The organism is Microcoleus vaginatus HSN003, from assembly GCF_022701255.1.
In the GTDB taxonomy this organism is placed as follows: Bacteria; Cyanobacteriota; Cyanobacteriia; order Cyanobacteriales; family Microcoleaceae; genus Microcoleus; species Microcoleus vaginatus_B.
On record NZ_CP031705.1, the window covers coordinates 3640686 to 3756028 of the forward strand.

98 protein-coding genes and 2 pseudogenes (2 of these 100 cut by a window edge) are annotated in these 115343 nt (G+C 45.8%); 49 read left to right on the top strand and 51 right to left on the bottom strand.

The window, feature by feature from the left end:
- Positions 1-147, top strand: partial view of a universal stress protein gene (locus D0A37_RS15790; RefSeq protein WP_242715732.1) — the end only. It extends 639 nt beyond the left edge of the window; only the last 147 of its 786 coding nucleotides appear in the window; its start codon lies off the left edge, out of view; it ends in the stop codon at positions 145-147.
- Positions 148-359: 212 nt separating this feature from the next.
- Here the strand turns inward: D0A37_RS15790 and D0A37_RS15795 are convergent, their stop codons facing one another.
- Entirely contained in the window at positions 360-578 is a 219-nt protein-coding gene (locus D0A37_RS15795) for a hypothetical protein (RefSeq protein ID WP_242715733.1), read from the bottom strand.
- A 238-nt stretch (positions 579-816) separates the two neighbouring features.
- Entirely contained in the window at positions 817-2778 is a 1962-nt protein-coding gene (locus D0A37_RS15800; RefSeq protein WP_242715734.1) for a S9 family peptidase, read from the bottom strand.
- Between the two features lie 78 nt (positions 2779-2856).
- Here D0A37_RS15800 and D0A37_RS15805 point away from each other — a divergent pair, with 78 nt between their 5' ends.
- From D0A37_RS15805 to D0A37_RS15815, 3 genes are all read left to right on the top strand, one after another.
- Positions 2857-3780 carry a nucleoside hydrolase gene (locus D0A37_RS15805; RefSeq protein ID WP_242715735.1) on the top strand — a complete coding sequence of 308 codons (924 nt, stop codon included), beginning with the start codon at positions 2857-2859 and terminating at the stop codon, positions 3778-3780.
- Between the two features lie 157 nt (positions 3781-3937).
- A complete protein-coding gene (locus D0A37_RS15810; protein WP_242715737.1) occupies positions 3938-5296 on the top strand; it encodes a DUF3370 domain-containing protein in 1359 nt (452 codons plus the stop codon).
- A 123-nt stretch (positions 5297-5419) separates the two neighbouring features.
- Positions 5420-5803 carry a VanZ family protein gene (locus D0A37_RS15815; protein WP_242715739.1) on the top strand — a complete coding sequence of 128 codons (384 nt, stop codon included), beginning with the start codon at positions 5420-5422 and terminating at the stop codon, positions 5801-5803.
- A gap of 323 nt (positions 5804-6126) precedes the next feature.
- On the opposite strand, the gene D0A37_RS15820 is transcribed toward D0A37_RS15815, so the two are convergent.
- From D0A37_RS15820 to D0A37_RS15830, 3 genes are all read right to left on the bottom strand, one after another.
- Positions 6127-6348, bottom strand: coding sequence for a hypothetical protein (locus D0A37_RS15820; protein WP_242715741.1), 222 nt, complete (start codon positions 6346-6348; stop codon positions 6127-6129).
- Complete coding sequence (locus D0A37_RS15825; RefSeq protein ID WP_242715743.1) at positions 6318-7721, bottom strand: DUF4335 domain-containing protein; 1404 nt, start codon at positions 7719-7721, stop codon at positions 6318-6320. The genes D0A37_RS15820 and D0A37_RS15825 overlap by 31 nt, the downstream gene beginning before the upstream one ends.
- A 178-nt stretch (positions 7722-7899) precedes the next feature.
- Positions 7900-8505: a DUF3038 domain-containing protein gene (locus tag D0A37_RS15830; protein WP_242715745.1), complete on the bottom strand. Its 606-nt coding sequence runs from the start codon at positions 8503-8505 to the stop codon at positions 7900-7902.
- A gap of 385 nt (positions 8506-8890) precedes the next feature.
- Between D0A37_RS15830 and D0A37_RS15835 the strand changes: the two genes are divergently transcribed.
- On the top strand, positions 8891-9103 hold the full coding sequence (locus D0A37_RS15835) for a helix-turn-helix domain-containing protein (protein WP_242715747.1): 213 nt from the start codon (positions 8891-8893) through the stop codon (positions 9101-9103).
- Positions 9093-9644, top strand: coding sequence for a hypothetical protein (locus tag D0A37_RS15840; RefSeq protein WP_242715749.1), 552 nt, complete (start codon positions 9093-9095; stop codon positions 9642-9644). The genes D0A37_RS15835 and D0A37_RS15840 overlap by 11 nt, the downstream gene beginning before the upstream one ends.
- On the opposite strand, the gene D0A37_RS15845 is transcribed toward D0A37_RS15840, so the two are convergent.
- Together D0A37_RS15845 and D0A37_RS15850 are read right to left on the bottom strand one after the other, a co-directional pair.
- Positions 9607-10548 carry a DNA-methyltransferase gene (locus D0A37_RS15845; RefSeq protein WP_242715751.1) on the bottom strand — a complete coding sequence of 314 codons (942 nt, stop codon included), beginning with the start codon at positions 10546-10548 and terminating at the stop codon, positions 9607-9609. The genes D0A37_RS15840 and D0A37_RS15845 overlap by 38 nt on opposite strands.
- A 158-nt stretch (positions 10549-10706) precedes the next feature.
- Positions 10707-13409, bottom strand: coding sequence for an endonuclease MutS2 (locus tag D0A37_RS15850; RefSeq protein WP_445242551.1), 2703 nt, complete (start codon positions 13407-13409; stop codon positions 10707-10709).
- A gap of 466 nt (positions 13410-13875) precedes the next feature.
- On the opposite strand from D0A37_RS15850, the gene D0A37_RS15855 reads away from it, so the two are divergent.
- Positions 13876-15123 carry a hybrid sensor histidine kinase/response regulator gene (locus tag D0A37_RS15855; protein ID WP_242715755.1) on the top strand — a complete coding sequence of 416 codons (1248 nt, stop codon included), beginning with the start codon at positions 13876-13878 and terminating at the stop codon, positions 15121-15123.
- A gap of 284 nt (positions 15124-15407) precedes the next feature.
- Here the strand turns inward: D0A37_RS15855 and thrB are convergent.
- The 4 genes and pseudogenes from thrB to D0A37_RS15875 all read right to left on the bottom strand — a co-directional run bounded on the left by thrB (position 15408) and on the right by D0A37_RS15875 (position 19111).
- Positions 15408-16501: pseudogene (gene thrB, locus D0A37_RS15860) on the bottom strand (homoserine kinase).
- A gap of 90 nt (positions 16502-16591) precedes the next feature.
- Complete coding sequence (locus D0A37_RS15865) at positions 16592-17083, bottom strand: tetratricopeptide repeat protein (protein ID WP_242715756.1); 492 nt, start codon at positions 17081-17083, stop codon at positions 16592-16594.
- Positions 17084-17086: 3 nt separating this feature from the next.
- The gene (locus tag D0A37_RS15870) at positions 17087-17653 is read right to left on the bottom strand and encodes a Uma2 family endonuclease (RefSeq protein WP_242715757.1); all 567 of its coding nucleotides are present in this window, start codon (positions 17651-17653) and stop codon (positions 17087-17089) included.
- Between the two features lie 222 nt (positions 17654-17875).
- Positions 17876-19111, bottom strand: a complete 1236-nt coding sequence (locus D0A37_RS15875; RefSeq protein ID WP_242715758.1) for a vWA domain-containing protein — start codon at positions 19109-19111, stop codon at positions 17876-17878.
- A gap of 72 nt (positions 19112-19183) precedes the next feature.
- On the opposite strand from D0A37_RS15875, the gene D0A37_RS15880 reads away from it, so the two are divergent.
- The 3 genes from D0A37_RS15880 (at position 19184) to D0A37_RS15890 (ending at position 21355) form a co-directional block, all read left to right on the top strand.
- Complete coding sequence (locus tag D0A37_RS15880) at positions 19184-19843, top strand: ATP-dependent Clp protease proteolytic subunit (protein ID WP_242715759.1); 660 nt, start codon at positions 19184-19186, stop codon at positions 19841-19843.
- A 161-nt stretch (positions 19844-20004) separates the two neighbouring features.
- Complete coding sequence (locus D0A37_RS15885) at positions 20005-20598, top strand: ATP-dependent Clp protease proteolytic subunit (RefSeq protein ID WP_190657906.1); 594 nt, start codon at positions 20005-20007, stop codon at positions 20596-20598.
- A gap of 130 nt (positions 20599-20728) precedes the next feature.
- Entirely contained in the window at positions 20729-21355 is a 627-nt protein-coding gene (locus tag D0A37_RS15890; RefSeq protein ID WP_242715760.1) for a J domain-containing protein, read from the top strand.
- Here the strand turns inward: D0A37_RS15890 and D0A37_RS15895 are convergent.
- Positions 21349-22278, bottom strand: coding sequence for a serine/threonine protein kinase (locus D0A37_RS15895; RefSeq protein ID WP_242715762.1), 930 nt, complete (start codon positions 22276-22278; stop codon positions 21349-21351). The genes D0A37_RS15890 and D0A37_RS15895 overlap by 7 nt on opposite strands.
- A gap of 461 nt (positions 22279-22739) precedes the next feature.
- Positions 22740-23372, bottom strand: coding sequence for a DUF7873 family protein (locus D0A37_RS15900; RefSeq protein ID WP_242715764.1), 633 nt, complete (start codon positions 23370-23372; stop codon positions 22740-22742).
- Between the two features lie 573 nt (positions 23373-23945).
- On the opposite strand from D0A37_RS15900, the gene D0A37_RS15905 reads away from it, so the two are divergent.
- Entirely contained in the window at positions 23946-24200 is a 255-nt protein-coding gene (locus D0A37_RS15905) for a hypothetical protein (protein ID WP_242715766.1), read from the top strand.
- Between the two features lie 3 nt (positions 24201-24203).
- Here the strand turns inward: D0A37_RS15905 and D0A37_RS15910 are convergent, their stop codons facing one another.
- Positions 24204-25097 (bottom strand): EI24 domain-containing protein, encoded by an 894-nt coding sequence (locus D0A37_RS15910; RefSeq protein ID WP_242715768.1) that lies wholly within the window; start codon positions 25095-25097, stop codon positions 24204-24206.
- 89 nt (positions 25098-25186) lie between these two features.
- On the opposite strand from D0A37_RS15910, the gene D0A37_RS15915 reads away from it, so the two are divergent.
- Positions 25187-25978: a 2-phosphosulfolactate phosphatase family protein gene (locus D0A37_RS15915; RefSeq protein WP_242715769.1), complete on the top strand. Its 792-nt coding sequence runs from the start codon at positions 25187-25189 to the stop codon at positions 25976-25978.
- 132 nt (positions 25979-26110) lie between these two features.
- Here D0A37_RS15915 and D0A37_RS15920 read toward each other — a convergent pair whose 3' ends face one another.
- On the bottom strand, positions 26111-27496 hold the full coding sequence (locus D0A37_RS15920; RefSeq protein ID WP_242715770.1) for a lipid-A-disaccharide synthase-related protein: 1386 nt from the start codon (positions 27494-27496) through the stop codon (positions 26111-26113).
- A gap of 163 nt (positions 27497-27659) precedes the next feature.
- Between D0A37_RS15920 and D0A37_RS15925 the strand changes: the two genes are divergently transcribed.
- The gene (locus tag D0A37_RS15925) at positions 27660-28223 is read left to right on the top strand and encodes a Uma2 family endonuclease (RefSeq protein WP_242715771.1); all 564 of its coding nucleotides are present in this window, start codon (positions 27660-27662) and stop codon (positions 28221-28223) included.
- Between the two features lie 318 nt (positions 28224-28541).
- Here D0A37_RS15925 and D0A37_RS15930 read toward each other — a convergent pair whose 3' ends face one another.
- The 3 genes from D0A37_RS15930 to D0A37_RS15940 all read right to left on the bottom strand — a co-directional run bounded on the left by D0A37_RS15930 (position 28542) and on the right by D0A37_RS15940 (position 37943).
- Entirely contained in the window at positions 28542-33737 is a 5196-nt protein-coding gene (locus tag D0A37_RS15930; RefSeq protein WP_242715772.1) for a PAS domain S-box protein, read from the bottom strand.
- Positions 33738-34146: 409 nt separating this feature from the next.
- Entirely contained in the window at positions 34147-35439 is a 1293-nt protein-coding gene (locus D0A37_RS15935; RefSeq protein ID WP_242715773.1) for an ATP-binding protein, read from the bottom strand.
- A gap of 185 nt (positions 35440-35624) precedes the next feature.
- Positions 35625-37943, bottom strand: a complete 2319-nt coding sequence (locus D0A37_RS15940; RefSeq protein WP_242715774.1) for a tetratricopeptide repeat protein — start codon at positions 37941-37943, stop codon at positions 35625-35627.
- A gap of 164 nt (positions 37944-38107) precedes the next feature.
- Between D0A37_RS15940 and D0A37_RS15945 the strand changes: the two genes are divergently transcribed.
- From D0A37_RS15945 to D0A37_RS15955, 3 genes are all read left to right on the top strand, one after another.
- Positions 38108-40675: a glycosyltransferase gene (locus D0A37_RS15945; protein ID WP_242715775.1), complete on the top strand. Its 2568-nt coding sequence runs from the start codon at positions 38108-38110 to the stop codon at positions 40673-40675.
- A gap of 136 nt (positions 40676-40811) precedes the next feature.
- Positions 40812-44318: a glycosyltransferase gene (locus tag D0A37_RS15950; protein ID WP_242715776.1), complete on the top strand. Its 3507-nt coding sequence runs from the start codon at positions 40812-40814 to the stop codon at positions 44316-44318.
- A gap of 71 nt (positions 44319-44389) precedes the next feature.
- On the top strand, positions 44390-45718 hold the full coding sequence (locus tag D0A37_RS15955) for a GH39 family glycosyl hydrolase (RefSeq protein ID WP_242715778.1): 1329 nt from the start codon (positions 44390-44392) through the stop codon (positions 45716-45718).
- A 70-nt stretch (positions 45719-45788) separates the two neighbouring features.
- Here D0A37_RS15955 and D0A37_RS15960 read toward each other — a convergent pair whose 3' ends face one another.
- Positions 45789-46088, bottom strand: a complete 300-nt coding sequence (locus tag D0A37_RS15960) for a contact-dependent growth inhibition system immunity protein (RefSeq protein ID WP_242715780.1) — start codon at positions 46086-46088, stop codon at positions 45789-45791.
- Positions 46085-46624: an RNase A-like domain-containing protein gene (locus tag D0A37_RS15965; protein ID WP_242715782.1), complete on the bottom strand. Its 540-nt coding sequence runs from the start codon at positions 46622-46624 to the stop codon at positions 46085-46087. Before D0A37_RS15965 ends, D0A37_RS15960 begins: the two co-directional genes overlap by 4 nt.
- Before the next feature lie 356 nt (positions 46625-46980).
- Here D0A37_RS15965 and rfbF point away from each other — a divergent pair, with 356 nt between their 5' ends.
- From rfbF to D0A37_RS15990, 5 genes are all read left to right on the top strand, one after another.
- Complete coding sequence (rfbF, locus tag D0A37_RS15970) at positions 46981-47754, top strand: glucose-1-phosphate cytidylyltransferase (RefSeq protein ID WP_242715784.1); 774 nt, start codon at positions 46981-46983, stop codon at positions 47752-47754.
- A gap of 157 nt (positions 47755-47911) precedes the next feature.
- Positions 47912-48976 carry an acyl-CoA dehydrogenase family protein gene (locus D0A37_RS15975; protein ID WP_242715786.1) on the top strand — a complete coding sequence of 355 codons (1065 nt, stop codon included), beginning with the start codon at positions 47912-47914 and terminating at the stop codon, positions 48974-48976.
- A gap of 84 nt (positions 48977-49060) precedes the next feature.
- Entirely contained in the window at positions 49061-49792 is a 732-nt protein-coding gene (locus D0A37_RS15980) for a cyclase family protein (protein WP_242715787.1), read from the top strand.
- A gap of 176 nt (positions 49793-49968) precedes the next feature.
- Positions 49969-50715 carry a DUF1995 family protein gene (locus tag D0A37_RS15985; protein ID WP_242715788.1) on the top strand — a complete coding sequence of 249 codons (747 nt, stop codon included), beginning with the start codon at positions 49969-49971 and terminating at the stop codon, positions 50713-50715.
- 406 nt (positions 50716-51121) lie between these two features.
- Positions 51122-51883, top strand: coding sequence for a metallophosphoesterase family protein (locus tag D0A37_RS15990; protein WP_242715789.1), 762 nt, complete (start codon positions 51122-51124; stop codon positions 51881-51883).
- A gap of 219 nt (positions 51884-52102) precedes the next feature.
- Here D0A37_RS15990 and D0A37_RS15995 read toward each other — a convergent pair whose 3' ends face one another.
- Positions 52103-52954, bottom strand: a complete 852-nt coding sequence (locus D0A37_RS15995) for a M48 family metallopeptidase (protein WP_242715790.1) — start codon at positions 52952-52954, stop codon at positions 52103-52105.
- A gap of 378 nt (positions 52955-53332) precedes the next feature.
- Between D0A37_RS15995 and D0A37_RS16000 the strand changes: the two genes are divergently transcribed.
- Complete coding sequence (locus D0A37_RS16000) at positions 53333-53857, top strand: DUF4330 domain-containing protein (protein ID WP_242715791.1); 525 nt, start codon at positions 53333-53335, stop codon at positions 53855-53857.
- 275 nt (positions 53858-54132) lie between these two features.
- Positions 54133-55560: an IS4 family transposase gene (locus D0A37_RS16005; protein ID WP_242715793.1), complete on the top strand. Its 1428-nt coding sequence runs from the start codon at positions 54133-54135 to the stop codon at positions 55558-55560.
- A gap of 199 nt (positions 55561-55759) precedes the next feature.
- Here the strand turns inward: D0A37_RS16005 and D0A37_RS16010 are convergent, their stop codons facing one another.
- The gene (locus D0A37_RS16010) at positions 55760-56665 is read right to left on the bottom strand and encodes an alpha/beta fold hydrolase (protein WP_242715795.1); all 906 of its coding nucleotides are present in this window, start codon (positions 56663-56665) and stop codon (positions 55760-55762) included.
- Between the two features lie 529 nt (positions 56666-57194).
- Here D0A37_RS16010 and D0A37_RS16015 point away from each other — a divergent pair.
- A complete protein-coding gene (locus D0A37_RS16015; RefSeq protein ID WP_242715797.1) occupies positions 57195-57809 on the top strand; it encodes a hypothetical protein in 615 nt (204 codons plus the stop codon).
- Here D0A37_RS16015 and D0A37_RS16020 read toward each other — a convergent pair.
- Positions 57777-58709 carry a hypothetical protein gene (locus tag D0A37_RS16020; RefSeq protein WP_242715799.1) on the bottom strand — a complete coding sequence of 311 codons (933 nt, stop codon included), beginning with the start codon at positions 58707-58709 and terminating at the stop codon, positions 57777-57779. The genes D0A37_RS16015 and D0A37_RS16020 overlap by 33 nt on opposite strands.
- Before the next feature lie 1116 nt (positions 58710-59825).
- Here D0A37_RS16020 and D0A37_RS16025 point away from each other — a divergent pair.
- The 4 genes from D0A37_RS16025 to D0A37_RS16040 all read left to right on the top strand — a co-directional run bounded on the left by D0A37_RS16025 (position 59826) and on the right by D0A37_RS16040 (position 64413).
- On the top strand, positions 59826-60728 hold the full coding sequence (locus D0A37_RS16025; protein WP_242715801.1) for an MBL fold metallo-hydrolase: 903 nt from the start codon (positions 59826-59828) through the stop codon (positions 60726-60728).
- A gap of 240 nt (positions 60729-60968) precedes the next feature.
- The gene (locus tag D0A37_RS16030) at positions 60969-62171 is read left to right on the top strand and encodes a bifunctional riboflavin kinase/FAD synthetase (RefSeq protein ID WP_242715802.1); all 1203 of its coding nucleotides are present in this window, start codon (positions 60969-60971) and stop codon (positions 62169-62171) included.
- A gap of 181 nt (positions 62172-62352) precedes the next feature.
- Positions 62353-63308 (top strand): IS630 family transposase gene (locus D0A37_RS16035; protein ID WP_242715677.1). Its coding sequence is split into 2 segments (ribosomal slippage): positions 62353-62686 and positions 62686-63308, totalling 957 coding nucleotides; the frame shifts between segments, so codons are not numbered across the junction.
- Positions 63309-63504: 196 nt separating this feature from the next.
- Positions 63505-64413: an AAA family ATPase gene (locus D0A37_RS16040; protein WP_242715803.1), complete on the top strand. Its 909-nt coding sequence runs from the start codon at positions 63505-63507 to the stop codon at positions 64411-64413.
- Between the two features lie 274 nt (positions 64414-64687).
- On the opposite strand, the gene D0A37_RS16045 is transcribed toward D0A37_RS16040, so the two are convergent.
- The 3 genes from D0A37_RS16045 to D0A37_RS16055 form a co-directional block, all read right to left on the bottom strand.
- Entirely contained in the window at positions 64688-66115 is a 1428-nt protein-coding gene (locus tag D0A37_RS16045) for an IS4 family transposase (RefSeq protein ID WP_242715793.1), read from the bottom strand.
- Between the two features lie 279 nt (positions 66116-66394).
- On the bottom strand, positions 66395-67603 hold the full coding sequence (locus D0A37_RS16050; protein WP_242715804.1) for a glycosyltransferase: 1209 nt from the start codon (positions 67601-67603) through the stop codon (positions 66395-66397).
- 379 nt (positions 67604-67982) lie between these two features.
- A complete protein-coding gene (locus D0A37_RS16055) occupies positions 67983-68189 on the bottom strand; it encodes a hypothetical protein (RefSeq protein ID WP_242715805.1) in 207 nt (68 codons plus the stop codon).
- A 114-nt stretch (positions 68190-68303) separates the two neighbouring features.
- Between D0A37_RS16055 and D0A37_RS16060 the strand changes: the two genes are divergently transcribed.
- Together D0A37_RS16060 and D0A37_RS16065 are read left to right on the top strand one after the other, a co-directional pair.
- Positions 68304-68630 (top strand): MgPME-cyclase complex family protein, encoded by a 327-nt coding sequence (locus tag D0A37_RS16060; protein ID WP_242715806.1) that lies wholly within the window; start codon positions 68304-68306, stop codon positions 68628-68630.
- The gene (locus D0A37_RS16065; RefSeq protein ID WP_242715808.1) at positions 68627-69364 is read left to right on the top strand and encodes a hypothetical protein; all 738 of its coding nucleotides are present in this window, start codon (positions 68627-68629) and stop codon (positions 69362-69364) included. The genes D0A37_RS16060 and D0A37_RS16065 overlap by 4 nt, the downstream gene beginning before the upstream one ends.
- Positions 69365-69449: 85 nt before the next feature.
- On the opposite strand, the gene D0A37_RS16070 is transcribed toward D0A37_RS16065, so the two are convergent.
- Together D0A37_RS16070 and D0A37_RS16075 are read right to left on the bottom strand one after the other, a co-directional pair.
- Entirely contained in the window at positions 69450-71546 is a 2097-nt protein-coding gene (locus D0A37_RS16070) for a serine/threonine-protein kinase (RefSeq protein ID WP_242715810.1), read from the bottom strand.
- A gap of 459 nt (positions 71547-72005) precedes the next feature.
- Positions 72006-72947, bottom strand: coding sequence for an NAD-dependent epimerase/dehydratase family protein (locus D0A37_RS16075; RefSeq protein WP_242715812.1), 942 nt, complete (start codon positions 72945-72947; stop codon positions 72006-72008).
- A 356-nt stretch (positions 72948-73303) separates the two neighbouring features.
- Between D0A37_RS16075 and dnaG the strand changes: the two genes are divergently transcribed.
- Positions 73304-75331: a DNA primase gene (dnaG, locus tag D0A37_RS16080; RefSeq protein ID WP_242715814.1), complete on the top strand. Its 2028-nt coding sequence runs from the start codon at positions 73304-73306 to the stop codon at positions 75329-75331.
- Positions 75332-75418: 87 nt separating this feature from the next.
- Here dnaG and D0A37_RS16085 read toward each other — a convergent pair whose 3' ends face one another.
- Entirely contained in the window at positions 75419-75745 is a 327-nt protein-coding gene (locus D0A37_RS16085) for a YnfA family protein (protein ID WP_242715815.1), read from the bottom strand.
- A gap of 61 nt (positions 75746-75806) precedes the next feature.
- Here D0A37_RS16085 and D0A37_RS16090 point away from each other — a divergent pair, with 61 nt between their 5' ends.
- On the top strand, positions 75807-76109 hold the full coding sequence (locus D0A37_RS16090; RefSeq protein WP_242715817.1) for a hypothetical protein: 303 nt from the start codon (positions 75807-75809) through the stop codon (positions 76107-76109).
- An 18-nt stretch (positions 76110-76127) separates the two neighbouring features.
- Here the strand turns inward: D0A37_RS16090 and D0A37_RS16095 are convergent, their stop codons facing one another.
- The 3 genes from D0A37_RS16095 to D0A37_RS16105 form a co-directional block, all read right to left on the bottom strand.
- Positions 76128-76646, bottom strand: coding sequence for an SET domain-containing protein-lysine N-methyltransferase (locus tag D0A37_RS16095; protein ID WP_242715819.1), 519 nt, complete (start codon positions 76644-76646; stop codon positions 76128-76130).
- A 21-nt stretch (positions 76647-76667) separates the two neighbouring features.
- Positions 76668-77672, bottom strand: a complete 1005-nt coding sequence (locus D0A37_RS16100) for a DMT family transporter (RefSeq protein ID WP_242715821.1) — start codon at positions 77670-77672, stop codon at positions 76668-76670.
- A 298-nt stretch (positions 77673-77970) separates the two neighbouring features.
- Entirely contained in the window at positions 77971-78486 is a 516-nt protein-coding gene (locus D0A37_RS16105) for a pentapeptide repeat-containing protein (RefSeq protein WP_242715823.1), read from the bottom strand.
- A gap of 14 nt (positions 78487-78500) precedes the next feature.
- Here D0A37_RS16105 and D0A37_RS16110 point away from each other — a divergent pair, with 14 nt between their 5' ends.
- Complete coding sequence (locus tag D0A37_RS16110; RefSeq protein ID WP_242715825.1) at positions 78501-79094, top strand: YraN family protein; 594 nt, start codon at positions 78501-78503, stop codon at positions 79092-79094.
- A gap of 197 nt (positions 79095-79291) precedes the next feature.
- Here D0A37_RS16110 and D0A37_RS16115 read toward each other — a convergent pair whose 3' ends face one another.
- On the bottom strand, positions 79292-79681 hold the full coding sequence (locus tag D0A37_RS16115; RefSeq protein ID WP_006632408.1) for a hypothetical protein: 390 nt from the start codon (positions 79679-79681) through the stop codon (positions 79292-79294).
- 148 nt (positions 79682-79829) lie between these two features.
- Between D0A37_RS16115 and queA the strand changes: the two genes are divergently transcribed.
- Positions 79830-80969, top strand: coding sequence for a tRNA preQ1(34) S-adenosylmethionine ribosyltransferase-isomerase QueA (gene queA / locus D0A37_RS16120; RefSeq protein ID WP_242715827.1), 1140 nt, complete (start codon positions 79830-79832; stop codon positions 80967-80969).
- A gap of 42 nt (positions 80970-81011) precedes the next feature.
- Here the strand turns inward: queA and rpmF are convergent, their stop codons facing one another.
- The 3 genes from rpmF to D0A37_RS16135 form a co-directional block, all read right to left on the bottom strand.
- The gene (gene rpmF, locus D0A37_RS16125; protein ID WP_006632406.1) at positions 81012-81185 is read right to left on the bottom strand and encodes a 50S ribosomal protein L32; all 174 of its coding nucleotides are present in this window, start codon (positions 81183-81185) and stop codon (positions 81012-81014) included.
- Between the two features lie 180 nt (positions 81186-81365).
- Positions 81366-81842, bottom strand: a complete 477-nt coding sequence (locus D0A37_RS16130) for a TM2 domain-containing protein (RefSeq protein ID WP_242715829.1) — start codon at positions 81840-81842, stop codon at positions 81366-81368.
- A gap of 249 nt (positions 81843-82091) precedes the next feature.
- On the bottom strand, positions 82092-82247 hold the full coding sequence (locus tag D0A37_RS16135; protein WP_242715831.1) for a hypothetical protein: 156 nt from the start codon (positions 82245-82247) through the stop codon (positions 82092-82094).
- Between D0A37_RS16135 and acsF the strand changes: the two genes are divergently transcribed.
- Complete coding sequence (gene acsF / locus D0A37_RS16140) at positions 82248-83324, top strand: magnesium-protoporphyrin IX monomethyl ester (oxidative) cyclase (protein ID WP_242715833.1); 1077 nt, start codon at positions 82248-82250, stop codon at positions 83322-83324. It abuts the gene before it with no gap.
- Between the two features lie 272 nt (positions 83325-83596).
- Here acsF and D0A37_RS16145 read toward each other — a convergent pair whose 3' ends face one another.
- The gene (locus D0A37_RS16145; RefSeq protein ID WP_242715835.1) at positions 83597-86776 is read right to left on the bottom strand and encodes a CHAT domain-containing protein; all 3180 of its coding nucleotides are present in this window, start codon (positions 86774-86776) and stop codon (positions 83597-83599) included.
- 55 nt (positions 86777-86831) lie between these two features.
- Positions 86832-86972, bottom strand: coding sequence for a hypothetical protein (locus D0A37_RS16150; protein WP_242715837.1), 141 nt, complete (start codon positions 86970-86972; stop codon positions 86832-86834).
- A 141-nt stretch (positions 86973-87113) separates the two neighbouring features.
- Between D0A37_RS16150 and D0A37_RS16155 the strand changes: the two genes are divergently transcribed.
- Positions 87114-88574: a dolichyl-phosphate-mannose--protein mannosyltransferase gene (locus D0A37_RS16155; protein WP_445242407.1), complete on the top strand. Its 1461-nt coding sequence runs from the start codon at positions 87114-87116 to the stop codon at positions 88572-88574.
- Between the two features lie 148 nt (positions 88575-88722).
- On the opposite strand, the gene trmB is transcribed toward D0A37_RS16155, so the two are convergent.
- The 4 genes from trmB to csaB form a co-directional block, all read right to left on the bottom strand.
- Entirely contained in the window at positions 88723-89355 is a 633-nt protein-coding gene (gene trmB, locus D0A37_RS16160; RefSeq protein WP_242715841.1) for a tRNA (guanosine(46)-N7)-methyltransferase TrmB, read from the bottom strand.
- A gap of 159 nt (positions 89356-89514) precedes the next feature.
- The gene (locus D0A37_RS16165; protein ID WP_242715843.1) at positions 89515-90234 is read right to left on the bottom strand and encodes a Uma2 family endonuclease; all 720 of its coding nucleotides are present in this window, start codon (positions 90232-90234) and stop codon (positions 89515-89517) included.
- Positions 90235-90308: 74 nt separating this feature from the next.
- Positions 90309-91061, bottom strand: a complete 753-nt coding sequence (locus D0A37_RS16170; protein ID WP_242715845.1) for a Uma2 family endonuclease — start codon at positions 91059-91061, stop codon at positions 90309-90311.
- A 31-nt stretch (positions 91062-91092) separates the two neighbouring features.
- Complete coding sequence (gene csaB / locus D0A37_RS16175; protein ID WP_242715847.1) at positions 91093-92136, bottom strand: polysaccharide pyruvyl transferase CsaB; 1044 nt, start codon at positions 92134-92136, stop codon at positions 91093-91095.
- Positions 92137-92415: 279 nt separating this feature from the next.
- Between csaB and D0A37_RS16180 the strand changes: the two genes are divergently transcribed.
- The 9 genes from D0A37_RS16180 (at position 92416) to D0A37_RS16220 (ending at position 100920) form a co-directional block, all read left to right on the top strand.
- Positions 92416-92730 (top strand): DUF2499 domain-containing protein, encoded by a 315-nt coding sequence (locus D0A37_RS16180; protein ID WP_242715849.1) that lies wholly within the window; start codon positions 92416-92418, stop codon positions 92728-92730.
- A 16-nt stretch (positions 92731-92746) separates the two neighbouring features.
- Entirely contained in the window at positions 92747-93166 is a 420-nt protein-coding gene (locus D0A37_RS16185) for a lysozyme inhibitor LprI family protein (RefSeq protein WP_242715851.1), read from the top strand.
- A gap of 189 nt (positions 93167-93355) precedes the next feature.
- Positions 93356-96016, top strand: a complete 2661-nt coding sequence (locus D0A37_RS16190; RefSeq protein WP_242715853.1) for a DNA polymerase III subunit alpha — start codon at positions 93356-93358, stop codon at positions 96014-96016.
- A gap of 1 nt (position 96017) precedes the next feature.
- Positions 96018-96530 (top strand): LAGLIDADG family homing endonuclease, encoded by a 513-nt coding sequence (locus D0A37_RS16195; RefSeq protein ID WP_242715855.1) that lies wholly within the window; start codon positions 96018-96020, stop codon positions 96528-96530.
- 23 nt (positions 96531-96553) lie between these two features.
- The gene (locus D0A37_RS16200) at positions 96554-96913 is read left to right on the top strand and encodes a helix-turn-helix domain-containing protein (RefSeq protein ID WP_242715857.1); all 360 of its coding nucleotides are present in this window, start codon (positions 96554-96556) and stop codon (positions 96911-96913) included.
- 22 nt (positions 96914-96935) lie between these two features.
- Complete coding sequence (locus tag D0A37_RS16205; protein ID WP_242715859.1) at positions 96936-97310, top strand: transposase; 375 nt, start codon at positions 96936-96938, stop codon at positions 97308-97310.
- Positions 97311-97336: 26 nt separating this feature from the next.
- On the top strand, positions 97337-98782 hold the full coding sequence (tnpC, locus tag D0A37_RS16210) for an IS66 family transposase (protein ID WP_242715862.1): 1446 nt from the start codon (positions 97337-97339) through the stop codon (positions 98780-98782).
- 13 nt (positions 98783-98795) lie between these two features.
- Entirely contained in the window at positions 98796-99014 is a 219-nt protein-coding gene (locus D0A37_RS29475; RefSeq protein WP_445242408.1) for a transposase, read from the top strand.
- A 307-nt stretch (positions 99015-99321) separates the two neighbouring features.
- The gene (locus tag D0A37_RS16220; RefSeq protein WP_242715864.1) at positions 99322-100920 is read left to right on the top strand and encodes a helix-hairpin-helix domain-containing protein; all 1599 of its coding nucleotides are present in this window, start codon (positions 99322-99324) and stop codon (positions 100918-100920) included.
- Here D0A37_RS16220 and D0A37_RS16225 read toward each other — a convergent pair.
- The 4 genes and pseudogenes from D0A37_RS16225 to D0A37_RS16245 form a co-directional block, all read right to left on the bottom strand.
- Positions 100897-101091 carry a WD40 repeat domain-containing protein gene (locus tag D0A37_RS16225; protein WP_242715866.1) on the bottom strand — a complete coding sequence of 65 codons (195 nt, stop codon included), beginning with the start codon at positions 101089-101091 and terminating at the stop codon, positions 100897-100899. The genes D0A37_RS16220 and D0A37_RS16225 overlap by 24 nt on opposite strands.
- A 110-nt stretch (positions 101092-101201) precedes the next feature.
- Positions 101202-102983, bottom strand: a pseudogene (locus D0A37_RS16235) (protein kinase domain-containing protein); the annotation flags it as partial.
- Between the two features lie 324 nt (positions 102984-103307).
- On the bottom strand, positions 103308-103646 hold the full coding sequence (locus tag D0A37_RS16240) for a DUF3593 domain-containing protein (RefSeq protein WP_242715868.1): 339 nt from the start codon (positions 103644-103646) through the stop codon (positions 103308-103310).
- A 297-nt stretch (positions 103647-103943) separates the two neighbouring features.
- Positions 103944-104594: an ATP-binding protein gene (locus D0A37_RS16245; protein WP_242715870.1), complete on the bottom strand. Its 651-nt coding sequence runs from the start codon at positions 104592-104594 to the stop codon at positions 103944-103946.
- A 624-nt stretch (positions 104595-105218) separates the two neighbouring features.
- Here D0A37_RS16245 and D0A37_RS16250 point away from each other — a divergent pair.
- A complete protein-coding gene (locus D0A37_RS16250; RefSeq protein ID WP_242715872.1) occupies positions 105219-105923 on the top strand; it encodes a pentapeptide repeat-containing protein in 705 nt (234 codons plus the stop codon).
- Positions 105924-106025: 102 nt separating this feature from the next.
- Here the strand turns inward: D0A37_RS16250 and D0A37_RS16255 are convergent, their stop codons facing one another.
- Together D0A37_RS16255 and gatA are read right to left on the bottom strand one after the other, a co-directional pair.
- The gene (locus D0A37_RS16255) at positions 106026-107009 is read right to left on the bottom strand and encodes an alpha/beta hydrolase (RefSeq protein ID WP_242715874.1); all 984 of its coding nucleotides are present in this window, start codon (positions 107007-107009) and stop codon (positions 106026-106028) included.
- A 114-nt stretch (positions 107010-107123) separates the two neighbouring features.
- Positions 107124-108590: an Asp-tRNA(Asn)/Glu-tRNA(Gln) amidotransferase subunit GatA gene (gene gatA, locus D0A37_RS16260; RefSeq protein ID WP_242715875.1), complete on the bottom strand. Its 1467-nt coding sequence runs from the start codon at positions 108588-108590 to the stop codon at positions 107124-107126.
- Between the two features lie 1102 nt (positions 108591-109692).
- Here gatA and D0A37_RS16265 point away from each other — a divergent pair.
- The 3 genes from D0A37_RS16265 to D0A37_RS16275 all read left to right on the top strand — a co-directional run bounded on the left by D0A37_RS16265 (position 109693) and on the right by D0A37_RS16275 (position 112550).
- Positions 109693-110148: a helix-turn-helix domain-containing protein gene (locus D0A37_RS16265; protein ID WP_242725565.1), complete on the top strand. Its 456-nt coding sequence runs from the start codon at positions 109693-109695 to the stop codon at positions 110146-110148.
- 214 nt (positions 110149-110362) lie between these two features.
- A complete protein-coding gene (locus D0A37_RS16270; RefSeq protein ID WP_242715877.1) occupies positions 110363-111664 on the top strand; it encodes a serine hydrolase in 1302 nt (433 codons plus the stop codon).
- Between the two features lie 55 nt (positions 111665-111719).
- Positions 111720-112550 (top strand): alpha/beta fold hydrolase, encoded by an 831-nt coding sequence (locus D0A37_RS16275; RefSeq protein WP_242715879.1) that lies wholly within the window; start codon positions 111720-111722, stop codon positions 112548-112550.
- 216 nt (positions 112551-112766) lie between these two features.
- Here D0A37_RS16275 and D0A37_RS16280 read toward each other — a convergent pair whose 3' ends face one another.
- From D0A37_RS16280 to D0A37_RS16290, 3 genes are all read right to left on the bottom strand, one after another.
- On the bottom strand, positions 112767-113045 hold the full coding sequence (locus D0A37_RS16280; protein WP_242715880.1) for a DUF1816 domain-containing protein: 279 nt from the start codon (positions 113043-113045) through the stop codon (positions 112767-112769).
- Positions 113046-113341: 296 nt separating this feature from the next.
- Positions 113342-114775, bottom strand: coding sequence for a 23S rRNA (guanosine(2251)-2'-O)-methyltransferase RlmB (rlmB, locus tag D0A37_RS16285; RefSeq protein ID WP_242715881.1), 1434 nt, complete (start codon positions 114773-114775; stop codon positions 113342-113344).
- Positions 114776-115042: 267 nt separating this feature from the next.
- On the bottom strand, positions 115043-115343 hold the 3' portion of the coding sequence (locus D0A37_RS16290) for a Mini-ribonuclease 3 (protein WP_190662113.1). The gene runs 146 nt beyond the window's last position; the window shows 301 of its 447 coding nt (coding positions 147-447); its start codon lies beyond the right edge, outside the window — the gene reads right to left on this strand; it ends in the stop codon at positions 115043-115045.

Consider the following 115343-nt stretch of genomic DNA (forward strand, 5'->3'; position numbering starts at 1 on the left):
GTCAACCACTCGCTGGTTAGGGAACTAGGAAATAATTTTCCGTGCTGCGTGCTCGGAATTCCTGCGGCACTCAGCTATCAGATGGATGTTCAGCCTGAAGAAAGTTTGAGCAAGTTACAGTTGGCTACAGCAATGTCTGCACATTAAACTTGTTCAGCACTTACGCAAAACTATATGTAAGGTTCGCAGTGCAAACCCTACCGCTATAAATTCGTGCGCTAAACCTTTTTTTGCGTAAGTTCTATGTCGAGAAAAAATTAACAATAGTTTCCTCGCTCGAAGTCCCAACTACCCGACAAGTGGGACTTTTTTTAATTATTGAGATGTTTAAAATTACTATTAGGGAAAAATATGGTCACTTACCTGATCATAGACAATTCGTTAACTAATTTTATCCTTCCTCGGCACACAGAGCGCAGGAGCCGATCAATCGAGCGTTTGTCTTCCTCCGTCAAATTTTCGTCAAAAATAGCAGCCATCAAACCGTACCGATCGGCTAGAGTAATGTAGCCATTATGATTGACTTCGGCAAACAGCTCGCCCAAAGCAGATGGAATCAGGTTGATAGGAGTTAGCATAGCGATTGATTCTAAAATCGAGGATGGCGCGATCGGGCGTTTCTGCATTAACAAAAGGCGATCGCACTCTCAAATTTTGTCCGTGTATTGCCTTAAAACCTCTGACAACAAACAGCAAAAAAGTGTGAGAGTAAACAGTAAAATTTGTGAACGACATCACATTCAATAGGTACGAATTATGGTTAAAGATTGCAGTTGCCTTGGAAGGAAGACAGAGCAACTGCAAACTTAATTTTTTCTAAAGATTGTAAATCTGCACTTCCTCCACCGGTTCAGCTAACTCAAACTTAAACACCCGCGAATAGAAATAGAATTCGCCGTCAAGAGTTCTTTTGATATTTTCCGCGCGGCGAAAACCGTGCTGTTCCCCTTCATAAGCAACATAAGCAACCGGCAAACCTTTAGCTTTCAATATCTCTACCATCATTTCCGCTTGATTGGGCGGAACCACTTTATCTTCTAATCCTTGAAAAAAGATAACGGGACAAGATAAACGTTCGGCGGAATGAATAGGCGAACGAGCTACATACAAATCTTTTCTTTCAGGATAAGGCCCAATCAATCCATCCAGATAGCGCGCTTCAAATTTGTGAGTATCTGTTGCCAAAGCTTCCAAATCGCTAACTCCATAATAGCTCGCACCCGCCTTAAACACATCGCGGAAAGTAAGAGCGCACAGAGTAGTGTACCCCCCTGCACTGCCTCCGGCGATCGCCATTCTTTCGCCATCAACTAAACCTTTTTGAGCTAAATATTTAGCACCGTTAGCGCAGTCGTCAACATCGACAATTCCCCAACTATCTTGCAGTCTTTTTCTGTATTCTCGGCCGTAACCAGTGCTGCCGCCGTAATTAACATCGAGCACGGCAAAACCGCGACTGGTCCAATATTGAATTTTCAAATTCATGCTGCTAGAAGTAGCAGCAGTTGGGCCGCCGTGACTTTTAACAACAAGCGGCGGTTTTTCACCCGCAGGCGCTGCGAAATCTTGATTTTTCGGGGGATAGAAGAAACCGAAAGCAGTCAAATTGTTTTCCGTGGGGAATTCAATTGGTTCCGGTACTGAAAGATAACCCGGATTGATGCTTAAATTGCTTGATTGGCGCAATATTTCTAGTTGATTTGTTGCTAAATTCAGTTGTACAATAGCAGTAGATTCAGTCGGCGAACTTGCCAGAAAAACAACAGTTTCTCCCCGCGCTTTGACGGAGGAAATATCAGTGTAAGGCGTTTCAATTGTTGTCAACTGCTTTGTGGTTAAATCCAGACTCGCTAAATGCCACAGACCTTGCTGAGTGTAGGTGCAAATAATTTGGCTTTCCGAGACAACGGCATAAGTAGACATTCCAAAAACCCACTGAGGAAGTCCGAACTCAGCCGCCATTTCGCACAAGCTGGTTTCTATCTCTGCTTCTCCCCTTACCAAGGAGGGATTGAGGGGGGTTCTAGATTGCCAGCGGTAGAAATTCCACCAGTTAGACTTGTCAGAAACAAAATACAAAACTCCATCGGGCGACCATTCCGGTTGAAAAATCGACTCATCAACCCCGCCAGCAACTAAGTATTTTTCACCTAAAGAACCGTCAGCAGTAATTTCTGCTACCCACAATTCTGTGCCATCCCACGGCATATTTGGATGGTTCCAACAAATCCAGGAAAGTTGAGAACCATCAGGGTTCAAACGAGGGGAAGCATAAAAATCATTACCCTGAGTTAAGATCTGAATATCTTCGCCGTTATCTAAATTAATGCTAACAATAGTATTGACAGGTTCGCCCTCACCTGCATGGTCTTCGCGCACGCAAATCAGGCGATTTCTTTGCTTGTCAACTATCGCATCTGCATAGCGAGAATTAGCAGTAGGTGTCAGAGGTTCTGGTTGAGAATTTAATGTTTGAGTATAAATACGTTGGTCGGCAAAATGAGAAAAATAGACAACACCGCCAGCAACTGCAAAAGCAGCGCCTCCGTATTCGTTAACGCGAGTGCGAACATTAAAAGGAGGGGGTGTCACGTCGCTGATTTTACCATCAGGAGTACGCCGCACGAGGACGCTTCGCCCCGCTTCCGAAGGCCTTCCCTCAACCCAATAAATATCATCGCCGTCAATAGCAATTTGTCCGAGCCCGACAGTTCCAGAAACAATTAAATCGGAAGAAATAGGTGATTTCCAAGAGCCGTAAGGTGATACTGTATTCATATAGTTGAGGCAGTTGTGTTTCTCGCACAAAAAAATTAATATTTGTACTTTACACTAATTCAGTTACCGGGAAGCAAAATGTCCAAAAAACTCGTACTAATGGATCACGACGGTGCAGTTGACGACTATCTCTCAGTCGTGTTGCTGATGACAATGGAGGAAGTCGAAACTCTGGGAGTAATTGTAACTCCTGCGGACTGCTACATTCAACCGGCGGTGAGTGCAACGCGCAAAATCCTCGATTTGATGGGGCGTTCAGAGGTTCCGGTGGCGGCGAGTACGGTGCGGGGACTCAACCCATTTCCGGTGTTATTTCGGCGAGATTCCTTTGCAGTCGATCGACTTCCCATTCTAAATGAAAAAGGAACCATTGAGACGCCGTTAATATCAGAACCCGGACAAAACTTTATGGTGCGAGTTTTGCGGGATGCAGCCGCACCAGTCACATTAATGGTAACGGGGCCGTTAACAACAGTAGCGCAAGCTTTAGATATCGCGCCAGAAATTGAAAGCAAAATTCAAGAAATTATCTGGATGGGAGGCGCCCTCAATGTTATCGGCAATGTTAGCAAAGATATGGAACCCGGACAAGATATGTCGGCGGAATGGAATGCTTACTGGGACCCGATAGCAATCGAGAGAATTTGGCAAACACAAATTCCCCTTGTCATGTGTCCTTTAGATATCACTAATAATGTACCGCTGACTGTAGAGTTTTCCAATCTCTTAGCAAAACAGCGCAAATATCCTATTTCCGACTTAGCAGGACAGTGTTATGCCCTAGCAATATCTCAAGATTACTATTTTTGGGACATTTTGGCAACCGCTTATTTAGCACATCCCGAATTTTACCAACTGCGAGAATGGAAAACAGAAATTATTACCCAAGGCATCAGCCAAGGACGCACAAAAGTTAAAAGTGGAGGGCGAAAAATTCACGCAATGGATAAAGTAGATACCGCCAAATTTTACAATTACATATTAGAACAGTGGGCGAGGTAAAAATCACCATATCTGCTAGAAGTGAGCAAAATCTCAGTACAAAACCCGCCCTGACGCGAATATTTACGCGTTCTTCTCTTCCCTCTCTTTCTCTGCGCCCTCTGCGCCCTCTGCGGTTAAAAAAAAATCTCATCTACCAAATGTAAAACATCAAAAAATGCTGCCAGTTCTATCAATTATCCCTTTAGCCCAAACCCCTCCCGCACCTCCAGAAATAATCCAAATTCAAGAAGTGCGACCTCTCCCCGGACAGTTAGACAACGTACCAGTATTTAACAGCAACAGTCCAGAAGTAGTGCTGCAAGAAGGAATTTTGCTTTCGACATTTCCCCCGGATGGTAAAAGATTTCCGGCGGCACATTTAAACTTTCCGTTTCAAGGACGTTTCGACATTTTTGCCCACCACATCGCCCGCGCACCTTCGCCGGAAGATTTGCGAACCTTGTATCAAGGGGTAATTGTTTATAATCCGGGCAATAAACCAGTAAAATTAGATATATTGCAAGCTGCGAGTTATCTCAGTCAACCCGATGCACCTTTTATTGAATTACCGCCGCAAGTCGATAATTCAAACAGTAATATTTACGCCGGGCCAGGAAGCCGCGCTGTCAATGATATTCTCAGAGGAAGGAGACAGTCAGAGTTTGGGCCGGGGTTAATTATTCCACCCGGAAAAAGCGAACTGTTGATGAATCATCCGATACCGGTGCGGGGATTGGTACCGCCGCTAAACGGTAGATCGACCTTGATGCGGTTACGCAGCGATGGTATAGTCTATGTTGCCAGTCTGGCGATGTTTGCCCGACTTGACGGAGAGGAAAACGGGCAGGGAAACGAGCGATCGCCCAATTTAGCAGAATGGCAAAACTTATTAGACAATGGTAATATAGCTGGGCCGCGCGATCGAGCTCCCACAGCACCAGAAATCACCGAAGGTCAACTAATTTACGGCCGAGTTGCCGGTGTAGCATTAGGTTCAGAATGGCGAGCACTTCTCTCAGACAACCCCGCCACATCAAACCTAGCAATTCCCCAACCCGGAACAGCATTTTCCTACCCATTAAGCAGTCTCCCGCGCGGAATGCTGGGCACAAATCAAGTGCAAAGTGCGAGAATGCTAGTCCGCTACCCAGATACAGCATACCGCGCCCACGGCAATTACGGAATTCAATACAGTCTCAGCTTGCCGCTGTACAATTCTACCAGCAACAACCAAACTGTCAGTGTCGCAATTCAAACTCCAATTAAGACAGACAAATTAACTTCAGGAGGACTTAATTTTTTACAACCTCCGGCACCTCAAACTTTTTTTAGGGGGACGGTCAGAGTGCGCTATACTGATGACAATAAAGTGCCTCAAACTCGGTACGTGCATTTAGTGCAGCGGCGGGGACAGCAGGGGGAACCTTTGGTAAAATTACAGATGAAATCGGGAGAAAAGCGACTTGTAGAAGTGGATTTTATTTATCCGCCCGATGCGTCGCCACCACAAGTTTTGACAGTGAAAACAAATTAAATTTTAGCGGCTGCTACGGGTAGGCAGACGCCTACAAAGACAATGCGTAATTAACCAGATTGGTTTTTATTTTTGCGCTGCGCGGACTTGATTTGTCCCTAGTCGGTATTGGCAAAAAACAAGATGAAGTTCTCAAAAAAATTCTGGATAGTTGCTTGTTTTGTGTACGTTTTAATTCTTCTCAGTATCATGCTTTTAGCAGCTACAGGGAAATTAGTCAACTTTCCTCTCGCTCATCCGCCTTATGACAAACTCGGCCACTTCATTTTGTACGGAATAGCATCTTTTTTGTGCCATAGAGCAACTGCCAAAAAAAAGATGAATTTGTTTAATTATTCAATTCCTTTCGGACCCGCAATTTTTACCATGTTCACTGCTGCGGAAGAAATGCTGCAAGCAATCTTACCAAATCGCAGTGCTAGTATTGAAGATTTTTTATTTAGTTTTGGCGGGATTGCAGTTTTTTATTGGATTGGAGAAGTTTGGGATAGAACAAAAGGGCCTTGAGGATATAGAAGGAAGAAGGAAGAAGGAAGTTCGGCAACGGATTCTGTAACGGATGTAACGGATGTAACGGATGTAACGGATGTAACGGAGGTCAGGAAGAAGGAAGTTTGTAGGGTGCACAATGCGAACCGATTGACGAGTGTCATCAACTTTTGTCAATGGTGATTCTGCCAGCACGGCTAAAGAGATATTTGCAGCACAAACGGGAGCAACTGTCAATATGCTGGCTGCTGCTGCCGCAGTTAAAATTTAATCTTTTTTGAACTTTTTTAAAATTAGCAATTTACCGGGATTTCCCATCTCGACAATGTGTTTGAGAGCGTTTAATCACTCTCTTCCAAAAAGGTTTGTACTCGACCGCTCGGTCGCAAAACAACTCTAATTTTCGGGTTTTTCCCATTAGAAACGGCAGAAACAAACGGCTCGCCGGCTAATGGCATATTAGCTTGCTCGATATAATCTGCTGCTGCTTTTCCCATCGGCACAATACTTTGAATTGACCCATTTTCATCGATCAGCACGCTGTATTCCAAAGTTTGTTCCATTCCTTCTGGAGGCTTCCAGCGTTCCTCAAAGTAAGTTCTAGCTTCTGAAACTTGAGGAATTGTATCAAATAAAGTGTGGTTTTTTTTGCTCGCCGCGGCCTGGTTGTTGTCCTCGGACTCGGTGGTTGGTTGAGCATCCTCAAGAGGTGGGAGCTCGGTACTGGCGGGGGGGACAATCGGCTCGATGGGGCTGGGGAAGGGCTGCGGCGGGGGAACGGGAAATCGGGAAGCAGACAGCGAGGGGGGCAGGGGGGCGGTACGGCGGGAGCTAGTCTCGGCGGTAGGGGGGGCAGGACGTAGGGTACTGGTGCGGGTGCTTGGGGGGCGGAAATGGGCGGTTCTTCGGGGGCGGGAATAGTGATTGTTTGCCCTTGAGGGAAAGCTGGGGCGCTCTGTGGGGCGCTGGCTGCGCTGCCGTTGGCGGGAAATAGCAGGGGTGGCTGCTGGATGGGGCTGGGTCTGTTGCTGGGGGGATTTGGGGCGAGGGCGATGGGAGGTAAGCTGGGGCTGGGGGAGGCGGCGGTGTTGATAGGCGGGGGCGGCAGGGGCGGTAAACCGGGTGTGGCTGCGGGTGTTGGTGCTGCGGGTGTCGGTACGGCGGGAACTGGACTGGGGGAGACGCCGGCAGCTAGCTGGGGGTTTCCTGGAGCGGTGCTCAATTGTGGATTGGCAGGAGCTGTGGCGGGGGCTGTGGCGGTTTGCGGAGAGGTGGCGGATCGATCGAGCATTTTGATAATTCCTGTCGTCAGGCCCGCGCTGGCGACCATCATTGCTGCGACCTTGAGCCAGGGTGAGGACAGCGGCCGTCGGGCCTCGCGGTTGAGGTTGGGAAGCGCCATCACTTCGGCGGCGCAGTCATCTAGTGCTGTGGCCAAGTCAAACAGTTGCAGGGTGCTCAAGGGAACTATCGGCCCGGATTCTACGGCGCTCAAAGAGCCTAAAAACAAGTTGTGGGCGAGCAAGCCGCGGGGTTCTAAGCGGGGGGGAACCGGAAGGTAGGAGGTGTTGGGGGCGGAAGTTGCTAATTCGGAAGTGTTGACGGCTCGATCGAATATGACGGCGTTACGCGCTGCTTCGGGCGAGTCTGAACCCGCAGGGATACGGTCTGTTTGAGAGTTGAGGTTGCTTTCCCAATCGCGGGATTCGCCGAGCAAGTTTTGGACGTAGTTGCTGACAGCTTCGTGGAGAGTTTCGAGTTGAATTCGATCGCCCCTGAGGGTAACGTGTTCGGTATCTGGCAACCTGGGGTCGTCGAGTCGCAGCTCAAAACTTAAAGATTTAAACACCGGTTGGCCCGCCCAGCGAGAGAGAGGCGAACTTTTGGCTGTAATTTCCAGCGTGCAAGTGGGGGGCGTGTACCGTTTGAGAACCATAGCAGAAAGTCTGTTGACTGTTGACTGTGGACTGTGGACTGTTGACTGTTGACTGTTGACTGTTGACCGTTGACTGTTGTTTAATTCTTAGAGCCGAAAGTCTGTTGACTACTGACTACTGACTACTGACTACTGACTACTGACTACTGACTACTGACTACTGACTACTGACTGTTGTTTAATTCTTAGCGCGGTCTAGAAGAGCCAGCCAGAGGCGGCGGTGGCCACCGGGACTGCTGTAAAACAGCAAATCGATCAGGAGTTTGAGGGCCAAATCAGTCAACTCTCGGGCCGATAAATTTTCTGCATCTTCCATGCGCGAGCCATAAGTGTTGCTGAACCTGTCAATATAATCTCCCAACAAAGCGATGGTGTGAGGTTCGCGGTTTTGCTCGGCCATTTGTTCGAGCAAAGCAACAGCGCGGCGGATTAAAGGTTGGTGCTGTTTTGCCAAATGACAGCTTATCAAAACGAGCGATCGAGCTTCCTCCACATCGAGTTTTTTGCGCCCTCCGTGGCCCTTCCGCAGCGGGTTAGATTGGCGCAGCCGCCACAAAGCTACCCGATCGGCTACCATTGGCTCTAAATTCAGTTCGGATGCTACCTTGAGCATCGCCTCTGAGCCAATTTCTGCCAGTGCTTCTAGGGCCAACAGCACTAAATCCAGTTGGGCTTTAATGTTGTCCAACTGGGTAGGTTCTGGTGCTTTTTGGGTCAATTCTTCCCAGTTGGGAGATGGGCCCGTTTCGTTTGTGGGAGCGGAGGACTTTACGGTCGAGCGCATGGCTTCAGCACGGGAAATTTAAGACAGGTTGAGGCAGGATATCAAACAGTATGCAGTGATAAAAGCTTTGCGGCCTGTGGGCAACAGCACATCTGTTGATTTGTCTCCATAGCTCGTTGCTTTGATTCCGGCAATCCTAACTGCTGGACGGAGTTGCGGGCTAAAAGTTGCGGTTTCAAGTTCGATCGATCACAATCCGCAAAACCCATAGATTTTCACCCCTAACCATGCTACGCCACAGAGTGACCGAAATCAAATCAGTGCTTTGAAACTATCGGGACTTATATCAATGCAAAGATCCTAGCGCTCTCGAATGCTACTTATAGTCTGTCGCTACTTATAGTCTGTCAGATTATAGTTGTCATTGCTTCATCTGGCGCCATCTATGGATATTACGGAGCAATTTGGTAAAAAAGTTAGACATTTCAGAAAGCTCAGAAATCTTTCCCAAGATCAGCTTGCAGAACTATCTGAATTACATCGCACCTATATTGGTTCAGTTGAACGAGGTGAAAGGAATATAACGCTACTTAATGCAAGCAAAATAGCCAAGGCCTTATCCGTTAGTCTAGCTGATCTGGTAATTGATGATGACTGAAAGAAGACTCGAGCAAATTTTAGGAAGATACCAAAACTCATTTACCCAAAAAATTTATGCAGAAGAGAATGAAGAACACGATATTTTAATGGATGTATTTGGGATTTCTCCAATAATAAAAAAAGAAAATAGGCAATATTGGGGACGTGAGTTAGGTATGTGTTGGCAATTGTTAGTTACTGAAACGTGTAAAACATATTGCAGTAGCTTTCAGCCAGCATTTAAAGTTGGAAGCGATGAGCCGTGCGATCTCATTGTTGATGGGTACGCAATAGATACAAAATATCGTATTGGCTCAGGAGATTCTGGAACACTGAAAAAGTTCAAATCTTATGGCCCACTACTTCGTACTTATAACTACGAACCCGTTTTTTTAATTCTTAGAAAAGATAATTTGTCCGCAGCTATTACAGCGTGCCAAGTAGGCACTTGGAAAGTTTACACTGGGGACGATTCGTTTGAGTTCATAAAAATAATAAGCGGGTTTGATTTAAAGTCATTTCTTATTGAAAAAGTGGGAGAATTCCCTGTATACCGCTGAAACTATCAAGGCGCTTGTTGATAATCTCTATGTAGTCAGGTACTATTTCAATGCCAACATACCTAATGCCAAATTCTTTCGCCGCCAGCAATGTGGTTCCCGATCCTGCGAAAGGATCGATTAGAATAGAATTTTCCAAACGCGGTACAAATATTTCGACCAGCTTTCTCATTAGAGCGAGTGGTTTAACTGTGCAATGGACGTTAAACTCCTCGGTTTTTTCACGCTGTATGCCTTCTAAAATATTTGATTGAAAACCACCAAACTGATCTTTAGTATAAAATACACCAGTACCATACTCCTGTAGAGTTTCCAAGTAATTATTGACCAGTGGTTTTTGAAGTACGCAGATTGCTTCCCATTCGTTCCTCAGACAACTGTGCCAACCATCCCATTGTTCAGGATTTTCATATCCTTTCTTCTCGAACTGTTGTTTGATATTGACACCTTTAGGGATACCACTCGATCTTTTATAAACAAGAATATCTCTCGCATAGAAACCAGCACTTTCAAGTGCTACTTGTACGTGAGCAACAGTCCGTGTGCTATTGAAAACTAAAACTGTCGCACCCGGTTTGCAGATACGAAAAAGCTGCTCGCCCCACTCAAAGCACCACTTTTCATAATCCAGAGTATTGTTACGATTCCTTTGATACCATTTTTCGTTTCTGACTCCACCTGCTAAACCACTGCCATAGGGAATGTTTTTAACAAGGGTTTTATTTCCCTTGCCATTGACTCTTTCAATACGCCTTTGAATTTCTGAGTCATCCCATTTATGACCAATAAATTCATAATTATAAGGTGGGTCAGTGATACACGCAGAAATATAATTTTCTGGCAAGGTCTTCATCACTTCACGACAGTCGCCAACCAAAACTTCATTTGAGGGAGTTTTTTTCATTAGTCAGGCAGTTACTAAAGTGGTAACTCAACTCTTAATTATGCCACATTTGCAGTATAGTATCCCTTCCGGTTGCATCAGTAGATAGGTTCGTTGCGACTTGTTTGGCTGCATACAACTATATAATTACGAGTCAACCGGAAATGCGTAAATCCTGACTATTTCAAATAAACCACCGTCACACCTGCACCTCCTTCTTTTTGACTGGCGAGCTCAAAGCGGGAAACCTGCGGATGAGTCGCGAGGAACTCGTGAACGCCGCGCCGCAACTGTCCCGTACCTTTGCCGTGAATTATCCACAGCACTCCGTATTCCACGGCTTTGGAAAGAGCTCTGTCTATTTCGATTTCTGCGTCTGAGACTCTCGCACCCCGTAGGTCGATCGAATTATTAGCAGTGCGAATGGCGATTTCGGGATTGGGTTTTGCAGGTTCCGCCGCTGCTTGCTTAGCTTTAGCCGCAGCCAGTGCTTGGGCTTGGGCTGCTACCTTGGCTAATTGAGCTTTAGTTTCCGGTTTTTGACCGTCGAGGGATTCAATTTCTCCTAGTTTGACACTCATTTTCATAATCCCAAACCGAACGCTCAACTCTTCGTTAGCGTCGGGGCCGCTGAGGACTTCGGCGGTTTGGCCCAAGCTGGGAATGCGGATGCGATCGCCCACTTTCGGCATAAAACTCGGTTTGGGTTTAGCCGGTTGTTGCCGCGAGGGCAGATGTTTTTGGGAAATTTGATTTAAAGTATCTGTCGCTTGTTGGGCATTCTGAGCCGTCTGGTTGCCCGACTGCAAGCGACGAATGATTTGAGCAATTTCGGATTTTGCCGACCCGATCGCCTCATTTACTGCCACTTCCTGAGCTATTTTTAGTTCTCGCTCCCGCTCTTGCAAAGCGGCTGCTTTTTGAGAAACTTCTCTGTGCAGTTTTTCGGTTTGGTGTAGCAGTTGAGTTGCTTCTCTGGCCTTGGTTTCCTGTTTCCGGCGCTGTGCTTCGAGTCCCGCAATCACTTGATTGACATCTTGAGACGCTCCCCCGACATAGGTTTGAGCTTCATCGACTATCGATGGTAGCAAACCAAGTCTTTTGGCAATGGTGAGGGCGTTGGAACGTCCGGGAATTCCCCACAGCAAGCGATAGGTTGGCTGCATGGAATTGTCGTCAAATTCTACTGAGGCATTTTCAAAGCGGGAGTCTTGATATTTGAGGGCTTTGAGTTCGCCAAAGTGAGTAGTTGCAACTGTTAATAGGGAATGTTGGGCGAGGTATTGCAACAGGGCGATCGCCAATGCACTGCCTTCTGAGGGGTCTGTACCCGCTCCTACTTCGTCCAACAAAACTAAAGATTTGGTAATTGGTAATTGGGAATTGGGATTTGGGATTTGGGGTTGGGGAATTTGTAATTTAGGTTTGAGAATTGGGAGAGCAGAAACAGTGCTCTGTGTGTCTGTGACTTCTTGGTCTTGCTGTTGGGAATTAGTAATTGGAAGGTTTGAATTTTCTTCCCCTTCAGCCGGCGATTTATTGTCTAAAACTTCTAAAATGCGGCTGATGCGGCGGATATGGCCGGAGAAAGTAGACAAACTTTGCTGCAAAGATTGTTCGTCACCAATATCGGCTAAAATATTGTCGAACCAAGGCAATTCTACGGGTTCGCGGGCAGCAACAAACATTCCTGCTTTCGCCATTAAAGCTGCCAATCCCAAGGTTTTGAGGGTGACAGTTTTGCCGCCAGTGTTGGGGCCTGTGATGGCGACGACGCGGATGTGCGGCCCGATCGTTAAATCGACCGGCACGACTGGAAAGCCTTGTTCGTGCTGTTGCTGCCAAACTAATAAAGGATGTCGCAACTGGCGCAGGGTAATTTGCGATCGCAAGTTGCGAATTAATAATTGACTTTTTTCTGAGTTTTCCTCATCTTCTTTTTCTTCTTTTTCCTCATCTTCTTTTTCGGGATTTTTTGGTGCTAATTCTGGCTCTCCCAATTCGATAAATTTCGGCGGATTTCCTTGCAACCAAAAACTATAACGCGCTTTAGCGGCCGCTAAATCTAAAGTTGTAACTACCCCCACCAATCTGTCTAAATCGGGTTTGACTGCTGCGACTTGCTCCGTGAGGGCGCGGCGGACTGCTTCTTCTTCGGCTTGTTCTTGCCTGAGAAACTGCCGCATTTGGTTGTTAAGATTGACTGTGCTGTGGGGTTCTACGTAGAGTGTCGCGCCGCTGGCCGAGGAGTCATGAACGATGCCCGGTATGGCATCTTTTTGGGGAGCTTTGACGGGAATGACAAAGCGTCCGCTTCTTTGGGTAATTAGTTGTTCTTGTACGGCGTTGGATTGGCGCTGCAAAATCCCCTGCAATATTTGATAAATGCGATCGCGCAACTGTCGCATTTGAACTCTAATTCCTGCTAATTTAGGAGTGGCTCTGTCTGCTACTTGAGCGCGATCGTCTATACAGCGATGGATTTCTTGCTCTAGTTCGGGATAAGTCCGCAATTGAGCTGCCAGTTCTTTGAGCGTCGGCACATTTGCCTGAGAGTCAATTATCCGGCGCAATTGCCTTGCTCCGGCGAGGGTAGTAGCAATTGCCAGCAATTCTTCGCCGCTGAGCAAACCTTGCAGTTCGGCTCGTTGCAGCGAAGTGCCGATGTCTTGGATTCCTTCAAAACTCAAAGCACCGCCAGCGCGGCTCTCTAACTGATAAGCTTCATTAGTTTGGGCTAGGAGTTCTGCTGTTTGAGCTTGAGTTGCGGGGATTGGGAGGTCGAGGGCGGCGGCGACGCCGAGTTTGGTGGCCGCGAAGGTAGCCAAGTGCTGACACAGGCGCGGCCATTCTAATAGTTCTAGTGTTTCGGCTTGAATCAAAGTTGAGGTGGTGTTGGTAATTAGCATTCTCAGGCGCTGACCGAGAAGGTGAATTTAACGATACTATTAATTGATTTTAAAGTTTTTTATTGTTTCCTGGCGCAATTTGAGAAAGTATCTGCGATCGTCCTCAGCAGTCTTTCGGCAGAAAGCTCTGATGTACCATTAATTACTAAGGAGAAAATTTGCATTTTTGCATTGCCCGTCTAAAATTATACCTTCTCGTGATACCAGTCCCCAAAAAATATGCAATTGTAGGCAAGCTCCCAACTATTATTATACAGTAACTCCTTCCCCATTTTTTAGTCGAAAATATAAAATCTAAAATGGTATGAGCTATTTTTGGTTTTGAGGGATCGGGCATCGGCTGTTTTTGGGTGGCATTGAACTATTTGGGAATTTTAAATATGTCAGTGCAATTCTGGCGGTTGTATCCTAAAAAGTAATTTGTGGAGTTGGTAGAAGTATGGCAAAGATTCTGGCGATAATCGCGGATACTGTGAGTTTTCAAGTTGTGCAAGAGTTACTCGGCCAAGAGGGACATCAGGTGAAAGTCGTTTCCGACGACCAAGAGGGTTTAGACTGGGCGAGGGAATTGTCCCCCGATGCGATAATTTGCGATGGGACTTCGCCTCAAATCAACTTTTTGGAGGTGTGCCGGCTGGTGAAAGCCGATCGAGAATTGGCGGCAGCCTATTTTATTCTGCTGACAACACCGGAGCAATTTGATGAAATTCAAGAATTGGATGCGCCCTTTGACGATTTTCTGTTTAAACCGATAGTTAAGCAGGAATTATTGGCGCGGCTGCGTGCTTCTAAGAAAGCGCACGAGTTGAGGGCGCGGTTGGAGTTAACCCAGCAAGAATTGGATCTGTCGCGCGATCGAATGCTGCAAACTGAAAAAATGTCTAGTTTGGGCGAATTGGTATCAGGTATCGCCCACGAAATTAACAACCCAATTACTTTTATTTACAGCAATCTAACTCACGTCCAAAGCTACGCGACCGATTTAATTGAACTGCTGCGATTGTATCAAAAAGAGCTAGTCAATCCCGGCTCGGAAATTATGCAAAAACAACAAGATATGGATGTGGAATTCGTACTCGACGATTTATTAAAAATTGTGAGTTCCATGCGTACCGGGAGCGATCGCATCCGCCAAATAATCTTGTCGCTACAGGATTTTTCCCGCAGCGATCGATCGGGCTGGCAGTTATTCGATGTTTCCGACGGTTTAGAAAATACTCTGTTGTTGTTACAGCACCGCTTGCCGGCGCGCGAGGGAAGGCGAGACATCAAGGTGATGAAAGAATTCGGCAATTTGCCACAAATTGAGTGTTATGCAGGTATGCTCAATCAAGCTTTTCTGAATATCCTCAATCACGCGATCGATGTTTTGGAAGAGTCTGCTCAAGAGTTGGCAGAGTTGGAATCACTCAAATTTAAGCCTGTGATTTTGATTAGCACTCAGGTGGTCGATCCTGAGCGAATTTCTATTGAGATTGCTGATAACGACATGGCAATTAGCAAAGATATCACAGCGCAACTTTCTGAGCCATTTTTGGTTGCCCAACCTGCGGAACCACCCATCTACTCGGGACTTGCTCTCAGCTATCAGATAATTGTCGAGCAGCACAAAGGAGAGTTAAGGTGTTTTTCTGAACCCGGTAAAGGTACTAAAATTTACCTAGAAATTCCCCTGCGTCACAGCTAATTAATACTATTTACCGTTGGTGGGGGCGGGTTTTTGAGATTGTTTGTTTTAGCCTGAGATGAGGGTGAATCCGCCCCTACAATGACTGCATTTTTTTAAAATGTAAAATTTTGTAGAGGGAATGGCAGAAGTTATCGAAAAGAGACTTGAGTTGATATTCAAGAGATTTGAAGGAGAGAGGAAGAGAATAGAAATATGAATAATTCCATCGAGAGGGGCAACCACGGGAGATTGCCCCTACAAAACACGGTTATGTAGATGTTGCGTGTCTAGGAGTGGAATAACTAAAGGGAGACTTGCGCGCCTTGAGTATCGAGGCCGATCGCCCTTACCTCAGCCTTTACCCCAAATTCCATCCAAGCAGCCGCCATCGCTTTCTCAACCGCAACAGCGTTAGCCACATCCGTTAAAGCTAAAAGCGTTGGCCCGGCACCGCTAATTACCATTCCACAAGCCCCTGCATTCACGGCGGCTTGTTGCACCCCTTCATATCCCTTAATCAGAGATTGTCGGTAAGGTTGGTGAATCTTGTCTTGGAGGGCGCAGCGCAGCCAGTTTTCATTCCCAGTTTCCAAAGCCCGTACTAGCAAACCGAGGTGTGCGGCATTGAAAATCGCATCAGCCTTACTGTAATCTGCTGGCAAAACTTTGCGGGCTTCGGCTGTAGACAGTTCAAAATCGGGAATGGCTACCACGGCCACAATATTTGGATGCCAGGGAATATCGCAAATTTCCCAGGAACCCCCCCCTTGCCCCCCCTTGCTAAGGGGGGGTGATGGTAGAATTTCCGCATCTAAGGGTGATTGTTCTCTTGGCCCCGCTTCGGTAAGGGGGAGTTCTTCTCTTAGCCCCGCTTCGGTAAGCGGGAGTTGTTCTCTTAGCCCCCCCTTAGTAAGGGGGGGTTGGGGGGTGGATTGCTAGCAGCGAGGCGACATCCTCCGAGTAAAGCGGGGACAACGTTGTCGGGATGTCCTTCAAGTTCGATCGCCAATTGCATCACTTCCACTTGACTCAAAGGCTTTCCGGCTAACTCATTTGCACCGACTAACCCACCGACAATAGCTGTGGCGGAACTTCCCAAACCTCTAGCCAGCGGAACTTGCATATCTATATGTATCGCTACAGGGGGCGGCGATTGGTTGAGGCGATCGTATAATTTGACAAAGGCTAGATAAGCGAGATTGCTGTCATCTGCCTTGACTTTGGCAGCTTCTTTGCCTGTAACGGTAATTTTTAGTTTCTCGGTTGCTGAGGGTTCGAGTCGGGAGAATTGGAAGCGGTTGTAGAGGCTTAAAGCGGCGCCGATGCAGTCAAAGCCGGGACCTAGGTTGGCGGTTGTGGCGGGTACGGTGACGGTGACGGTGGAAGTTTCGGGCATTTTTTGAATGGTGGATTTGGAATGTTTAACGGCAGATGAATGCGGATGAACGCCGATCGCAGGATATTATACTATGTTTTCAAAAGCCATTTATTCTTGCAGCATTTCAAGGTGCTTGATGGCATCTTGATAATCGTTGGTATTGCCATCTTTTTGATAGAGTTCCGCTGCTTTTTGATAATCGGCGATCGCCCCCGGTTCGTCTTCTAAGAACTCGCGGACTCTGGCGCGGTTGTAGTAGGCGTCGCCGTAGTTGGGGTTGATTTCAATGGCGCGATCGAAATCCGCTTTAGCTGCTTGATAGTCTTTGAGATTGCGGCCGTGGATAATGCCGCGTTTGTTGTAGGCTTTGGCGTAGTTGGGGTTGAGGCGGATGGCTTCGGTGTAATCGGCGATCGCCCCTTGAATGTCTCCTGCTTCTGATTTTTTTAAAGCGCTATTAAATAAGTCTTCGGCGGTATTTTGAGCAAGAGTTCTTTGAACTATTAAAGCTGAATATTCAGCAGAAACAGCAGGGGATACATTACCCAAGATAGTCAAGATTCCTATAGTACCAATTAAATTGTAAAATGATGATTTCATAATTTATGCAAAAATTTGAGCGACAGAACAACTAAAACCGGGCAACAAAGGGGAATTTAGTTCATCATTGCTCAACAGCGTAGCAATGAGCCTTAAACTTGCTTGTTCCCTGCGATAAACTTCTATTTGCTGCAATTGCCAATTCACAACCCAGTATTCCTGCACTCCTCGCACCGAATAGAGTCGGAGTTTCAAATCTCGATCGCGTCTATGATTGTCTGCACCGGGGGACAATACTTCAACAATTAACTCGGGTGCGGCGGTTAAATGGCCGGCTTCGTCTAGCAAAATAGCCAAGCGTTCGTTGCTGGCCCAAACTACATCGGGAATAACGTTATCAGCATCCGTGAAAATAAGACCAGGATTGATTGCAGCTCGTCCTAAACCTGCAGACATCGACCAAGTATCGAGCACAGAGAAAAATCTGCCACAAGTCTGTTGATGACCCCAATGCGGTGCTCTAGTCACAAATAGCTCCCCATCAATAATTTCATAACGATCGCCGTTATCGGGCAATAGTTCTAAATCGGCGGTAGTCCAGCGTACTTTATCAGGTATTGTCTGGCTCATACAAGCACTCTTGATAGGTGATAGAAACATTCTAAACGATCGAGCTTCTACATGATCCACAGCTTGAAACAATCGGCATACACTAACTTTCCCTTTTTGTAGGCGAGACTCAGAATATTGAAACCCGCCGGGGCGCGGGTTTCGTTTTTGTAGACGCGATTTTGCATCGCCGAATTTTTAGATCGCCCAATTTAAAATTATTTAAAATTTCAAATCGCGCGATTACTTCAAAATAGTTTTAGAGGCAATCCGAGTTTTCTTGCGATCGGCTTCACTCAATTGTTCACCAGATTGCAAGCGAGTAGCAGAGGTTTGCAGCACAGTTGCGGCACTTTTATCGCCCATTTGCAAAGCAGTTTTAGCGGCAGTTTGCAGCATCGTTGCCGCACCGGCCCGATCGCCCTGTTGCAATCTAGTTTCTGCCAGTTGAGTTTGGCGGTATTTAGCCAAAGCTAAAATGTGCTGCTGCACAGTCGGGTTAAGAGCCGGCTGATAAACTTTCAGGACATTAGCAGAAACTGCAACGGGATCGGAAAGCAAACTTTGACCGGCAGTCGGATCGTCGTAGCGAATTTGCAATTGCCCGATCGCCTGTGTACCTTCTGGCAACTGTCCAATATAAATATTAGCCAAAACTACTCGCTCTATATCCTTCATTAAATCTCCCAGGCGCACCATAAAACGATCGCCCTCTTGCTGTACCGGTAATTCGATCGTATCCGGGGCAACTTGGGCGATCGGTTTGAGTTCGGCTAACCGCACTTTTGGCATTAGGGAAAATAGCAAATAAGCATTAGTCAAACCTACACCTTGGATGCGAGTAAATAGTTTGCCAAACTCGTCAACCGCATCTTCGGGACGCTGAATGTGTGCCAGAGCACCGCCGCCAGCGTCAGCAATCTTTTCCAAAATATCCTGGTTCCAGTTATCGCCAAATCCCAGAGAATTTAAAGTCATGTTGTAGTCAGCAGCCAATTTAGCCAACTTCAAACAGCGGCTGTCGTCGCCGTGTTCATTTTCGCCGTCAGTCAGCAGAAATGCCTGAGATATAGCTTCTTTTTTGCCTTTGCCCAACTCTTCAATACCTAACTTAATGCCCTCATCAATTGCTGTGCCACCGGCCGAGCGCAATTGCTCAATTTGCCGTTTAATACTGCTGGGATCTCCCACAATTTGATTGGGGACAAGGACTTTGGCTTTATGATCGAAAGCCACCGCGCAAAAGCGATCCCCTGGCTTCAACCTGTCTAGCAACCGTCCGGCGGCTTGTTTGACGGTTTCCAAGGGGCGTCCGCCCATCGAACCGCTGTGGTCGAGAATCAGGCACAGGTTTAAGGGTACGCTGGAGTCGATCGAGCTTGCCGTCGCAGACACCGAAATCGCTAGCTGGCGCTGCGTTGAGGGCGCAGCAGCGTCAAGGTTAGGGTCGTTTAAAACCGGGAGCAAACTAACTTTCATGCGGGATACCTAAAGATTGCGTTACTATTTCTTTAAGAATAGCTCCATCAGTTCAGGCAACATTTCGGTTATATGAACACACCAATTAAAGCTGTGCAATCGCCATACTACGGGGAAGGGAACTCTCGGACGCCACCTCCCGATTTGCCATCCCTGTTGCTGAAGGAGCGGATCGTTTATCTGGGGATGCCTCTGGTGCCTGCGGTAACAGAACTGATTATCGCTGAACTGTTGTTCTTGCAGTACGAAGACCCGGATAAGCCGATCAAAATCTACATCAACTCGACCGGCACTTCTGGTTACAGTGGCGAACCCGTCGGCTTTGAAACAGAAGCCTTCGCTATCTGCGATACGATCAGGTACATTAAGCCGCCTGTGCACACTATTTGCCTCGGTTCGGCAATGGGGATGTCAGCGATGCTTTTAGCGGCTGGTACAAAAGGCTTTCGGGCGAGTTTGCCGCACGCTTCGATTGTGTTGCACCAACCCAAGGCTTACACGCGGGGTCAAGCAAGCGACATTCAAATTCGGGCTAAGGAAGTGCTGGCAAATAAAGCGACGATGCTTGAGATTTTTGCAAGCTGTACTGGCCAACCGATCGAAAAGATTACTAAAGATATGGATCGGTTGCTGTACATGACGCCCCATGAAGCTAAAGAATACGGTTTGATCGATCGCGTTCTTGAAAGTTCGGAAGAATTGCCGAAACCGCTGCCTGCCGGAGTCATCTAATTCGGTTATTGCTTATTAGTTATTAGTTATTAGTTATTGGTTATGGTTTATTGGTCACTATAGCCCAAAACTAAAAAACCTGAAATAACAAGTAACAAATAACTAATAAACCCTAACCAATTGCCCGATCACCAATTACCAACTAAACGGAGTTCCGAATTATGCCTATAGGTGTGCCAAAAGTTCCCTACAAAATGCCGGGTGGTTATGATACTCAGTGGATTAATATCTACGATCGCCTCTACCGGGAACGGATTATTTTCTTGGGCAGGGACGTTGACGATGAAATTGCCAATCAAATCATCGCTGTGATGCTCTATCTCGATTCGGAAGATTCAGGTAAGGATATTATTTTGTACATCAATTCCCCAGGCGGGATGGTGTCAGCAGGCATGGCTATTTTTGATACCATGCAGCACATTAAATCGGACGTGGTGACGATTTGTGTGGGCTTGGCTGCTTCGATGGGTTCTTTCCTGTTAGCTGCCGGTGCGAAGGGGAAACGGTTAGCTTTACCTCACTCGCGAATCATGATTCACCAGCCTTCTGGGGGGACGCGGGGACAAGCAACGGATATTCAGATTGAGGCGAAAGAGATTCTGCGGCTGCGCCACGAACTCAATAATATCTATGCTAAGAATACTGGCAAGCCGATCGAGAAAATCGAGAAGGACATGGATCGCGACTATTTCATGTCCGCTGAGGAAGCCAAGGAATACGGCTTGATTGACAGAGTGATCGAAGATCGTCCGTAAGTTATTTTTGCGCTTCAGTAGTGCGGGCAACCCTCGCACTACAACCTAGTTCGCAGTAAATTTTGGCAGAATCTTTACATTTAAGGATTCTGCCATATTTAATGGTATTATCAACGCTCATTCATGCTAAATGGATATTGCAGATTATTACCGACAGTTAGGACTGAGGTCTGGTGCGAGTTTATCGCAAGTTAAGGCCTCTTATCGGCAGTTAGCCAGACAGTATCACCCCGATGTGAATCCGGGAAACGAACAGGCTAAGAATAAGTTTATTGCTATTACTGAGGCTTATAAGTTCTTGGTGAATGTTGCCCCCCACCATGTTGCGGGATCGAAAGTTGCCAATTCAACTGTGTCGCCTACTTGGACATCGCCGGATCAGGGGGTGAAAGCTCAACCCCAAGCAGTTAATGTGACTCGCAAACAGCCTCCCGTTCAATCTAATGCGGATCTGTCGGCGGTGGAACAAAAGTTAAAGCAAGATGCTTATTTTGAGCTGCAGCAGTTGCTGAAATATCAGAGGTTCCCACGGGCGATCGCCTTGATTGAGGGTTTGGCCCAGCGGGTTCCCGAAGATTTGGAGGTGCGTCAGTGGCAGGCGATCGCCTATCAGCGCTGGGGACGGCATTTGATCGGAGAAAAGCAGGTTGATAAGGCGAGAATTTATTTGAAAAAGGCTGTGAAAACTGACCCTCACAATCGGGCTTTGTGGGCGGAAGTTGAGCGGGATTTTCGCAGGTTGGAACAGATTTATTGAAGCGATGTTGCGTCCCCCTTTTGCAGGGGGTCTCCGTCGTAAATTTTTAATTTTTCTAAAATAACTTGGGTATTTTCAGGTCGGTTTTCCGGTAGCGGTTCTATTAATTCGTCGATCGACTCTAGAAGTAGCGGGTCAATATCTACAGCCTGGTTCCTCCAATTAATTTTACCAGTTTTTTCATTAACGGGAAAGTGACTCGGTTCTATGCCTGTTAATAAATGTACAAAAGTACGCCCTAGGGCAAAAAAGTCCGATCGCACCCCTGCTTTACCTAGAATTTGTTCCGGTGCGGCGTATCCAGCAGAACCTATGGGTGCGGTATCTATCTCTGCTTCTGTGGCGGCGCCGAAGTCAATTAATCTCAATTTCCCATTGGCTTCAACCATCAGGTTGGATGGCTTAATATCCCGATGCACTACATGGTATTTGTGGATTTCCTGCAAAATATGAAGCATTTGTTGCAGCCAATCAAGAGCGAGATTTTGAGAAACGGACTGTTTTTTAGTTAAGAATTCGGCCAAGTTTTCTCCGGTAATTTTTTCCATCACCAAACAAGACAATTTCTGGAAGTTATGGGGGATTTTAATTGGGAAATAACCGTCAGGTTCGACTTGGGGAACTGAGCCCTTTCCGGTCAGCCAAATTAAAACTCGCGCTTCTTGCTTGAACAAGCGAACTAAATGGGGATTGTGTGCGTGTTTCAAGACTTTTAAAATTTTGACAGTTCCCCATTCGTTTTCCCCTGTTCCCAAATCTTCGACTTCAAAGATGTCTGTGGGGCGTGCGGGATTGGGCGATCGCACTGGTTTAAGGATACGATAGCGATCGCCAATTAACAAATCGGTGCGGCAAGCCTGACACTTTTGAGCAGCAGCAGGATTTTCGCGTTGTTCGCATTGAGGATTGATGCAGTAAATCATCGGCCTTGATACGTCTAGGACTGACGGATTTAACGAATTGAATCAATTATTAGCATAAAACCCAGCAGTTCTGACCTTACTACTGGGTTTATATTTACCGCCCATTTGGGCACACTATCACATTTAAGTCAAGGATTTAAGATTAATAGCATCGCGCTCTACCGATTGAGCTACCCCCCTGCGTTTGGTAGAGGGGGCTGGATATGAGCCAGCAACCTCGATGATGTGATTTTCCTGACATTCGTTTGAGCGATCGGCGGTGAATGCTGAGTTTAGAGTAATAGCTTGCTGTTGAATTTGTACGCAATGCTGCCTCGGCCAATAGGGCTACCCCCCTCTTTTGAGTAGAAGGGACAGGACTCGAACCTGCACTATCACATTTGTACGGTTTAAGTTGAAGTTTTAGATTGAACTTGTACTCTGTTTATATCTTAAACTATAACTATCAAAAAAGCCAGCAATCAGCGGAAAATAAACTGAAAAATTCGTTCTCCCACTCTCTGTTCCTCAACTTCAGAATTGTTAGCTTCTTCGCGGGCGAACATAACAGCTTGCTGCAAGATTTCCACCCTTTGTAGCAACTCATTGATCCGACGTGCCAGCATTGCTCCAGAAAACTTGACAGTCCGCCAATAGCCGATAGTAATATCTTCGTAATAAACATCGACTTGAGCCGGATGGTGTTCGGTAGCTTTAGCTTTAACGTGATTGCGCGGAGTTTTAAAAGTCTTAAGAGTTTGCACCGGTTCTGTTGCCCAGCAGTCGGTCGAAGCATCGAATTTCCAAGTCTCGGAAGCATCTAAGACGGGAAGTTTTTTGATGAATGCTTGCAAATCTGCTAACTGCTTTTCAAGGAATAGCAAATAGCTGACGGGAACTTGGCTCAAAAGCACGTTTCCGTCTACAGTTACGTCCGCGCGGGCGCTACAATTTGTCCAATCTTTGGTTGCGGTTACGTCGAAGAGTTTGGTCAAAACTTCAGTCGTTTTGCGGATAATCTCTTCTGCTTTGACTTCAACTTTTTTGGACTCTGGCGGCAGTTGTTCGCCTTCTTCGTCTTTGGGGCGGTAAGTGCGGGAGATTCCAGAAAGCACAGCGGGCTTCGGGAGAACTTTTTGAGCTTATGCCAGTTCTTGAACCGAGCGGCTTTTGATGCCTTTTTCGATCGCAATAATCTGATTTAAGCGTGCCATTGTTCGATTTTATTGACGCTGAACTGATATCAAGCCGGCTTAATACTGATAATCAAATGGTTTGTCCTGTGGCTTTTAGGGCTTGGAGGACTCTTCGTCCTCAGTACAAACCTCACGATCGTTCTTTAACCAAACTTGTTCACTTTGTAGTATTACATAATTCAATATAGATTACATTTTTTTTTGTAGGCGCGGTGCCAAGAGAACCCGCCGCTACCCGTGCCCAGCAATTGATCTCTCAAAAAATCGGCAAAATCTCTAGCGTCGCTACCAAAGTGTAGCAAATATCACTCTTTGTTAGGGCGGCGACTACCTCTTGAGATAGATGCGGAAATCCCTCTCAGGGCGCGTTGTCATATCGGGAAATATTTCTTAACATATAGATAACAAAGGGAATCCGAGGAGACACCAAAAATCCTTAAGCCCTTGGGGTGCCCCGGTTAATCAGACTTTTCGCAAACAAGGGCTAAATCAATGAACAAGCAGCAAAACTCGGAAGTTTCAGCATTTTTGCCCATGCTCCAAAAAGGCATTTGGCTGTTTGGGATTGTCTCTTGGATATTCGGGCTGACAGATAGAACTATTGCACTATTATCTGACGGATATTTGTCGGCGATCGATATTGTCCAGCTATTTACAGCATCCTTTTTCTTCATTAGCTGGCTGTTGTTAAGCCCGTTTTTGGCTCTTAACTCCCAGAGTCAGCCGAAGGAAGAAGCATCTTCCTAGTTTTTAATTGGTAATGTTAGTTTCTCGATCGCTCTTTGTTTCTTCTGGGGCAAAGCGGGCCGGCCAAATGCGATCGCAAAAAAACAAAGTTCCCGCCGTCACGCACAGCGGAATCGCCAACAGATTCAACAGCGGAATGCTCACCAAACCCAAACAAACCACACCAAAACTTCCACTGGCCGGCAAACTCGCCCAAATTATCTCCAGTTTCTCCTGAAAAGGTCGCCTGCGCCTCTCCAAAGGTGCATCTAAAAAGTCCAAACAGACAATAGTCGCGCCCAAAGCTACGCCACCCAAACTGCTAAGAATAGAGCCGACACCAGGGAGAAAATTTAGCAGCAGCAGCGGTATACCGACGCTCAACAAAATTTGTAGTTTTCGCAGTTCAAAGGCGATCGCCCTTTGAATATCTCCAAAACTACTCGCCAAATTCATTGGTGCTTCTGCGGGCAATTGACCGTTCCGCAGAAGTTCCAATTGTTCGGAAAGTTTGCCGTACCAGGGCGAACCTAAAATCACGCCAAACTGCACTAACAAAAATCCAATTATCAGCAAAAGTCCTGACACTAGGAGTACGCGCAGCAGCCAGCCGACAGCAACTGTTAACACGCCGAGAAAGCTCAGCCAAGCTGGAAAACTCGCAATTAGAGTATTAAATCGGACGGACAAATCGGCAACCAAAACATCTATCCCTGCCAAACTGGGAAATAGCAAGCTTAAATAAAGACCAATACCAATTATAAAATTTAGCACCACGGGAACTAATACATAAGTCCACAGCTTGGGAGTTTGCAAAATCAGCGTGAAAGCTCGCAAAGGATAGGTGAAACCTGCCAGGAGTCCAATTGGTGCGGTAATGGCGGCGTGGGCGGGGTTTGAATTGAGCTGTTTTGACATATTTTCTGCTTTTGAGGACTTGACTCTATTTTCTATTATCCACTTTCCATTATTATTAATGATGAGGATTTATCGCAGGTTGCCCAAAAGTGAAGCTTTTTATTTACCATACCCCGGAACTTACGCCAGCCGACAAAATGCCGGCTTGCGCGATCGCAGTTGATGTGCTGCGGGCGACTACGACAATGGCAACGGCCCTGAATAATGGGGCGGAAGCTGTCCAAGTTTTCAGCGACTTAGATAAGCTAATGGCCGAGAGCGAAAAATGGCCTGCAGATAAGCGGATTCGCGCCGGAGAGCGCGGCGGCGGCAAAGTTGAGGGATTTGACATGGGGAATTCCCCCCTCGACTGCACGCCAGAAAAGGTGACTGGGAAGCGAATTTTTATCAGCACAACTAACGGTACTCGGGCTCTGGAGAGAGTGCAAGCTGCTGAAACTGTGTTAACGGCGGCTTTGATTAACCGCAAATCTGTGGTGCAGTTTTTGTTAAATAAACAGCCGGAAACTATTTGGATTGTGGGTTCGGGTTGGGAAGGAAGTTATTCGTTGGAAGATACGGTTTGTGCTGGTGCGATCGCCCAAAGTCTGCTAGCAGAAAGCGGTATTCCTGCGAGCGATTTTGCTGGTAACGATGAAGTATTTGGGGCTATTGCTCTTTACCTGCACTGGCAAGATCGGTTGCACGAATTGTTGGAACGTGCCAGTCACGGCCAGCGCCTACTCGGTTTAGGTGTTATTGAAGATTTAAAATATTGCGCGCAAACGGATACTTTAGATGTGCTGCCGATGCAGCGAGAACCGGGAGTTTTGGTTAAGTCGGATTTTAAAATTCCTCAGGCGGATTTCTGGGTTCAATCTTCAGAAGAAACGGCGAATTGAAATTTTCGGCGAATGCAGTATTAGTAAGGTGCGCCTCGGCGCACCTACGGAAATTAGTAGTTATTGAACAAGTTTTTTTTCAAAGAAAGTAGTATTAAAGATACTGGGCAGGAACACAAAATAGTTTTGTCTCTAGTGGATTGCAGGCAATTGAGAATTGCTGGATTCACCGCCGAAGCGCTGAATTAAACACTCGGCAATTCTGGCTGCCGCACCGGATTCTCCCATGCGCCGCAAGCCATTTTCAGCGATTAGCTGCAACCTGTCGGGGTCGCGGAGCAAAGACTGCACGGCACCGGCAACTTCGGCGGGATGTTTGACTAAAATTAATGACGGGCCTAACAGGCGACTTTGAGCTTCTGCAAAAGCGGGAGTAAATTGCGGGCCGTTTCCGGGAATGGCGATCGCGGGTTTTCCTAAACCTACAAATTGTTCTGTAGCCGTTCCTGCCATTGCTATTGCTAAATCTGCTTCGTACAAACAATCGTTAAAACTTTGCTGAGTCAAAATCATTGTGGCGTTTCTCTGCACAAATGTCAGCGGTAATAGCAAACTAGGAGATTCTTTCTGAATTTCTTGAGCGCTAGAAACAGGAGGTCGCAAAATACTTCCTTCTCGCCGCTGCGTTCTAGTTTCGCCTTCTTGTCGCCAGCCGAAAAATTCTAAACTAGGTCGCAAAGCTTCTAAATTTAACTGAGGAGAAATGGCTCCAAAAAATAACAATTTGCGATCGGCAAACAGAGACAAAATTCCGGCTACAGCCTCTATTATTACCAGCCAATTAGCATAGGCTTCCGGCGCTCTAGAACCGGGGAGTAAGGTGATGACGAGCGATCGCGACCTTTCCCGAAACTCTGCGTCAGGGCCGTAAAAACCGGCTGGATTTTCCGGTTCGAGTCCGTCCATCATGGGGTTTCCGAGATTGTAAGCGGGAATTCCCAGCTTTTGTAAAGTCTCGGCGGTTAGCGCGTCCCTGGCAAAAACGGCCCGACAGCGCGATCGAGTCATCAACCAGCGCTCCCAAGGCAAATAAACTGATCGCGGGGAACCCCACCAACCAAAGACTCGGGATTTGCGAGCCAGAGGCCCGTTCTCGTCGCGCAAATAATACTCTGACTTGGCAGTACCGACAAAGGCGTAGGGCGCACCGCCCAGCCAAGCAAACAGCAGCGGTACAATATCCCCGCAGGCTAAAATAACGCCGTCTTGATTCCCAGACTCTTGTTGCGATCGCACCCAAGCGCGGATGGCTTTAAACTGAGCGATGGTCAACTGAAGCAGGCCGCCTTTAACATCGCGCAAAAATTCCCTCCCGTCCATGTAAATAAAGCCGCCCGAAGGCATTCGCTGTACCGGGCCGATGATGTGGGCGTTTTCTAGTTGAGCGAAAGCTTGCCCTTCACCCACTAGCGGAAACACGGCTAATTCTGGCGGATGCGGGTGCTGTTGTAGTTCCTGCAAGATGCGAAGGGCGATCGCGTCTTCTCCGTGGCCATTACTGAGGCAAAGTAATTTCAATCCCAACTCTCTCAAAAACTGTCTCTGAATATATAGAAGCAAGATTAGCCGCAGGATGCAAGGTGGTATAGCCGGATGTTGAAGTAAGTGGAGCGACGATCGCACGAGGCGGGGACTTTTGGTAAAATAGCAGATGAAACTCCTATTTTAGAGGTAAAAGCGGATGGTACAAACCCTGCCAAAATCTTTGACACTCCAAGAGTTTCTGAAGTTGCCAGAAACCAAACCAGCCAGCGAGTACATTGACGGTGCAATCATTCAAAAACCGATGCCTCAAGGAGAACATAGTGTCATTCAAGGCGAGTTGACAAGTGCTGCTAATGCTACTCTCAAACCTCAAAAAGTGGCGCGAGCATTTCCCGAACTACGGTGCATTTTTGGCGGTAGAGCGATCGTTCCAGACGTGAGTGTATTCACTTGGGAGCGAATTCCCCGTAAAGAAAATGGTGGTGTGGCAAATGTGTTTGCGATCGCCCCAGATTGGACAATTGAAATCATCTCCCCCGACCAAAACCAAACTAAAGTTACTAAAAATATTTTACATTGTCTCAAACACGGAACTCAAATGGGTTGGTTAATTGATCCAGAGGAGCAATCGGTTTTTGTATATCGGCCGACTCAATCAACGGAGGTGTTTGACGAACGGGAACAGTTATTGCCCATGCCATCTTTTGCCAGAGAATTGCAACTAACAGTAGGAGATTTATTTGGTTGGCTATTAGAGTGAAACAACAAAATATTAGAGTAGGAGAGAGGGAGAGGGGGTGAGGATTTGACGAGTTTTGATATGGGATCGAAATAGACAGTTTAGATGGACAACAGCTTCTCAGACAATACAGACAGTGCACTGAAAAGGTGCAAATTCTGAATGGGGCCTTGAGAATTGGGCATTGGGCATGGGAACTGACAACAAATAACTAATAACTAAGCTGTCGCGCATTTAAATTGTATATTCAGGGCGGGCGAGACGCCCACCCCACAAGACTTTGATTTTTTTTGACAGACAATTTAAAGGCTGAACAGCTTAATGACCACTGACCACTGACTACTGACCATCGATATATTGCTTTAAAGTATTCCGAATTTGTTTGAGCTGAAATCCCTTAGCAAGTAGGCGCAGCTTCGAGACAAACGGCCCTAAATTAGGTTCTAACCTCTCCAGATTAGCACTCTCATCAAAAATTTCTTCAATGTCGCCCATAGCTGCGAGTTTCAAAAGTTTTGTTACTGACTCAGAAGCCGCAGGTAACAGAGAAGAATAAGCAGGAAGATCAGAGGCGGGTGACAAACTGGGAGTTTTGCGCTTTTTGTTTTCCGAAGATTCCCCATAAATCCATTCTAGTCCCAAATGCACCCGCAACTGTTCCAAAAAGTGATTTGCTTCGATCGGTTTGGGAAGAAAATCATCGTAGCCTGCGAGGATGCTATCTTGCTGCGTAGCCTCGAAAACGCTAGCTGACATAGCGATTAACACGACATTTTTTACGACCGGCAACTGCCGCAGTTTTCTTGCAGTTTCTAAGCCATCCATTACAGGCATCCGCAAGTCCATTAAAATCACATCCGGTTTAAATTCAACAGTTTTGCAGAGGCATTCTTTCCCGTTTTGGGCTTCTGCAACCTCAAATCCCAAACGCCGCAGCAGCTTGCACAACAAATCGCGATCCAGTTGATTGTCATCCACGATTAGCACTTTCCGCTGGTTGCCGATAAAACCGACAACCCAGCGTTTTTCCTGCAAAGGAGACACCTCCAAGTACCGTTTAGCTGCGGGCAATTCTAAATCTACCCAAAAAATGCTGCCTTTTCCCAAAGTGCTGTGGACGCGAATTTCGGTACCCATTAGTTTCGCTAATTTCTGGCTAATCGACAGTCCGAGACCTGTACCTTCAACAAATGTATTGCCTCCTACTTGGTGGAAAGGCAAAAATATTTCTTCTAACTTGCTTCGTTCTATTCCTGTGCCGGTATCCTCGACTTGAAAACGGATTTTTAAAGCGTGTTTGGCTGCGATCGCATTGTGGGCAAAGCGCATATAATTTTCTTTCAGTTCGGAACTCAAAGTCGAGAGTTCATAATTTTCTCCTTGCCCTCGACTCCAGGCCCCTGTGCCGACATAGCCGACTTTGAAAGTCACACCGCCGCTGTTAGTAAATTTAACGGCATTGCTGAGTAAATTTATGAGAATTTGGCGCAATCTTTTTGGATCGACACGAACGCCGGTAGGCAGGGGAGAGACTTGTTCGTAATGGAACAAAATTTCTTTTTGAGAGGCCCGCATCTGAAAGAGATCAGCAATGTTTTTAATAAAATTTATAAAATTTAACTCTTCCGGGTAGAGTTCCATTTTTCTAGCTTCAATTTTGGAAAGATCTAAAACATCGTCGATTAACATCAGCAGGTGTTGACCGCACTGTTGAATATTGCTGAGACTTTCTTGGTGATCGGAGCTTAAGTCTTTGTCGGTTTTGAGGATTTGAGCGTAACCTAAAACGCCGTTTAAAGGGGTGCGTAGTTCGTGGCTCATATTGGCAAGAAATTCGCTTTTGGCGCGGTTGGCGCTTTCTGCGACTTCTTTGGCTTGTTGGAGGGCAGATTCTGCAAGTTTGCGATCGACAATTTCGGTTTGTGCTTGTTGAAATAGCGTCGATTGCTGGATTGCGATCGCCAATTGTACGCACAATTGCCGCAGGGATTCTATTTCTGAGGAATCCCAGCGACGGGGGCCGCTGCAATCCTGGGCAATTAGCAGTCCCCAGAGCTGATTTTCTGCGGTTTGTTCGGTCTGGGAAATGCTTTCTGGTGCTTTTAAAATCGGCACTACTAAGTTAGCTTTCACTTCAAATTCTTCGAGAAATCTCAGGTGGCATTCCCTCAGATTTTCACTATAAATATCTTCCATAGCTCGAATATGGCCTTGCTGGTAAATATCAACAAATCCCTCTTTAAAACATAAATCAAAATTGTGAAAATTTTGCAGAGAAATTCTATTTTTTGCCACTGATTCCACAACGACAACGCCGCTCCAGTCGGGATTAAAGCGGTAAATAACTGTGCGGTCTGTTTGCAAAAAGTGTCGCACTTCTTCGACAGCAGTGCTGAGAACTTCTTCTAAATTGAGGGAGGAGCGAATGCGATCGAGCATGGCAACTACTAGCCGTTCTCGCCTTAATTGCTGCTGCAGAGCCATCTCCGCTTGTTTGCGTTCGGTGATGTCGGTAATTACTCCCACTAACCCGATTAAATTACCAGTTTCATCTTTAATGCCGTCGGCGCGAAATAAAGTTGTTACCCGTTCGTTGTTTTTAGTGTGGATTTTGAGTTCGCCTTGCCAAGATTTGCCTTTACGGATCGTTTTAAACATTTCTAGCAGCACTTTAGTTTGGGGGTAAATTGCTGTTAATCCGCCTGCTGTGTTTAGTTCTTCTGCGGTGTAGCCGTACTGTTGAACAAAGGCTTGATTGTGGTAAAGCGATCGCCCTGTCAAGTCAGCAATGCCGATCGCATCGCTGGTGCTTTCCACCGCTTGAGTAACTCGCAGCAAATCTAATTCTGCTTGTTTGCGATCGCTAATATCAGTAATAGTGCCGATATAGCCTTTAATTTCCTGCTTGTCTCCGATTTCTGCAATTGCCTGACCGATCACCCAGATTACACGACCATCTGGACGCTGAAAGCGGTATTCTGATTTAAAAGGAATTTTCTCAATAATTGCTCGATGCCATTCATTTTTTACCCGCTCCGTATCATCGGGATGTATAGCATTCATCCAGCCAGTTTCTGCTGCTAATTCTGCGTTTAATCCCGTAATTTCGCTCCACCGTTGATTCACATAAAGGCAATTTCCCAACCTGTCGGTGTGGAATATGCAAACTGGCGATGCTTCTGCTAAAGTTTGGTAGCGACGCTGGCTCGACCGCAGAGCTGATTCTACCTGTTTTCTATTAGTTATATCGCGGACTATTGAAATGATTTCGCCACCGACAAGCCTTGTCAGCGACAATTCTTGAGGGAACTTACTACCGTCCCGGCGCTGACCTATCGCTTCTATATTGCAGTACCCTTTTTGCAGGAGCATCGGCATTATTTGTAGTTCAAAAAATAAATTTTCTGCTTTGCTGTAGAGCATTTTCCATTTCTTCCCATACAGTTCGCTAGTGCTAGCCAAGCCGTACATTTTGAGATAAGCCTCGTTGGAATAAATACATTCTTTATTATTATTAAACATGGCGATTCCGTCATAAGCAGCCGCCATTGCTACTGCTTGTCGCTGGAGTTGGGACTCTGCTTGTTTGCGAGAGGTAATGTCGTGACCGACTGAGTAGATTAAACCTTCTTCACCAAATGGCGATGATGTCCACAGGAAGCATTTGTAAGAACCATCTTTGCAGAGATAGCGGTTTTCAAAGGAGATGCTGGAGGTACCTGCTATTAGTTTTGCCCCTTCGGCTACGGTAGCTTTTCGATCGTCTGGATGAACAAATTCGATCATTGGCTTGGCCAACACTTCACTAATACTGTAGCCTAAAGCTGTTGACCAAGCTGGGTTTAAACGTTTAAAATTACCGTCAAAACCAACAATGCAAAGCAAGTCTAAGGAGATGGTAAAAAAACGATCGCGCTCTGTTTGGGCCTGCTTTAATTCAGTGATATCCATCACTAAACCGTCCCAGAGAATATCGCCTTGGCTGCCAGATTTGCTTTCATTATTGAGCCTTTCTGGTCTTGCCGCTCCTTGCAGCCACTTAACTTTTCCAGATGGTAAAGTCTGCCGCCACTGCTGCTGCCAAGGTTCCAGAGTAGTGGCTGAAATGGCGATCGATGCTTTTAAATCTAAGAGATCGTCTGGGTGAATTCCCTTGGAAATCAGTTCCGCATTTTGCTCTAGTGCTTCTGCCTCTAATTCGTAGAGTTGGCGGCTGCCTGAAGAGATGTAGGGAAAAGATATTTTTCCAGTTGCTGACATTCGTAATTGATAAATTATTCCCGGCAGGTTAGCTACTAATTTTTGAAAGCGAGCTTCGCTTTGTTCCAGGGCTTTTTGTTGCTGTCTGTATTCGGTAAAATCTCTAATTGTCCCCACTATTACTTTACTGCCGTCGGCTATTTTGAAGACGCTTTTTTTGGTAGAAATTATGTGTTCTCTCCCGGCAGAGTCGGTGAATTTTTCTTCGGTTTCCAAGCAGACACCCGTTGTCAATACTTCTTCATCTTTTGTCCCAAAAACAGCAGCTTCTGATTGGGAGAAAAAGTCATAATCTGATTTGCCGATTAGTTCTTGCCGCGATTTGCCGACCAACTGACAAAAAGCATCATTTAATATCATCCAGCGGTGTTGCTCGTCTTTGACAAAAATTGGGTCTGGGGTAGCATTTATGGTGTGGTTTAAAAATTCTTCTGACGCTTTCAGTTTGGCTTCGTAGCGGTAGCGATCGCTCACGTCCAACACTACTTCGATTATCCGGTCGATAGACCCGTCCAGGCGACGGATGCAGCGCAGGGAAACTCGCGTGTGAATTATTTCGCCGTTTTTTGTGAGCCACCTTTTGTCTAAGATGTAACCGTCGATCCTACCTGCTAACATCTGAGAAAAATTTTCACAATTAGCTTCCAAATCCTCTGGATGAGTCAACTCTAGCCAATTCTTTTGCACGAGTTCGTAGCGCTCATAGCCCAGCAAATTGCACAGGGCCTCGTTAACTTCTATCCAGTGGCAATTTAGAGGAATTTCGCTGTCAATAATTGGAGCGATGATGGCAATGCCGATCAGGGAATTTTCCACCACCGAGCGATATTTTTCTTCACTTTTTCGCAAAGCATCTTGACTGTTCTGGCGTTCTATGGCGTAACGGAGCGATCGAATTAACAGTTCGCTATCGATTTTCCTCTTTACCAAATAATCCTGTACGCCGACCGAAATCAACCGCAGCGCAAGTTCTTCGTCGTTTTGGGCGGTCAGAACTACGATCGGCACATTTACCCCGTACTCTTGTACCCGAGCCACCGTCTCGATTCCCAGACTATCTGGCAGTGAAAGGTCTAATAAAATTATGTCAAAAGTTTCTTGATTCAATCGCTGCTGCGCTTCGCTAAGGCGCTCTACTTTCGTCAGCACTATACGCTGCGCGCCGCCAATTTCTGACAGCAAATCTTCAATAAGCTCAGCTTCCTGAGGGTTATCTTCTACTAACAGAACTTTAAAGCAGATAGGAGGCAAAGCTAAGTTAAAAACTGCTTTCATAATATTTATCAATCAAAAAAATGTTAAACCAACTTGAATTTCACCTTTATTTCCGGGGCCGTTATTCACCACCTACACATACATCGGCGGTCAGATTCCGGTGTGAGCGAGCGCTACAAAAAATGTCTTTAATACTTATAATTATATCACGCACTAACTAGAGTGTCAACGCGCAACAATTTGGATTCTAACTTGTACTTTATACCCTTTTAAAAAAAGAAGGCAACTGTAGGCTCGTGCTTCCAATCCCAATAGTCACAGTCCTTCCCAATAATTCAAGTCTGTAATCTAAAATCTAAAATAGTATTAACTTCTACCTTGTAGCTTCTAGCTTCTGCCTTTAAATATAAAATTTAATATAGCTTTCGCTGCCTTCTAGCTTCTACATTCTGTCGAAAGGATGTCTCAATTAAGCCAGAGTAAAGTAAAAAGTTGAACCTTGTGCCGGTTGCGATTCCACCCAGATACATCCGCCGTGAAGTTCCACAATTTTTTGACAAATTGCTAAACCAATACCTGTCCCAGAATATTCTCTTTGAGTGTGCAAGCGCTGGAAAATTTGAAAGATGCGTTTTTGATGCTGCGGAGCAATCCCAATTCCATTATCTGAGACAGAAATTAACCACTTTTTATCCTGTTTGCAAGCGGTAATATGAACCACAGGCGGTGCATCGTGGCGATATTTAATCGCATTGCTGACTAAATTCTGAAATAGCTGTACAAGTTGAGAAATATCCCCCATTACCGCTGGTAATTCGCTGTAAGTGACAACGGCTTTATTCTCGCGGATCGCCCCTTGCAGGTTTGCGAGTGCTCGATCGACTGCGTGATTGCAATCTGTCAGTTCAAAAGGTTTCCGACTCCGGCCAACGCGCGAATATTCGAGTAAATCGTCAATTAAAGTTTGCATTCTGGTGCAGCCCTGAACGATATTGCCGATAAACTTACTACCTTGGGTGTCGAGTTGGTCTTTGTAGCGTTTTTCTAAAAGTTGAGCATAACTGGCAATGGTTGCTAAAGGCGCTTGCAAGTCATGAGAAGCCACATAAGCAAATTGTTCTAGTTCTGCATTTGAACGTGCTAATTCTTGGTTAGATTTTAATAAAGCCGATTCGGCGCGCTGGCGGTGCGATATCTCTTGTTGGAGTACCAAATTTTGCTCTTGCAGAGCTTTTTCAACTGCGCGACGGGTGCTGATTTCTTGTTGCAAGATTTGGTTTTTCTCCTGAAGTGTTTTTTCTACCGCTAAGCGGCTGGTGATTTCTTCTTGCAGCAGCACATTTTGTTCTTTTAGCTGCTTTTGTAAGTTCCGTAGGCTGAGGTGACTTTCGATGCGGGCGAGCACTTCTTCAAACTGAAATGGCTTGCTGATATAGTCAACACCTCCCACAGCAAATGCGTTTACTTTGTCGAAAACTTCATCCTTAGCGCTGATAAAAATTACTGGTATTTCGCGAGTTTTAGGTTCTAATTTCAAGTGCTGACAAACTTCGTAGCCGTTCATTTCCGGCATCATTATGTCGAGCAAAATCAAATCGGGTGGATTAGAATTGCAGGCTCTCAGAGCCATTTTTCCGTTAATCACGCAGCGGGGTGTGTACCCCCTCTGAGTCAACATCGTAGACAACAGACGCAGGTTTTCTGCTGTATCGTCTACTACTAAAATGTTTCCTAACGGCGTCCCTGGTTGGTGATTGTTCATTGATTATTTCCCTGTTCCTGTTTTATTCACACAAGATGTTTGCAGCTATCGATTTTATTTAGGACTTACGGAAAACACCCGGTTTTTAGTATAAATATGGGAAAAAAAACGAGAAATCAGCTCATAAACCGGGTGTTTAGCCGTTTGTACACAAGCAAGTCCTGTTATTGTTCGTTTACCAACCCTCAAATCCCCAGCAGCAGAGTCAAAGCATTATTGTCCCAAGTCAATCCTTTGTCTAAAACCTTAAATCCCGCGACTTTGCACATAGCTTCTAAAGCAGTAGCTGTAGGTAGCCACCAGCACGCCGCAAAATTGTTCATGTCAAAAACTGCTTTTTCAGTTATCCCTATAAGTGGGTTGTTGTTGATGTAGGGCTGCCAGTAAGCTCTTAAAACAGCTCGTTCAGCGTCGTCCAAAGCGGGAATAAACATTACTCCAGAAGCGGGAATTTCATAGCGTCCCCACTCATTTTCTATCACTTCTTGGGTAATAGCTGAAGTGAAAACTAAATGCTCGCGAGTTATCTGACGCAAGGCAACTAAAATCTGCAAGGGATGGGGGTGATGGTACAAAACTCCTGCACAGTGAACTACATCGTAAGGCTCGCCAATTTCTGCAAGCTGAATCTGAGTTATATCTCGATTCATACAATTATAATTAGCAATATTTAAACTTGTCATGCGATCGCGAAAATCTTGCCACCAGTCCATGGATGCTGGCATGGCATCAATCATTGTCAGACAAACTGCACCGTATTTGCTAGCTACAGATACTTTTTCGCTGACAGTTCCCCACCAGCCACCGACTTCTGCAAAAGTCTTACCTTTGGCAACTCGGGCAATGTAGCGATCGCGAATATCCTTAGCTTCTAACTCTAATAATATACTAGATTCCCCTGTTTGACGCTGTTTTTCTAAAATCTCCTCTAATTTTTGGGATATTTCTGGAGCTTTTGGTCTAATTTCTAAGGCCATCAAGTACAACATGATGGCTTCGTTAAGCCGATCGCTCTCAGCAAACTTTTGGGCGATTTCGGAGTAAAATTCAGGAGCGTGCTGCGGCTGCATTTCGTGATGATAGTAGCTAGTTGCTAGATCTGAATCAACCGGAGTTCTTTTAATGAGAGCCTTACCTAACTTCATGTAAATTTCCGGTAGAGACGGCTCGATTTTAAGCGCACAAAGGTAGGCGGAAACAGCATCATTCCATTCGTGACTTTCACTCAAAGCATCACCTAAATTGTAATACGACCAAGAAATACGGGGATTAAGTTCAATAGCACGTTGATAAGCGGTAGCTGCAGCTTTCCACTGTTGGCTTTTTAACAGCGCTTCTCCTAGATTGTGGTAAGTCCAAGAGAATTCTGGATTGAGTGCGATCGCCCGCCGATAAGCGAATGTGGCTGGGGAAAATTTCTGAAGCTTAACTAAAGTCAAAGCTAAGTTATAATGAGACCAAAATAAATCTGAATTAAGTGCGATCGCCTGTTCGTATGCAGCCTCAGCTTCCGACCATTTTTCTAGTTTAACTAGAGCATCCCCTAACTGGTGAAAAGCTGAGAAAAACTTCGGATCTAATTCAGTAGCGCGCTGGTAAGCTGCGACGGATTCTGACCATAGTTCTAATCGATCGCAAGCTGCACCAATGCTGTAGTAAGATCCAGAAAAATTCGGATTTATTTCAACACTTGTGCGATAACATCTCGCGGCTTCTTGCCATTTTTCTAACTTGAGCAGAACGCTGCCTAAGTTGTAGTATGACCAAAAAGAATTGGGATTTAACTCAATACTTTCCCGGTAGGCGGCCTCCGCTTCGCGCCACAGTTCGTTCGCTTGCAAAACATTGCCTAATTTGTAATGAAACTCCGAAATGTCCGGCTGGAGTTGAATAGCTTTGCGGTAGTGAACAATAGCTTCGTCCCACTGTTTCAGCTCGGTAGCAACTTCGGCTATCTTACAATAAGCTTCGCAAAAGCTCGGGTTTAAAAAAATGGTGCGGTGGTAACAAACTAGCGCTTTTTTGGGCTTATTTTGGGCAAGCAATGTATTACCCAAATCAAGATATTCTTCCGCTGTTTCTATTGGTTCCACGATGAGTGCTTGATACCAACAGTCTGCCGCTTCCTCAGCTTGACCGACTTGGGTAAATATCCGGCTCAAATTTCGGTAAAATCCTGCAAAGTCCGGTTGGATGGAGATAGCTTTTTGATAACAGCCGATCGCCTCTTGCCACTGTTCCAATGTAGCGCAGAGAGTGCCGAGGTTAGCAAAAGCTTCGGCAAAATCCGGTTGCAGGGCGATCGCAACTTTATACCAATACCTTGCGTCTTCTAGTTTACCCTGAGCTTGCAGCGCCTTCCCCAAGGTCTTGCAAGTCTTGGCGGAATTGGGGTGCGATGCCAAAACTTGCTGGCAAAGTGCGATCGCCTCATCCAACTTCCCTAAAGCCAAATAGACTTCTGCCTGTTGTTGAAAATCAACCGCTGCTGTTTCTGAATTCACTTCCTGCGTTCCTGTTGAGTAATAATTCTATGTATTATTGTATGGTACAACTTATCAAACTTCAAATTCAAGTAAATACATCTGCCGATGGGCAGATAAATAGTGCTAAATGTCAGCAACCTTAATATAAACTAGACAATAATAGGTTAATAGCGAGCTAAATAATGTCAACAGTCAATCCGACACCGCTAATCAGCGTAATTATACCTGTATATAATGGCGATCGCTACATCGTGCAAGCGGTAGAAAGCGCCCTCGGTCAAACTTTTAATAATTTGGAAATTATAGTTGTAAACGACGGTTCGACAGATCGCACGCAGCAAGTATTGCAACCTTATCTTGACAGAATTCGCTACATTTATCAGGAAAACCAAGGAGTCGGGGTAGCCCGGAATCAGGCTTGCCAACTAGCGCAAGGCGAGTTTTTGGCATTTCTAGATGCCGATGACTATTTCTTACCATCCAAGTTAGAAAAACAAATAGCTTATTTTGACGCTGACCCCGGATTAGACATGGTGCAAACAGGTTGGCTGATCGTCGATGAAACCGGGCGAGAAATTTCTGCTGTCAAGCCTTGGCAGCAAGCACCCGAATTAGATTTAGCCAGCTTTATCATATATAAATGTGTGCGTCCAAGTGCGATGATGCTGCGCCGAAAGTGGTGGGAAAAATTGGGCGGTTTCGATTCTCAGTTTCCACTAGCAGAAGATTTAGACTTTGCCTTGCGTTTAGCTTTAAAGGGGTGCAAAGCAGTTTGGTTAGAAGAGACACTTACCTGTTATCGCCAGCACAATTCTAATCTCATGTCAAGCGGTTTTAGGCTAATCAGGAATATAGAAATTGTGATGAAACAATTCTTCGATAGACCCGATTTGCCTCAGTCAATCCGGCAGTTAAAAAACCCGGAACGCTATCAATGCTTAAAGTGGCTGGCATGGCGGATGTATCGCGACGGTCATCTAGCAGAGATGGCTCAGTGTTTGGAAAAGTCATTGCAATATACGCCTTTTTCGCCCACACAAACAGTCTTGAATTGGCTGGAAAGTTTTCAGATGGCTTCTGAAGAATATGGTGAAAATTTTGACGCTTATTCGCTGAGTAAGTTAGCGGAATGGCAAGAGATAATTATGATGGTGATGACTAATCCACCCCCATCTCAACAAAGTTCTATTCCCACACCTTCACCAGCGGGTGAAGCGAAGCTATCCCAGAGGGAATCGCACATTTTACTCTACAACACGGACGATCCGGGCGTGGGAGGATTAGCGCAGTATAATCATGCCATTCTATGTAAGTTAGCCATGTTGGGCTATCGAGTCACTTGCGTGCAAACGAAACATTCTAGCCCCTTGCTGGAGCGAGAACGAGAGTTAGGTATAAAGCATTTGTGGCTGGATTTTAGCGGTCATAAAGATTTACAACGGATCTTAAGAAATACTCAGGATGCACAAGAAATTTTTGCTAGTAATAAACCCGATCTGATTATTTTTAGCGATGGTTGGCCCTTTTCCAATTTTGCAGCTAAACAGGTAGTTATTCAAATGGGAATACCATACATGATGGTGATCGGGTTAGTTATGCCAGAACACGCAACTTTTGCCTGCGAGGATGTAGTGCCTTATGTAGAAGGAGTGCTCTACCACTGCCTGCAAGCTAGAGCCTTGATTGTTGGCGCTTACGAACATTTGAATTTATTGTGCCAACATTTCAAGTTGCCAAAAGAGCTAGGACAAGTGATTTACTTGGGGCGTTCTCCAGAATATTTTGCACCTCCTAATGCTGCGGCTCGTCAACGCCTGCGACAAGAAATAGACATTCCTGAAGATGCGATTGTCTGTTTCACATCTGCTCGATTGGCATCGATTAAAGGGCATCGATATCAGATCGAAGCAATCAAGCAGTTGCAGCAGTCTCCTGTGTGGTCTAAACTGTATTTTGTGTGGGCAGGAACTGGTGAGGGAAGCGCTGACAATGTAGAAGTAGAATTGAGGGAAACTATTAAAGAGTTAGGAGTGAGCGATCGCGTGAAGTTGATCGGACAGCGCTGGGATATCCTAGATTGGCTGGATGCTAGCGACATCTTCATTTTGACTTCTCTAGCAGATGCAGCGCCTTCTTTTTCAGTCATGGAAGCCATGGCTAAGGGATTGCCGATAGTTGCAACGGCTGTGGGCGGCATTCCTGAAGGGCTTGGTGATGCTGGGAAATTGCTGCCCGATCCGAATACAGATCCAGAGGGAACCGCGAGGGAATTGGCGAAAACGGTAGAAGGTTGGGCGATGAATCCAGAATTGCGGCATCAAATCGGTCAAGCTTGCAAGCAGCGGGCCGAAAAACTATTCAAAGAGGAACGGATGTTGGCACAGTCGATGGAGGCGATCGAAAAAGCTTTAGTTGGCGATCGCGAAACAGATCAATTTGTTACTAAAAAAGAGGTGCAGAGGTCAATTGCGAAAATAGAAAGCCGGGTTTACTACAGCTCTTTAGTGTGGAATGCTTGGCAGGCTTACTGTCAAGAAGATCTAAGCGGAATGCAGAAGTTGCTTCAAGAATCTTTGGAGTACACACCTTTTTTGACTACAGAAACCCTATTGAATTGGGTAGAATATTTTGGCAATTTTTCCTCAAACAAAGGGCAGAAATTAGATACATATTCTCTAATTAATTCATCAGAATGGCAACAATTAGTCGAGCAAGTACAGGGTATTGAATCTGTATTTTATGCACGATAAAATACCCAATTTACCTTTGAAATTCGGATGGCTGTCAGCAGTAAAATTGCATCTACCTTCTGCCTGACCTCCCTTACATCCGCTACATCCCTTACAGAATCCTTTGCCGAACCCTTCCTGATCACCGATAAAACTCATGTCAATGCCAAATTCGACACCGCGGGTAAGTGTAATTATTCCCGCATATAATGGCGATCGCTACATCGCGCAAGCGGTAGAAAGCGTCATCAGCCAAACCTATAAAAACTGGGAAATTATCGTCATAGACGACGGCTCAACCGACGACACCCGCCAAGCATTGCAGCCTTATTTTGACAAAATTCGCTATGTTTATCAGGAAAACCAAGGAGTAGCTGCCGCTAGAAACCGAGGAATTCAGGAATCCCGAGGTGAATTAATTGCTTTTTTAGATCAAGATGACTTTTTACTGTCACATAAGTTGGCTGGACAAGTTGCGTTATTTGACGCTCAGCCATCACTAGGAATTGTTAATAGTGGGTGGCGAATGGTTAAAGAGCAAGGCGAAAGTATTTTCGATGTAAAACCCTGGGAATACTTGCCTCAGCTAGACTTAAAAACCTGGATTGTTTATATGCCTGTACTTCCCAGCGCCATGATGTTTTCGCGGCAGTGGCTGGAACGAGTCGGTGGCTTTGATTCTCAGTATGATTCAGTAGATGATGCCGACTTAATCTTGCGTTTAGCAGTATCTGGTTGCGAAGCTGCTTGGTTGCCTCAAGTGACAGTATGCTACCGCCAGCACGGGCAAAATGTGTCCATCCAGAGAGCGCTAAAACAGGCAAATCTTTGTATAAAATTAAAGCAAAATTTCTTCAGTAAACCGGACTTGCCCGAGGACATCCGCAAATTAGAAAAGCAGGCGTTGTATGAAGCTCTGACATGGATGGCGTGGCAACTGTACTACAGTGGCTATCCCGCAGAAATGACTGAGTATTTGCAAAAATCTTTAGATTATACCCCGTCCTCGCTGACACTAACTATAATAGATTGGGTAAAGCGCCTTACCGGAATTTCTAACAGCTACGGCTGCCCAATTGATGGCATTGCTCTCAGAAAAATACCAGAATGGAAACAGTTAATGGCTAGTATAATTCCTCCCAAAAAAGTGCGCGTCAGTGTCATCCTCCCGACTTACAACTGCGATCGCTACATTGTCAAATCCGTAGAGAGTGTTCTGGGCCAGACTTATCAAAACTGGGAAATTATCGTCGTAGACGACGGCTCAACTGACAACACTCGCCAAGTTTTAGCACCTTACCTCGATTTAATTCAATACATCTATCAAGATAACCAAGGAGCAGCAATTGCTCGAAATCATGCTTGTAAGTTAGCAAAAGGGGAATTTTTAGCTTTTCTAGATGCTGACGACTTCTTCTTACCAGAAAAACTAGAAAAACAAGTAGCTTGCTTTGACGCTGACCACACATTAGATATGGTGCAAACAGGTTGGCTTATGGTTGACGCAAACGACGAAGGCATTTATGCAATAAAGCCTTGGGAAGAAGCACCAAAATTAGATTTAGAAACTTTTGTTTTGTACAAATCGGTGCGTCCCAGCGCCATGATGCTGCGGCGAGAGTGGTGGGAACGCTTGGGAGGTTTCGATCATCGCTTGCCGCCAACAGAAGATTTAGATTTTGTCCTACGTTTAGCTTTAAAAGGCTGCAAGTCAGTTTGGTTAAAAGAGATATTAACCTGCTATCGTCAGCACGACAACAATATCATGTCCAACGGCTCCAAATTAATGAAAAATACGGAAATTTTGATGGAGCAATTTTTCTCGCGGTCAGACTTACCTCAGCACATCCGTGACTTAAAACGTGTGGAACGCTACAAGTGTTTCGTATGGATAGCATGGCGGATGTACCGCGACGGATATTTCCCAGAAATGGTCGAAAGTCTGGAAAAATCTCTGTATTACACTCATTTGACAGGCACTGAAACTGTTTTTAATTGGCTGGAAACTTTTAAGGGGGTGTCGGAACAGTACGCCTACAACTTTGATGCCTATGCCTTAACCAATTTACAGGAATGGCAAGACATAGTGGCGATCGCAGCGAACAATCCTTATCAGTTTCAATCGGCTCCCAGTTTGACTTCTCGGCCGCCAACAAAGCACATACTCCTGTACACAGAAGACTCAGGAGTGGGCGGTTTGGCTCAGTTTAACCACTCGCTGATGTGTAAATTAGCTGCTGATGGCTACCGAGTTACCAGCGTTCAAAGTCAAGCTTCTAATCCTTTAATTACCGAACAAAAACAGCTAGGTATCGAACATCTTTGGCTAGAGTTCGACACGATGAAAGAATTTTTGCGAATTGCTTACAATTTGGATGATGCTCAAAAGATTTACGCCCAGGCTCAACCGGATTTAATTATATTTAGTGACGGCTGGCCGATGGCTAACTTTGCAGCAAAACAAGTTGCGATCGAGCAAAATATACCGTACATAATCAGTCTGGGTTATATCAATCGCAATTATGAAACCTTCGATCGCGGCGATCAAATTCCCTATTTCGATGCAGTTGCCTACCAGTACATGGTAGCGAAAGCAGCAGTAGCAGTTTCCCACGAGAATTTAAACTTGTTCCAAAGTCTATTTAAAGCGCGTCTACAACGAGGAAAAGTAATCTATTATGGCAGACCAAATAGTTATTTTGAGCCGCCGAATCTTTCAACTCGCCAACGCCTGCGTCAAGAACAAGGAATTCCCGAAAATGCTGTTGTTTGTTTCACGGCGGCGAGATTGACTCCAATTAAAGGATATCAGTATCAATTGCAGGCGATCGCCAAATTGAAAAATCGTCCACTATGGCCCCAAATTTACTTTGTTTGGGCTGGGCCTGGGTCTACTACTCACGACAATCTAGAACCGGAATTAAGAGCAACTGTGAGCAAATTGGCAGTAGAAGAACAGGTTAAATTCTTAGGACAGCGCTGGGATATTGCCGATTGGCTCGACGCCAGCGACATCTTTATTTTATCTTCCGAAGCAGAGGGAATGCCACTAGCAATTATGGAAGCAATGGCGAAAGGATTGCCCGTAATTGCCACAGCAGTCAGCGGGATTCCTGAAGAATTAGGAGATACGGGAAAGTTGCTTCCCGATCCTACAATCGACCCAGAAGGAACCGTAAAAGAGTTGGTAGAAACGGTGGAAATATGGGCAGAAAATCCCGAATCGCGCCGACTTGCAGGACAAGCGTGCAAAGCGCGAGCCCAAGAACTCTTCAAAGAAGAACGGATGCTTCGGGAATATGGAGAAATAATTGAACAGGCATTTGTAAGTGACGATGATAGCGACAGTTTCTCTATTAGTCCGAAACTCAAGAAGCAGGTACAGCAAGTGGATAGACTGGTGAAATACTATTATTTAGTGTGGAAAGCTTGGGAGGCTTACGATCGGGGAGATATGTCCAAGATGGTGAATAATTTGCAATCGGCTTGGGCTTGCACACCTTATTTTACCACAGAAACAATCTTTGATTGGGTGAAAAACTTTGGCATTTTTGCTGTGGAAAAAGGGGTGGATTTCGATACCAACGAGCTGATCAACTCCCGCTCGTGGCAACAAGTGATAGAATCAATACAGGGTTTTGAAGTGTTTTCATCTGTTCGTTAAAACTGAGCTCTTGCAGCATTCTTAGGAACGGGCAAGATGCTCATTCCACCAAACATCACCCAACGAAAAATATGCAATTTACATTCAAGTTCCCACGTATTAATAAACTGCTGCCAATTGGTTTAGCTATTGTCACTGTTCTGTTAATAGCCTATTTGGGACAGCCAAGAGCGATCGCCCAACTTCGATCGAACGTTACAGTAGATTTTGGAAAGCCCGCCACCGATACAATTTCCATGAGTGGCATGATGCACGGAATCGACACGGCCAAACCGCCGGATAGCTTGATCAAACCGTTGCAGCCCAAACTTTGGCGGGCGGGGAGACTCGATATTTACGATCGAGTAATCGCCAGCGGAGCCGAGTTTCAGTTAGTAGTCAGCGACTTGTGGGGCTACGGTAGCAATCCCAATGGCTGGCCCTATAAAAATTATCCCGCGTGGGAAGCATTCATCCGACAGTTAGCCCAGCAAAATAAAGGCAAAAAAATTATTTGGGATGTATGGAATGAACCCGATTTAAAAAATCCGTTTTGGAATGGAAGCAGAGAACAATTCTTTGAAACTTACAAAAGGGCTTACAAAATTTTGCGGGAGGAATTGGGGCCATCAGCAATGATTGGCGGGCCGAGTATCGCCCGCTACAACAAAGAATATCTCGCTGCTTTTTTGGATTACTGCAAAGCGAATAAACTGGAAGTAAATTTCCTAGCTTGGCACGAACTCAACGATACCATGATTTTATTTGTTGACGACCACGTATTGGATGCGAAACGCAATTTTCAGCAAAGTCCCTCTTACAAAGAACTGAAATTGCAAAAAATTTACGTCAACGAAATTGTCGGGGACTTAGCCCAGTACCAGCCGGGGGAAATCTTAGGTTATTTATATAACTTAGAGTATGCAAAAGCTGACGGTGCTTGCAGAGCTTGTTGGGAGAGTAAAGGGCCAAATAAAGTTAGCAATTGCTTCAACAATACGTTGAGTGGGATGGTGACGCCTAATACTTTTGAGCCAAGAGCAGCTTGGTGGACATACAAAGCTTATGCTGACGGAGTTAATTCCCGGGTGCGGAGTTGGTCAAATAACAATCGCCTTGTCGCTTTAGCCAGCAAGTCAAATCCTGAAGGTAAAGCACAGATACTTTTAGGTTATTTCGACCCCAATTATTCCGCCGCCACAACGGTAACATTAAGCCTCGGAAATTTGGAGCAGCTAGGTATTCAAAGAGGTCAGAAAGTAACTCTAAAATTAGAAAGAATTCCCAACAATCAAGAAGGAGCCGTACAACAGCTTGTCACTGTTAAAGAAGAAAGTTTGTCGGTAACTAGCGGCAGCTTGGCTTATGTTATCCCTAATTTAAACGTCCACGAAGGCTACTTATTGACGGTTAGCAAGTGATATAGTTTTCGGTTGCATCGGAATTATATAGAGGACACGGCAGTGCCGTGTCCCTACAAATATATAGATTTTAGCTGGGATTATTCAAAGATTTTTGCACAGATTCCAACCACTCTCGGACTGTTTGATTTTCGGATTGTGGGTCGTAGTAACACCCTAATTCATCGAGGATGAATGCTTCTAAATCGGCTGGGGCGATCGGCATTTCTAGCAGTTGGCTGAGCTCTTGCGATGCAGCTTCAACACTTGCGGGCGGTTCGCTGCTGCGGTAGTTGTTCACTACATTGCTCGGAGTGTCAGCTTCTAATGGCCAGTCTTGGTGAAAGTAGGAACTGAAAAATTGGGTTAAATGAGGAAATTGATTGATCATTGGGGATAGGCTGTGAGAATAAAGTATCCGGGAGGTAAGTTGGCGCTGCGCTGGAGGACGATTCTCAGGCGAGATGTCGAAGTTGCTTTCGATGCGCGGCGACGCAGGGTAATGCCAATTATTCTGTTGGCGTTGTAGTCGATCGTATAACGATTGCCTCGACTTTTCACCCAAGAGTCGATCGCACTTTGATTTCTGTTCATTGCTTCTGCAATAGCCGCTTCGGCGACGGAACGATCAGTAAAGGAAGATGCGGCAGAAATTCTCGTTTCGCTTGCGAGTCGCTGTGCTAGTTGTGCTTCTGTTTTGCCAACGTGTCTCTCTAAAGTGTGTCCTCCTGCTGATTCGTGAAAGTCTAATCCGCCGCCCGGTATGTTGGGTACAAAAGCTACCGTGGTTTGTGGTATGGTTGAGATTTCCCGTGCAACAACCGTGGCGTAAACACCAGGTATAGCCGATTGGAATAATATAATTATTGAGGCGATCGCACAGAGGATACCTAAAAACTTTTTTAGGCGATCGAGTTGATTTTTCATTGCTGTTGAAGGTCTTTCTTATATTTAGTATAGGTCTTGGCTGTTTTTTTGTCTATTTCTTAATCGACTCTTAGTAAGTTAGAAATTGCGCTGTATTCAAATATACTGTCCACAGTACCCACCCTCCTCTTAGTTAGAAATTGCGCGCAGCATTTAAATACAGGGTGTGTACGGCACCCCCTAGGATTATTCCTAAATACACGGTGTCCACGGATCACCCTACGATTATTTATAATAATTCGTGATTTCTGGCGTTTACAAAGCTTCACTCACTATGAGAAAATGTTAATAATTCTTTGAAATAATCCCTGATGATTGATGATAAATTAATTTATCATCTTTAAAAATGTGACAAAATGCAACTGGTTATCCTAGCTGGCGGTCTCGGTACTCGTCTCAGAGAAGAAACAGAATTTCGTCCCAAACCCTTAGTTGAGGTGGGGGGGCACCCAATTATTTGGCACATCATGAAAATCTATGCACACTACGGTTTCCAAAACTTTATTGTGTGCTTGGGCTATCGCGGCAACATGATTAAAGAATATTTCCTCAATTATGAAGCCATGAACAATGACTTTACTATCTGTCTGGGACGCCAAAATGCCATCACTTATCACGAGGAACATCTGGAACAAGATTTTAATGTTACCCTGGCTGAAACTGGCGCGGCAAGCATGACAGGAGGGCGGGTAAAACGGATCGAAAAATATATCGATCGCGATAATTTCATGGTGACATATGGCGATGGAGTAGCTGATGTCAATATTGACGCCTTGCTCGAATTTCACAAGTCTCACGGGAAGCTGGCCACTGTCACCACATTTCGTCCGATTTCTCGCTTTGGAATTTTGGATGTAGACAGCGATAGCCGCGTAGTTCAATTTTCTGAAAAACCTCAAGTTGACGGCTGGATCAGTATTGGATATATGATATTCAACCGCCGGGTATTTGAGTATTTGGGGGGAGATGATTGTATTTTAGAACAAGAGCCGATGCAGCGTTTGGCCGCAGACGGACAATTGATGGCTTACCGTCATGAGGGCTTCTTCTTTGCGATGGATACTTTTCGAGAATACAAGTATTTAAACGAACTTTGGGATGAAGGAAAGGCTCCTTGGAAAGTTTGGTAGTGAGTTAGTTTTGAGGCGGGCTTTTAGGCTCGCTTCATAAGAATTTGAATAAATATAAGGCCGATTATACGTTTATAAAGTACACCCCGCCAGCGAGCGAGTAGTAGGGACACGGCAGTGCCGTGTCCCTACGTCTGCTATAAAATAATTATAAAAAATGGATTCCCAAGAAATTCTCAACAGCACAGAAACTTACCTACAAAAGTGCGTTGCACCCCACGCGGAAATTATCGACAGCGACTCGGAAGCGCTGAAAACAGCAGTTGCTGGATTGGAAGATCGATCGCTCTTAGCATTGCGAGTTCCCCAAAAATGGGGCGGCGCTGAAATTACACCGGAGATTTTTTACAAATATCAGGAATTGACGGCTCGATATTCCGGCGCTTTGTCTTTCCTGCAAACTCAGCACCACAGCGCAACTGCCATGCTTGCCAACAGCGACAATGAAATGCTAAAAAGCAGATACTTGCCCGCGATCGCCCAAAAAGAGTTACGCTTGGGTATTGGGTTTTCGCATTTAAGGCGATCGGGCGATCCGGCCGTCACTGCAACTCCCACAAAAGCGGGCTATTTACTGTCAGGAAAAGTTCCTTGGGTAACAGGTTTTCGCTTGTTTCAAAAGTTTATTGTAGCGGCTGTACTTCCTGACAATCGCGCCGTTTTCGGTTTAGTGCCTTTTGCCAATATTGAACGCGAATCGGGTAAAATAGCTTTTAGCGAAATCATGCAGCTAATCGCCATGAACTCGACTAATACTGTGACAGCCACTCTCGATAATTGGTTGCTGCATGAATCGGAAATAATTTCAGTTAAACCTGTCGGCTGGATTGCGGAAAACGACAGCAAAAATATACTGAATTTTGCTCCGGGTACTTTTGGCTGTATTCGAGCCGGATTGGATGTAATTGCAGCCGCGGCCGCTGCTAAGAATTCACATTTTATAACGGCGGCTTGCCAAAAACTAGAGCAAAAGCTCGATCGGCTAAAAGAAAATTTCCAACAATCTCAACATAGCTCGAAAGCAGAACAATTAGCGCTGCGAGCTCAAGCCATTGATTTAGCGGTGCGTTGCGGGCACGCTGCGGTTGCAGTTTCTAGCGGTGCTGCTAACGGTGCGGTACACCCGGCCGGGAGAGTTTATCGAGAAGCTTTGGTGTACACTGTTTCCGGGCAAACAAAGGATGTGATGGAAGCAACGCTCGATCGACTAATCGAATTTTAGATTTTAGATTTTAGATTTTATATTGAGCTCGCAGAAGGTCCAAAACTCAACTGTGTTTAATAAATAATAGATATATTTAACCTGATGACAAACAACTTTAAGTCAAATAACTTAAAAACGATCGCCTATAGCACAATTGTAGACTTAACCCATGCAATTCACCCAAATATTCCCATTTGGCCAGGAGATCCAGCGACAGAAATTGCCCCAGTCGCTCAAATAGAAACAGACGGGTATTTCCTGCGAAAATTCTCAATGGGAGAACACAGCGCCACTCACATCAACGCACCCAACAGCTTTTATGCAGAAGGCGCCAGCATTGATAGTTATTCCCCGCAGTCGCTTGTTTCCCCCGCAATTACGATCGACCTCCGCCAGCAAAGTCTTGCCAATCCCGACTACACTTTAACAATTGATGATATATTGGCTTGGGAACGGCAGCACAAACTTATAGAACCGGGAAACATAGTTTTATTGTATACTGGCTGGCAAGAAAAATGGGATGACGAGCGAGCATTTTTCAACCGAGACGATCGCGGAATTTGCCACTTTCCCGGATTTGGCAAAGCAGCAACTCAATTTTTGCTAGAAGCACGCTCGATAGCCGGAATTGGCACCGACACCCACGGAGTCGATACCGGGCGAGATGAAAGTTTTGTGGTTAATAAATTGGTATTGGAAACGCAGCGAATAGTGCTGGAAAATCTGGCAAATCTCGACTTGTTACCGGCGGCTGAAATCACTTTAGTTATCGGAATATTGCGCCTTTTAGGAGGTTCCGGCTCGCCTGTGTCAGTGTTAGCTTTTGTTGCTTAATGCGGTAAAACTTACATCTTGCACTATTCTCAATAACAGGCAAGATGCCTGTTCCACAAAGAGTGAATTTTCTTGTGGAACAGGCATCTTGCCTGTTCCTAAACAGGTAATTGAGAATGGTGCAATATCTCAGGTAAAATTAGATTGAGAGAAGTCCAGTAAAAACAATAAGATTAATGACAGAACTGCCCAAGGATCTCAACGAGGCGATCGCCCAATCCCGCATTGCAACCGCCGCCGCCCTCTCGGACGGCCAAACTCTACTGCAAGTCGAATTAGTATTTCCAGAAATCGCCCTGCAAGCACAGTCTATCACCGAACAATTTCTCCCAGAATTTGAGGAAATCTACCCCGGACTAAAAGTCTTTTTTCCCGACACCGGTGCGGCCGCCCTCGCGCGCCGCGACTGGGGAGAAACACCGTTTAAAGTCACTGATTTGGGCAGCAGTCGCACTCCTGTTGAAGATAAAATAGCGCCGGAAGATCAACTTTTCCTCCTGATCAATCCAGCCGCCGTAGAAGTTGCCCAAGTCGAAAAACTTTACATAGCTGCGGCCGGTCGCCCCGTAATTATACTCAACCCGCGCCTGGAAGATGTTGCCACCATAGGTATAGGCTATGCCGGCCGCCAATTGCGCGATCGATTTCTCAGCAAAATCGAATCCTGCTACTACATCAGACCCCTAGACACTGCAGCTTTATTCCGCTGCTACCCCCAATCCTGGCAAGTTTGGCTGGAAAAAAACAACCAATACGAACTAATTTCTGAAACCGCCCAAAAACCCGTCGGAGACCAGTTAGAGCGGATTTTAGCCGCTTCTCTCCCAAGCCCAGATCCTGACTCCACCGCACCTGCAAAACCCGTAAAAAAGAAAGGTTTTTTGGCAGAACTCCAGACATTCCTCAAAGCTTTGACTCAGTGACAGCAGTTTTCAATTCTCTGAAATACGCCCAGGACACGGCCAGGCGCCGTGCCCCTACCGGATATTTGTACTTCGCTCAAATTAAAACTGCCATAATATCGTTTCCGTTTGCATCGATATTGTTCAAATGTCCAAACAGTCAACAGTCAACAGTCAACAGCGTTGCCCTGAGCGAAGTCGAAGGGTCAACAGTCATATCGAAGAGTGCAACCGGAATTGATATAACTTGCCTGTGTTTCTATCAATAGCTACGCAAACAGAGACTGGCGAGCTTTACACGACATTTATACAAAGCAGTATAATGGGTGACACCCCTCCACCGTAAAAGAGGGGAGGCAAATAGCAGCAAAATCAGATGCTATAAGCTAGAGGTTGGGGTTTTGAGTCAGGGAAGCGGATAAACACAATGGAGCACCGGCGCATTGTTATCGGGGACGTACACGGGCATTACGACGGCTTAATGACCCTGCTAGAGGCACTTGCCCCCAGCTCGAACGATCGCGTCTATTTTTTGGGAGACTTAATTGATCGTGGCCCCAAAAGCGCTCAGGTATTAGATTTTGTGCAGCAAAGTCCCTACCAAACTCTGCTGGGCAACCACGAACAACTGATGCTGGAGGCTTTGTCGGCGGTGCCGATGGATATGCGAGCGTGGCAATCTTGGCTCTACAGTGGTGGCGATGCGACAGTAGCGAGCTACAGAGATACAGGGATGATGCCGTACAAACACTTAGAGTGGCTGCAATCGCTCCCCACGTACCGGGACTTAGGGGACATCTGGCTGGTTCACGCCGGCGTTGACCCCCATCTGTCGATCGAGGAACAATCGATCGAACAACTGTGTTGGATTCGCAGGGAATTTCACACCATGTCGAAACCCTATTTTCCCAATAAATTAATTATCACTGGTCACACGATCACCTTTACCTTTCATGGGGTCAGACCGGGCGAATTAGTCAGGGGCGAAGGGTGGTTGGATATTGACACGGGTGCTTATCATCCGAAAAGCGGCTGGCTTACAGGACTTGACCTCAGCTACCGCAGAGTTTATCAAGTAAATGTATTTAACAATCAAGTCCGAATTTTGCCGTTTGACGAAGTTGTCAGACAATTGAAGCAGCAGCAGATTGCACCCCCGGAACCTGCGATCGACCCTGTTGTTCAATAGCAGTGTTAAATCAATTTGTAGTTTTAGGGTACGTCAGTTTAAGTTCGATTTATTAAATCGAACTTAACCTGCTTCTGACGTACCCTAGTAACTGGATTTATTTTTTAAGGAACCGCGAAGACGCGTTAGCGAAGCGGCGCGTTAGCGCTAGAGCGCGAAGTAAGAAAAGAGAAGGGAAGAGAAGAGAAAAGAAGAGAGTGTCTGACTGATTTACGTTTGCTACGAACCTAGAAGTCTGCGGATTTCTAGCCTGTAATCCTCATTATTCAAGCCTTCACCGCTAGCAAGCTCCGGATCTATAGCCTGTGAAATAGCAGCAATACGATCGCCAGTTGCCGGGTGAGTGCTCAAAATGCTCGGAGGAGAAGGCTTGTTGAGCAACTTTTTCATAAAATCAACCATCCCAGATTGAGCGTAGCCTGCTCGCCCCATAGTTTGCAATCCCAACTGATCGGCTTCATACTCAGCTTGGCGACTGTGGGGGCGCCGCAAAGCCAATTCCACCCCAATCTGAACCGCCTGAGATCGATCGAGCCCAGTTGCCGAAGCTACACCTGAAGCTATGGCCATTTGACGCATTTGTTGAATCGCGTGGCGAGCATTAATGTGAGCGATTTCGTGGGCGATCACACTGGCCAATTCTGCCTCATTGTCCGCCGCTGCCATTAAGCCTTTATTGACATAAACAAAACCGCCCATAGTTGCAAAAGCATTAATCGCGTCGTCGTCAATCACTTGAAAAGTATAAGGAATATTTGGGCGACTGCTTTCTTGAGCGAGTCGTTGACCGATGCGGTTGATATATTCTGTAGTGTCCCGATCGCGGTCAATCTTAAACTGGCTGTTCGTTAACTGCTGATTAATTTGTCGGCCAATAGCCACCTCTTGGCGATCGGACATATTCGACAATTGAATAACTTGAATGCCTCGAAAAATAAGTTCAGGCAAAGAAAATGCTTGAGTCGGTTCTGGGGAAACCACCCAAATACCCGCAGCCACCATCAGGGACAGAAACAGATAAATCCCCCTACCACAAGTACGCCGGCAAGTCAACCAAAAACTTTTTAACATGATTGATACGTGGGAGAAGTTAGATAAAATTTGAGGAAATACTCGAAAAGTCACTCAATAGGCAGACGTAATTTGAGGCTGCTTAGTTGCTATTCTAGCTTTTTGTCAATTTTTAACCGCCCCACCAGCTTCTGGGCGATCGGCAATTGGGCCACCAACCGCCCTCAACTGCCTTCTGCCTTATGCTTTAAGTGCCCAAGTCATGCGGATTTTGGGCTATCCTTGTGGTAATATCTTTTAGCTTCAGGACTTACACATCAATAAAGTATGTCATTGCCAGCGGTAGCTCAGCAATAGCAGCATCTGTTTTTCATCGATGTCTGCGTAAGTCCTGAGCTTGTAAACATACTCCTGTCGCTATCAGTATAATAGGCGATTATGAAAATTTTAGATTCTCAAGGCCGACTGTTCGGCAAACTCAGCATTCTAGACGTAGCTGCCGCTCTGATCGTACTGCTAGTTGCAGTCGGAATCTTCTTCTTTCCCGGCACTTCTGGCGGTTCCGTCGCCCAAGTCGGCACCAGTGTCAAACCTGTAGAGATTGATGCAATTGCGATCGGTCTTAAAGGGACAAACGTTCCAGATTTGTTCAAACCAGGTGATAAAATCAATGTGGTGATCCGCAATCAACCCTCCGGTCAGATTACCATCAAATCTGTCAAAACTCTCACCAGAACCCTAGCAGTTCCTCAGCCCAACGGCACTCTGAAAGCTCTCCCCGACCCCAGAGAAGAAGAATCTTTCAGCAAAAATATGATGTTTACCTTAGAGGGAAAAGGTCAACTTACTGAAAATGGCCCGGTTTTAGGTAATACGAAAGTCAAAATTGGCACTACGCTAGAGCTTGAAGGCAACAAGTACATTTTCAACGCCAGCGTTATCGACGTGCGAGTGAAAGAATAATTAGTAGTCAGTTGTCAGTTGACAGTTGACAGTTGTCAGTGGTCATTGGTGTCAAATTCAGACTAAAATTCATGATAAATCTCGCTTCTAGCAGAGTCTAGATCCCCCCTAGCCCCCCTTAAGAAAGCTATGCCTTACTCACATCTTTCTTAACAAAGGCGCTCCGGCTCAAGCCGGAGCGACCTCCGGGCGCTCGCTCCCTTGGAGTAGGATTGACAACCAGGAACCGAATCAAGTAAGCCTGAAATTACGGTATCAGAGGCGAGTGAGGAACTATGACGGCAGAATGGGCAGTAGCAGAACTACAATTTGCTTGTTTAGGCGATCGGCGTCGCCAGAAAAGACTGGTGCGAATTGTCTCAGACTTAGCCTCACAGCCCCATGCCACTGTGCCACAAGCATCAGGGGATTGGGCAGCCACCCAAGGGGCTTATGACTTTTGGTCATCTCCACGAGTCTCGTCAGATGCGATTCGCCAAGCCCACCAAAGAAGTACCATCGAACGAATCAAAGTACACCCAATGGTTCTGGCGATTCAGGACACCACAGAACTGAATTTCACCCACCATCCCAGCAAGAAAGGAATGGGACACTTGGATAGTGCCACCAGTCGGGGTCTGAAAGTTCACTCAGTATTTTGTAGCTCTGCCAATGGAGTACCATTAGGAGTGTTGCACCAACAAGTATGGGCGCGAGATCCTGCGACTATTGGTAAGAAGCATTCCAGAAATCAAACCGAAACCAAAGACAAAGAAAGCCAACGTTGGTTAACAGCTCTTGATGCGACCCAGAAGGTGATGCCAGAATCAATTACTGTACTAACGGTAGCCGATCGCGAAGCCGACATCTATGACTTTTTAGCGACTGAAAGACCTGAGAATTCTCAGTTGTTAATTCGCGCCTATCACAACCGTCAAGTCAAGAACTCTGATGGTACAAAAGAAGTAGAGCGACTACAAGGTGCGATCGCCAAAGTACCGATCGCCGGACAACTGGACTTGGAATTGCGAGCTAATCCGCAGCGAGAAGCTCGTAAAGCGACTCTGAACCTGCAGGCTACAACAGTCGAAATTCTACCTCCTCAAAGCCACCCTCACCACCAAAATTTACAGCCGCTGACAGTGCAAGTGATTCTGGCTAGTGAAAACAACCCACCGACCACAGAGAAGCCTGTAAGCTGGTTGTTATTGACCACCTTGCCCATTAATGGTTTCTCTGATCTTGTCCAGTGCTTACGCTGGTACAGTTACCGTTGGTTAATCGAACGCTATCATTACGTTCTTAAAAGTGGATGCGGTTTAGAACAGCTACAATTAGAAACTGCCGAGCGCATCGAACGGGCAATCTCAACCTACACAATTGTGGCATGGCGGTTATTGTGGATGATTTACGAATCTCGTCATCATCCTGAGCTGGGAGGGGACACCATTCTCGAAACCCATGAATGGCAAGCACTTTACTGCACAATTCATGGGACTCCTATCCCTAGTGAATCACCCCCAACTTTAAGTAATTGCATTCGTTGGATTGCAAAATTAGGTGGATTTTTAGGACGTTCATGTGATGGTGAACCGGGTGTCAAGACCCTGTGGCGAGGCTGGCAACGTTTGCATGACATTGCTGGTACATGGAAATTAGTTTCCACCCATTCCCCCCCGGATGTCAAGCCTGATTTTGTTAAGAAAGATGTGAGTAAGGCATAGCTTAAGAAAGGGGGGGACAAGATTATTGTCAAAGTCCCCCTTATTAAGGGGGATTTAGGGGGATCTAGACTTGGATATAAACGAGAGATACAGCGCTCTTTAGGATTAAGTTGATATCTATGGGTAGTGGGGAATTAATCTTCCTTCTTCCCTCGAACCTGGAACCTGCATCCGTTAAAAAATCCGTTGCCGAACTTCTTCACTTTTCCGAAAGCAATTTTAAGTATTGCCGAATTAAGCCAATCGTGACAGCGGGAATTTCTAACTGCGGAGTCAAACCTACGTTGTCCAGACGTTGAAAAACTTTGATTGCTTCGGGGTTGAGGTTGGCCAACCGTTGGCCGATATCGGGCCCGGTAAACTGCGATTTTTCTCCCCAAATAATCGCTGTCGGTGTTGTTAGCTGAGTAATGTACAGCGACAAATCAAAGCACAAATCTCCCCGCACAAAAGACAGGGCGGCATATTCTGCATTTGGTTCCAAAGCAGATGCGAGGTAAGCATCAACAATTTCTTGGTAAATGCGACGCGAATCGGCAAATTGGCGTTGTTCTAGGAAGCTACGGATGCCGCCGTCTGTGGCGATTCCGGTACTGTAGAGCAAGCGGTCTAAAATCGGCGTGCCCACTAGCTTAGCGAAGAAACTGGTGCCGTAATCTTGTCCGAAGTCCGACAAACCGCTGGGTATGGTCAAAATCAGGGATTTGAAGAGATCCGGCCGTGAGATCGCAGCTCGAATCGCGATCGCCCCCGTTAACGAAGAAGCAATCACATCTGTTGGACTGCCGCAAGTTTTTTCTAGAAATTCAATCAAAGTTGTGATATAATCTTCAACTTGATAATTTCTCTGCGGATGTTCCGATCGCCCCCAACCGATTAAATCAGGTGCTAAAATTCGGTATTCTGCCGCAAAAGCCGGATAAACTTTCGACCATTCGTAGGCACTCGACCCGCCACCAAAACCGTGAAAAAATACTAAGTTTGGTTGATTTTCCGAAGTTGAGGTCGGCAACCCCATCCAAGGCATTTTTTCAGCAGTGTAGTAAACCATTCTGCCGAGAGAAGTAACTATTGATCGCTGACCGAAGCCAATGGGTACAAGCATAAACTAACCTGAATCGCTGTTATATTTTAGATTCTTTTGCGCCGCCCCGTCCTTGTTTAAAAAACTTGCAAAGCTGGTGGCGTTTTTGTAAAGATTGAGTAATGATTTAAATCTATTTTAGTACAGGTGAAGCGGGAAACTACAGACAGCAAGTAAGTTTTGCGATTTGGGCAATTCGCCTGTGTAGTTACTCTCAGCCTTGCAAACTACCGCCGATCGGAGATAATAGCAAAATGATGGGTAAGACCCCTCACCAAAATAGAGTCTGTTTGCCAACCCGGATAGCAGGCGCTCGGAAAGCAGGAGTATTAGAACTCGCTTTCAGGCAGGCGGCAGGTTGGCCGACGCTGGCCAATCACGAATCATTAATCACGATATTTTGCGGAGCAGTGGCTTTTGAGGTCGAAAGTCCTTGTTGCAGGGCGGGCGATGGGGTTTCGATTCCTAATTGCAGGTTTGGCAATCACGGACACCGCCGTTATCAATTCCCAAACACAAGAAACAACTAATCTCAGGGAGGTCTACTAAAATGCAACTGCTCAGGAAACGGGATCACGAGGGTTTTATGGTTGATGCGAAAAGTCTTCAATCGGACGGGTTTGCAGAGTTTGATACAGCCTGTCGAAGCATGGACTTAAACGGCAAAAAGTCGGTTGTTGCCATTCCAGAACGCTCAGGCGCAGGCTCAGAGGTGCGATCGCGCGCCACCGTACCGGCGATCGTCCGCGTAGCTTTAGAAGACTTGAAATGCTTTGAAGTAGTAGAACACCAGTTTGCACATTGGGGGGTGACTTTTACCAATGCCGTCGCCATCCAACCTTCAAACCCAGCATTTTTTAAGGGATCTGCGGCAACAGTGTTAATGGGAGCCCCCAAAAGCGGACTGATAGAAGTAAGTTTTAAGTATCCAGTTCGCAGCGTGTCAGGACTTGTCACCAGTTCCCGGCGAACAGTTTTATCTGCTTGCGACATCGACGGCAACCCAATTGTTCAGGATGAAATGCCGGCGCCCAATCTGGTCGGGTCTAATTCTCCGATCGCCCCAAGGGCTCCCCTGCGCGTAAAAGCTCCGAATATTCATAAAATTACTTTTTACGCTTTTGACGGTCAGCTAGTAGTCGATGACTTGACGTTTGGATTTTAAAGGCAAGCCATAAGTAGCATCCCAAGTCTGCAAACCTTCGAGAAGGGCATTGCGGACTAAAGCTTCTGGTTCCCGACTCAGCATCAGGCGAAAGCACTCAGCAGCGCGGGAACGGGCGATCGAACTTTTGACTGAACTCACAGGACCAAACCCACCCTTATTCACCAAATCGGTCATTTGTCGCACTGCAATCAAACGCTTCACGGGGTCAGCATCAGTCAAATCCGCCACAATGCGATCGAGCGCCACTTCATCTTTTGCGGCCCTCCGACTCAACGCTTGCCGCAGCAACAGCCCTGCAATCGCGATCGTCCCCAAATTTTGCAAAATCAGGCTCAAAGCCATCCAAGGGCTATCAGAGTCCGCCCAAATCCCCAAACTCATGTAAGCGCTCAAGGTAGCAATGCCACCCGTACCCACGGCTAAAACAAATCGGCGGTTCGGGCCCTCCCAAAATTGCTCGCCTTTCGATCGCAGCAATTGCCAGTCCCACGACTGCCCTCGGTAAACCAACATCATCGCTGCTATCCCCAGGCCTGTGGAAAACAGTAACTCACTGTTCCACCACCCCCAAACTCCTGCCAGGGTGACAACTGCCAGCCAACCTTTTGATCGAGTCAAACGTTCTAGCAGCCACTTGAGAAGAGCAGTAGAATACACAGGCGATCGGGTCCACTCGCTCTTGCCATCTACCCTCTGGCGTCTGGTTTCGGCAGTCCGGCTTGTGGCTGTTGGGGTTCCCGGCGGGCGATCGTCCGAACTAAATTCCCTCAAAGCTTGGCCATCAGTCATTTCTAAGGACAATTCGCTCAAGGGGAGCGATTCGAGTTGCAAAGTGCGATCGGGTACTTTCACAGGCGATCGATTCAGCTTTGTGGTATTTTTTTTAACTTGATTCATACTGACTTTTTTGAAAAATAACTTAAAGTTATCCAGGCGTTTTTAGCACTGATTTAGATTCTCGGTAAACAAGAGTCTCAGACTCTATGATATCGGAAATTTAAACCCCTGGCGAGTACCGCAACGGCGCCGAATTCCGAGAAATCATTACCAAAAATATGGCTATTGAAGATTTTTGAGAAAAGCACCACAGGTTAACAGCAAATATTTTTGCATCACTCTTGAGACAGAAGATTGATCGAAGTTAAGCTGATGGCAAAAAACCGAATTTTTTTAATTTCAGAAAATAGGGGAATTTTAAGTGATTCCATTCATCCGCCAAGAAATGCACGAGGAAAATTAAGCCTTTTGCCTGCTGGCTGGGAATGTCGCTGCTACCCCGGTGTCAGATGAGGCTGGGTTCAGCTTAACCGCTAGCGGGACGAACCGCAGCCTCTTGGCGGGCCCAGAATCCCGACAATCTTGGCGGATAATTAATAGCAGGAGCATTCCTAAACTGCTAAGATTTTTGAATTAATGGGAGTTGAGTTAATTAAACCGGGTTCTGCAAAAAACGAGTCCCGGATGCTCATGGGCAGGGGTTCGATGCCGGGAGGATCTCAAGTCGGGTAAATTAACCGTCATTATTGTAGAGGCCCGTCCACGCCCGATCGGCAAGATCAGCCAGATATCGGCGTAAAACTGCCCCGCAACCTAGCATATTATGGTCGATCGACCGGACTAGATAGCAGGAAAGCCCTCATCCGCGTTCCAACCCGTAAAGCCGCAAGGCAAACAACCAACCGCGCGATCGTGTTCGGCAAGTGCAGAGGCTGGAAAAACAGCGGCTTTTGACCAAACTCAGACAGCACTGCTGCCCCAAAGTGTGTCTGGGGAGGTTAGGCTAGTGAATAGAGGAAAAGAATAGTTACGATCGAGACTTGATTAGTCTACCTTGTAATTTCTTGCTCAATTGTCAAGCCCAACAGTTTTGCATTCTCGCGATGAGCGAGACTCTTGGCACTTCCAACAAGTGGGGAACTCGACCGTTAAAGAACTTGGGTTTGATGGTAAAGCCCTTAGTAATATGTCAACACCTTACCGATAACTCGCCGGAACAATCTTGCAAGAAAACCCATGTCTAGTATGCAAAACCAATTCACGGTTCACTTCTGGGGCGTTAGAGGTAGCATAGCGTCTCCCGGGGCAGAAACAGTACGTTACGGGGGCAACACGCCCTGTGTAGAAATGCGAGTGGGTGACAGTCGCCTAATTTTTGATGGTGGTACTGGATTGCGGGTTTTGGGACAAACTCTCCTTTCCCAGATGCCCGTAAAAGCTCATATGTTTTTTACTCACTCTCACTGGGATCACATTCAAGGATTCCCATTTTTTGTCCCAGCTTTTATTCCGGGGAATAGTTTTCACATCTATGGGGCTATTGCTCCTAATAAGGCTACTATCCAGCAGCGCCTCCACGACCAGATGCTGCACCCCAATTTTCCCGTGCCCCTGCAAATTATGGGGGCAGACCTGAAATTTAACGATATAGAAGTGGGCCAACCGCTGGAAATCGGAGATATTAAGGTGGAAACTGCTTTGCTGAACCATCCCGGGGAAGCTATAGGCTACCGCGTAAACTGGCGCGGGTATTCGGCTGCTTACGTGACGGATACCGAACATTTTCCCGATCGTTTAGACGAAAATGTGCTGCATTTGGCTCAGGATGCTGAGGTGCTGATCTACGATGCTACTTATACCGATGAGGAGTATTATGCGGAGAAGAGCAGCAAGGTCGGCTGGGGACATTCGACTTGGCAGGAAGCGGTGAAGGTGGCAAAGGCTGCTAATGTCAAAAAGTTGGTGATTTTTCACCACGACCCGCTGCACAATGACGAGTTTTTAGACAGGGTGGGAGAACAAGTGGCTCAAAGGTTCCCGAATAGTTTGATGGCGCGGGAAGGTTTGTCGTTACAATTGCTGCCTCCTGATAACGATTGGTCTGAAGCGTCGGTGCAAGCGTCTCAAGTGTCTGTCTGAGGGATTTGAGCTTGTCAGATGGTTCTGAAATCTTGATCTGTGAAATCTGAAATTTAAGCGAGGGCTGACCTCACTCAAGGACGGATACCGTGCCACGTACTTCTGTCGTGGAAAACCAAAAAGTTTAGACCCTAGTTCAAGCTTCCAGATTTATCTGTGGAGTCAATTCTAAAATCTAAAATCTAAAATCTAACATCGACTGGCGATCGCAATCTGGCTAAGTATGGCAAAATTTTAAGCGTGTGGGTAACTTCTTCTTGTACCGCTGCTCTGACTCCAACTTCTGTTGCCTTGGGAAACTTTGATGGTTTGCACCTAGGGCATCGACAAGTCGTGCAGCCAATTTTAAATCGATCGCCTGAGCAAAATTCTGCGACGGTTATTGCGTCGGGGCAAAACTTGCGCTCCAACGCTGGCAGAGATGAAAATTTGGAAAGCGAACCTCCGGCGACCTGCTACAACGACTCAGCAGCACCGCTGGATCGAGCCGGCAGCCGCCATAATTTCGAGGGTTTGATAGGCCCTAAGGCAGACGGCAACAGCATCTCTGGTGGCGATTCTGAGGGGGTCGATCGACTTTACGGCACTGTGGTGACATTCGATCCGCACCCGCAAGAATTTTTTACGGGTCAACCGAAAAAACTGCTGACGCCTCTGGCAGAAAAGGTAGAATTGCTCGCAGCAATGGGCGTCGAGCAACTTGTGCTGCTGCCGTTCGATCGAGAATTGGCGGCTTTGACTGCTTCTGAGTTTGTCGAGGAAATTTTGGTGCGGCAACTAAAAGCGAGTCGAATTAGTGTGGGGGTTGATTTTCGGTTTGGACGGGGACGCGCTGGAACGGCTGTGGATTTACAGTCGATCGCGTCGGGTTACGGTATTGATGTTGCTCTTGTACCTCTGCACAATTGCGGTGAGGGCGATCGGATCAGCAGTTCTGCAATCCGCGAAGGTCTGGCCTGCGGCGACCTCACAAGGGCGAATCAGTTGCTGGGGCGACCTTACAGTTTAGTCGGGACTGTGGTTGGCGGACAGCGGCTGGGTAGGACGATCGGATTTCCTACTGCCAATATCGAACTGCCGCCGGAAAAATTTTTGCCACGTTTTGGCGTGTACGCGGTGCGAGTTTCGGTAAAGCATGGGTGGGAAAAGATGAAAGATGGAAGTTCTTCCTATCAGCAGGAAAATCCCAAATCTCTAATTCCCGGCACAGCATCAAATTTATCTTTTGTCAATGGGGTGATGAATGTTGGTTGTCGCCCGACGGTAGAGGGGCTGCAACCCACTGTGGAAGTTCACCTGTTAGATTGGTCTGGGGATTTGTACGGTCAAACCTTGAGCGCGAGTTTAGTAGAGTTTTTGCGACCCGAACAAAAATTCGCTTCTCTGGATGCTCTCAAAACTCAAATTCAGGCAGATTGCGATATTGCTAGAAGCGTATTATAGCATTTCTTAGAAAGATGAGGTATAATATAACTGACTTAAACGGAGTGAAAAATATAGAACTTCAAAATGTTATACAGCTCTAATTAAATAGGGCGATCTTCGAGCAGTAGTCCCTCGACCCGCAGCAGTCACTAGAATGACAACTATCTCAAATTTTAGCAAGGATCACGCATTAGTAAAAATGAAAACTTATTCGATTGATTTTAGACAAAAAATTATGGATGTGTACCATAATGAACCGCTGTCACAAAGAGCAATAGCTAACCGTTTTTGTGTAGCCCTAAGTTTTGTCCAAAAATTGGTTAAACAGTATCGTGACACCCAAAACATTGCTCCTCGCACTGAGCGATGTGGAGTCAAATTAAAACTGAATGCAGAACAACTGCTAATTTTAGCGGAATTGATTGAAGCAAACAATGATGCAACTCTCGAAGAACTCCGTTATTTACTGTACCAAAAAATTGGTTTTACCATCAGCGTAGCAACGATGGGAAGAATGGCAAAACTCTTAAACATGACTTTGAAAAAAAAACTCTTTTCCCGTCAGACAAAGGCACTGACAGGGTTCAGAACCTGCGATACGAGTTCTGGCAAAAAATTAGAGAAGTTTGTTTCAAAGACTTAATATTCATTGATGAATGTGGAGTAAACTTGGCAATGGTTAGGTTATATGCTCGATCTCTAAAAGGTTCAAGAGCCAAGGGATCAAAACCGAATAAACGCGGAAGAAATGTCTCAATAATTGGAGCTATATCGGTCAAAGAAGTCCTAACATCAGTTAATTTAATAGGTACAACTGATGCAATTACATTTGAGGCTTTTATTATCCGAAAATTAGTGCCAAAGTTATGGAAAGGTGCTTGTGTAGTCATGGATAATTGTACTATTCATACCGGAGAAGAAGTAGAAAAAGCCATCCAAAAAAAAGGGGCTAAATTAATATACTTGTCGCCCTATTCGCCGGATTTCTCCCCAATTGAAAATTTATGGTCAAAACTTAAAAATATTCTCCGTTCTATCAAGACACCTAATTATAAAGAGTTAGCAAAAGCCATAGAGTTTGCATTTAGTGAAGTTACATCAGCAAATATTTGGAATTGGTTTACTCACTGCTGTTATTGTACCTCACCTTTGTAAGAAATGCTATAGCTGCTAAAGTCTAATAATTATGTGATCTAGAACGGGCGATCGGTTTTAAAAATGGTGCAAGATGAGTCAGACTAAATTCTAGTTGTACAAATCCGAAGTCCACAAGGCAAAGACTCAAGATTTGGGCAATTTGATGTTTGATCAACAATTAGCAACTAGCAATTAACAATTAGAAATCAGGGATATGAGACAACATATTGAACGGCTCAAACAAAATTTAGGCAAGACTATTGTTGGCAAAGCCGATGCTATTCGCTTGGTATTGGTAGCCGTGCTTTCGGGTGGACACGCGCTGCTGGAAGATGTGCCCGGTGTGGGAAAAACGCTGCTGGCGAAGTCTTTGGCGCGATCGATCGATGGCAAGTTTCAGCGGATTCAGTGCACTCCCGATTTGTTACCGACGGATGTCACCGGTACTAATATTTGGAATCCGCGCAGCGGAGAGTTTGAGTTTTTGCCCGGGCCCGTGTTTGCTAATGTTTTGCTTGCTGATGAAATCAATCGGGCGACGCCGCGAACTCAGTCAGCTTTGCTGGAAGTGATGGAAGAAAAGCAGGTGACAGTAGATGGAGTTTCTCGAACTGTTCCGACGCCGTTTTTTGTGATTGCGACTCAGAACCCGATCGAATATCAAGGCACTTTTCCGCTACCGGAAGCGCAGATGGATCGGTTTACTTTGTCTTTGACTTTGGGCTATCCCGCTGCGTTGGAAGAGTTGCAAATGTTGGAACGGCTTTCTGATAGTTTTGCAGTGGAAGATTTGCAGCCTTGTATTTCTTTGGAACAGGTGCAGGAATTGCGCCGTTTGTGCGCTGGTGTGAAGGTAGAAGCGTCTTTGAAACAGTATATTGTAGATTTGGTGCGATCGACGCGGGAAGATGAGGAGATTACTCTGGGGGTGAGTCCCCGGGGTGCGGTGGCTTTGCACCGGGCGTCCCAAGCTTTGGCATTTATGGAGGGCCGGGATTTTGCTACTGATGATGATGTTAAGTATGTGGCGCCGCACGTACTGTCTCACCGTTTGATTCCGGCGGGCGGAAGGAGGGCTAAGGCAATTGTTGACAAGTTGTTGCGCTCTGTTCCTATTCCTTAAAAGTTTGTAAGTAGGTTGCTTTAATTAAAGGAACAGGCAAGATGCCTATCCCATAATGAATTTCATTATGGGATAGGCCTGATGCCCGCCCTTGTTATATCAAATCCGGTGGCATCGGAATTAATATTACCTACAGTCAGGAAACGGCACTGCCGTTTCCCTACCATTAATAGGGCGAGAGTTATATCCCAATACGGTTCAGTTAAGCCAGATCCCCCCTAGCCCCCCTTAAGAAGGGGGGGACAAGAACTTACTCAAAGTCCCCCTTCTTAAGCTATGCCTTACTCACATCTTTCTTAACAAAATCAGGCTTGACATCCGGGGGGGAATGGGTGGAAACTAATTTCCATGTACCAGCAATGTCATGCAAACGTTGCCAGCCTCGCCACAGGGTCTTGACACCCGGTTCACCATCACATGAACGTCCTAAAAATCCACCTAATTTTGCAATCCAACGAATGCAATTACTTAAAGTTGGGGGTGATTCACTAGGGATAGGAGTCCCATGAATTGTGCAGTAAAGTGCTTGCCATTCATGGGTTTCGAGAATGGTGTCCCCTCCCAGCTCAGGATGATGACGAGATTCGTAAATCATCCACAATAACCGCCATGCCACAATTGTGTAGGTTGAGATTGCCCGTTCGATGCGCTCGGCAGTTTCTAATTGTAGCTGTTCTAAACCGCATCCACTTTTAAGAACGTAATGATAGCGTTCGATTAACCAACGGTAACTGTACCAGCGTAAGCACTGGACAAGATCAGAGAAACCATTAATGGGCAAGGTGGTCAATAACAACCAGCTTACAGGCTTCTCTGTGGTCGGTGGGTTGTTTTCACTAGCCAGAATCACTTGCACTGTCAGCGGCTGTAAATTTTGGTGGTGAGGGTGGCTTTGAGGAGGTAGAATTTCGACTGTTGTAGCCTGCAGGTTCAGAGTCGCTTTACGAGCTTCTCGCTGCGGATTAGCTCGCAATTCCAAGTCCAGTTGTCCGGCGATCGGTACTTTGGCGATCGCACCTTGTAGTCGCTCTACTTCTTTTGTACCATCAGAGTTCTTGACTTGACGGTTGTGATAGGCGCGAATTAACAACTGAGAATTCTCAGGTCTTTCAGTCGCTAAAAAGTCATAGATGTCGGCTTCGCGATCGGCTACCGTTAGTACAGTAATTGATTCTGGCATCACCTTCTGGGTCGCATCAAGAGCTGTTAACCAACGTTGGCTTTCTTTGTCTTTGGTTTCGGTTTGATTTCTGGAATGCTTCTTACCAATAGTCGCAGGATCTCGCGCCCATACTTGTTGGTGCAACACTCCTAATGGTACTCCATTGGCAGAGCTACAAAATACTGAGTGAACTTTCAGACCCCGACTGGTGGCACTATCCAAGTGTCCCATTCCTTTCTTGCTGGGATGGTGGGTGAAATTCAGTTCTGTGGTGTCCTGAATCGCCAGAACCATTGGGTGTACTTTGATTCGTTCGATGGTACTTCTTTGGTGGGCTTGGCGAATCGCATCTGACGAGACTCGTGGAGATGACCAAAAGTCATAAGCCCCTTGGGTGGCTGCCCAATCCCCTGATGCTTGTGGCACAGTGGCATGGGGCTGTGAGGCTAAGTCTGAGACAATTCGCACCAGTCTTTTCTGGCGACGCCGATCGCCTAAACAAGCAAATTGTAGTTCTGCTACTGCCCATTCTGCCGTCATAGTTCCTCACTCGCCTCTGATACCGTAATTTCAGGCTTACTTGATTCGGTTCCTGGTTGTCAATCCTACTCCAAGGGAGCGAGCGCCCGGAGGTCGCTCCGGCTTGAGCCGGAGCGCCTTTGTTAAGAAAGATGTGAGTAAGGCATAGCTTCTTAAGGGGGATGCGAGGGGGATCTCCGAGGAATAAACAGTTTTAACCCAAGCGTATTGAGTTATATCCGAGGGGGGCTAATGATTATTTTGGGGTAGGGAAACAGCATTGCCTTACTACTTTTTTAATCACGGCTTAATAGCACTCTCAAACAGCGCCACTAATTTTTTGGCCTCTAAATCAACATTGTGTTGTTGAGCAACTCTCTCGGCTCCTGTTTTCCCCATTTCTTCTAGTTTTTCTACAGGTGCTTCCAATACCGCGCGCATTGCTACGGCTAATGCTTCTGCGGAACCGGGAGGAACTAACCAACCGCAAACACCGGGTTCTACGAGCTCCGGGATGCCAGCAACATAAGTGCTAATTACGGGCCGATTGAGAGCGAGGGCTTCCATAATTACGACGGGCAAACCTTCAGCAAAACTCGGCAATACCATTGCCCGTGAAGCTAAAATCTCTTGCTGAACTCGATCGCCACTGGCCCAGCCGGTAATTTCTATATGGTTTTGCAGGCCGAGTTGCAGAATCTGCTGTTCAATATCCGATCGCAGTGGCCCGTCTCCTACCAGTACCAACTTAAACTCTAAGCCTTGAACTGCTAGCAAGTTAGCAGCTTCTAGCAACAACAAATGACCTTTTTGTTCGCTGAGCCGCCCAACACAAGCTAAGCGGGGTGCTGCGGGTATGGGGACGTAGGGTGCAGCTAAAAATGCAGCATCTACACCACAGTGTATGACGTGAATTTTTGACCAAAAAGTGCGATCGCACCACCGAAAAAGCTGACTTTTACCGAAGGAACTAACTGCTGCTACAAAGGTCGATCGCTTAATTTTTTCGTCTAACGAAATAAGTGTTGCTTTATCAAATTCTTCAGGGCCGTGAACGGTGAAGCTGTAAGTCGGGCCGCCAAGCACGCGGCACAACATTGCGACTGTTGTGGAATTTGTCCCGAAGTGAGCGTGAACGTGTGCTGTACCCGATTCTGCAAACCAATTTAAAAGAATGCAAGCTTCGGCTAAATAAGCTAGATGCAGCAAAATCCCCCGTTCCGAGTGCCAGCCAACTTTGAACATTAACCGCACAGCTTCGATGAATCGAATGGGTCTAGTTGCGGCAACGCGCAGCAAAGCCCACGCTAACCCCTGTACACCAACTCCTAAGATTACTTTAGTCAATTCTTGCTCTAGTTTGTCGGCCTCATCCACGAGTTCTGACTCGCAGGATCGGATCGAATAACGTGCGACTTTCATGCCGCAATTTTCAACTGCTAGCACTTCTCTGCGGACAAAGCTGTGGCTGACTTTGGGATATTGGTTGACTAAATAAGCGATGTTCATGAAGGGGAGAAAATTTTATGGTAAAACTTAGATTAGTTTAGCCTTTAGCTGCATTCCTTGGAAAACAAATTTAGCTGATTTGTTGAGCTTATTGGAGCATGGGCGGAGGGCGATCGCTTTTGGCAAAACGGGGAAGTGACAGCGGGGTGAGGGCTATTTCGGTCAGAGCAAATCAATCCACACATTTTACATTTCACTACAATAGTAAAGACTATTTTTAGGTAGTAGTCACAAACCTTTGATTTTCCCGCGAGTATTTTTATCACCTGAAAGCCTTTTTTTAGGGTTCGCAATCAAAAACTGTCCGAAGTGTTTTCATCTGCAAATCACTCTCAATCAGGTTTAACAGCCCCAGATTGCCTCAATAATTGGTAATTATTCAACGTGCAATTCCATCTAATTTCCTATTGTCACCTAAATTTTCCCAAAAATCAGCAGCCCGAAAAATAATCGCCCAAATCCCCCAACAAGTGGCAACTCTCGCAACTCTCACAACTCCCCCAACTCTCACCACCAAAGATTTTTCTGAGGCGACTTGCTCTGCATCTACCCAAGATGACAGCAAATAAGGTAAAGTAAACGGCACAAGAGTCTAGAACTCTCCAACGACCGCAACTCGGTCAACCAGCCCCTGACCAGCAAAACTGGCAGATACAGGCGGCATAAACCGCTAACCGTCAACCCCTAACAACCGAGAAAAATGCAAACCTACTACTACGTTTTAGCCAGCCAACGCTTTTTGCTAGAAGAAGAAGCCCTAGATGAAGTGTTTAAAGAAAGAACTCGCAACTACAACGAACAAGAAAAGGAAATAGACTTCTGGTTGGTCAAACAGCCCGCTTTCCTAGAAGCACCGACAATGGCAGAAGTTAAAGCAAAATGCCCTCAGCCAGCCGCCGCTATTATTTCTATCGATCCTGTCTTCATCACTTGGTTGAAACTGCGATTAGAATATGTACTGACAGGTGAATTTCAAGCACCATCACCAACTATTCCCGATGCCCTCGCCTCCCTACAGACAGCATGAATAAAATAGCAGAATATCCGACGCAAAAACTAACAACAATTAGGGGTAAATTGTACAAATTTATTTTGTCTCTTCCCCTATTTTCTGCTACTTCGATCGCCCTTTTAGTCTTGACAATTTTATCGAGTTCTGTTAAAGCTCAATCGAGCTGCCAACCGCCTCAGCCCGATGAATACCTACTGTTAATTGTCACCACAACCCCCGAACAGCAAGAAAGAGCAAAACGCTCTTTCCCTGGAAATACTAACAACACAGTTTGTCGGTACATCAATGACACGGTGACGCGAGTTGGTGGCTTTCGGGACTCGCAAATCGCCAGCGATTGGGTTAAATACATCGAAGATGTTGTCGGATTACAAGCTTACGTAGTACGATCGCCCGCAGCGGCACTACCGCAAAATTTGCCAGTCTACAACCCTCAGCCAGCACCAGGTTCTGAACCCATCACTAATCCTTCAACGGGCAATCTTGCCTTTAATCCCCAACCCCTGGGGCCTGGTTATGCAGTGTTAGTCGATTACTTCAACCAACCGGAATTAGCCACCCAAGTCAGGCAAGCATTAGGCACGCAAGTAGGCTTAGCTTCCTACGGCCAGCGTCCCTTTTTATTCGTCGCTTATACAACGGATCAAAACGCCGCTACTGCTGCGGTAAAAGCATTGAGCGATCGAGGTTTTTGGCCGATGTTAGTAGACAGCCGCCGAGTTACCGTAATTGCTCCCGCTGTTCGCTAAAAGATAACCTACCCCCACGATCATTCGGATCTGGAAATCGCTACTACACTTGCCTCTCGTCCTAGCAGGGGGGGACTAATAACAATTATTGTTGTGGTTGGGATTCTAGCGGGCTGCTTCCTAGCTGACTTTCTGCCCGCTTTTTTGCTTCTATTGCCGCTCCGTAATCTGGTTTGTAGCGAATTGCTTTGTCATAGGAGGCGATCGCATCTTCGTATCTTTTTACCGCTACAAGTGCATTACCGCGGCTATACCATGCTTCCGAGTAGTCTTGCTTGACATAAACGGCTTCGTTGTAAGAGGCGATCGCATCTTCGTACCGTTTCAAATTGTACTGGGCATTGCCTCTATTGTACCACGCTTGATATTCTTTCGGGTTTAAATCTAAGGCTCTGTTGTAACACTCAATTGCTTGTTCATACTTGCGTAATTCGTGGTACGACCAACCTAAATTGTACCATGCTTGATAATAATCGGGTTTTAATTTTACAGCTTTTTCGTAAGCTTCTACCGCTTCTTCATATCGGCGCATTTTTAGCAAAGCGATGCCTTTACTGTACCAGGCTTGATAAAAATTTGGCTGAAACCGCACGGCTTTTTCGTAGGCTTCAAAAGCTTCTTTATTTTTGTTTAATTCTAGGAAAATATTGCCTAAGTTATACCAAGCTTCAAAATTATCGAATTTAATTTCAACTGCTTTTTGATAGGATTCTACGGCTCGCTCGTACTGTTTTAATTTTTGGTGAGCTTGTCCCAGATTGTACCAAGCACGGTACAAGTTAGGCTGAAATTGTACGGCTTTTTCGTAGGAGGCGATCGCCTCTTCGTACCGCTGCGAATCTAACAGAGTATCGCCTCTGCCTTCCCAAGCTGCGGCATAGTCGGGCTGGATTTTCAAAGCGTTATCAAAAGATGCGATCGCCTCTTGAGACTGTTGCAACTTCTCCAAAGCATAACCGCGTCCCGTCCAAGCTTCCAAGTATTCCGGCTTTAATTCTATGGCTTTATCATAAGCTGACTGCGATTCTTGGTATTTTTTCAATTCATATAAAGTTTTGGCTTTTTCCTGCCAAACTTCCGCGTAGTCCGGCCTGAGAGTTATTGCTCGCTCGTAAGCTGCCAGAGCTTCTTCAAATCGGCTTAAATTGTAAAGAGTATTGCCTCGGTTGTACAGGTCAGTTGCATTGGCAGAATTAAAAGTGTTTACACCATAAATAGATGCTATAATACTGATGCCAATTAAACTGGCGATCGACAATATTTTAAAATACAGTTTTTTTCGGGATTTTATAGGCTTATTCGCAGCAGCAACCGGAGGCAATACAGGAACTGTACCGCTGAAAGAATTTTTCAATCCTTTAATAGCTTGCAGCGTTTCGCCGGCACTAGAATAACGTTGCCGAAAATCGTACTTTACCATCTTATCTAAAATCTTCGCAAATTCAGGACTGACTGATGTTTTGTCCTGCCATATAATTTCCTCTGTATCGGGGTTTTTTGGCATTTGGTGAGGATTTATGCCAGTGAGGAACTGAATTGCGATCGCACCGACGGCATAGATATCGCTGCTGAGTTTGGGGTTGCCGTGAGATTGTTCGCTGGGCATATAACCGGGAGTACCGATGCTCACACTCAAGCTATTCTTGGGCTGAGGAGTTGTGATTTGAGTAGTAATTTCTTTGACTGCGCCGAAGTCAATTAAAACTAATTTTCCGTCTCGATCTCTGCGGAGAATATTACGAGGATTGACATCGCGGTGAATTACATTTTGCTGGTGTACAAAGTCTAAAATTTCCAGAAGTTCTTGCAATATACAAATGACTTGATCTTCCTGCATGACTCCCGCATTCCCAGGAGAAGCGGGCGTAATTTCTTGACTTAAATCGTGACCTTCTATAAATTCTTGAACGAGGTAAAACTCTTGATTCTCTTCAAAAAAAGCAAAAAGTCGGGGAATGCGATCGTGATTTCCCAATTTGTACAAAACTTGGGCTTCGGTATCGAATAAACGTCTAGCTACCTGTAGAGTTTCCGGATCAGTTGCTTGAGGTTTAAGTTGCTTGACGACGCAGAGGTGATTGCCTGGTAGCTGCTTATCTTCAGCTAAATAAGTTTGAGCAAATCCGCCGCCTCCCAAGTGACGGATAATACTGTAGCGATTGCCGAGTGTTATTCCAAGCATGAAATTCACCTAATATTTCCTAGTCTTTGGGAGAATTAGCTTCCAACCAAGCTGTCAAATCTTCCGCCTTTGAAAATTTTAACATAGCCTATCTAAATTTTTGAATTGGTCGAACGACAAGTGGGGAGTTTGAATTTCCCTACAATCAATTTTAGGGTGGCATCCATTATGCAGTTCTTCAATCAGTAATTTAGTTCCCTCAGTTGTTACTGTATTTTACAAAGCTAGCTTGCCCAAGGTCGGCAGGTTTAGAAGTTGGGTTTCAATCATTACAGATGTGCCGTTGTTGAGTTTTGCGATCGCCTTTAAGTAGCTATCTTTGGCTCCGATGTAAGGCGCGCGGTGCGAACTTTACTGTGACAGTCTGTTTGCTTTCTTGCTTGTTCCCTCCCCTTAGTAAGGGGAGGGTTAGAGTAGAGTTCTAGATTTTTGCGGGCATGGGGATGCTCCCACTCTAACTTAACTTTGAACCGATTTCAAAATTTGATCATCGACTGAAAAATCTATCTCAGCTTTGTCGCGTCCCGAAACTACGTAATCATTCTGAAAAGAATCTTTCAATCCAGAAAGTAAGTCAAATTCCGGCTGCCAGTTAAGATCGGTAACAGCTTTATTAACTGAAGCAAAAAAGTGCTGCAATCGCATCGGAAAAGCTTTCTTTTTGCCAAAGTCAAATTGTTTCGGATCGTAGTGTACAATCTTAATAGCATCAGGGGATTTGCCTGCAGCTTGAATGCAGGCGCGTGCTAAACCGTCAAAGGTGACAAATCGATCGCCCGAAACGTTGTAAATTTGCCCGATCGCCCTTTCGTTGCCCAAAACCGCCGCCATTGCTTTAGCCAAATCCTGACAGTGCCCCAACTGCGTGAAGTGCATTCCGTTACCGGGAATCGGAATCGGTCGATCACGCACAATGCGATCGAAAAACCAAGCCTCTAAATCGTTATAATTTTGGGGGCCGTAAATGTAAGTCGGGCGAATCGAAGTCCAAGGCAAACCCGATGTGGCCAAGTAATTTTCGGTTTCGCATTTACCCAAATGCCGGCTTTTAGGATCAGTAGCGTCCCCTTCGATATGAGGCATTTGATCCGACTTCAAATAAACCCCCGCAGAGCTCATGTAAACAAAGTGCTGCACCCGCCCTTTAAATATTTCAGCTAAAGGCTGTGTATCGCTGAGTTCGCGGCCGTTGTTGTCAAAAACCGCGTCAAACTCGACCGTCGATAACTTTTCTTGCAATTGTTCAACATTTGTGCGATCGCCCTGAATCTGTTTTACCCCCGCAACGGGTACCGGCTTGTTGCCCCGGTTAAACAACACCACTTCATGTCCTTGTGCTGCTAAAATCTTAGTAAGATAAACCCCGATAAACCGAGTACCGCCCATCATTAAAATTCGCATTATTTTCGATGCTCCTTACAGTTAGTGTAAATATCTTACAATAAAGTTATGCCTTACGGAGAAACCTGTTTTTTAAAGAAAACACATATTAACACCCATCGACCCTGGTACAAAAAACCGGAACGCTGGAGTTTTTGTGTGCAAGTCCTGAAAGTCAGTTTTGTGCTTTAATAAACTGCCCTATCTCAAAATAAACATATAGCAATCCTTAAGACGATTAACACTTTCTCACTTGCTAAAACCCTAGCTTTTCTTCCTTCTTCCTTCTTCCTGACATCCGTTACATCCGTTACATAATCCGTTGCCGAACTTCCCTCTTCCTTCCGCTATACTTTCAATTTCCCTAAAATAGCCCTATGCAAGTTCCCCGGCTGCATCCAGAAACAATCGAAGAAGTCAAACAAAGAGCCGACATAGTAGACGTTATTTCCGGTCGCGTCGTGTTGCGAAAACGCGGCAAAGAATTTGTAGGTTTGTGTCCCTTTCACGACGAAAAATCTCCCAGCTTTACAGTCAGTCCCGGCAAACAAATGTATTATTGTTTCGGCTGCGGGGCAGGCGGCAATGCTTTTAAGTTCCTCATGGAATTGGAGAAACGCCCTTTCAGCGAAGTAGTATTAGAATTAGCTAAAAATTATCAAGTTCCCGTCAAAACTGTCGAACCGGAACACCGACAAGAATTGCAGCGACAAATTTCTCTGCGCGAACAACTCTATGAAATCTCAGCACTAACAGCCAACTTTTACGAACACGCTTTGCGGCAAACCCAAGGAGAAGAACCCTTAGCATATCTCAAATCAGAGCGCCAGCTCAGCGAAGAAACTATCCAACAATTTCAATTAGGTTATGCACCCCAAGGTTGGGAAGCACTTTACAGTTATTTAGTAGAACAGAAAAACTATCCGGCGCAGTTAGTCGAACAAGCTGGATTAATTGTACCCCGAAAAAATGGCGGCAGCGGTTATTACGATCGCTTCCGCAACCGCATTATGATTCCCATTCGCGACACCCAAGGCAGAGTCATCGGTTTCGGCGGCCGAGCTCTCGGCGACGAACAGCCGAAATACCTCAATTCTCCCGAAACAGAACTGTTCGACAAAGGCAAAACTTTATTCGCCTTAGATACAGCAAAAACAGCCATTAGCAAAGCCGATCGCGCAGTGGTGGTAGAAGGGTACTTTGATGCGATCGCACTTCACGCCGCCGGCATCTCCAACGCCGTCGCTTCCCTCGGCACAGCCTTAAGTTTAAACCAAGTGCGGCAGTTATTGCGCTACACAGACTCCAAACAAATTATCCTCAACTTCGACGCCGACAAAGCAGGAACTCAAGCAGCCGAACGCGCGATTGGAGAAATAGAAAAACTCGCTTATCAAGGAGAAGTGCAACTGCGGGTACTCAACATTCCCGACGGCAAAGATGCCGACGAATATCTCAAAACATACTCGCCAGAACAATATCGAGAATTGCTCGAAAATGCTCCGTTGTGGCTCGACTGGCAACTGCAACAAATGCTCGTCAATCAAGATTTGAAGCAAGCCGATACTTCCCAGCAAGTCACCAAAAAAATAATTAATTTATTAACCAATATCACTGACGATAATCAGCTAGCACATTACCTGCAAAAGTGCGCCGAGATTCTCAGTAAAGGAGATTTTAGACTCACAAAAATGATCGCTGAAAACTTGCTCAATCAAGTAGTCAGCGATTGGGCAAAGCGGCAGAGTCAAGACGAATCTTTAACAATGCCCCTGTTAATTAGAAACAAGCTTAAGCCGAACAAACAATATAAAAAACAGCGTGCAAGCAGCGAAAACAAAAACTCACAATCCAGCTTATCTGCCGTAGCCCGCAGTCTTTTAGAAGAAGCAGAAGCGCAATTATTGCAGATTTATTTGCACTGTCCCGACTACCGCCAAGATGTCAGAGAGGCAATAGAAGCTAGAGACGTGCAGTTTAGCCTTTCTCACCACAGATTTTTGTGGCACCAGATTGTGAATTCAGAAATATTGCACAAAATGTCTTTACAAGTAGCGCCTTCAGACTTAATATTGAAATTGCAAGATAGCTTCATTGAATATCCGAATCAACTAAATCAAATTTCGCATTTATTTCACTTAAATGAGTTCTCAGAAAGAAACGTTTATCGCGCCCCTCTAGTCATTAGATCGGCCCTCGCCTGTATCGAGCAAATTATCAGCATGAAGCGCCGCCGAATTGCACTCAATATGTGGCAAAAAGCCAAGGCCGCTAGCAGTGGCGAAGAGGCTATAGAATATCATCAACTATTCTGTGCCGAACAAGAATGGCTTAAGGAATTAGAGCGGCTGCGTCAAGTTAATTTTTACGATTTAACATCCGTACCTTGGAGTGGGAATTTTTAGGAGTTAAGGACTAAAGCCGTGAATCTAATATTAAAGTCGTAGATTTAGGTTTTTTATCTCTAAGTCTTTAATTACTGTGTCAGTCTATTATTGGCGATGTGGGCCGAACAAGATCACGATTGTTCCCACTAGAGAGAATGTAACGCCAAGCAAGTCCCACTTATCCGGCTTCACACCTTCAACTAGCCACAACAAGAACAAGGATAAGAGGATGTAAAACCCGCCGTAGGCAGCGTATGCCCTACCAGCATTTGAGGTGTCTACCTTGGTGAGAGAAAAAGCGTAGATCATCAGGGCTAAGATACCTGGGATAATCCAAAATATGCTTTTGCCAAGTCTCAACCACGCCCAAAAGGCATAGCAGCCAGAGATTTCTCCCAGGCCAGCAAGTAAGAAGAAGATAAACGTCTGCATATTCAGCTTGACCTTTAAACACAAGAGCTTAATTACTATACAGGGCTTACGTAACGGGCATATGCGATCGCCATTAGCATTGTTGTTATTCGAGGATGACGAGTGGTTAGAGCCTTGGGAGTCTGATTCGGTGGTTGTCCAGGTTTTGTCTGCCACTCCGGCTACACTCCAAGCTTCAACAAAACGTACTTTGGAGAAGTTTCCCGTTCAAATTTTTCGGACGTTAGTGACTAATTTATCGACGATCGCTAAAAATCGAGTGCAGCCTAAACTAGCGGGTGTTTCAGTTAGTTTCGACCTGACGACGGCAACTCCTTTACAGCAGAAAGCCTTCGATTTGCTGGGGGTTCCGCTGACATTCTAGTCATGTATCCGGTGGGGGCTAAAGCCCGAGATCCCTACTGATGGGGGCAATACTAGGAACTTTAAGAGCACGCGGGGGAAATTCCGTTTCAGGTGCCGTTACTCTGAGGTAATCGGCGATAAACTCACCATACGTTTTCCTGATTTCGTCTGGGAGAAATTTATATCCAAGGAGCTTTGATCGACATTCGGTGGAGCCACAACAACATTTGGGAATGTCAATGAAAGTGTACTCTGTTGTAGAGTAATCCCATGTAATTTCGCTTCGCGAAGGAATATCAACCAATGCCACGAAATCGTAGGCTCCGAATTGATTATTCCGAACCCCTGTGTTTGGGCTACAAGAATGATTGATCAATAATGCCGGTTCATCTAATTTTATATGCAGATCAAAGTCCATTTGAATCGAGTGAGTAGTTCTTTCGGGCAAGATATCGACTCGGCGTCCAACCACCACAGTCTCACCTTTACGAAAGCCTCGGCTGGCAAAAACGCCTCTACCTTTCTCTGTTTGCTGGATGAAAATATCCAAACCCATTTTCCTCACTCTTAATACAAATTACAAATCTAATTCTAATTCCACGGCGTTAGCGCTCGGAAGCGAAACTGGAGCGTTAATGGGCTCAGTATCCGAATCTGACAGCGCTGCGACAATGGACTCGTTAACCTGGATTTCGCCATTGTGTTCAGCGTCCTGAGATTTGCTTTGACCAAAAACCATTGCCACCACTACAAGAGCTGCGCCAATCACACCGCGTATTCCAAGTTTCTCTCCCAGTAATAGAAACGAGAAAATCGCTGCGAAAATCGGATCTAGCGTATAAATTAGCGCCGTCTGGTAAGCGTTAACCCATCGTTGAGCCACTACTTGGAGCACAATCGTAGCAGCAGTATCAAATAAGCCAATATATAAAAGAATACCCAGATTCGCGCCAATTGCCTCCTGTTGTGTAAGCAGGTCTGGAGCGGCCCAAATTAAAGAAAATATTGTTATTACCCAAAGCTGGATCGCGGCGAGTGGCAAAATGGGGTGGCGCAACGTGGTGGACTCAAGCTTAAGAGTGTAGATCGAGTAGAGGAAGGCGTTGCCCAAGATCAACAGATCGCCGATCACTAGCTGTTCACTCTCCCAACACATCACTCCAATGCCAAAGATGGCAATTCCTGCGGCGAGGAAAGTTTTTGGGAACACCTGCCGACCTAGCAGTTGCCCTAGCAGAGGAACTAGGATGACGTTGAAACTGGCAATGAACGCAGCACGATCGGCAGAAGTCGTCTCAAGGGCAACGGTTTGGAGGACTGATGCAGGAAACAGTATGAGTGATAAGAAAACTCCATCCCGTAGCAGGGAAAAATTCAGGAAGCGCAAATAAGGGGTAAACGGCAACGCTGCTATTACGTAGCGGGTTGCAAATATTGCAGAAGGAGAAAGACTGCTGAGAGCTCCCTTGATAACCGGATAGCTTGTACCCCAGATTAGGGTGACAAGCACCAACACTGCTATACCCCAAGCATGGAGAGTGTTTGGCGATCTTTGAGAACCACTATTTAATTCTGTAGTCATTGAGTAGCCTAATCGATTAGCAATAGAACTAAATTCCGTTAGTTAACCGTAAAGAGGTTGACTAGAGTAAGAAATATCAATATTTTAAACTCGAATGCAGCCTAAACTAGGGGGTGTTGCAGTTAGTTTCTGCCTGACGACGCCCACTCGTTTACATCATAAAGCCTTCGATTTGCTGGGGGTTTCGCTGATATTGTAGTCATGTATCGGGTCGTGGCTCAAGCCCGAGATCCCTACTGCCAGAGGGTTTACATGGAAGTTACCCCGCGTGCGGGGTAAGTTTGGTTTAATTAGGTTTTTAATAATCGCAAAAAAGAGTTTCGCGAGTATCTCTACCTGTCACCGGATTAGTACCTTTTGCCACTTTACAAAGTTTTTCTATCATATCGTCTCGCAGCAGTGTCTCTGTAAAATCAGCACCGTCAATGATAGCTCCTTCCAGCCTGGTATTGTAAGCGAAAGCACCCTCAAGGATAGCATTAGTTAAATTTGCTTTCATCATGCGAGCTAAATCTAAAGTAGCACCCGTGAAATTAGCGCCTTCTAAATTTGCTTCTTCCATATTGGCCGCAAAAAAGCTGACGCCTCGCAAATCTGCATTAGTAAAATTGCTGTTGCGAAGATTGGCTTTATTAAAGCTGTCGTCAGTCAGAACTTGGCCAGTAAAATCAGCGCCTACTAGGATTTCTTTATCGTGATCCAAAGCGAAAGCAGGTGCGGGATTAATGCCGATCGCCCCAGCGGCAATTACTGCTAAAATAACAAAACTCAGCAAGAAAGTATAAATATTTTGGCGAATTCGAGAAATCATCATACAAGTTCAAGCTAATGGGCAGTCGTGACAGTTCAGAATTGAATTCTACCAGAAAGGGCGTCAAGCGTAGCTATCCCGTAGGGAATCGCCTGTTAGCGACGGCTGACTCCAATTGCCCCCAATCCCTAAACTCTCGGGATATCGGCACATTGGGAGAAAACTTAGTCGCCGAGTGGTTGCAGCAGCAAGGCTGGGAAATTTTGCACCGGCAGTGGCACTGTCGCTGGGGAGAGATTGACATCATCGCACTTGGAAGAGATGAACAAAGCGCAAAAAACCGAGGTCTTCCCAATCACACATCCCCAACATTAGCATTTGTAGAGGTAAAAACTCGCCGCCGGGGAAATTGGGATGCTGGTGGAATGCTAGCTGTTACTACCACAAAACAAGCCAAACTTTGGCAAACAGCCGAAATATTTTTAAGCACTCACCCAGATTTAGCAAATAATTCTTGTCGCTTTGATGTCGCCTTAGTCAGGTGCGAACCTTCTCGACCAAACACTAAGCCAATATTACCACCATTAACAGCAGCGAGCTCTCAATCCGCCGTTGCAGAAAACTACCGACTCACCCTGCAAGAATACATTTGCTCGGCTTTTAGCAATTAAAAATATATAATTAAAAATGAGAGGGTAAAATCTCAAAGCAATGCGACTCGGTAATTTTTAATTGTTAACTTGCCTAGGCTTCGCGAATTTTTCTCTTGAGATTTAACGGAGCAGAAAAAAGCGTTAAATCTTCGGTCGCTTTCCCCTTCTCTCGCTCTCCTGTTCTGTCATCACAGTTAATTTATATGGGTAGCAATCTAGGCCAGGGTTTCCGGGCAATATCCCAGACCCTTGACAAACTGCTGGCGAAACGCTTCAATTTCTTTGCGGTCAGGGCTGCCGTGACAAACCACTGCCACCTGGTAGCGACGCATCACGCTCAGTGGGGACTGTCCGGTTTCCAAACTCCAAAGCGCCATTTGCAAGCGAATTTCAGGATCGTAAGGAATCCCGAGTTCGTTCATAAAAGCCCGAAAATCCCCGTGCATTTCGGGTGTTAAATATTGGCTCATTTTCACCTTTACCACCCAGCCGTCAATTTGGTGAATAACAGTGATAAATTGCAAGGGAAGATGATGAGCCGTGCGTAGGTAATCCACGACTCTCAGAGTAAGGCTAGTATTGGCGATGTAGTAGAGGTATTCCATAACGATCCTTATGAGCAAAGCTGATGCTATACCTCTATCCTCGCGGGCTATACCCGCCACCACAAGGGGAAAAGCACCCGACTTTGAATGGGGGTTTTTACCCAATTTGTTACCTAGTTGACAGATTGATTTGATAGGAATTCACTTGATGACAGAAATGGACTGGTCTTTGGACGGCTACGACTACGAACTTCCGCCCTCACGCATTGCCCAAAATCCCGTAGTGCCGAGGGACAGTTCTCGCTTGCTGGCTGTAGATTCTCCCAGCAGCCAGCAACACCGGATTTTCCGGGATTTGCCAGATTTGCTGGAACCAGGAGACTTGCTGGTACTGAACAACACCCGCGTGCTGCCGGCGAGGCTCTACGGGCACAAACCGAACGGCCCGGCTGTGGAGATATTGTTAATGGAAGAACGGCAGCACAACTGCTGGCTGGCTTTGGTTAAACCGGGGAAACGCTTAAAGTTGGGAGCAAAAATTGAATTTGAGCCGATCGCCCCTACCTGTGAGCACTCAACCACAGCTCCTTGCTCTTGCCTTCCCGATGCCACGATGCCCGATCGTCGTCGATTGACTGCGACAGTTATAGAGAGGGACGACGCCACAGGGGGACGGCTGCTGGAGTTTGACATCCCCACAGATGAGAATCTGGTGAAGTTTTTAGACGAATACGGCCACGTACCCCTGCCGCCCTATATCGACAATTCCCAAGCTTCAGCCGAACAGTACCAGACTGTTTATGCCGATCGGCTTGGGGCGGTGGCGGCCCCCACAGCAGGCCTGCACTTCACCGAAGAATTGTTCAGCCGCTTGGAACAGCGGGGAATCGAAAAAACTTTTGTCACCTTACACGTCGGAGTAGGGACGTTTCGCCCGGTGGAGGTAACAGACGTGACGGCTCACAAAATGCACGGCGAATGGGTGGAAGTACCCCCCGCCACCGTTGAGAAAATCCGGGAAACTAAAGCCAGAGGCGGGCGGATCATTGCCGTGGGTACTACAGCAGTGCGAGCTTTAGAGGGAGCCGCCGCCGCGAGTGGCGATTTTTCCTTGCAACCTTTTTGCGGCCCGACCCATTTGTTTATCTACCCTGGTTACAAGTGGCGGGTTGTAGAGGGGATGATTACCAATTTTCACTTGCCCCGCTCTACTTTGATGATGATGATAAGTGCGATGATTGGAAGGCCTCGGCTGTTGGATTTGTACCGAGAAGCGATCGAGCAACAGTACCGCTTTTATTCCTTTGGCGATGCCATGCTGATTTTACCAACAGCAAAAAAGGATTGATCGATCGGGCATCGGGTTCGCCCCATGCCCGGTATTCCGTTTCTATTCTTCCTCCTCTTCTTCATTGCCGGGATACACGAAGCTGTTGGAACGCCCAGTCAGAACAGATTTGCCCAGAGACAGAGCTTTCTGAGCTGCCACTACAGCTTTGCGCTTCCATGTGGCCTTACGCATATTCTTCTTGGATTTGGAGGTTTTCTTCTTAGGGACTGCCATGACGCTAAATACTTTGTGCTTGCTTATATAGACAAACAAACATTCTAGCCGATTTTGCCGGCAATGCTTACTCGAAAAACTGCAATAACTGCTCGCTCAGCAATATCAAGTAGTAGGGTGCGTCAGCGATTAGCTTCTGGAAAAATAGACAAAATCCCCTAGATCACGCACCCGCAGCAGCTAAAGTTCGTGAAAGTGGTAGATCACGACCCCAGTTACGGCATCGTTCTCGATACTCACATAACCTGTTTTGAGCATTGCCGTGAAAGCCTCTTCAACTTCGGCAAAAGTAGCGCCGGTTGCCATCACCCCTTGGGTGACAGATAATCTTCCGTTCTTGGTATAAGCTGCCTTCAGGAGTTTAACCCCTAACTGGTCTGGAGTTGGCTTGGGATATGTCGCGGCGATCGCCCCGTTGCTGGGATATAGCGGTATACCTTCGCGAGATACGCCGAGTTTGCCCCTGAGACTGGCATTGTGTTCGTCCACCATGTTCGGCAGCAGCAGCAAGTCAAACAATTGCCCAAACCCAAACAAACCAAAGGTAAACAGCCACAGCAAACCCGTACCAATCTTGCCGTTGTAGAGGCGGTGGAGTCCGAAGGGGCCGAAAAAACAAGCTGCCCATAAAAGGTAACTAACACCTAAATTGCTCATTTTCTGACCGTCCTGCGTGATTATTCTAAGAATTGGAGTCCCTCTATACATTTTGTACTTTCTATGTGGTGTTTAAACAGCTTTACAGGGGAATTTATTTGTGCGGTATCCTAATAAACTGACAAAAGGCCGTATTTGGTTTCCCAATACCTTCTGTCTGGAAGCCCATGAGTAATTCTGCGTAGCAATTCTTAACGCCAGCAACATATTTCCGGGGGCGACAGCTTGGTAAACTGGAGGGCGTGGAAATTACAGCAGCTTAGAACTGGATTCCACAGGGAGCGCCAAACCGAGCGCCAAACCGAGCGCGTCACCAGCGCTGGCCGGACATACACGAGCGCGATCGCCCGCAGTACCCGACAATGGAAACAAGCGAGTAGTTATAAGCAGAAATCCAATAAACATATGGTAGATTCCCTCAAAAAACCCACTTTTGAAGAACTGCGGCCGGGAGTGAAAGCCCCAGCCAAAGAAACTATTCTCACGCCGAGATTTTACACAACAGATTTTGACGAGATGGCCAAAATGGACATCTCGGTAAATGAAGCCGAACTAAAAGCAATTATCCAAGAGTTCCGCGTTGACTACAACAAAAACCACTTCGTGCGTGATGCCGAGTTCGAGCAATCTTGGGAACACATCGACGGCGAAAAGCGCCAATTGTTCATTGAATTCCTGGAACGCTCTTGCACCGCTGAGTTTTCTGGCTTCTTGCTCTACAAAGAATTGGCACGCAAGCTCAAGGACAAAAATCCAGTGCTGGCCGAAGGTTTCTTGCTGATGTCGCGGGACGAAGCGCGGCACGCCGGATTCCTCAACAAAGCTCTCTCGGACTTTAATTTGTCCCTAGATTTGGGTTTCTTGACAAAGAGCCGCAGTTACACATTCTTTAAGCCGAAGTTTATTTTCTACGCGACTTACTTGTCTGAAAAGATCGGTTATTGGCGCTACATCACGATTTATCAGCACTTAAAAGCGCATCCTGAAGACCAGATTTATCCGATTTTCCGATTCTTTGAAAATTGGTGCCAGGATGAAAACCGCCACGGAGATTTCTTTGATGCGGTGATGAGAGCTCAGCCTCAGATGTTGAACGATTGGCGCGCTAAGCTTTGGTGCCGTTTCTTCTTGCTGTCAGTGTTCGCGACAATGTATCTCAATGATATCCAGCGCGCCGGTTTTTATCGATCGCTCGGTCTTGATGCTCGCGAATACGACATTGAAGTGATTAAAAAGACCAACGAAACAGCCGGCCGCGTATTCCCCGTCATGCTGGACGTGAACAACCCAGAGTTTTATGAACGGCTGGATGTTTGCCTCAAGAACAATCAGCAGTTGACTGCAATTGTTGCTTCTAATACTCCGAAATTCTTGCAATTCTTCCAAAAATTGCCTTTGTATTTGTCGAACGGCTGGCAGTTGTTGAAGCTGTACCTCATGAAGACAATTGAATCACCTTCAGTACAGGGTGCAGTCCGTTAAGTTTTGATTTTTCATCCTCTGTGACGGCGGTTCTGCGACAAGCGGAGCCGCTTTTTTTATAATTGCTCCTTTCGGGTCGGAAGAATTAGTATTATTGAACCGCGAAGACGCGTTCGGCGAAGCCGTTCCCGAAGGGTAGGGCACGAAGGAAGAAGGAAGAAGGAAGAAGGAAGAAGGAAGAAGGTTGTTCATGGCAAGCCCGATGCCCGATGGCCGTATAGGTTTTATCAGCAATTAACCTGACTGGATATCATAACTGTTGTCCATAGAAGTTATCGCCATTCGCCCTGAAGCGTAAAAGCCGCCCAATAATAAGGAGAACGCCACTCTTCCTGCTTCAACATTTCCAGTTGCGCCGCCCTCAATGCTGCGGCTGGCGTTAACCCTTTTTGCAGCATTCCCTGATAGAAACTCGACATTAAGGTAGCCGTTCCTTCATCGTCCACACTCCACAAACTCACCACCACTCGCTGAGCCCCTGCATACATAAATCCCCGTGTTAATCCTACCATGCCCTCGCCTTGAATGTTCTGCCCCATTCCGGTTTGACAGGCACTTAACACTACTAAATCTGCTGCTAATTTGAGATTGAAAATATCAGTAAGTCGCAGGAATCCGTTTAAGGGATTGCCCTTTTCATCTACCAGTGACAAGATGATTCCCGATAGTTCCGGGTTAGTGCTATTCGCTAAACCGTGAGTGGCAAAATGAATGATTTTATATTGGCTTAAGTTCTGACTGGTTGCGACGGCGCGGCTGGCTTCAAAATCCAAAGACTCGGTGCGAAAATTAGCTGGTACTAACGCTTGAATGATTTGAGCTTCTTGGCGAGTGAATTTTAAACGGCTCAACTGTAAGTTATTGTCGCGACCAGAGCGGCTTAGACCCAGATTTACTGATTCTATTGCTTGCAGATTGGTGGCGGTTGACTGGTTTTTGACTCGTTCATCGTTAGCGCTAAAAACTGGATCGGCGAGAATCGCTAAAGTCCGAGTAGGAGGTTGTCTGTCACTGTAGTTTTGTCTTAATATTCCCAAGGTGGAAGCGGAAGGCAGCAGCACGATTTCATGGTCTACTATTAAAGGCGGATTCCCATTTTCACCAGATTTTCTGGGGAGGGAAAGGGCAGCAAAGGGGAGGTAATTGAGAATGCCATCGCCAACAATCAGCAGGCGCTTTTGACCGAGTTGGGCAGCAACCGGCTGTAAGATAATTTGACTGATAGCATCGTTGGCTTGGGCGATTTGATTCGGGCTGTTTCGGGAACTTGGAGCTGTGACAGCATCGCGGAATTTTCTGGCATTTGTCTGGATGTCGGCAGCTTTTGGTAATTCATAAGTGGTGATGCTGGTTTTGGTGACAGCCCAGAGATAGCTGCGCTCTTTCCCTAGAGAATACTGAAGTAACATTGTATTCTCATCGAGGATTTGTTGTTGAATTTGTGCAAGCGTTAGAGGTTGCGGTTGGGTGAGGGCTGCGTACCGGGGGCTAGTAGCGCGGATTTGTGTTTGAATGTCCTGATATTGTGCGATTAAAGTTTGCCGTTGTTGTTCTAATTCTGCTTCTTGGGTGGGAGTGTAGTTGGGGCGATTGAGAACTTCGACGCGCCGTTTTTCAAGGGCATTGAGTTGCTGTTGCACACTGCGTTCTCGCTGCAATAATTCAGGGGCGACACTTTGGCGAATATCGGCATTTGCTTCTTGCAGAAGTTCGAGGAGACTGCGGGCGCGGGAACGTTCGCTGGCTTCAAAGGCTTTGGTATCATAACCAGATTTGGGTTGCGTTTTGTGCAGTTGCATTAACAGGTCAATGTAGAACTGGTAATAGTTTTGTACGGTGGCAAAGTATGAGGTGCGGAGTTCTGGGCTGGCAATTTTGGTGCGAAGGCTTTCAATAATTTTGAGGGAGGCTTCAATCTCAGTGAGAGCTTCGTTAAGATTACCAGAGTCACGTTTGATAGTAGCAATACTATAGAGGGTAAGAGCTTCTAAAGAGCGATCGAGGGTGGCTTGACTCAGAGGAAGGGAGTGATTGAAATACTCTAATGCTTTCTCTTTGTTTCCTAATTCTGCGTAGCTCCTGCCGATACCTATAAGGCTGTAGGCTTCTCTTTGGCGATCGCGTGCTTCCCGGCTCAAAGAAAGAGACTGATTGTAATAGTTTAGGGCTTTTTGTTGGTCTTCTAATTCTGCGTATATGTTACCAATGCCAGTGAGGGTGCGAGCTTCTCCAGAGCGATCGCCTACTATTCGCTTGAGGATAAGGGATTGGTTAAAATATTCTAAGGCTTTCTCTTTGTCTCCTAATTCTGAGTAGGCAATGCCAATGCTGGTGAGAGTGGTTGCTGCTGAGGATCGATCGCCTAGAATCTGGAAAATTGCAAGGGACTGGCTGTAATACTCTAAAGCTTTCTGTTGGTCTCCCAATTCTGAGTAGACATGGCCAATGCTGATTAGAGTAACAGCTTGCCCAGAGCGATCGCCCACAGCTTGGCTGATGGGAAGAGACTGGCCGTAATGCTCTAGGGCTTTCTGTTTTTCTCCCAACTCTGAATAGACAATACCTATGTAGTTAAGGGTACGAGCTTCTTGTTCGCGTTCACCTATAGCCCGGAACAATTTAAGGGACTGGTTGTAAGAGTCTAAGGCTGTTTGTTTTTCTCCCAATTCTGAGTAGACTCTACCAGCACAAATCAGGGCGAAGGCTTCAACAGAGCGATCGCCTGTTTCTCGACTGAGGGGAAGAGATTGGTTGTAATAATCTAGGGCTTTCTGTTTCTCTCCCAAACCTGAATAGACATTGCCAACGACGATCAGGGTGAAAGCTTGCCAACGGCGATCGCCTATTTCCTGGCTCAAAGAAAAGGACTGATTGTAATACTCTAGCGCTTTCTGCTGTTCTCCAAATTCTGCGTAGATCATGCCAATACCTAGAAGGTTGTAGGCTTCTTTCTGGCGATCGCCTATTACCCGGCTCACAGAAAGGGACTGATTGTAATAGTCTAGGGCTTTCTGTTTTTCTCCTAAAACTGAGTAGACTCTGCCGATGTTGGTGAGGGTGACAGCTTCCCCTGAACGATCGCCTATTGCCCGACTCAGGGGAAGGGACTGGCTGTAATACTCTAGCGCTTTCTGTTTTTCTCCCAAATCTGAGTATACTTTGCCGATGCTGTGGAGGGTGGTAGCCTCCCCAGCGCGATCGCCCGCTTGCCGATACAGCTTTAATAGTTCTTCAAACTTGGCGATCGCTTTTCTTAAAGATTCCGCCGTCCCCTGCTGGTACAGTTGATCCCCTTCTGTAAAAGCTCTTTGAGCATCCGCCACCCGGTTTTCCCCGGACTGCTGCGATACCCCTTGGCTCATTTTTATAACACTGGGCGCAGCTACCGCCGGGACTCCTAGCAGGATACTCGCACCTACAGCGATCCCCCAAACCCAAAGTGTGATATTCATAAATACCTGCTCAAACAAGACCTTGTTAACCGGTATCATAGTCGATCGCAGCTTGTCAGGTGCGCTTTCCCGGGCTGCGTGCCGATTGCGTCGGGGGCATATTGTGCGATCGCACAATATGCCGCTGCACGTAGTGCCGCATTCTCCAAGCGCGATCGCCCGCATCGGATTTGCCTCCGCGAAGGTTAAAAGTCATAATTGTAATTTTTACGCTATTCTCAACTCAGTATTTTTAAATTAGCGATCGCCCTCCAATCTAGCCTTTACTATTTACTGCTGTTTTATGAAAATCAACAAAAAACAATTCAACAGATCTACTTTAGTTTTTTGCTTAGGAATGTTCGTTCTCTTCCTCCTATCCTTAACACTACGCTTTTGGGAACTGGAGCGATTTAACACTTTAGTATTTGACGAGGTTTACTACGCTAAATTTTCCAACAATTATCTGACAAAAACTCCTTTTTTCAACGCTCACCCGCCTCTGAGCCAGTACATAATTGCGATCGGCATTTGGATCGGAACTCACCTTCCCTTCGGAAAAACCGCCGTCAACAGTATGGCCGGTTCCCTGCTTTCCCCTTGGGATTACCGCTGGCTGAATGCTCTCACAGGTTCCTTTATTCCGCTAGTTGTGGGAGCCCTGGCTTATCAGCTAGTTCCGCGCCTCACCTTTGCTTTTATTGCTGCTTTATTTATCGCCTGCGACGGTCTGTTTTTAGTTGAGTCTCGCTACGCGCTGAACAACATTTATCTGGTTGTATTTGGAATTTTAGGTCAGTTATTTATTTTTAAATCAGTACAAGCCGAAGGCAAAAAGCGCTGGGTTTGGCTGGTACTCGCCGGGATAGGTTTCGGCGCATCTGCGGCTATCAAATGGAACGGATTATGGTTTCTTTTCGGTACTTATCTAATTTTAATCTGTGCTTGGGCAGTTCGTTTTATCCAGGGTAACAGAGGAAATGAAGAACAAAGCCGCGAGGTAAATTCACCTCTAATTCCTGCCGAAAGTCCCGTACAAAAACTGACTAAACTCAATTTTATAGAACTCTGCTTAAGTCTAGCTATTATTCCTATTTTAGTTTACAGCATCTCTTGGATTCCTCACCTGCACTTTAATCCAACTCCCAATTTCTGGCAGATGCAAACGGAAATTTTGACTTATCATCAGCGGATTAAAAGCGGCCCAGATGTACATCCTTACTGTTCCACGTGGTACAGTTGGCCTTTGATGCTGCGCCCCATAGTTTACTTCTACAAAACTGCTAGCAGCAATGCCCAACCAGATCCGGTTTTGCCGCCTTTACCTGAAGGTGCAACTCAGGCAATTTTCGACGTTCACGCAATGGGAAATCCATTGCTTTGGTGGCTGTCAACCTTAGCTTTACTGCTAGTAATAGGAGTTTTAGTTCACCGGATTTTGGTGTGGCTGCAAACGCGCAGCGAGGCTTCTGTTGACACGATAGAAAAGCAGCGACCGATTTTGTTTCCGCCGACTGCTGAAATGTGGCTGGCGTTATATTTAATTGTTAATTGGGCCGCTAATTTGCTGCCTTGGGTGAAGGTGACTCGCTGCATATTTTTGTACCATTATATGGGCTGTTCTGTGTTTGCAGCCTTAGCACTTGCTTGGTGGGTTGACAGGTGGCTGCACAGCCCTCAAACTCGACTCCGAGGGATGGGGGTAACAATTATTTTTCTGGTTTTGGGTGCTTTTATTTTCTGGATGCCTATCTATTTGGGACTGCCTTTGTCGCAAATAGAATGGAAAATTAGGATGTGGCTGGCGTCTTGGGTTTAAGCTAGGAATAATTCTTTTATTAACGGGGAAGATGCCCGTTCCACAAGAAAATTAAGTTTTGTGGAACAGGCATCTTGCCTGTTCCTAACCAAGGTGCAAGATGTGATTTATAACATTTACCACAAAGGTGAGTTTGCAAAAGCGAGCATTATTTTTGATAGAGTGCTCGATAAACTGGTTCGCCCCGTTTCAGAGTCGCAATTTCTCTTTCTGTAGCCACAGGCAGGGGATTTTCTGCTAACCATTCGCCACCATTTTGACGTTTAAAACTGGGGTGAGATGAAAAGCGATCGCACATTTCGCTTTCTACTTCCTCAATATCTGACTGGATAAAAACTTCGCCGCCAATTGCCAGATAAGTTGCCAGTTCGTTGACTAATTCCTGCTGCACCACCCGCCGTTTATGGTGCTTTTTCTTGAACCAGGGATCGGGAAATTGAATGCTAACTCGCTGCAAAGTGCCAGCGGGTAAAGTTTCTAAGATGGGTTTGAGAGAACTATTCGCATTGCAAAATAAATAGTGCAAATTTGTCAAGCCTTTTTCGTCCCGCCAAAGATTCGCCTCTTCTACCAGAGGTTCCCGAATTTCTAATCCGAGAAAGTTCCAGTCTGTTTGGATTTGCGCCATGTGCCACAAAAACCGTCCTCTGCCGCAGCCGATATCTAAATGCAGCGGTAAATTTAAGTCGGCATAGATTTTAGTCCAATCCGGGGGACTTGCAGATGCTTGATATCTAATTGATAGGGGATTGACGTGTTCCCGCACTCTTACTCTTGCCAATTTTGCTGTCTCCTGAATGTAATTTTTAACCGCTGATGAAGGCAGATGAACGTGGATTTACGCAGATAAATATTGGTTTTTGCGATGTTGTTCAATACTTTTTAATTAATGAGCAATCTTAAATTGCAGAGGGACAATTTTAAATTGCTCATTATTGCATTAGGCCTCTGGTTCCATGCCTGCTGCTCTTAATTGTGCAGCTAGTCGATCGGCTCGCTGCCGTTCTCTTTCTACCATCTCTGCTCCCCACAATAACATCTCTCCGCTCTCATCCCACCACCGCAACCAATATCCGGTTCTTTCGGCTTTGGTTCCCTGCCAAATACCTAGAAATAATCCCACTCGCGGAATCCAATAACGATTGTTTGCATCGGGTTGCTGTTTTTTATACTGGGCTGGTGAATTTAAATGATATACTTTTAAATATCCGATCGCAGGTTCAAAAATTACATAGATTGGAGCTTGCAATATTTGTTCATAAAAATGCCATTTTCCGGGGAGATAAGTTTGTTTTGCCGAATATTCATCCTGATAACTAGGAGGATTATATGGCAAAAACTCCATGACAATTGCCGGAATGTCTCCTTCTAGGTTGGGGGTATAACTGCGGCGAATTTCTCGATCGGGAAGGGGCTGTACGTTGGTGGCATAAAACAGATCGGGAGTTTTTATAACTAGCTTATCGTTGAAAGTTACACAAATCGCCAGATGAGACGCAACTAATGTTCCCTCCAAAATTAGCCCCGCAATTTCTAAGCTTTCCCGTAAGGCGGCGGCGAGCAAAGGCTGGTCGATATCTTGCAGGGGTTGCTCGTCTAAAATGAAATCTTTTGGCAATTTTTCCCAGGATATTTTGAATTTCATTGGATTGAATGTCATGGTATTTTACCTCTTAGTAAGAATGCTGTGGAACTGCTGGCCCTGATTTTCGATCGAATAGCATCGCCTATTTTTTAAGCTTCTGGTTCAATGCCTAATGCTCTTAATTGTGCGGCCAATATGGACGATCGTTCTCGTTCTTGTTCGGCTTGCTGTTGAGCGATTACTCTTTCTTGCCTTTCTCTTTCTACCATTTCTGCACCCCACAATAACATCTCGCCGCTTTCATCCCACCACCGCAACCAATATCCGGTTCTTTCGGCTTTTGTGCCATACCAAACACCCAGAAATAATCCCACTCCAGGAATCCAATAACGGCCGTTTGGATCGGGCTGCTGTGATTGATACTTTCCTGATGAATTCAACTGGTTAATTTCTAGCCTTCCTGTGGCAGGTTGAAATATTACATAATTTGGCACTCGCAATATTTGCTCGTAAAAATACCATTTTCCGGGTGGATAATCTTCTATTTGAGAATATTCTTCGTTGGCAGTAGCTGATAAAAATTCCATGACGATCGCCGGAATTTCGCCTTCTAAGTTGGGAGTGTAACTGCGACGAATTTCTTGACTAGAAAGCGGCTGTACGTTGCGGGCATAAAACCAATCGGGAGCTTTAATAACTAGCTTGCTATCTACAGTCGCACAAATCCCCATATTTGAGGCAATTAATATTCCTGCTACTATTAGCCCCGCGATTTCTAAGATTTCTCGCAAGGCGGCGGCTAGCAAGGGTTGGTCGATATTTTCCACTGGTTCCTCGTCTAAAATGAAATCATCTGGTAATTTTTCCCAGGTAATTTTCAAGTCGGTTGTACTGACTGTCACGGTATTTTACCTCTTATTGAGAGTGCTATTACTAAGACTGCTGGAGCGCGGCTCGCAATACTTCGCGATGAAAGAGCGATCGCTCTACTATGAATTTTATCCTGTCTGGCGATAAGGCGTCGCCGTTAGCATAGTGTTCCATCCAGGTTTTGCTAATTAAATAAGGATCGTCTGGCAATTCTGATAATAAGTATCCTGGCATTTCTAGCTCTTCCATTAACTGGCTGACTTTCGGATCGTAGCTGAGGGCAAAACAGCGGCATTCTTCGGATGCTGCCATAATTAAACTGTGGTAACGCATCCCGATCGCCATTTCGACTCCCCGGAACACTCCTTTCAATTTTCTCGGATCGTCTAAACTGAGGATGCGGCTCCTTTTGGGGAGCGCTTCGTGCAAATGTTGGGCAATTTCTAAGTCGTGAGACGCTTGAAAAGGCAGCAGCAAAATTAAGGTGCGAGTTGCTTTTTGAAAGTCAACTAAAGCTTGAGTTAAGATTGACAAACGCGCGGGAGTTAGTGTAGAATGAGAACGCAAACAAACAGCAACTCGGGGCGCAGGTAAATCCCACAAACCTGACACGGGAGAATTCTCCAAAGCCCACACAGGATCGGGCGCTAAAGTAAAGGGAATTTGCCAATCTGCAAGTAAAGTAGCTGAACCTTTATCCCGCACGCTGACGCCGGTGCATCCAGCAAAACAGCGCTGAGATAACTTGCGAGTCATTTCGCGCTTCAAAGGCCCAATTCCCTGGGCCCAGGCAACAGTTTTTAAGCCCATCCGCTGCGCTAATCCCATCAAACCCCCATAATAGAAAGGGCTCGCAAGGCTAGTAGCGTCTTGGATTAAACTACCGCCGCCCCAAATTAGCGCGTCGGATGTGCGGAGTGCTTCGAGAACTTGGAAGGCATTCATGCGATCGCGCGCAGCTACCCCGTAACGCTGATTTGTCTCGACAGGATTGCCAGACAGCACGATCGGCGTCACGCCATCTGGTAACATTTGCAGTAGCGATGCCAACAGCGCCTCGTCGCCGCCGTTGCCTTTACCGTAATAGCCGCACAAAATTGCTCGCATTTCTACTCTTTTCTTTGTTTGTGATGGGGAATCTAACTATTTTAGATTTTAGATTTGGGATTTTAGATTTTTTTGAGATTTGAAATTTGATAATACTACTACCAAAAAAAATGTTACTGTCAGCAAGCTTCAAGGCTTTACGTCATCAGTCAGCTAAAATCACAAATCTAATAAAATCTCAAATCGCTAATCTAAAATTGTATGACGCATCATACTTTAATATGACAGTTGCGTAAGTCCCGATAGATAAATCTTTCATCTTCGTTCAGAATACAAAAAATGCACGCTTTGTCAATTCCCACCTGGATTATTCACGTCTCTAGCGTCGTCGAGTGGATTGCCGCCATCTGGTTAATTTGGACTTACGGCGAAGTCACTCAAAACCGAGCTTGGTGGGCCCTTTCCGCCGGAATGCTGCCCGCTCTCGTCAGCGCTATGTGTGCCTGTACATGGCACTATTTTGACAACTCCCCAGCCCTAGAATGGATTGTTACCCTGCAAGCGGCGATGACTCTCTTCGGCAATTTTACTTTGTGGGCGGCGGCTTGGTGGATTTGGCGATCGGCTCAGCCAGCAGAGAAAATTAAAGATTAAAAAAGGGAGAAACTAATTGAAAAATAGCACTATTTGCGTAAAATTTGCGGCGAGTTTGCTTTTGTTGACAGCCGGATTTTTGCTTCCCAGCAAAGCCAGCAACATTCCCCTGCAAGTCGCCCAACAGCCTAACTGCAAAAATCCTCAAACTACGCTAGACATGAATGTCTGTTCCAGTCAAGAGTTCCAAGCAGCAGATAGAAGGCTCAATCAAGTATATCAGCAACTCCAAGCAAAAATCAGCAGTACACAAAAGCAGAGATTGACGGCGGCACAGCGTACTTGGATTAAATTTCGAGATGAAAATTGTGATTATGCAAAAGGTCAGTTTGAAGGCGGTAGTTTGGCTACTTCTACCTACGGTTATTGCAGGGCCAGAGTGACGCAAGAACGGATTAAAGATTTGGAAAGTTATTTGAAACAAGCAAATTTGTAAAAGTTCGATCGCGAGCGAGAAGAATTTACCCATTAAATCATCAATACCGCGACAACCTCATCTTTTGCAGTTCGAGAAGCCCCAGCACAAACCAACTCAAGAGTGATATAAAGCTTTGTTTTTTATTTTACCCTTTGACACGCCGATGGTGTAAAATCTAAATTCTCAAATCTTATATTTTAAATCCCTATGTCCTTCGTTGGTTTGCACATTCACAGCGATTATAGCTTGCTAGATGGGGCTTCTCAGCTACAACAGCTCGCAGAACGGGCGGTGGAATTGGGGATGCCCGCGATCGCCCTTACAGACCACGGGGTGATGTACGGCGCGATCGAGCTAATCAAAGTTTGCCGAAATAAAAATATTAAGCCAATTATTGGCAATGAAATGTATGTCGTCAACGGCGACATTGAAGTAAAAGTTCGAGGTAGAAGAAAATACCATCAAGTTGTTTTAGCTAAAAATACCCAAGGTTATAAAAACCTCGTCAAACTAACCACAATTTCCCATTTAAAGGGAATGCCAGAAAAAGGTATTTTTGCCAGGCCTTGCATCAACAAGGAACTGCTCAAACAATACTCCGAAGGTTTAATTGTCACCAGTGCTTGTTTGGGCGGCGAAGTTCCCCAAATGATTCTGCAAAACAAGCTAGATACTGCCCGTGAAGTAGCCACATGGTATAAAGAAGTATTTGGGGAAGATTACTATATAGAAATTCAAGACCACGGTTCCCAGGAAGACCGGATTGTTAATGTTGAAATCGTCAAAATTGCCCGCGAACTCAACATTAAAATAATTGCAACAAATGATTCCCACTATATTTCCTGCAACGACGTAGAAGCACACGATGCTTTACTGTGCATTAACACCAACAAACTGATTGAAGAAGACAAGCGGATGCGCTACAGCGGCACAGAGTATCTTAAGTCTGCTACGGAGATGGCGCAACTGTTTCGAGACCATTTGGACGATGAAACAATCAAAGAGGCGATCGACACCACTTTAGAAGTCGCAAATAAAGTAAAATCTTACGACATCATGGGGGAATCCCGCATTCCCAACTATCCAATTCCCCCAGAACACACGGCAGACACTTTTGTCGAAGAAATATCATGGAAAGGACTCTTAGAACGCCTCAAAGCTAGAAGCCGCACTGAAATTCCCGCCGTATACAAAGATCGGCTGGAATACGAACTAAAAATGATTCAGCAGATGGGTTTTTCCACCTACTTTTTAGTAGTTTGGGACTACATGAAATATGCCAGGGACAACCACATTCCGGTAGGGCCAGGACGCGGTTCCGCCGCAGGTTCTCTAGTTGCCTATGTCTTAAAAATTACTAATATTGACCCCGTGCATCACGGACTGCTATTCGAGCGATTTCTAAATCCAGAACGCAAATCCATGCCAGATATCGATAGCGATTTCTGCATAGAAAGACGGGACGACATGATTAAATACGTTACTGAAAAGTATGGCGAAGAGCGCGTAGCGCAAATTATTACTTTCAACAGAATGACATCAAAAGCTGTCTTGAAAGATGTTGCCAGAGTCTTAGGCATTCCTTACAAGAAAGCAGACGAAATGGCAAAATTAATTCCCGTCTCGCGGGGAAAACCGGAAAAACTTAAAGTGATGATTTCCGGTGAAACACCTGCACCGGAATTTAAAGACAACTACGAGAATACAATTTGCATCAATGAAGAAACAGGGACCGAAGTCCCTGTTCGTCAGTGGATTGACATGGCAATTCGCATTGAAGGAACCAACAAAACCTATGGCGTTCACGCAGCAGGCGTAGTGATTTCTTCAGACCCGCTCGATGAAATTGTACCGCTACAAAAGAATAACGAAGGTGCTGTAATTACGCAGTATTATATGGAAGACTTGGAAGCACTAGGTCTTCTGAAAATGGATTTTCTGGGTTTGAAAAATTTGACAACGCTCCAAAAAACTGTTGATTATATTAAGCAAACCCAAAATCTAATTGTCGATCCAGAAATGCTACCTTCTGATATAGAGCGCAGAGCTCAAGAGACTTTTGGCCGAATCAAAAAGTTACCGGATGATGTAGATAAAACTTATAAACTTTTAGAAAGAGGAGATTTAGAAGGTATTTTTCAGTTAGAATCTTCTGGGATGCTGGATGTAGTGAAAAAACTCAAACCTTCCTGTCTGGATGATATTTCTTCTATTTTGGCACTTTACCGACCCGGGCCGCTGGATGCAGGTTTGATTCCTCAGTTTATTGACTGCAAGCACGGTAAAACAGTTGAGTACGATCATCCGCTATTAGAGCCGATTTTAAAAGAGACTTACGGAACGCTTTGCTTTCAAGAGCAAATTATGCGGATGGCTCAAGATTTGGCGGGCTATTCTTTGGGTCAAGCTGACTTGCTGCGGCGCGCAATGGGCAAGAAGAAAGCTGATGAAATGCAGAAGCAAAAAGAAACGTTTATCGACGGGGCAACTAAGAATGGAGTCAGTCAAAGAATTGCTGATAAACTGTTCGCGCAGATGCTGCAATTTGCGGAATACTGCTTGAGCTATGACACGAAGATATTGACGGTGGAATATGGGCCGATGGCTATTGGCAAAATCGTTGAGGAAAAAATTGAATGTACTGTTTATAGTGTTGATAGCAACGGTTATATTTATACACAGTCAATTGCACAGTGGCATCGCCGGGGGCAGCAGGAGGTCTTTGAGTATGGCCTGGAAGATGGCTCGATAATTCGCGCCACAAAAGATCACAAGTTTATGACTGTTGGCGGTCAAATGCTGCCCATTGACGAAATCTTTGAAAAAGGATTAGACTTAAAACAAATCTACTCTAGCTCAGATATATAAAATGTATCTCGACTATAGGCAGCTAAAATCGGAACACAAGGAACAAATCATTTCTGCTTTTAATCAGGGCATGGAGTGTCGAGACATTCCTAACTACCTTGGTGTGAGCGAGAGAGCAGTTTCAAGGGTTTTAAAAGAAGCGGGCATTAATACTAAGCGGCGAAACCGCTATACTTTAAATGAGAGCTATTTTGATGAAATTGACTCTCAAGCTAAAGCTTATTTATTAGGATTGATAGCTGCTGATGGCTGCGTTACTCAAACTAATTATGTAGCTTTTGAATCTATTGACAAAGAACTCACAGAAATGCTCAGCATAGAGCTACAATACTCTGGTCAGATTAGAATTGTTCAGCCTCAAAATTATGCTCCTCACTACCGAATAAATTTTTCTTCTGAAAAGCTGGCAAGCTCTTTACAGGGCTACGGCATCATAACAGGAAGAACTTTTTCGGAAGTTACCTATTTCCCTAACTTAAAATACAGCACTTCCGGATGTTATGAGGTACAATAGAATCGACTAAAAATAATATACCAATGAAAGCATACTCAGTAGATTTGCGATCCAAAATAGTAGCAGCCCATGTCGAGCAGAAGCTGTCGATCAGAAAAACAGCAGAAATATTTGCCTGCAGTAAAAGCTTAGTTCAAAAACTTGTCAAGCAACAAAAAATAGAGGGGAATTTACAGCCTAAACCGAGGGGTAAACCCAGATTCAGTCATTTGAATAATGCGTCACAAGAGTTAAGAGAAATAGTGGTCACACATCCCGATGCAACTTTGGTAGAATTGTGTGAGTTGTTCGCCCAAAAGACAGGAAATTGGGTAGGCAGAACAGCCATGTGTAGCGCCTTACAGAAGTTGGGATTAAATCGTAAAAAAAACAGTCAGGAGTAGCCAAGCAGGCACAGAAAGAGTGATGAAGTTAAGGTTAGACTATTGGGAAAAAGTCAAGGATATCGAGCCAAAAAATCTAGTATTTTTAGATGAGACTGGAGTATTGCTAGGTTTAACCAGAACTCATGCACGTTCGCAACGAGGAACTAGAGCCTATGCGGTCAAACCTTTTTATCGAGGCAAGAAAGTCACAGTAATTGGTGCAATTAGCCTCACGAAAGTAGTGGCATTAATGACCCTGGACAACTCGATGGATAGCAAAGCATTTGAGGTGTTTATCGAGAAATGTTTAGTGCCACAATTGTGGCCCGGAGCCGTAGTAGTGATGGATAACTTACCAGCGCATAAAGTAGATTCAATTACATCGATGGTAAGGATTCAGGTCAAAAAAACTTAAGTGGCGGCATCTGGTAAAATAAAGGAATGAAAAAGCCCACAGCCACCAGAGAGCAGAAAAAAACCGAGATAGAGCAGTTGAGCCAAGCTGAACTGGTGGAAATTGTGTTGGGGCTGCAAAAAATCATTGAAGAATTGCAAGAAAAACTAGCTATTGCTACAGGCAAAAGTCGAACCACCAGTCAGACTTCATCAAAACCCCCATCAACGGAGCTACTCCAAAAACCAGAGAAACCAACAGTTAAACCAGAAGCAGACCCAAAAAAGAAACCAGGCGGACAACCGGGTCATCAAGGGAAAACCCGAAAAGGGTTTGGACGAGTAGACAGAACCGAAATTAGCTCGCCCGACATCTGTCTTAATTGTGGTAGTAAAGAATTAAGTGAAGTAATTAACATCCACAGACAGCAAGTAGCCAGTCTAGTAGCAAAACCAATTGAAGTCGTCGAATATCAGACACAATCGTGTAAATGCCTAGAATGTGGTGCAGTAGTTCGAGGAAAACAACCCCAGGGCATAATTCCAGGGCAAGACTTGAGCGTTAATCTCCAAGCACTCTTAGTCTGGCTGGGGAATTATGGACATCTTTCCTACGCCAAGCTGACAGAATTGTTGTGGGAACTCGGCACGATAGAAGTGGGAGTGGGAACACTCCAAAAAACCAATCAACGAGTAGCAGCAGCGGTAAAGCCAGCGATAAATGCACTGTGGGAATGGGCACCTCTACAATCAAACGTTCATGTAGATGAAACGCCGTGGTGTGTCATGGGAGTCAAAGAATGGCTATGGACGGCTAGTGGAGAAGGATTCTGTTTATTTCATGCAGCAGATACCAGGGGGCGTGTGGAATTAGAAACCATGCTGGGTACAGAATTTGCGGGAGTCTTAAGCTCAGATGATTTCAGTGTTTATAATGGTGCGAAAGTCGCAGCCCAACAGAAGTGTCTGGCTCATTTACGACGGCATTTTAAGAAAGTGCTGGGACTTCCTGGCAATAATAATGCAGCAGTCGCTCAAATATTTCTGTCATTAATAGATGAAGCTTTTAGAGCCCATGAGTCCTGGCGAAAGACGAGGGATCTACTCACCTACCACTCGTGGGCTCAGGATTTCAAAATACGATTGAATCAAGCTTTGGCGACTTGGCCCGGCCTTGTGGGTTATGCCGCAGGTCTGTTACTAAAATCCTTACGGGATAAGGCAGAACAATGGTGGTATTTTCTCAATGACCCCTCGGTTCCTCCGGATAATAATTTAGCAGAACGTTCTCTACGGCTAGCTGTAACTAAACGGAAAGTTTCTGGCGGCTCTCGTTCGATGAAACGATTTGAGGAAACGGCTAATCTGCTGAGTGTGATTCAAACCTGTCGTTTTCAAGCTCGTTCAGTAATGGCTTTTTTCCGTCAGGCTATTTCTGCCCATTCTTGTGACTACTTTCCTGTGCCTGACCTCATTCCCTTCTTTCAGACCTGAATCCTTACCATCGATGATTGCCGTGGTGGGTGCTTCTATTTTATGTTTATCCCCATACTCTCCTGATTTTAATCCGATTGAATTATGGTGGTCGCAACTTAAATCTTTATTGCGACAGTTTTCACCAACCAGCACTAAAATGGTTGACACGATAATTGCTGTGGCTCTTGACTTAATTAATCCGAAACATCTCAAAAACTGGTTTACTAATTGCTGCTACTGTACCTCATAACATCCGGAAGTGCTGTATTTAGGGTCTTATGTGTTAGGCTATTTTGACGGTGACGGTTGTGCTTATGCAAACAAAGGTAGAAGTGGCGGTTTAGTCTGCATTGTTGGTTCCTTTGAATTTGCCTGCGGACTAGCAAGGCACTTAGGTATGGGTTCTGTACAAGAGCATCAATTAAAAAAAGTTTATTATTGGAGAATCTTTAGTCGAAAAAATATACAAGCATTCTATGATTTTGTGTATCAGTATCCCCGATTGGGGTTGCCACGAAAAAAGACTAAAATTGAGGATATTCTAAGGAGTTACAAACATGGTTAAAATTATTAGTAGAAAATCACTAGGAACTCAAGAAGTCTATGACATTGGCGTTGAACGAGAACATAACTTTATCCTAGAAAATAGTTTGGTGGCATCTAACTGTTTTAATAAATCCCACTCAATGGCCTATGCGTATATCACGTATCAAACGGCATATTTAAAGGCGAATTATCCTCTAGAATACATGGCTGCACTGCTGACTGCTAACAGGGGCGATCAGGATAAAGTACAGAAATATATTGCCAATTGTCTCAAGCTGGGTATTGAGGTTGAGCCGCCCGATGTTAATAGCTCGGCACTTACTTTTACACCGCTTCCCAAACTGATGACTGGAGCTGCAAAAGATAAAATTTTGTTTGGAATTTCTGCGGTGAAAAATGTGGGAGAAGCGGCGATTGAAAATATTTTAGCGGCGAGGCAGGAAGGGGGTAAGTTTAAATCGTTGGCTGATTTGTGCGATCGCGTAAATCTCCATTCTGTCAACCGCCGCGCTCTAGAAGCTTTAATTCAATGCGGTGCTTTTGACAAAATTGAAAACAACCGCAATCAATTAGTACACGACCTCGAAGGGGTGATTAAATGGGCGCAAGAGCGCAAAAGAGACCGCGAAAGCGGTCAAGGCAATCTTTTTGACTTGTTAGGTGCCAATAGCTTTGGCAAGCCAGTCAATACCTATGAGTCTGCGCCAAGATCTAAAGTGGTAAAAGATTTTGAAAAACAAGAGAAATTGCGTTTAGAAAAAGAACTGCTTGGCTTTTATGTGTCAGAACATCCCCTAAAGTTTCTCCTGCAAGCCAACCCAGACCCCGATGTAGTGACTCTCGAACAGTTAGCAGATAAAAAGGGTAAAGTATCAGTTATTGTCATGCTTAGCGCTATCAAAATGGTAGTGACCAAAAAAGGCGATGCGATGGCAATTTTGCAATTAGAAGATTTGACACATCAAATAAAAGCTGTTGTGTTCCCCAAGGCTTACGAACAAGTGAAACCTTACATTGTAGAGAATGCTATCTTACAGATTAGTGGAAAAATTGAGAAAGATGGCGAGGAAATTCAGATCATTGTAGACACTGCAAAGCCGGTTGAAACAGTACAGGTTACAGAGGAAATCGAGAGGGCGGAACCGGAAATAAATAACTCTTGGCCGGCGGAACCAGTCAACGTTGTACGATCGACAAAACCTGTGGAAGTTTTAGAAATGGTGATTGTCAAGCTGACACCCCAGCAAGTACAAGACGGGAAAAAACTCAATTCTCTCAAAGCGATTTTACAAGAACTTTCCAATCGTGGAGAAGGTGCTAGCGTTTCTGTGGGAGGAATTGTTGTCGGTGAATATTCCTGTCAACCCCTTCGCATTAACCCTCAATTGTGGGTGCAAGATGGCGAGGGAACTGTTAGCCGTCTTAAGTCGGCTGGATTTGATGCTTGGGTTTTTCCTCTAGACAATCGCGGTGATGCTGCGGTGTTTCGAGAAATGCGATCGCAACTTAATGTACATTCTTGGGCCAGTCGCTTACTTGACACTAACACCGATCGCCTTCACAAGTATGTCAATTATCTCGCCCAACTAAACAGACGCCCGCCAAATTAACACTTCGCCACCCTCGCCACCGGTGACTAAAGTTTGACCGTCAGGACTAAAAGCCACCGGATTGCACCCAGCAAGACTGCACAAACATTCTCCTGTTTCCAGGTTCCAGAGTTTAACCGTACCGTCTCGACTGCCACTAGCCATAGTTTCGCGATCTGGACTAATCGCCACCGAAATAATCGCATCAGAATGCCCCTCAAAGTATTAATCAATTCCCCTGTATCGACATTCCACAATTTAACAGTAGCGTCGGCACTTCCACTGACAATCATCTTGCCCTCTTGACTAAATGCGATCGCATAAACCCAATCTGAATGACCGACAAAAGTCCGTACACTCTCCCCAATACCTACAAGCCACATCTTGATAGTATTGTCAGCACTGCCGCTGGCAAGCATCATACTTTGAGGGCGAAAACTAACCGATAAAACCTTGTCAGAATGTCCCGAAAGTTTTTGAACTAATGCTCCGTTGCGCTGGTTCCACAATTTAATACTCTGGTCGCCGCTAGCACTCGCAATCGCTCCCGAGTCGCAACTAAAAGCCACCGAGTACACGGAGCCGTAGCGATGACTGTACGGCGAACCAAAATCACTGTAAAATTCGCGAATCATCGCCTTTTTATCCAGCTTCCACTCAATGACTTTTCTGTCAAAACTGCCGCTAACCATAATTCTCCCGTCGGGGCTGATTGCCACAGCATTAACCCTAGCGGAATGGCCGAAAAAAGTATGGATGAATTCACCTGTTTGCAGGTTCCACAGCTTAATTGTTTTATCGTCACTGGCGCTAGCGAGAATATTGCCTTGAGGATTAATAACAACAGCATTAACCGAGTCTGAATGACCGTGGAGAATGCGCTCGCACCGCCAGTTATTAGACAATAATGTCGGAGTGTTAGCGGATGGCGCAACATGAATCTTGTGGGGCGGCGCGGTCGAGACGGCGGTGGTTGTATTTTGCTGCGAGTTAGTTACTGGCGAATTAATAGCTATTTTTGTGGGTGAATTATAACTGATTTGAGAGCGAGGATATTGCCCAAAATTTACCAAGTCTTGCAATACTTCAGCAGCGGATTGATATCGCTCTCGTACCGAATCTTTGAGCAATTTATTCAAAATAGTTGCTAATTTTTGGCTGACTTTTATGCCTTTTTGCGCCAAGTGCGATCGCCAAATCCATTTGCATTCCAAAGCATCGAACAAATCCTTCAATACCGCCCCAGTTAGCAGGTGAATGCAGGTAACGCCCAAACTGTAAAGGTCGCTCGCCGGATAGGCCTTGCCACTGCGAATTTGTTCGATTGGCGCATAGCCCGCAGTTCCAGTTATCGTCCCAGTTTGCGCCTCAGAAAGGCCGGTAATGTGCTTAGCAACTCCAAAATCTACTAGCACAAACTGACCCCCCCTGGCCTTCCCGTGTACAGCAGGAGATTCAGCCACAATTATCCCTTTCATACCACCAGAAGATTGAGGTAAATTTGCCCCTCCTTTTCCTTTACCAGGAGTTGAGGTGCCATAGCCCGCCGCAGCCCACAAGGTTTGGGGACTTCTCCGCACAATATTTTCCGGCTTAATATCCCGATGAATCACCTGCTGCTCGTGAACAAATTGCAAAACAGGCAACAAATTGATCAACAATTCCCAAATCTGTTCCTCGCTAAAAGCTCCCCGCTGCTGCAACTCCTGAAATAAATTATTTCCCTCGATTAACTCTTCCACAAGATACAGACGTTTTGCTTGTTCAAAAGAAGCCAGCAAACTGGGAATCTGCGGGTGCTCTCCGAGTTCGTGCAGCCGGTGAGCTTCTTGTTTAAACAGTGCAGTTGCCTTTTCTAATTCGGCTTTTTCTTGCACTTGAGGGAAAAATTGTTTAATGGCGCAGGGAGTTTTCAACCTATCTTCATCGACAGCTAAAAAAGTTCTGCCAAATGTTCCTTCACCGATAGGTTGAATGGCGCGGTAACGCTCTTTCAGTAGCAATTTAGAGCCACACGCCAGACAAAAATTGGTTGAGTCCGCATTCTGGGGCTTTTGGCAATGGGGATTGAGGCAATAGCTCATCTTTTTTCCAGCCTGGAGATTTCCACCACAGCTAAACTTAGCAACATGGTAGTCTGTTTCCACTCACGCCCAAAGCACCATTCTCGATAATACCTAAGAAACTCGCTTTCTTAACCAAAATCTCGGCTCTCAGGTTGAGCCCGTGGTAAGAAAGCAAGGTGAGGATACTAGAAGTGCTTGATGTGAGTTTCCCTATATTCTAATGCTTTCCTAAAATTTTGCAGGTTGGCGGCTTACAAACTGGTATGTTAACAGTTAACTGTTAACTACGGCTATTTTGGAGCATTTATGCGGAGAGCAAATACCAAACTGAGATGATCCCGGCTATTCTCCCGCGTCTAAAAGACACTCTTGCTCCTCGCCGCCCTTCTGTGAGGATGCTTTGGCTTTAATCACCGCTTCTCTAAAGCCTAAAACTAATAAAATATTGGCAATTGTTAAGAATACTTCTGCAGAACCGTGCAGCCAATCGACATTTGCTAGTGACTCGTTGTAGGCAACTTTTGCGTAAATTGCGGCGGGAATAGTCACAGCCACAAAAACGAGAGTGCCGTAAAATCCCATCAGAGCTAAACGGGGTGTTTTTCCCGATCGAGTCAAAAACCAGAGAAATCCCAAGTAGGGAAATAGAGACAGAACAAATAAACTTTCTTTGGAAATCATTAGTAATTGGCGAGCGACCAGATACTATGATAAATTAAAAGCTCAAAAATTAGTGTGAATAATTTTTAACTTTTGATATTTAGTTTTTAATATTTAATTAGACAGATGCACCCGTTTCTATCGAACTGCTATGGAGTCACCCAAGACCATAGCTCTTAAACTAAGCCGCAGCAGGTCGGCAGTATTCAAAACCGCTCACCCACACGGAGACAAAACCCGTAACTTTTTCCCTAACACCGTTTTTAAGATAACACATTTTTAACCGTGCCAGTCTGTTAATTGCCCCTCTCTCCAAAGCTACCCAGCAATTAGAAACAGAGACGATTCCAAAGTTTTCTGTCTGCTAGGCATCAAGCAAGTATCGTTCAAAACTTCTAAATCCAAGCCGTTATTTCTATCTGCTGCCAGAATTTCCTTCAGCTTAGCATCAAAATCAAAACACGGGCCGCAATCCCAAACTTTGAGTTCCAACCGTCCGTTAAATACGCTAATTTCCAGTTGAACAGGAGTTTCTACTGGCAAATTTTTGTGAGCGTGGCGAACTGCATTAGTGAAAGCTTCAGCCAAGGCTAACTGAAACTTACACCAAACGTCAGTGGGGAGCGATAAATCTTTCAACTGCTCAAACCACAAAAAAACTTGAGTTAAAGCATTGACATCTGTGTTGACTTGCAGGCTAATATGTTGAATACAAGTTTCATGCAGCTCTTCTTCCTGCTCTGTTTCAGTCTGCCAATCCCAGGTGTTTAATAAATTCATTAACCCATCTAAAACGCTAGCTTTTTTTATATTTTGGGATCGATTGCGAGCTTCTACTTCGTAAGTTTTGGTCAGCGACAAACAGTTTCGATTGTCGAGAGTCCGGGTGTAACTGAGATCGTCTGCAATCTGCCACATGAGTTTGATCCCCCTGCCGCCTTCTGCAAGTTGATCTATGCTGTTAGACATCTATTTTCCTCGTCTGAAAGTGTTAGCTGTACCCAATTTTCCCACCCGCCAAGATGCCAGGTATTTTTTTTATACTTGCTTGCTCGGTATTATTTCGGGGATCACACAAAAATGCTATCTTTTTTAGAGAAGGCAGCGCATCAGCAATATGTCTTAAGAGTCTAAGCCAATTGGCTTATTTACCTATCGCCTGTACGGAGAACGATCGCCCTGTGCAGCTAAATCCAACTGCATCGATTACAAATACTTATCCGCTGTCGGGGTCAGCCACTGGCTGCAGCCGTCGCAAGCTCCAGAATACCAGGGATTCTGGGACTCCGGCCCTTCGCTGTTGGCTGGAAGGGAGCCTTGAGGTGCGGGCTTTCATCCCCACCGCGTAAGTAATATCCGTGAGTGCGATCGAACCTTACACCGTCGAGTCGCGTCCATTCACTAGACTAGGACTTACGCAAACAACCCAGTTTCTGCTTAGAATAGTGGGTTTGACAGCGAGGAATTAACGAGACAACCGGGTTTTTAGTCCCCCGCGCGTAAGTCTAGCAGACAAATCGGTGATGAAAGGCAGTTACAGGACTTACCCAGACTATGACCAAAATTAAACTGAAAATTCTGACTGCAGCGATAATGCTACTTCCATTTTGCGCCGCACTTCCTTTACAAGCTCAAAATATGTCTCTAGTCAAGCGGCTGCTAGAAACCAGAGGATGTCCCGGATGCGACTTATTTGGCGCTTCCTTGAGGCGTGCAGATTTGTTTGGCGCTTCCTTGAGCCGCGCCACTCTCAACAGGGCCGACTTAGTTGATGCCGACTTGACTGCGGCTGATTTAATGGAAGCTAATTTAAACCACGCCAACATGAGAAACGCCTTTTTGGCCGACGCCGACCTCAGCAGAGCCGATATGAGCAGGGCCGACATCAGGGGAGCTAACTTAGAAAATGCTAACCTCAGCGAGAGTTTTCTTCGAGGCGCATCCCTTCAGTTGGCTAACTTAAAATGCAGTAATTTGAGCGCCGCCAAACTAAATAGAACCGACCTGAGAAATGCCGATTTAAGCGGTGCAAATCTCACCGGTGCCGACCTCCAAGAAGCCGATTTAAGTGGTGCAAATCTCGCTGGTGCCGACCTTAGATCGGCAGACTTGAGGGATGCGAGATTGAACAAAGCTAATCTCACCGATGCGAATCTCTGTGGAGCCCGGATGCCCGATCAAAAAACCTCTCGGCGAGGCTGCGAAGTTAAGAAAGAACCAGCGATCAGCGCGAACAATTACTGTAATTACTGCTATGCCTTGAATGACTGGTGGCTGAATGTATTAAGGTTCTACTAAGCAGTATCATCGCCATCACTACTCTGTTTAATATGTACTGTTAGAAGTGCGATTAGGCGGTACAGATATCAAACTTAACCTGTTACCGCCAATAGCTTTTATCTACTTTGAAGAACCTAAAAATTGGCTCAGTATTTGCAGATATTCTGCGCCCCCGATCTGTGCCACATTAGTGTGACCTCCATCAGGAACTATGTAAAGCTTTTTGGGTTCAGGTGCTGCCTCAAACAGTTTTTTGCTCATTTCGACTGGAACTACATGGTCAGCAGTCCCGTGAATAAAGAGCACGGGCATTTGCAGGCGATCGACTTTTGAAAGAGAATCAAACCGCTGTGTCAGCAAAAAATCGATCGGAAACATCCAAAACAAGCCTTTTTGGAACTCCACCATCGCCCGCGTCGAAGTAAAAGAGCCTTCTACAATTAACCCGGCCGCCCCCGGGTGACGCACGGCTAGATCGATCGCGATCGCCCCTCCCAAAGAATGACCGTAGAGATAAATTTGATTCGGGTTAATCCCCCGCTGTTTCACCAAATAATCCCAAGCAAGTTGAGCATCCTCATAAACCTGAGATTCACTCGGAAAATCGCCCTGGCTTTTGCCATAACCACGATAATCCATCACAAATACCGACAAACCTAATCGATGAAATCGATAAGCGTGTTCGACATTTGCTCCCACATTTGAAGCATTGCCGTGCAGGTACAAAACTACCCCCCCTAACCCCTGGTTAAGGGCGGGAACCGCAGCGATGGCCCGTTTGTCACTTTGGGCCGTCGCCAGAAACGACTCCCCATTTCTTGCTCCATCCCTTGCTAAGGGGGGGCTGGGGGGATTTTCCGAGGCAGGAATCCACCACCCGTGCACGCTGTCCACCGCGCCTGTTTTTGTTGGAATTGGCAGCCAGACATCTTGATATTTCAACTGAAAATCATCTGGCGTAGTTTCGATCGCGCGTGCGGGAAAAAAGATAAACTTACCTTGTGCTACAAATAGGAATACACAAGCAGCAGAATAAGCAACGGCCAAAACTATCCCAAAAGCTATTAGCGCTTTAGACAAAAGGAATACTAGCAACTTGTTCATAGAAGATAGAGCACGCGGGAAATTAGAGATCGGTCAACAGCTAATGGCCCATTATTAATTCAGACAATTAGCCAAGATCGATTACTAACTTCCGCCGCCGTATTCCGCCGATTTTCAAAAATTAATTAACTCGGGGTGGTGTAAGTGCCAATTTGTAGACTGTTCGTAAGCGTGAGCCACTTGAAACAACCGAGATTCTTGCAAAACATTACCAATCAGTTGTATACCCACGGGCAGTCCTTTATCATCAAATCCGCAGGGCAAACTCAAAGCTGGCAAACCAGCAAGATTCACGGGAATAGTCATCAAATCTGACAAATACATACTCAGAGGGTCATTGAATTTTTCGCCTGCCTTAAATGCGGTAGTAGGAGCAGTGGGACAGACTAAAACATCAACTTGAGAAAAAGCTTTTTCAAAGTCTTCTTTAATCAAAGTCCGAACTTTTTGAGCTTTTAGATAATAGGCATCGTAATATCCAGCCGACAATACGTAAGTGCCGATCGCAATCCGGCGTTTAACTTCCGCACCGAACCCTTGAGAGCGGGTTTTGGCATACATATCCAAAAGATTATCGGGATCTGGAGACCGGAAACCGTATTTGACTCCATCATATCGCGCCAAATTTGCCGAAGCTTCCGAGGGAGCAATGATGTAGTAAGTGGGCAAACCGTAGCGGAAGCGGGGACAAGAAATAACTTGAATTTCTGCGCCCAATTGTTGAAATTGCTCGATCGCCTTAGTAACAGCGTCTTTAACCCCCGAGTCCAACCCCACACCAAAAGTTTCTTTAATTACACCAATTCTAATCTGACCCTTCGGTCGCAAACTGGGTCTTAAAGCTTGAGCGTAGTCAGGAATTGGAACATTAAGACTCGTGGAATCTCTCGGATCATAACCGGCGATCGCCCCCAACAAAATCGCCGTATCCTCAACAGTCCGGCCAAAGGGCCCGATTTGATCCAGAGAAGAAGCATAGGCCACCAAACCGTAGCGAGAAACCAGCCCATAAGTCGGTTTCAGCCCCACCAACCCGCAAAAAGCAGCAGGTTGGCGGATTGAGCCTCCAGTATCCGAACCCAAACTCACGACGCATTCTCCAGCGGCTACCGCTGCGGCCGAACCGCCAGAAGACCCTCCGGGCACGCGCTCCAAGTCCCAAGGATTCGCGGTAACTTGATAGGCAGAAGTTTCCGTCGAGCTCCCCATTGCAAACTCGTCCATATTCGCCTTACCCACAATCACCGCACCGGCTGCTTGGAGTTTGGAGACGACGGTGGCATCGTAGGGAGGCACAAAATTCTCCAAAATCCGAGAGGCGCAGGTTGTGGGCACGCCCTCGGTGCACATATTATCTTTAACGGCGATCGGGATGCCGGCCAACAGGCCAATTTGCTCTCCGGCTGCGATTTGGGCATCCACTTTATGGGCCTGCGCCAATGCGCTGTCTGCTGTCACGCACAGAAAGCTTTTCAACTTCGGCTCTAGCTGGGTAATTCGGTCTAATGCTTCTTGAGTAATTTCCACAGCAGAGCGTTCTTTATTGACCAGTTGTCGGTGCAACTCGCGGATGGATGCCATGCTCGTACCTTTATCATTTCTACTTTGAGACAATACAGTTAATATAACTGGCAATTGTACCTGCTTACAGCCCGAAGGCAAAGTCGGCTATTTTTGTCGCCAAAGTTCGAGCCTCAAAGAGGGTTCCGCTAACGCGCGATTGGTCATTTTATCTACACTAGATTAAATTCCCAAAATCCCACCGAACACAAAATAGCGATCGCGTTTTTTACCTAATCTTTTAAAAAACCAAGAATGCAACTGTATCATGACTGATGCAAAAAGTGGTTTGACGCGAGATTTATATGAGTAAGGGGTAAGGTGTGCAATGCGGTTCCTACATAATTAGGTTCTGCCTCCAATAATGTGTAGGCAAGATCACAGTCATTAGGAAATCATTCATTCCCAATTCGGAAACCTAAATTCTAGAATATTAGAACCCAGCTTCTCTTCGATGTAACCCAGGATTTATGGTAGAAAAAGATGGCATAAAAAATAAATTAATTCCCGGTCATGACTGCTTTATGCCGGGGAATATTCAGAGAAGACTAAAAATATTTGTTTCCTAGAGATGACCACTTTTATGAAATTTTATTTAAGAACGCATATTTATAATCCTCTAAAGCTGATTTTTGACGCGATTAATTTCCTCCTGAAACTCCAGAAAAAAATGAACTGGGGATAGAAAATCAGGATAAGAAAATATTAGAGTATTGCTGCACATACCCTAATAATTAGGGTCAGATTGTGAAGAATACTTTTTTAGTCAAAAATGACTGAAAGTTATCAGTCATTTAAGTGAATTAATGGCGGCTGCGCGATCGTCGAAGAAAATAGTGATCGACCTTTTCCGATCCACGCCCATTGTGCCAAAGGTCAAAAAGCCTGTCAGAAATCTGGGGTTCACAAAAAAGCTCGAAACGCTCACGGCCACGCCGAGATCTCCTGTTGCGCGCACCTGCAAAAAAACAGCAGTCCTTCCTCAAGTACGACTATCTGCGTGCACCTGCGGCAAAAAACGCTAGGTATTTGCCGCCACGATCCCCAGGAAAATAATTTCATCCGGAATTATCCCCAAAACCAAAGATATATGGTAAGAAGTTCCCGATGCCCCGTTGGAGGAATGCCACCTAAAGCTCACTTAGAATCCCACCTGACGGCAGAGGAACTCAAAATTCGCTACCGGCAGGCACAAAACACCACAGAGTCGCGCCGCTGGCACTTGCTGCTGTTAGTTTCCAGAAATTGGACTATCAAACAAGCAGCCCAGGTCGTAGGCATCAACTACGACTACGCCAAAGAAATTGTCCAGCGCTACAACCGAGAAGGGCCTAACTCTGTGAGAAATCGCAGCGGAGACCGCCAGCCCCCTCCTGCGAAATCCTTGCTGAATCCTGAACAGCAAGAAGAACTGCGACAAGCGCTGCAAGGCCCTGCCCCCGACGGCGGAGACTGGACAGGCCCCAAAGTAGCTCGCTGGATTGCCGAAAAAATCGGTAGCGATCATGTCTGGCCCCAACGCGGTTGGGATTACCTCAAGCGGTTGGGTGCCGACTGGCGACGGCGGCGCAAAAAGTAGATAGTTCCCAATATTTAAAGGGGGTTGATTGCTTTGGTGCGATCGCTCCCTTTATTTTGGTTATTTTGCCACATTGGGGCGATTAAAACCATTTTAGATTTTAGATTTTAGATTTTAGATTTGTTCTTCAATCTAAAATCTAAAATCTAAAACCCTTTGACTGATGTAACAATAGCTGCTTATATTGAATGTGGTGGTGTTGAGGATGTTAAATATGCGAGATATGAGGTGTTTTTTGTCGATCGCTAACAAGATGGCGGCAGTAGTAGTCGGCATCGGACTGGTTCAGATGTTAACCATCGCAAGTTCATTTTCTCAATCATCTAACCCGCGTTCGCTAGACGAACTCTACAAAATTCGCGATCGGCTGATCACCGAATTAGAACAACCCGACAACCCCTCCCCAGAACCAACCATCCTCTCCGGCTTAGTTCCCTTCGCCGCCAATCCTCCAGAACAACTGCTACAGCAGTTGCAAGCGGTGGAAGCTCAAATATTAGTAGAACAGAGGGCTAAGGACAACTTACAGCAAGCAGTCCGTTTAGCCAACCGAGCCGTAGAAACTAAACGGCAGCCAAATCAGTCGATCACATCTTCGCAGCAAACTCAATTTTTCTGGAACCAGGCGCTCAACAACTTGCAGGAAGTTCCTCAAAATTCATTTTTAGCTTCCCTCACTGCCTCAAAAACTCAAGAATACCGGGAAAATTTAACAGCAGCAACCTTTCAAGTGCAGCAAGCAAAATCTGATTTTTTGGGTGTACTTGCTCGGGAAAGCGGTTTGTCGGCTCAAGCTTCGATCGGCATTTGCAACCTTTCTAGAGAATGCGTAAACCTGCGGGGCGATGTGCCTCCTGCCAGTCCGGCCAGCTTAATTAAATTGCCGATTGCTGTCGCCCTGATGCAAAAAGTCGAAAAAGAAAAAATTAGTCTGAACCAGGAAGTATTAGTCAGTCGCGGTAATTTCACCGAAGACGCATCGGCAAAGATTAGGTCCAATCGCAATTACCCGCTACAGCTACTGTTAGAAGAAATGATCTATCGCAGCAGCAATATCGCCACCAATCAACTAATCGATTATTTGGGATCGGATTACATCAATCAATATTTAGATAATAGCGGCTACGAAGTCACCCGCGTCAACTTCAAATTAATGGGGGAAAGAATTATGCCCTCCAACCCCGGTTCTGGTCGCAACCGCCTGACTGCTAACGAACTCACCGAAATGATGGTGCAAATTTACAACGGCGAAACACCCGGTGCTAAACTATTAATAGAAACTCTCAACCGCCAGTACGATCACGCTCTGGGATTTGCCGCTTTGGAAGGAACTAAAGCTCAGTGGTTGGGCGAAAAAACCGGCCAAAATTCTCGGGTGCTCGGCACAACTTTAGCTATGAGCATTGACGACGAGGCCTATGTGATTACTGTGATTGACAGCCGCAGCGGCGAGCTACAAATGCGCCAGTCTATTTCTAAAATTGCCGATTACATTGTCCGAAACCCCAGCTTTTAACCGCTGGAATATACAATTTATAGCGGGGACAACGCACCGCCCAAACAGTTAAAAAATGCCGCATCACAAACTCAGTGTTTCCGTCAAAGGCAAAGGGTTTCCGATTCTCTGCTTGCACGGCCATCCAGGTTCCGGCGATTGTATGTCTGTCTTCACAGAACACCTATCACAACGCTTCCAGACGATCGCCCCAGACTTGCGCGGCTACGGCAACAGCCGCACCTCAACTTTCTTTGAAATGACCGACCACCTCGTCGATTTAGAAGCACTATTAGACAGATTAGGAGTCGATCGGTGTTTGGTGGTTGGATGGTCTTTGGGAGGGATTTTAGCCCTGGAATTAGCCATGAAGTATCCCCAGCGAGTCACCGGCTTGATTGTCCTTGCATCCGCAGCCAAACCGCGAGGAAGTCATCCTCCCATCTCTTGGCAAGATAACCTTTACACCGGTTTAGCCGGAATTATCAATTGGGCGATACCCGGCTGGCAGTGGAATATTGATACTTTTGCTAGGCGATCGCTCTTTCGCTACTTGATACAGCAGCATAACGCCACCCCTTACCGCTACTTAGCACAGGCAGGTACCCCCGCCTACCTCAAGACTTCCAACACGGCCACCAAGGCGTTAAATACCGCTCTGAGGGCCGGATACGATCGACTCCTCCACCTGGGCGATATTCAATGTCCGTCCTTGGTGTTGGCCGGAGAGGGCGATCGGCACATTACCTCAGCATCCAGTTTAGAAACAGCCCGCCACCTCCAAAATTGTCAGTGGCAGTGCTATCCAAATACAGCCCACTTGTTCCCTTGGGAAATTCCCGATCGGGTACTCGCAGACATCGATTGTTGGATTGACAATTTCCCCCAAGCAGTTGGTAATTGCTAGTCTTAAGTTTGGAGTTTGTCAGAAGCAATTAATCACCCAACAGTCAAGAATTTTGAATTTATATCGTTGCCGTCTGCCTCCGAATCATAATTTTCGGAGTGCAGTGCGAGCTTCCTGTCGCTATCATGGCTCGCCAGCAGGGTATAATTCCGTAGTTACCGGATTTTTATTTACAACTCAAAAGTCAAAACTCAAAACTCAAAATTCCCCCTGCTTCTACTGACCGCTCAAAACCGGCCACAGCCCTCCATCACCAAGCTTTCCCAAATCTTCTGCAACAGTTAAAGTAATTGGTTTGCAGCGGTGAATCGAAACACTAACACCTTCTGCCCCTTCATTTTCTATGTCTTCTACATATCCTGCTTTTGCAGATTCCGCCTCTCCATCGGTTAAGAACGGGCCAAAATAGTAAATGCACCGCGGCGCTGAAGTTTTAACTTCAACCCACCAAGCCAATCCGAAAAAGTTGAGCAAGCTAATCAAGAATTCTTTCATCTGCTTTTCTAATGTATTTGACGGTGTTTTCAGGGTGCTGCAAACACGCCTAGGCTTTTGTTATTTACACGTAGCTGACTGCTACCAAGAATTTATCCAAATCTATTTTAAGCTGATATCTAAATAGATTGGTGTCGAATTCCTGTTTGAACCTAGGGGCCTGGCCCCTGCTACTTTCGCCTGAACAAGTAACGACAGTCGATCGGCTATCCTTACTTGTTCAGGGTGTGGTGCCACTTTATTCTGAGCGGCATTCACAATAAACTACTCTGTTGTGTTCTTTTTTTCAACCACCTTTACGATCCGTGTACGTGAAACTTTTTGGGCCCGCGCTGACGGTAAATTTCGTATAAAGCCATCCCCGTTGCTACTGAGACATTCAGGCTAGGAGTATTGCCCCTTAAAGGAATTGAAACTAATCCGTCACATCCGCGCTGTATCAAAAGGCTCAAACCATCAGCTTCACCACCTACCACTAAAACAGTGGGCCCGGAGAATTTGACTGTCTCTACAGATTGACCGACGCCTGCTGCAGTACCATAAATCCAGAATCCAGCCTCTTTGAGTTCTTCCAGTGCCCGGTTAAGATTGACAACCCTCGCCACGGGCAGGCTTTCCAATGCCCCTGCTGCCACTTTTCTCACTGCCGAGGTAATCCCAACAGCCCGCCGCTGCGGAATCACCATGCCCTGAGAGCCCAATGCTTCTGCGGTGCGAATAATCGCCCCTAGATTATGCGGGTCGTTGAGTCCTTCGGCTACCACAATTACTGGATCTTCGCAAGCCGACTTAGCCTTCGCGATCAGTTCGCTCAAATCCAGGTATTCGTAGGCTGATACTTGAGCCGCTACGCCTTGGTGGTTGGCCTTGCGGGTGATGTAGTCGAGGCGCAAATCGTCAACTTCATCAATTATGCTGCCGTTGGCCTTGGCTTCCGTTAGCAAGCTGTGAAAGCGGGGATCGTAGCGCAGGTGCGGAACAACCCAGATCCGGTTGAGGACTTGGTTTGTTTCTAAAGCCGCTTGCACCGCATGGCGGCCGTAAATCATGTCGTCTGTGTCTGCGTCTGGTTGCACGACTGTATTTGAGGCACTGTCAACAGGGCGAGTGTCTCTGTCTTTGTCTCTGTCTCTGAAATGGTTGCCCCGGAATTCCTGCGGGCTCTTGTCTTTGTCTCTGTCTTTGTAATAATTGCCCCTGGATTCCTGCGGGCTGCTGTCTCTGTCTCTGTCTCGGAAATTGTTGCGGGCCGGCTGCGGGCTGCTATCTCTGTCTCTGTCTCGGAAATTGTTGCGGGCCGGCTGCGGGCTGCTGTCTCTGTCTCTGTCTCTGTCTCGGAAATTGTTGCGGGCCGGCTGCGGGCTGCTGTCTCTGTCTCTGTCTCGGAAATTGTTGCGGACCGGCTGCGGGCTGCTGTCTCTGTCTTGGTAATAATTGCCCCGGGATTCCTGCGGGCTGCTGTCTCTGTCTTGGTAAGTATTATTTCTGCGAAGGGATGGTTGGCTGTCGGAATCGGCTCTCCGTTTGAAAATTGCTCTCACAGGCATTTCTCGCGATTGCGGGGCGAAGCTCGATCGCTTTTGAGGCGCGTCTACTCCGCGAGTTTCGGGACGGGGCTTGCGTTCAAAGCGGGCAGAGGATGGTTGTGAGTCCTGACGGCGGCCTTCGCTTTTGAATGGCTTGCTGTCGGAATTTGATCGCGAGGAGTCTGGTCTGGTAAATTTTCTCATTGGATTTGTTGTGGTCAAAACGTTTTGGCTGAAGGTTAATGGATTGTAGATTTGAGATTCTTGATTCTTGATTGAGGGAGCAATCTTGGGGCTTTGAGATTTTAGATATTCTAGGGAGGGAGCAAGGATTTTGCTGTGTTCAAATTGCTAGTTAATAACTGATAAATCCTGTTTTGCCGATCGAGATTTTTGCTGTTTTATGTTAGCCGTGCAAGGATGCTTAATTAATCCCTCCCCATTCCCAACTCTTAACTGCTGCTAAATCCTTTAAGTCTCAAGATCTAAAAGTGCCAGAAGTTCGGTCAATCTTTCGGGATCGGTGAGATACAAATATCCGACCAAGGTTTCTAAGCTGCTGGCTTGTTGGTATATCTCTGGATCGGCTCGCTTAGAACGGCCCGCTGCAGCATTGCGGCCGCGCTTGACAATTGCTAATTCTGTACTGTTCAAGTAAGGAGAGAGCGATCGCAAATGACGCGCTTGAGTTTCGGCTCGTACTTGCCCCACCACCAATTCGTGATAAGCTTGCAATCTTTTGGGTGGCACTAAGTACGAACTCCGAACGTAG

What these genes read in the sequence shown, in the direction of transcription:
- D0A37_RS15795 (WP_242715733.1), bottom strand. Translation starts at nt 578, where the DNA reads ATGCTAACTCCTATCAACCTGATTCCATCTGCTTTGGGCGAGCTGTTT.
- D0A37_RS15800 (WP_242715734.1), bottom strand. Translation starts at nt 2,778, where the DNA reads ATGAATACAGTATCACCTTACGGCTCTTGGAAATCACCTATTTCTTCC.
- D0A37_RS15805 (WP_242715735.1), top strand. Translation starts at nt 2,857, where the DNA reads ATGTCCAAAAAACTCGTACTAATGGATCACGACGGTGCAGTTGACGAC.
- D0A37_RS15810 (WP_242715737.1), top strand. Translation starts at nt 3,938, where the DNA reads ATGCTGCCAGTTCTATCAATTATCCCTTTAGCCCAAACCCCTCCCGCA.
- D0A37_RS15815 (WP_242715739.1), top strand. Translation starts at nt 5,420, where the DNA reads ATGAAGTTCTCAAAAAAATTCTGGATAGTTGCTTGTTTTGTGTACGTT.
- D0A37_RS15820 (WP_242715741.1), bottom strand. Translation starts at nt 6,348, where the DNA reads ATGGAACAAACTTTGGAATACAGCGTGCTGATCGATGAAAATGGGTCA.
- D0A37_RS15825 (WP_242715743.1), bottom strand. Translation starts at nt 7,721, where the DNA reads ATGGTTCTCAAACGGTACACGCCCCCCACTTGCACGCTGGAAATTACA.
- D0A37_RS15830 (WP_242715745.1), bottom strand. Translation starts at nt 8,505, where the DNA reads ATGCGCTCGACCGTAAAGTCCTCCGCTCCCACAAACGAAACGGGCCCA.
- D0A37_RS15835 (WP_242715747.1), top strand. Translation starts at nt 8,891, where the DNA reads ATGGATATTACGGAGCAATTTGGTAAAAAAGTTAGACATTTCAGAAAG.
- D0A37_RS15840 (WP_242715749.1), top strand. Translation starts at nt 9,093, where the DNA reads ATGATGACTGAAAGAAGACTCGAGCAAATTTTAGGAAGATACCAAAAC.
- D0A37_RS15845 (WP_242715751.1), bottom strand. Translation starts at nt 10,548, where the DNA reads ATGAAAAAAACTCCCTCAAATGAAGTTTTGGTTGGCGACTGTCGTGAA.
- D0A37_RS15855 (WP_242715755.1), top strand. Translation starts at nt 13,876, where the DNA reads ATGGCAAAGATTCTGGCGATAATCGCGGATACTGTGAGTTTTCAAGTT.
- D0A37_RS15865 (WP_242715756.1), bottom strand. Translation starts at nt 17,083, where the DNA reads ATGAAATCATCATTTTACAATTTAATTGGTACTATAGGAATCTTGACT.
- D0A37_RS15870 (WP_242715757.1), bottom strand. Translation starts at nt 17,653, where the DNA reads ATGAGCCAGACAATACCTGATAAAGTACGCTGGACTACCGCCGATTTA.
- D0A37_RS15875 (WP_242715758.1), bottom strand. Translation starts at nt 19,111, where the DNA reads ATGAAAGTTAGTTTGCTCCCGGTTTTAAACGACCCTAACCTTGACGCT.
- D0A37_RS15880 (WP_242715759.1), top strand. Translation starts at nt 19,184, where the DNA reads ATGAACACACCAATTAAAGCTGTGCAATCGCCATACTACGGGGAAGGG.
- D0A37_RS15885 (WP_190657906.1), top strand. Translation starts at nt 20,005, where the DNA reads ATGCCTATAGGTGTGCCAAAAGTTCCCTACAAAATGCCGGGTGGTTAT.
- D0A37_RS15890 (WP_242715760.1), top strand. Translation starts at nt 20,729, where the DNA reads ATGGATATTGCAGATTATTACCGACAGTTAGGACTGAGGTCTGGTGCG.
- D0A37_RS15895 (WP_242715762.1), bottom strand. Translation starts at nt 22,278, where the DNA reads ATGATTTACTGCATCAATCCTCAATGCGAACAACGCGAAAATCCTGCT.
- D0A37_RS15905 (WP_242715766.1), top strand. Translation starts at nt 23,946, where the DNA reads ATGAACAAGCAGCAAAACTCGGAAGTTTCAGCATTTTTGCCCATGCTC.
- D0A37_RS15910 (WP_242715768.1), bottom strand. Translation starts at nt 25,097, where the DNA reads ATGTCAAAACAGCTCAATTCAAACCCCGCCCACGCCGCCATTACCGCA.
- D0A37_RS15925 (WP_242715771.1), top strand. Translation starts at nt 27,660, where the DNA reads ATGGTACAAACCCTGCCAAAATCTTTGACACTCCAAGAGTTTCTGAAG.
- D0A37_RS15930 (WP_242715772.1), bottom strand. Translation starts at nt 33,737, where the DNA reads ATGAAAGCAGTTTTTAACTTAGCTTTGCCTCCTATCTGCTTTAAAGTT.
- D0A37_RS15935 (WP_242715773.1), bottom strand. Translation starts at nt 35,439, where the DNA reads ATGAACAATCACCAACCAGGGACGCCGTTAGGAAACATTTTAGTAGTA.
- D0A37_RS15945 (WP_242715775.1), top strand. Translation starts at nt 38,108, where the DNA reads ATGTCAACAGTCAATCCGACACCGCTAATCAGCGTAATTATACCTGTA.
- D0A37_RS15950 (WP_242715776.1), top strand. Translation starts at nt 40,812, where the DNA reads ATGTCAATGCCAAATTCGACACCGCGGGTAAGTGTAATTATTCCCGCA.
- D0A37_RS15955 (WP_242715778.1), top strand. Translation starts at nt 44,390, where the DNA reads ATGCAATTTACATTCAAGTTCCCACGTATTAATAAACTGCTGCCAATT.
- D0A37_RS15960 (WP_242715780.1), bottom strand. Translation starts at nt 46,088, where the DNA reads ATGATCAATCAATTTCCTCATTTAACCCAATTTTTCAGTTCCTACTTT.
- D0A37_RS15965 (WP_242715782.1), bottom strand. Translation starts at nt 46,624, where the DNA reads ATGAAAAATCAACTCGATCGCCTAAAAAAGTTTTTAGGTATCCTCTGT.
- rfbF (WP_242715784.1), top strand. Translation starts at nt 46,981, where the DNA reads ATGCAACTGGTTATCCTAGCTGGCGGTCTCGGTACTCGTCTCAGAGAA.
- D0A37_RS15975 (WP_242715786.1), top strand. Translation starts at nt 47,912, where the DNA reads ATGGATTCCCAAGAAATTCTCAACAGCACAGAAACTTACCTACAAAAG.
- D0A37_RS15980 (WP_242715787.1), top strand. Translation starts at nt 49,061, where the DNA reads ATGACAAACAACTTTAAGTCAAATAACTTAAAAACGATCGCCTATAGC.
- D0A37_RS15985 (WP_242715788.1), top strand. Translation starts at nt 49,969, where the DNA reads ATGACAGAACTGCCCAAGGATCTCAACGAGGCGATCGCCCAATCCCGC.
- D0A37_RS15990 (WP_242715789.1), top strand. Translation starts at nt 51,122, where the DNA reads ATGGAGCACCGGCGCATTGTTATCGGGGACGTACACGGGCATTACGAC.
- D0A37_RS15995 (WP_242715790.1), bottom strand. Translation starts at nt 52,954, where the DNA reads ATGTTAAAAAGTTTTTGGTTGACTTGCCGGCGTACTTGTGGTAGGGGG.
- D0A37_RS16000 (WP_242715791.1), top strand. Translation starts at nt 53,333, where the DNA reads ATGAAAATTTTAGATTCTCAAGGCCGACTGTTCGGCAAACTCAGCATT.
- D0A37_RS16005 (WP_242715793.1), top strand. Translation starts at nt 54,133, where the DNA reads ATGACGGCAGAATGGGCAGTAGCAGAACTACAATTTGCTTGTTTAGGC.
- D0A37_RS16010 (WP_242715795.1), bottom strand. Translation starts at nt 56,665, where the DNA reads ATGCTTGTACCCATTGGCTTCGGTCAGCGATCAATAGTTACTTCTCTC.
- D0A37_RS16015 (WP_242715797.1), top strand. Translation starts at nt 57,195, where the DNA reads ATGCAACTGCTCAGGAAACGGGATCACGAGGGTTTTATGGTTGATGCG.
- D0A37_RS16020 (WP_242715799.1), bottom strand. Translation starts at nt 58,709, where the DNA reads ATGAATCAAGTTAAAAAAAATACCACAAAGCTGAATCGATCGCCTGTG.
- D0A37_RS16025 (WP_242715801.1), top strand. Translation starts at nt 59,826, where the DNA reads ATGTCTAGTATGCAAAACCAATTCACGGTTCACTTCTGGGGCGTTAGA.
- D0A37_RS16040 (WP_242715803.1), top strand. Translation starts at nt 63,505, where the DNA reads ATGAGACAACATATTGAACGGCTCAAACAAAATTTAGGCAAGACTATT.
- D0A37_RS16045 (WP_242715793.1), bottom strand. Translation starts at nt 66,115, where the DNA reads ATGACGGCAGAATGGGCAGTAGCAGAACTACAATTTGCTTGTTTAGGC.
- D0A37_RS16050 (WP_242715804.1), bottom strand. Translation starts at nt 67,603, where the DNA reads ATGAACATCGCTTATTTAGTCAACCAATATCCCAAAGTCAGCCACAGC.
- D0A37_RS16060 (WP_242715806.1), top strand. Translation starts at nt 68,304, where the DNA reads ATGCAAACCTACTACTACGTTTTAGCCAGCCAACGCTTTTTGCTAGAA.
- D0A37_RS16065 (WP_242715808.1), top strand. Translation starts at nt 68,627, where the DNA reads ATGAATAAAATAGCAGAATATCCGACGCAAAAACTAACAACAATTAGG.
- D0A37_RS16070 (WP_242715810.1), bottom strand. Translation starts at nt 71,546, where the DNA reads ATGCTTGGAATAACACTCGGCAATCGCTACAGTATTATCCGTCACTTG.
- D0A37_RS16075 (WP_242715812.1), bottom strand. Translation starts at nt 72,947, where the DNA reads ATGCGAATTTTAATGATGGGCGGTACTCGGTTTATCGGGGTTTATCTT.
- dnaG (WP_242715814.1), top strand. Translation starts at nt 73,304, where the DNA reads ATGCAAGTTCCCCGGCTGCATCCAGAAACAATCGAAGAAGTCAAACAA.
- D0A37_RS16085 (WP_242715815.1), bottom strand. Translation starts at nt 75,745, where the DNA reads ATGCAGACGTTTATCTTCTTCTTACTTGCTGGCCTGGGAGAAATCTCT.
- D0A37_RS16090 (WP_242715817.1), top strand. Translation starts at nt 75,807, where the DNA reads ATGCGATCGCCATTAGCATTGTTGTTATTCGAGGATGACGAGTGGTTA.
- D0A37_RS16095 (WP_242715819.1), bottom strand. Translation starts at nt 76,646, where the DNA reads ATGGGTTTGGATATTTTCATCCAGCAAACAGAGAAAGGTAGAGGCGTT.
- D0A37_RS16100 (WP_242715821.1), bottom strand. Translation starts at nt 77,672, where the DNA reads ATGACTACAGAATTAAATAGTGGTTCTCAAAGATCGCCAAACACTCTC.
- D0A37_RS16105 (WP_242715823.1), bottom strand. Translation starts at nt 78,486, where the DNA reads ATGATGATTTCTCGAATTCGCCAAAATATTTATACTTTCTTGCTGAGT.
- D0A37_RS16110 (WP_242715825.1), top strand. Translation starts at nt 78,501, where the DNA reads ATGGGCAGTCGTGACAGTTCAGAATTGAATTCTACCAGAAAGGGCGTC.
- D0A37_RS16115 (WP_006632408.1), bottom strand. Translation starts at nt 79,681, where the DNA reads ATGGAATACCTCTACTACATCGCCAATACTAGCCTTACTCTGAGAGTC.
- queA (WP_242715827.1), top strand. Translation starts at nt 79,830, where the DNA reads ATGACAGAAATGGACTGGTCTTTGGACGGCTACGACTACGAACTTCCG.
- rpmF (WP_006632406.1), bottom strand. Translation starts at nt 81,185, where the DNA reads ATGGCAGTCCCTAAGAAGAAAACCTCCAAATCCAAGAAGAATATGCGT.
- D0A37_RS16130 (WP_242715829.1), bottom strand. Translation starts at nt 81,842, where the DNA reads ATGAGCAATTTAGGTGTTAGTTACCTTTTATGGGCAGCTTGTTTTTTC.
- D0A37_RS16135 (WP_242715831.1), bottom strand. Translation starts at nt 82,247, where the DNA reads ATGTTTATTGGATTTCTGCTTATAACTACTCGCTTGTTTCCATTGTCG.
- acsF (WP_242715833.1), top strand. Translation starts at nt 82,248, where the DNA reads ATGGTAGATTCCCTCAAAAAACCCACTTTTGAAGAACTGCGGCCGGGA.
- D0A37_RS16145 (WP_242715835.1), bottom strand. Translation starts at nt 86,776, where the DNA reads ATGAATATCACACTTTGGGTTTGGGGGATCGCTGTAGGTGCGAGTATC.
- D0A37_RS16150 (WP_242715837.1), bottom strand. Translation starts at nt 86,972, where the DNA reads ATGACTTTTAACCTTCGCGGAGGCAAATCCGATGCGGGCGATCGCGCT.
- D0A37_RS16155 (WP_445242407.1), top strand. Translation starts at nt 87,114, where the DNA reads ATGTTCGTTCTCTTCCTCCTATCCTTAACACTACGCTTTTGGGAACTG.
- D0A37_RS16165 (WP_242715843.1), bottom strand. Translation starts at nt 90,234, where the DNA reads ATGACATTCAATCCAATGAAATTCAAAATATCCTGGGAAAAATTGCCA.
- csaB (WP_242715847.1), bottom strand. Translation starts at nt 92,136, where the DNA reads ATGCGAGCAATTTTGTGCGGCTATTACGGTAAAGGCAACGGCGGCGAC.
- D0A37_RS16180 (WP_242715849.1), top strand. Translation starts at nt 92,416, where the DNA reads ATGCACGCTTTGTCAATTCCCACCTGGATTATTCACGTCTCTAGCGTC.
- D0A37_RS16190 (WP_242715853.1), top strand. Translation starts at nt 93,356, where the DNA reads ATGTCCTTCGTTGGTTTGCACATTCACAGCGATTATAGCTTGCTAGAT.
- D0A37_RS16195 (WP_242715855.1), top strand. Translation starts at nt 96,018, where the DNA reads ATGTATCTCGACTATAGGCAGCTAAAATCGGAACACAAGGAACAAATC.
- D0A37_RS16200 (WP_242715857.1), top strand. Translation starts at nt 96,554, where the DNA reads ATGAAAGCATACTCAGTAGATTTGCGATCCAAAATAGTAGCAGCCCAT.
- D0A37_RS16205 (WP_242715859.1), top strand. Translation starts at nt 96,936, where the DNA reads ATGAAGTTAAGGTTAGACTATTGGGAAAAAGTCAAGGATATCGAGCCA.
- tnpC (WP_242715862.1), top strand. Translation starts at nt 97,337, where the DNA reads ATGAAAAAGCCCACAGCCACCAGAGAGCAGAAAAAAACCGAGATAGAG.
- D0A37_RS29475 (WP_445242408.1), top strand. Translation starts at nt 98,796, where the DNA reads ATGATTGCCGTGGTGGGTGCTTCTATTTTATGTTTATCCCCATACTCT.
- D0A37_RS16220 (WP_242715864.1), top strand. Translation starts at nt 99,322, where the DNA reads ATGGTTAAAATTATTAGTAGAAAATCACTAGGAACTCAAGAAGTCTAT.
- D0A37_RS16240 (WP_242715868.1), bottom strand. Translation starts at nt 103,646, where the DNA reads ATGATTTCCAAAGAAAGTTTATTTGTTCTGTCTCTATTTCCCTACTTG.
- D0A37_RS16245 (WP_242715870.1), bottom strand. Translation starts at nt 104,594, where the DNA reads ATGTCTAACAGCATAGATCAACTTGCAGAAGGCGGCAGGGGGATCAAA.
- D0A37_RS16250 (WP_242715872.1), top strand. Translation starts at nt 105,219, where the DNA reads ATGCTACTTCCATTTTGCGCCGCACTTCCTTTACAAGCTCAAAATATG.
- D0A37_RS16255 (WP_242715874.1), bottom strand. Translation starts at nt 107,009, where the DNA reads ATGAACAAGTTGCTAGTATTCCTTTTGTCTAAAGCGCTAATAGCTTTT.
- gatA (WP_242715875.1), bottom strand. Translation starts at nt 108,590, where the DNA reads ATGGCATCCATCCGCGAGTTGCACCGACAACTGGTCAATAAAGAACGC.
- D0A37_RS16265 (WP_242725565.1), top strand. Translation starts at nt 109,693, where the DNA reads ATGCCACCTAAAGCTCACTTAGAATCCCACCTGACGGCAGAGGAACTC.
- D0A37_RS16270 (WP_242715877.1), top strand. Translation starts at nt 110,363, where the DNA reads ATGCGAGATATGAGGTGTTTTTTGTCGATCGCTAACAAGATGGCGGCA.
- D0A37_RS16275 (WP_242715879.1), top strand. Translation starts at nt 111,720, where the DNA reads ATGCCGCATCACAAACTCAGTGTTTCCGTCAAAGGCAAAGGGTTTCCG.
- D0A37_RS16280 (WP_242715880.1), bottom strand. Translation starts at nt 113,045, where the DNA reads ATGAAAGAATTCTTGATTAGCTTGCTCAACTTTTTCGGATTGGCTTGG.
- rlmB (WP_242715881.1), bottom strand. Translation starts at nt 114,775, where the DNA reads ATGAGAAAATTTACCAGACCAGACTCCTCGCGATCAAATTCCGACAGC.